This is a genomic window from Archangium violaceum Cb vi76 (assembly GCF_000733295.1).
GTDB lineage: Bacteria > Myxococcota > Myxococcia > Myxococcales > Myxococcaceae > Archangium > Archangium violaceum.
Genome location: NZ_JPMI01000291.1, coordinates 57,672 through 151,872, shown reverse-complemented (window position 1 = coordinate 151,872; position 94,201 = coordinate 57,672). Strand labels below are relative to the sequence as shown.

Annotated in this window: 86 protein-coding genes and 1 pseudogene (1 of these 87 running past the window's edge); 41 read left to right on the top strand and 46 right to left on the bottom strand. The window is 68.5% G+C overall.

Going from position 1 to position 94,201, the window contains the following annotated elements; translation table 11 throughout:
- From Q664_RS40380 to Q664_RS40370, 3 genes and pseudogenes are all read right to left on the bottom strand, one after another.
- Positions 1-525, bottom strand: a pseudogene (locus Q664_RS40380) (hypothetical protein); the annotation flags it as partial.
- Between the two features lie 190 nt (positions 526-715).
- Positions 716-1,675 (bottom strand): LysM peptidoglycan-binding domain-containing protein, encoded by a 960-nt coding sequence (locus Q664_RS40375; RefSeq protein ID WP_043408776.1) that lies wholly within the window; start codon positions 1,673-1,675, stop codon positions 716-718.
- Between the two features lie 297 nt (positions 1,676-1,972).
- Complete coding sequence (locus Q664_RS40370) at positions 1,973-2,422, bottom strand: helix-turn-helix domain-containing protein (protein ID WP_043408773.1); 450 nt, start codon at positions 2,420-2,422, stop codon at positions 1,973-1,975.
- A 215-nt stretch (positions 2,423-2,637) separates the two neighbouring features.
- Here Q664_RS40370 and Q664_RS40365 point away from each other — a divergent pair, with 215 nt between their 5' ends.
- Together Q664_RS40365 and Q664_RS40360 are read left to right on the top strand one after the other, a co-directional pair.
- Complete coding sequence (locus Q664_RS40365; RefSeq protein ID WP_043408771.1) at positions 2,638-3,519, top strand: protein kinase domain-containing protein; 882 nt, start codon at positions 2,638-2,640, stop codon at positions 3,517-3,519.
- Positions 3,520-3,521: 2 nt separating this feature from the next.
- On the top strand, positions 3,522-3,842 hold the full coding sequence (locus Q664_RS40360; protein ID WP_043408768.1) for a hypothetical protein: 321 nt from the start codon (positions 3,522-3,524) through the stop codon (positions 3,840-3,842).
- Positions 3,843-3,944: 102 nt separating this feature from the next.
- Here the strand turns inward: Q664_RS40360 and Q664_RS40355 are convergent, their stop codons facing one another.
- The gene (locus tag Q664_RS40355) at positions 3,945-7,571 is read right to left on the bottom strand and encodes a Dyp-type peroxidase (protein ID WP_160174610.1); all 3,627 of its coding nucleotides are present in this window, start codon (positions 7,569-7,571) and stop codon (positions 3,945-3,947) included.
- 214 nt (positions 7,572-7,785) lie between these two features.
- Here Q664_RS40355 and Q664_RS40350 point away from each other — a divergent pair, with 214 nt between their 5' ends.
- Together Q664_RS40350 and Q664_RS40345 are read left to right on the top strand one after the other, a co-directional pair.
- Entirely contained in the window at positions 7,786-8,724 is a 939-nt protein-coding gene (locus Q664_RS40350; protein ID WP_043408765.1) for a hypothetical protein, read from the top strand.
- A 247-nt stretch (positions 8,725-8,971) separates the two neighbouring features.
- On the top strand, positions 8,972-10,777 hold the full coding sequence (locus tag Q664_RS40345) for a choice-of-anchor X domain-containing protein (RefSeq protein WP_052519266.1): 1,806 nt from the start codon (positions 8,972-8,974) through the stop codon (positions 10,775-10,777).
- A gap of 51 nt (positions 10,778-10,828) precedes the next feature.
- Here Q664_RS40345 and Q664_RS40340 read toward each other — a convergent pair whose 3' ends face one another.
- Positions 10,829-12,145 (bottom strand): hypothetical protein, encoded by a 1,317-nt coding sequence (locus tag Q664_RS40340; RefSeq protein WP_043408762.1) that lies wholly within the window; start codon positions 12,143-12,145, stop codon positions 10,829-10,831.
- Between the two features lie 79 nt (positions 12,146-12,224).
- Positions 12,225-12,515 carry an imm11 family protein gene (locus Q664_RS40335; protein ID WP_052519265.1) on the bottom strand — a complete coding sequence of 97 codons (291 nt, stop codon included), beginning with the start codon at positions 12,513-12,515 and terminating at the stop codon, positions 12,225-12,227.
- A gap of 78 nt (positions 12,516-12,593) precedes the next feature.
- Here Q664_RS40335 and Q664_RS40330 point away from each other — a divergent pair, with 78 nt between their 5' ends.
- Positions 12,594-13,361, top strand: coding sequence for a ribonuclease H1 domain-containing protein (locus tag Q664_RS40330; RefSeq protein ID WP_043408757.1), 768 nt, complete (start codon positions 12,594-12,596; stop codon positions 13,359-13,361).
- Positions 13,362-13,371: 10 nt separating this feature from the next.
- Here Q664_RS40330 and Q664_RS40325 read toward each other — a convergent pair whose 3' ends face one another.
- From Q664_RS40325 to Q664_RS40305, 5 genes are all read right to left on the bottom strand, one after another.
- Positions 13,372-13,749: a hypothetical protein gene (locus Q664_RS40325; RefSeq protein WP_043408755.1), complete on the bottom strand. Its 378-nt coding sequence runs from the start codon at positions 13,747-13,749 to the stop codon at positions 13,372-13,374.
- 46 nt (positions 13,750-13,795) lie between these two features.
- Positions 13,796-14,812: a dipeptidase gene (locus Q664_RS40320; protein ID WP_043408752.1), complete on the bottom strand. Its 1,017-nt coding sequence runs from the start codon at positions 14,810-14,812 to the stop codon at positions 13,796-13,798.
- A 110-nt stretch (positions 14,813-14,922) separates the two neighbouring features.
- Positions 14,923-15,450, bottom strand: coding sequence for a hypothetical protein (locus Q664_RS40315; RefSeq protein WP_043408749.1), 528 nt, complete (start codon positions 15,448-15,450; stop codon positions 14,923-14,925).
- A gap of 188 nt (positions 15,451-15,638) precedes the next feature.
- The gene (locus Q664_RS40310) at positions 15,639-16,163 is read right to left on the bottom strand and encodes a hypothetical protein (RefSeq protein ID WP_043408747.1); all 525 of its coding nucleotides are present in this window, start codon (positions 16,161-16,163) and stop codon (positions 15,639-15,641) included.
- A gap of 10 nt (positions 16,164-16,173) precedes the next feature.
- Positions 16,174-16,683 carry a hypothetical protein gene (locus tag Q664_RS40305; protein ID WP_043408745.1) on the bottom strand — a complete coding sequence of 170 codons (510 nt, stop codon included), beginning with the start codon at positions 16,681-16,683 and terminating at the stop codon, positions 16,174-16,176.
- A 54-nt stretch (positions 16,684-16,737) separates the two neighbouring features.
- Between Q664_RS40305 and Q664_RS40300 the strand changes: the two genes are divergently transcribed.
- Complete coding sequence (locus Q664_RS40300) at positions 16,738-18,798, top strand: ArnT family glycosyltransferase (protein ID WP_052519264.1); 2,061 nt, start codon at positions 16,738-16,740, stop codon at positions 18,796-18,798.
- Here the strand turns inward: Q664_RS40300 and Q664_RS40295 are convergent.
- Positions 18,752-19,354, bottom strand: a complete 603-nt coding sequence (locus Q664_RS40295; protein ID WP_152622618.1) for a sensor histidine kinase — start codon at positions 19,352-19,354, stop codon at positions 18,752-18,754. The two genes, Q664_RS40300 and Q664_RS40295, sit on opposite strands and share 47 nt — an antisense overlap.
- Here Q664_RS40295 and Q664_RS58460 point away from each other — a divergent pair.
- Positions 19,332-19,538, top strand: a complete 207-nt coding sequence (locus tag Q664_RS58460; protein ID WP_152622617.1) for a hypothetical protein — start codon at positions 19,332-19,334, stop codon at positions 19,536-19,538. The genes Q664_RS40295 and Q664_RS58460 overlap by 23 nt on opposite strands.
- A gap of 329 nt (positions 19,539-19,867) precedes the next feature.
- On the opposite strand, the gene Q664_RS40285 is transcribed toward Q664_RS58460, so the two are convergent.
- Together Q664_RS40285 and Q664_RS40280 are read right to left on the bottom strand one after the other, a co-directional pair.
- On the bottom strand, positions 19,868-21,193 hold the full coding sequence (locus Q664_RS40285) for an MFS transporter (protein WP_043408741.1): 1,326 nt from the start codon (positions 21,191-21,193) through the stop codon (positions 19,868-19,870).
- 193 nt (positions 21,194-21,386) lie between these two features.
- Positions 21,387-21,770: a hypothetical protein gene (locus tag Q664_RS40280; protein ID WP_043408738.1), complete on the bottom strand. Its 384-nt coding sequence runs from the start codon at positions 21,768-21,770 to the stop codon at positions 21,387-21,389.
- Between the two features lie 98 nt (positions 21,771-21,868).
- Here Q664_RS40280 and thiS point away from each other — a divergent pair, with 98 nt between their 5' ends.
- Genes thiS through Q664_RS40250 form a run of 6 tightly spaced genes read left to right on the top strand, consistent with a single transcriptional unit; the run spans position 21,869 to position 26,593 of the window.
- Positions 21,869-22,069 (top strand): sulfur carrier protein ThiS, encoded by a 201-nt coding sequence (gene thiS, locus Q664_RS40275; protein ID WP_043408735.1) that lies wholly within the window; start codon positions 21,869-21,871, stop codon positions 22,067-22,069.
- Between the two features lie 11 nt (positions 22,070-22,080).
- Positions 22,081-22,863, top strand: coding sequence for a thiazole synthase (locus tag Q664_RS40270; protein WP_043408733.1), 783 nt, complete (start codon positions 22,081-22,083; stop codon positions 22,861-22,863).
- Positions 22,863-23,498 carry a thiamine phosphate synthase gene (locus tag Q664_RS40265; RefSeq protein ID WP_235217070.1) on the top strand — a complete coding sequence of 212 codons (636 nt, stop codon included), beginning with the start codon at positions 22,863-22,865 and terminating at the stop codon, positions 23,496-23,498. Before Q664_RS40270 ends, Q664_RS40265 begins: the two co-directional genes overlap by 1 nt.
- Before the next feature lie 43 nt (positions 23,499-23,541).
- Positions 23,542-24,546, top strand: a complete 1,005-nt coding sequence (locus tag Q664_RS40260) for a hypothetical protein (RefSeq protein WP_235217069.1) — start codon at positions 23,542-23,544, stop codon at positions 24,544-24,546.
- On the top strand, positions 24,543-25,418 hold the full coding sequence (locus tag Q664_RS40255; protein ID WP_043408728.1) for a DUF4129 domain-containing protein: 876 nt from the start codon (positions 24,543-24,545) through the stop codon (positions 25,416-25,418). The genes Q664_RS40260 and Q664_RS40255 overlap by 4 nt, the downstream gene beginning before the upstream one ends.
- Positions 25,415-26,593: a DUF4350 domain-containing protein gene (locus Q664_RS40250; protein ID WP_043408726.1), complete on the top strand. Its 1,179-nt coding sequence runs from the start codon at positions 25,415-25,417 to the stop codon at positions 26,591-26,593. Before Q664_RS40255 ends, Q664_RS40250 begins: the two co-directional genes overlap by 4 nt.
- A gap of 62 nt (positions 26,594-26,655) precedes the next feature.
- Here the strand turns inward: Q664_RS40250 and Q664_RS40245 are convergent, their stop codons facing one another.
- The 9 genes from Q664_RS40245 to Q664_RS61710 form a co-directional block, all read right to left on the bottom strand.
- Positions 26,656-27,918 carry a TolC family protein gene (locus tag Q664_RS40245; RefSeq protein WP_043408723.1) on the bottom strand — a complete coding sequence of 421 codons (1,263 nt, stop codon included), beginning with the start codon at positions 27,916-27,918 and terminating at the stop codon, positions 26,656-26,658.
- A complete protein-coding gene (locus tag Q664_RS40240) occupies positions 27,915-31,109 on the bottom strand; it encodes an efflux RND transporter permease subunit (RefSeq protein WP_043408721.1) in 3,195 nt (1,064 codons plus the stop codon). The genes Q664_RS40245 and Q664_RS40240 overlap by 4 nt, the downstream gene beginning before the upstream one ends.
- Positions 31,110-31,124: 15 nt before the next feature.
- Positions 31,125-32,249, bottom strand: coding sequence for an efflux RND transporter periplasmic adaptor subunit (locus tag Q664_RS40235; protein WP_052519261.1), 1,125 nt, complete (start codon positions 32,247-32,249; stop codon positions 31,125-31,127).
- A gap of 196 nt (positions 32,250-32,445) precedes the next feature.
- On the bottom strand, positions 32,446-36,243 hold the full coding sequence (locus Q664_RS60305; RefSeq protein WP_043408720.1) for a hypothetical protein: 3,798 nt from the start codon (positions 36,241-36,243) through the stop codon (positions 32,446-32,448).
- Positions 36,244-36,252: 9 nt separating this feature from the next.
- Positions 36,253-36,699 carry a hypothetical protein gene (locus Q664_RS40225; protein WP_043408718.1) on the bottom strand — a complete coding sequence of 149 codons (447 nt, stop codon included), beginning with the start codon at positions 36,697-36,699 and terminating at the stop codon, positions 36,253-36,255.
- A gap of 31 nt (positions 36,700-36,730) precedes the next feature.
- Positions 36,731-38,926 (bottom strand): FUSC family protein, encoded by a 2,196-nt coding sequence (locus Q664_RS40220; RefSeq protein ID WP_075207651.1) that lies wholly within the window; start codon positions 38,924-38,926, stop codon positions 36,731-36,733.
- 14 nt (positions 38,927-38,940) lie between these two features.
- Positions 38,941-39,402 (bottom strand): hypothetical protein, encoded by a 462-nt coding sequence (locus Q664_RS40215; protein WP_043408716.1) that lies wholly within the window; start codon positions 39,400-39,402, stop codon positions 38,941-38,943.
- A gap of 107 nt (positions 39,403-39,509) precedes the next feature.
- Entirely contained in the window at positions 39,510-39,950 is a 441-nt protein-coding gene (locus tag Q664_RS40210) for an SMI1/KNR4 family protein (protein ID WP_160174609.1), read from the bottom strand.
- Positions 39,951-39,969: 19 nt separating this feature from the next.
- A complete protein-coding gene (locus tag Q664_RS61710) occupies positions 39,970-40,683 on the bottom strand; it encodes an HNH endonuclease (protein ID WP_052519260.1) in 714 nt (237 codons plus the stop codon).
- A 297-nt stretch (positions 40,684-40,980) separates the two neighbouring features.
- Between Q664_RS61710 and Q664_RS40200 the strand changes: the two genes are divergently transcribed.
- Complete coding sequence (locus Q664_RS40200; protein WP_043408711.1) at positions 40,981-42,183, top strand: ISAs1 family transposase; 1,203 nt, start codon at positions 40,981-40,983, stop codon at positions 42,181-42,183.
- Positions 42,184-42,359: 176 nt separating this feature from the next.
- Here Q664_RS40200 and sitA5 read toward each other — a convergent pair whose 3' ends face one another.
- The 6 genes from sitA5 to Q664_RS40170 all read right to left on the bottom strand — a co-directional run bounded on the left by sitA5 (position 42,360) and on the right by Q664_RS40170 (position 48,905).
- Positions 42,360-43,043 carry a SitA5 family polymorphic toxin gene (sitA5, locus tag Q664_RS53315; protein WP_160174607.1) on the bottom strand — a complete coding sequence of 228 codons (684 nt, stop codon included), beginning with the start codon at positions 43,041-43,043 and terminating at the stop codon, positions 42,360-42,362.
- A gap of 316 nt (positions 43,044-43,359) precedes the next feature.
- The gene (exoP, locus tag Q664_RS40190; RefSeq protein ID WP_043408709.1) at positions 43,360-44,562 is read right to left on the bottom strand and encodes a spore coat polysaccharide biosynthesis glycosyltransferase ExoP; all 1,203 of its coding nucleotides are present in this window, start codon (positions 44,560-44,562) and stop codon (positions 43,360-43,362) included.
- Positions 44,549-45,607 carry a glycosyltransferase family 4 protein gene (locus Q664_RS40185; protein ID WP_043408707.1) on the bottom strand — a complete coding sequence of 353 codons (1,059 nt, stop codon included), beginning with the start codon at positions 45,605-45,607 and terminating at the stop codon, positions 44,549-44,551. Before Q664_RS40185 ends, exoP begins: the two co-directional genes overlap by 14 nt.
- Positions 45,608-45,626: 19 nt before the next feature.
- On the bottom strand, positions 45,627-45,926 hold the full coding sequence (locus Q664_RS63150; protein WP_425117463.1) for a serine O-acetyltransferase: 300 nt from the start codon (positions 45,924-45,926) through the stop codon (positions 45,627-45,629).
- 352 nt (positions 45,927-46,278) lie between these two features.
- Positions 46,279-47,799 (bottom strand): lipopolysaccharide biosynthesis protein, encoded by a 1,521-nt coding sequence (locus Q664_RS40175; RefSeq protein WP_043408704.1) that lies wholly within the window; start codon positions 47,797-47,799, stop codon positions 46,279-46,281.
- Positions 47,796-48,905 carry a polysaccharide deacetylase family protein gene (locus Q664_RS40170; protein WP_052519270.1) on the bottom strand — a complete coding sequence of 370 codons (1,110 nt, stop codon included), beginning with the start codon at positions 48,903-48,905 and terminating at the stop codon, positions 47,796-47,798. Before Q664_RS40170 ends, Q664_RS40175 begins: the two co-directional genes overlap by 4 nt.
- 510 nt (positions 48,906-49,415) lie before the next feature.
- Here Q664_RS40170 and ccmA point away from each other — a divergent pair.
- The 11 genes from ccmA to Q664_RS40120 all read left to right on the top strand — a co-directional run bounded on the left by ccmA (position 49,416) and on the right by Q664_RS40120 (position 59,020).
- Positions 49,416-50,078, top strand: a complete 663-nt coding sequence (gene ccmA, locus Q664_RS40165) for a heme ABC exporter ATP-binding protein CcmA (protein ID WP_043408701.1) — start codon at positions 49,416-49,418, stop codon at positions 50,076-50,078.
- A complete protein-coding gene (locus Q664_RS40160; RefSeq protein ID WP_043408698.1) occupies positions 50,075-50,770 on the top strand; it encodes a heme exporter protein CcmB in 696 nt (231 codons plus the stop codon). The genes ccmA and Q664_RS40160 overlap by 4 nt, the downstream gene beginning before the upstream one ends.
- 144 nt (positions 50,771-50,914) lie before the next feature.
- Positions 50,915-51,598, top strand: a complete 684-nt coding sequence (locus Q664_RS40155) for a cytochrome c biogenesis protein (protein WP_043408838.1) — start codon at positions 50,915-50,917, stop codon at positions 51,596-51,598.
- Complete coding sequence (locus Q664_RS60300; protein ID WP_200883838.1) at positions 51,598-51,774, top strand: hypothetical protein; 177 nt, start codon at positions 51,598-51,600, stop codon at positions 51,772-51,774. Before Q664_RS40155 ends, Q664_RS60300 begins: the two co-directional genes overlap by 1 nt.
- Before the next feature lie 3 nt (positions 51,775-51,777).
- Positions 51,778-52,266: a cytochrome c maturation protein CcmE gene (locus Q664_RS40150; protein ID WP_043408695.1), complete on the top strand. Its 489-nt coding sequence runs from the start codon at positions 51,778-51,780 to the stop codon at positions 52,264-52,266.
- Positions 52,263-54,296 carry a heme lyase CcmF/NrfE family subunit gene (locus tag Q664_RS40145; protein ID WP_052519258.1) on the top strand — a complete coding sequence of 678 codons (2,034 nt, stop codon included), beginning with the start codon at positions 52,263-52,265 and terminating at the stop codon, positions 54,294-54,296. The genes Q664_RS40150 and Q664_RS40145 overlap by 4 nt, the downstream gene beginning before the upstream one ends.
- Positions 54,293-54,832, top strand: coding sequence for a TlpA family protein disulfide reductase (locus tag Q664_RS40140; RefSeq protein ID WP_043408692.1), 540 nt, complete (start codon positions 54,293-54,295; stop codon positions 54,830-54,832). Before Q664_RS40145 ends, Q664_RS40140 begins: the two co-directional genes overlap by 4 nt.
- Before the next feature lie 424 nt (positions 54,833-55,256).
- On the top strand, positions 55,257-56,267 hold the full coding sequence (locus Q664_RS40135) for a hypothetical protein (RefSeq protein ID WP_152622612.1): 1,011 nt from the start codon (positions 55,257-55,259) through the stop codon (positions 56,265-56,267).
- A gap of 48 nt (positions 56,268-56,315) precedes the next feature.
- Complete coding sequence (locus Q664_RS40130; RefSeq protein WP_052519257.1) at positions 56,316-56,987, top strand: hypothetical protein; 672 nt, start codon at positions 56,316-56,318, stop codon at positions 56,985-56,987.
- A 73-nt stretch (positions 56,988-57,060) separates the two neighbouring features.
- Entirely contained in the window at positions 57,061-58,158 is a 1,098-nt protein-coding gene (locus tag Q664_RS40125; RefSeq protein ID WP_052519256.1) for a hypothetical protein, read from the top strand.
- A gap of 22 nt (positions 58,159-58,180) precedes the next feature.
- A complete protein-coding gene (locus Q664_RS40120; protein ID WP_052519255.1) occupies positions 58,181-59,020 on the top strand; it encodes a GNAT family N-acetyltransferase in 840 nt (279 codons plus the stop codon).
- A 9-nt stretch (positions 59,021-59,029) separates the two neighbouring features.
- Here the strand turns inward: Q664_RS40120 and Q664_RS40115 are convergent, their stop codons facing one another.
- Positions 59,030-59,326, bottom strand: coding sequence for a hypothetical protein (locus Q664_RS40115; protein ID WP_043408687.1), 297 nt, complete (start codon positions 59,324-59,326; stop codon positions 59,030-59,032).
- Between the two features lie 87 nt (positions 59,327-59,413).
- Here Q664_RS40115 and Q664_RS40110 point away from each other — a divergent pair, with 87 nt between their 5' ends.
- Together Q664_RS40110 and Q664_RS40105 are read left to right on the top strand one after the other, a co-directional pair.
- Positions 59,414-60,799, top strand: coding sequence for an MBL fold metallo-hydrolase (locus tag Q664_RS40110; protein ID WP_043408684.1), 1,386 nt, complete (start codon positions 59,414-59,416; stop codon positions 60,797-60,799).
- An 82-nt stretch (positions 60,800-60,881) separates the two neighbouring features.
- Positions 60,882-61,937, top strand: a complete 1,056-nt coding sequence (locus Q664_RS40105; RefSeq protein WP_200883837.1) for an NADP-dependent oxidoreductase — start codon at positions 60,882-60,884, stop codon at positions 61,935-61,937.
- Positions 61,938-62,187: 250 nt separating this feature from the next.
- On the opposite strand, the gene argG is transcribed toward Q664_RS40105, so the two are convergent.
- The gene (gene argG / locus Q664_RS40100; RefSeq protein WP_043408681.1) at positions 62,188-63,540 is read right to left on the bottom strand and encodes an argininosuccinate synthase; all 1,353 of its coding nucleotides are present in this window, start codon (positions 63,538-63,540) and stop codon (positions 62,188-62,190) included.
- Positions 63,541-63,620: 80 nt separating this feature from the next.
- On the opposite strand from argG, the gene Q664_RS40095 reads away from it, so the two are divergent.
- From Q664_RS40095 to Q664_RS40060, 9 genes are all read left to right on the top strand, one after another.
- Complete coding sequence (locus tag Q664_RS40095; RefSeq protein ID WP_043408679.1) at positions 63,621-64,226, top strand: hypothetical protein; 606 nt, start codon at positions 63,621-63,623, stop codon at positions 64,224-64,226.
- Positions 64,223-64,600: a hypothetical protein gene (locus Q664_RS40090; protein ID WP_043408676.1), complete on the top strand. Its 378-nt coding sequence runs from the start codon at positions 64,223-64,225 to the stop codon at positions 64,598-64,600. Before Q664_RS40095 ends, Q664_RS40090 begins: the two co-directional genes overlap by 4 nt.
- Positions 64,597-66,453, top strand: a complete 1,857-nt coding sequence (locus Q664_RS56935) for an AIPR family protein (RefSeq protein WP_084610740.1) — start codon at positions 64,597-64,599, stop codon at positions 66,451-66,453. The genes Q664_RS40090 and Q664_RS56935 overlap by 4 nt, the downstream gene beginning before the upstream one ends.
- 514 nt (positions 66,454-66,967) lie before the next feature.
- Complete coding sequence (locus tag Q664_RS40085; protein WP_043408673.1) at positions 66,968-67,474, top strand: hypothetical protein; 507 nt, start codon at positions 66,968-66,970, stop codon at positions 67,472-67,474.
- The gene (locus Q664_RS40080; RefSeq protein WP_043408670.1) at positions 67,471-67,869 is read left to right on the top strand and encodes a hypothetical protein; all 399 of its coding nucleotides are present in this window, start codon (positions 67,471-67,473) and stop codon (positions 67,867-67,869) included. Before Q664_RS40085 ends, Q664_RS40080 begins: the two co-directional genes overlap by 4 nt.
- A 128-nt stretch (positions 67,870-67,997) precedes the next feature.
- Positions 67,998-69,653: a urocanate hydratase gene (hutU, locus tag Q664_RS40075; RefSeq protein WP_043408667.1), complete on the top strand. Its 1,656-nt coding sequence runs from the start codon at positions 67,998-68,000 to the stop codon at positions 69,651-69,653.
- Positions 69,654-69,661: 8 nt separating this feature from the next.
- On the top strand, positions 69,662-70,927 hold the full coding sequence (hutI, locus tag Q664_RS40070; RefSeq protein ID WP_043408664.1) for an imidazolonepropionase: 1,266 nt from the start codon (positions 69,662-69,664) through the stop codon (positions 70,925-70,927).
- A 71-nt stretch (positions 70,928-70,998) separates the two neighbouring features.
- Positions 70,999-71,838 carry a class II glutamine amidotransferase gene (locus tag Q664_RS40065; protein WP_043408660.1) on the top strand — a complete coding sequence of 280 codons (840 nt, stop codon included), beginning with the start codon at positions 70,999-71,001 and terminating at the stop codon, positions 71,836-71,838.
- Between the two features lie 82 nt (positions 71,839-71,920).
- Positions 71,921-73,084: a hypothetical protein gene (locus Q664_RS40060; protein ID WP_043408657.1), complete on the top strand. Its 1,164-nt coding sequence runs from the start codon at positions 71,921-71,923 to the stop codon at positions 73,082-73,084.
- 46 nt (positions 73,085-73,130) lie between these two features.
- On the opposite strand, the gene Q664_RS40055 is transcribed toward Q664_RS40060, so the two are convergent.
- The 10 genes from Q664_RS40055 to tilS all read right to left on the bottom strand — a co-directional run bounded on the left by Q664_RS40055 (position 73,131) and on the right by tilS (position 83,828).
- A complete protein-coding gene (locus Q664_RS40055) occupies positions 73,131-73,358 on the bottom strand; it encodes a hypothetical protein (RefSeq protein ID WP_043408654.1) in 228 nt (75 codons plus the stop codon).
- Between the two features lie 310 nt (positions 73,359-73,668).
- Positions 73,669-74,094, bottom strand: coding sequence for a hypothetical protein (locus Q664_RS40050; RefSeq protein ID WP_043408652.1), 426 nt, complete (start codon positions 74,092-74,094; stop codon positions 73,669-73,671).
- Between the two features lie 107 nt (positions 74,095-74,201).
- Entirely contained in the window at positions 74,202-74,687 is a 486-nt protein-coding gene (tsaE, locus tag Q664_RS40045) for a tRNA (adenosine(37)-N6)-threonylcarbamoyltransferase complex ATPase subunit type 1 TsaE (RefSeq protein ID WP_043408650.1), read from the bottom strand.
- On the bottom strand, positions 74,684-76,216 hold the full coding sequence (locus Q664_RS40040; RefSeq protein ID WP_043408648.1) for a bifunctional ADP-dependent NAD(P)H-hydrate dehydratase/NAD(P)H-hydrate epimerase: 1,533 nt from the start codon (positions 76,214-76,216) through the stop codon (positions 74,684-74,686). Before Q664_RS40040 ends, tsaE begins: the two co-directional genes overlap by 4 nt.
- Positions 76,217-76,219: 3 nt before the next feature.
- Positions 76,220-76,597 carry a holo-ACP synthase gene (gene acpS, locus Q664_RS40035; protein ID WP_043408646.1) on the bottom strand — a complete coding sequence of 126 codons (378 nt, stop codon included), beginning with the start codon at positions 76,595-76,597 and terminating at the stop codon, positions 76,220-76,222.
- Positions 76,598-76,603: 6 nt separating this feature from the next.
- Positions 76,604-77,329, bottom strand: coding sequence for a pyridoxine 5'-phosphate synthase (locus tag Q664_RS40030; protein ID WP_043408644.1), 726 nt, complete (start codon positions 77,327-77,329; stop codon positions 76,604-76,606).
- A gap of 84 nt (positions 77,330-77,413) precedes the next feature.
- Positions 77,414-78,808 carry a phosphoglucosamine mutase gene (glmM, locus tag Q664_RS40025; RefSeq protein WP_043408642.1) on the bottom strand — a complete coding sequence of 465 codons (1,395 nt, stop codon included), beginning with the start codon at positions 78,806-78,808 and terminating at the stop codon, positions 77,414-77,416.
- 192 nt (positions 78,809-79,000) lie between these two features.
- On the bottom strand, positions 79,001-80,251 hold the full coding sequence (folP, locus tag Q664_RS40020) for a dihydropteroate synthase (protein ID WP_075207649.1): 1,251 nt from the start codon (positions 80,249-80,251) through the stop codon (positions 79,001-79,003).
- Between the two features lie 100 nt (positions 80,252-80,351).
- A complete protein-coding gene (gene ftsH, locus Q664_RS40015; RefSeq protein ID WP_043408640.1) occupies positions 80,352-82,271 on the bottom strand; it encodes an ATP-dependent zinc metalloprotease FtsH in 1,920 nt (639 codons plus the stop codon).
- A gap of 180 nt (positions 82,272-82,451) precedes the next feature.
- Positions 82,452-83,828, bottom strand: a complete 1,377-nt coding sequence (tilS, locus tag Q664_RS40010) for a tRNA lysidine(34) synthetase TilS (protein ID WP_043408638.1) — start codon at positions 83,826-83,828, stop codon at positions 82,452-82,454.
- A 453-nt stretch (positions 83,829-84,281) separates the two neighbouring features.
- Here tilS and Q664_RS40000 point away from each other — a divergent pair, with 453 nt between their 5' ends.
- Both Q664_RS40000 and Q664_RS39995 read left to right on the top strand, forming a co-directional pair.
- Entirely contained in the window at positions 84,282-84,494 is a 213-nt protein-coding gene (locus Q664_RS40000) for a TIGR04563 family protein (protein ID WP_002628981.1), read from the top strand.
- A gap of 5 nt (positions 84,495-84,499) precedes the next feature.
- Positions 84,500-84,718 (top strand): TIGR04563 family protein, encoded by a 219-nt coding sequence (locus Q664_RS39995; RefSeq protein WP_043408629.1) that lies wholly within the window; start codon positions 84,500-84,502, stop codon positions 84,716-84,718.
- Between the two features lie 28 nt (positions 84,719-84,746).
- On the opposite strand, the gene Q664_RS39990 is transcribed toward Q664_RS39995, so the two are convergent.
- Together Q664_RS39990 and Q664_RS39985 are read right to left on the bottom strand one after the other, a co-directional pair.
- A complete protein-coding gene (locus Q664_RS39990; protein ID WP_043408627.1) occupies positions 84,747-85,577 on the bottom strand; it encodes a 5'-nucleotidase C-terminal domain-containing protein in 831 nt (276 codons plus the stop codon).
- Positions 85,577-88,441 carry a TonB-dependent receptor gene (locus Q664_RS39985; protein WP_043408825.1) on the bottom strand — a complete coding sequence of 955 codons (2,865 nt, stop codon included), beginning with the start codon at positions 88,439-88,441 and terminating at the stop codon, positions 85,577-85,579. The genes Q664_RS39990 and Q664_RS39985 overlap by 1 nt, the downstream gene beginning before the upstream one ends.
- Before the next feature lie 105 nt (positions 88,442-88,546).
- On the opposite strand from Q664_RS39985, the gene Q664_RS39980 reads away from it, so the two are divergent.
- The 3 genes from Q664_RS39980 to Q664_RS39970 are packed head-to-tail and all read left to right on the top strand — an operon-like array spanning position 88,547 to position 91,166.
- Complete coding sequence (locus Q664_RS39980; protein WP_043408624.1) at positions 88,547-90,097, top strand: ChaN family lipoprotein; 1,551 nt, start codon at positions 88,547-88,549, stop codon at positions 90,095-90,097.
- A 5-nt stretch (positions 90,098-90,102) separates the two neighbouring features.
- A complete protein-coding gene (locus Q664_RS39975) occupies positions 90,103-90,621 on the top strand; it encodes a hypothetical protein (protein ID WP_043408621.1) in 519 nt (172 codons plus the stop codon).
- A 17-nt stretch (positions 90,622-90,638) separates the two neighbouring features.
- Complete coding sequence (locus tag Q664_RS39970; RefSeq protein WP_043408619.1) at positions 90,639-91,166, top strand: hypothetical protein; 528 nt, start codon at positions 90,639-90,641, stop codon at positions 91,164-91,166.
- On the opposite strand, the gene Q664_RS39965 is transcribed toward Q664_RS39970, so the two are convergent.
- From Q664_RS39965 to Q664_RS53310, 3 genes are all read right to left on the bottom strand, one after another.
- Positions 91,163-92,026 (bottom strand): FG-GAP repeat domain-containing protein, encoded by an 864-nt coding sequence (locus Q664_RS39965; RefSeq protein ID WP_043408616.1) that lies wholly within the window; start codon positions 92,024-92,026, stop codon positions 91,163-91,165. The genes Q664_RS39970 and Q664_RS39965 overlap by 4 nt on opposite strands.
- 1 nt (position 92,027) lies before the next feature.
- On the bottom strand, positions 92,028-92,600 hold the full coding sequence (locus tag Q664_RS39960) for an FG-GAP repeat domain-containing protein (RefSeq protein ID WP_043408613.1): 573 nt from the start codon (positions 92,598-92,600) through the stop codon (positions 92,028-92,030).
- Positions 92,601-92,861: 261 nt separating this feature from the next.
- Positions 92,862-94,201, bottom strand: partial view of a PKD domain-containing protein gene (locus Q664_RS53310; protein WP_152622610.1) — the 3' portion only. It continues 622 nt past the right edge of the window; the window shows 1,340 of its 1,962 coding nt (coding positions 623-1,962); the start codon falls outside the window, past its right edge; the stop codon is at positions 92,862-92,864.

The following is a 94,201-nucleotide window of genomic DNA, read 5'->3' as shown; positions in this document are numbered from 1 at the left end:
CCACCAGCTATAGGTGAGGCTGTTGCCAGGATTGGCGTCATGGGCGGCGGCGGCCAGCGCCACGCTGGCGCCTGGCTCGACTTCGTTGCGGCTGGCGGTCAGCCAGTCGATGACGGGAGCCGTGTTGCTGAAGGGAACAGGTGCATCCACCTGTTGCAGCAAGACGTAGACGGCCGCCGTCTCTCCCGTGGCCACGGAAATGCTGGCGGCTTGACCGCGGTAGCGCAAGACACCGCCCCCATCGAACGCCTCGGCGAGGAAGGTGCGGTTGGCACCCGCGGGGATTCCTCCCATCAACGCCTGCCACTGACCTCTCGCGTAGGAGAGACCGACCACCATCGGATCCATTCCCGTGCCCGTCACCGTCACCCGCATGCTGGTGATGTCCGCCGCCGAGAGCTCCTGGCTGATCGTGGCGACGAATTGCGCCGAACCTGCCTGATCGTCTGCTGTACAAGCGGAGGCAAAGAAAACCACTGCCGCCACGCTCATCAGCGCGGCGGGATACCGAAACCATCGAACCATTTGAAAGGCGCTCCTACAAAGCATCCGCCGCGAAACGTGGCGTAAACCCAACCTCGATGGAAAAGAGGCCCCGCGGGATCGGGTTATGCATTTCCGCCCCATTCTTCATCATCGCCAAAGACAGGCACGCCCCCTCGGACAGCGAGGGGGGAAGCACTTGCGAGAAGGATATGGAGGGACGGGGCCCCTTCTAGACCGAGAACAGGAACGCCGCCGAGCGAGCGGGCTTGCGCACCCGCACGATGTGGCTCTGCTCCACGGCCAACCCGCCCAGCTCCAGTGGGCGGGGGATGTAGAGAAGGCCTGGCTCGTCATCGCGCGAGAAGACGAACTTCCCACTCTCGTCCTTCGCGGTGCAGCCCACGTCGATGAACAGGTGCCGCTGAATCTCGTCCGGGTCCGTCGTGTCCCAGTTGAACCGGGCGATGTCGTCCACCGTGAGCCCGTACTGCTCGGCGATGCCCTCCAGCGTCTCGCCATCGGACACCTGGTGCTCGACGACTCGCGCCAGGAATTTCCCCGAGGGAGTCTTGCGCTTGCGGCTTCGGCCCGCCGGCTGCTTGGACGCCAGGATGCCGGACTTCTCGAAGACCAGCGTCTCCTTCAGCGTCGCCCCGTCGATGGCCGCGTTCACCTGGGCATACCCGGGCGGAACGCTCGACAGCTCGATGCGGCCCGAGGAATCCGTGGTGGCCTGCTTCTGCGAACCATCCGGGAGCACGATGCTCAGCTTCAGGCCGGAGATCGGATCATCCGTGATGTCGTCGACGACCTGGAGCCGCAGCCACTTCGTCTCCTCGACGAAGTCGGCGGGCGTCAGCTCCTCCGGCTTGTGGCGCAGGTACCGTCCCGTGGGATCCGGGGCCCGAGGAACGAGCGCGATCCGCAGGCTCCCGAGCGATACCAGGGACGCCACCTGCCGCACGAGCTGGTCCGTGGACCGCGGTCCGAACTCCGCCGCCGCGTGGCCATGAGCCACCTCGCGCAATGTCTGGAGATTGAAGAAGTCCTGCGCCAGCGCGCGCAGTCGACCCTCCAGTTGTGCTGCTCCCCCTGTTGCCACGAGCTCGTGCCCCGAAGGCAGCGGCTCGTGGAACCCGAGAAGGGCATACTCGCGATGCCCATCTCGCAGCCGATTCCGTTGAAACATATGGAAGAAAAGCTCAGCACACGCCGTGGCTGAGCGTCAAACCACGCGCTCACGGACAGGAGGGAGACTCCTGAACGAGCCGCATCCGGCCCTCCTGGCTCAGCGCCGTTTTCCGCGGCCACCGGATCCGAGGCGTCCCTGGGCACCTGCCAGTACTGCCAGGTGTGGCAGCAGGTGGAGCACCTCCCCCCAACTTCCGCGAGTGAGAGGGCTGCTCCCTGCGAAAAGCCCGTGGCGGGCTCCTGGCGTCGTCGTCCCTCGAGCGCAGCCAGGGCTTCGCGCCCCTGCGCCCATGGCCTACGGGGCCTTGGGCTTTGGCTCTGGCACGGGCTCCGGGGTCGGCTTCGCGTCGTCTCCGACCACCGCCGCCACCGCGAACATCACCAGTCCCACGAAACCCGCCAGCGCGAGCAGCTCTCCCCAGCCTGAAGAGGCCTTGGGCTGCCTGGTCACTGCCGCCGCGGCCTGCTGCGCGCGCTGCATCGCGTCCAGAACCTGGGCGTTCAGCTGTTGGACATCGAGCCCGAACACCTGGGCAATCTGGCTGAAGTGGTAGGCGTCCGGCTGCTTCCCGCTCTCGATCTTCGACAGCATCGACTGGGAGATGCCCAGCCGACGGGCCAGCTCGGCCTGGGTCATGTTCCCGTGCTGCTTCCGGAGCTGGGCAATCACCTGACCCAGGACCAGGCCGTAGGCCTCGCCTTCCTTGGAGTCCGGCCCGCCAGAGGCGTTGTGCGCGCGCGTCATAACCCCTCCTTCATAAACCGCCGACCAGGACGCTTCCAGGTCAAATGAGTTGGCCCGGGCAATTTGGAATAAAATTCCCATGTCAGCTTGCCATCCCATTTTCGTGAGTTAGTTCAAGGAGCCCTCGTATGCCGGTCTGGTGGGCTACTCCACCAGCACCCCCCGGCATGACGGGCCTGGGACAAAAACCTATGAAAATTCAAGGACGTATCACGGTGCTGCAGGAACTCACGGGCGGTGGCCTGGGGAAGCTCCTGAAGTGCCAGGACGAGGCGGGGCAGTTGTTCGTCGTCAAGGCGCCGAAGGACGCCTCGCCGGAGAACCAGCAGTTCATCGACGACGAGGTCCGGCGGTTCCAGCGGCACCAGGGACGTTACGTCGTGCGGTACTTCGAGCCCGTCCTGGTGGACGGGCGCCGGGGCTTCGCGATGGAGCTGATGGACGGGGATCTCACGCCCCTGGTCCGGCAGCGGCTGCCCGTGGAGCGGGTGTTGGGCTACCTGTTCACGGTGGTCCAGGGCCTGGAGGAGGTCCATGGCTCCGCGCTAGGCGCGTTCCACGGCGACCTGAAGACGGGGAACATCCTGCACAAGGACGGGGTCGCGAAGCTCGCGGATTTCGGCCTCGCCCGGGGCGGCGTGGGCCAGACGACCATGTTCGGCAAGCACAAAGGAGGAACGCCGGGCTATATGCCTCCGGAGGGGCTGGCGTCACAGTTCGGGGACATCTACTCACTGGGGGCGGTGGCATTCGCGCTCCTCGTGGGCCGCGAGCCCCAGGCCGGTGAGCACTTGCGGATCCACATTCCGGGAGCGCCCGAGCTGGAACAGCTCATCAACCAGATGCTTTCGACCCAGCCGGGCCTGCGGCCCAGCATCAGCCAGGTACGGGTGCGGCTCGAAGCGCTGCGGAACCGGGCGTCGGCCCGGGCCCCGGTGCGGCACTTCCCCCCGAAGCACAACTCGCTCCGGACCCCGCCCGCTCCGCATCCGCCTCCGGCCCCGGTTCAGCCCTCGTCCGGTTCCGGCGTGGGCATCGCGGTTGCCCTGGCGGCGGTCGTGGGCTTCGGATTCCTGCTGGCGGCGAGCAAGGACTGACCATGGCCGAATCGCGTGCGCATCAGAGGGCGAAGTTCCGCTCCGCGGGCTTCGGTGGCCAAGTCGAAGTCCCGCTGCCCAGCGGCAGGCGGCTGGACGCCCTGTCGTGGAACGGCGCCTGGGGAACAGAGGTGGAGACGTCCGGATCCTTCTCGCGACTCCATCTCGCGGTGGAGCGGCTCCTGGAGAGCGGGGCCCGGCAACGGGTGCTCAAGGTGCCCGAGCGCCACATGAGGCTCGCGGCCGTCGTGCTCCGCCGCATGGGCGTTTCCGCCTGGGTGCGGAACATGCGTGGGTCGAAGGAGTTCTTCGTCGGTGTCTGAGCCGGTGACGAGGCGCTCCAGGAGTCCTGCTCCTGGAGCGCCGTGCGCTTCAGACCGCGTCCTGGATGTTCCCGAGGTACGTGTCGATGCCGTGCTTGCCATCTACTGCGGAGAGCGCCGTTTGCCGCGGCCACTGGAGCCGAGGCGTCCCTTCGGCGGGCGCTCCGGCAGGAAGTAGGGCCGGCGCCGATGCTGTGCGTGGTGGGCCGGGAACATGGCGGAGAAGAACTCCGTCCACCCACCCGTGCGAACACGCACCAGTTCGTAGCGCTCCGGCTGCACCGCCGCCGCTTCGTAGGTGTCCGGATCCGCCATCGTCAGCGTGAGGAGGTTGGAGCCCACGTTGCCCGCGGCGTACTGACGGATGAACTCCTCCAGGTCCTCCTGGGGGAAGTCCTCGCGCACGTTCAGGTCCACCGGCGCCGCGTTGGAGAGCTTCAGGTTGATGGCCTCCTGATTCCAGCTCTTCATGCCCGTGTAGATGGGGCGGTTGGTGCCGGCCACGGGGTTCTTCGCCGTGGGATCCTGGGCGATGGGCGGCAGATCCTCCGGTACCGGCGTGGGGCTGAAGTCCGAGGGGAACGCCTGCATGTTGCGCCGCCCGTCCGGCGAAGCACCGCTGGAGAGCGCGTTGCCCACGTAGGCCTCGAAGGTGCCCACGCCCACCTGGAGCGTCAGCTCCCACGGCGCGCCCCGCACCGAATACGTCTTCTTCAGCCGCTGGAGGATGGAGGCCAGCACCGGCGGCGGCGAGTCCAACGTCTCCCGGGCCAGCGTGGTGATGCGATCCACCAGCCAACCCCCGAGCGCGTCCACCTCCGGGTTCCCCATGCCGAACTTCGGCAGCTCGAGCGCCCGGGCGCGGATCTGCTGGAAGCGCTTCGCCCGCTCGTCCGAGCGCAGCTTGCCCGCGAGCTGGCTCTGGAAGGGCTCCTCCATGCCGAAGCCCCAGTCGTTGTGCAGGGCCTCCACCAGCTCCGGCAGCGTGGCGACGGCCGTCTTCGGGTCGAACACCAGCTTCTGGATGGCGTAGAGCGAGTCGATCGTCGTCGCCATCGCCAGGTACATGGGCGCGATGAGGTGGTAGCGCGCACCGCCGTTGGACAGATCCCTCCCCGTCTCCACGCAGCCGTCGATCAGCGGGGAGAGCAGCGGGCTGGGGCAGTAGTTCCACAGCGCCCCGTAGTTGCCCAGCACGCTGGTGTAGAACTGCACCGTCAGGTAGCGCAGGTGCTCGAGGTACAACGTCTGGAGCTGCTCGAAGCGGGTGATCTCCGAGGCGTGCGGCGAACGGAAGCTGACCTTCCAGCCCCGCAGGTACACGGGCCCGGCCTGGTTGAAGCGCGCTCCCTGGTTGAGCGCCAGCTCCAGCGCGTCCAGGGTGATGATGTTGCTGAAGGCGAACTCGCACTGGCCGGCGATCATCGGCTCGTAGCAGCCGTCACAGACGTAGTCCCGCGCCGCCGACAGCGGCAGCCCCGAGAAGCCCGACAGCGCGCCCACCATCCGATCCTCCTGGAAGAGGATGGGGTGGGAACCGCCGCTGCGCAGCGCGCGCGCCGCCTCCTCAAGGATGTCCTCGCCGATGCCCGGGTACACCCGCAGCGACAACACCGGCGCATTGAGCGGCAGCCGGCGCGCCGAGCGCAGGCACAACAGGGTCAACCGGTTGGCCCCTGGCCGGGGCTTCTCGTCGTCCGTGGGGAGGTATCCGCCCACCGTCACCTGCTGCACCCACTGGTTGATGCCATCTCCCTGCGGGAAGTTGCCTCCGGCGTAGGACACCGACGTCGTCCCGTAGGTCACGTGGTCCGTGGCGTTCTGCCGGTTGTGCAGCGCCTTCTCGCCCAGCTTGACCCACAACGCGTCGAGCACCTCCTGGGCCTCGGCCTCCTTGCGCGAATCGAAGAAGGGCATCAGGAGCTGGTCCAGGCGGCCAATGGACACCGGCTCGCCCACCAGGTGCAGGCAGCAGTGGAGGTTGAAGATGCACTGCGCCGCTTCCACGAAGGTGTCGGGCTTGTCCGTGGCCAGCTTGCGCATGCGCCTGGCCAGCGCCAGCAGGTTCTCCCGCGCCTCGGGGTGGGTGGCGGAGTCCTCGGCCATGCGCTCGGCCAGCAGCGCGTAGTTGCGGCAGTAGCCCTGGACTCCCTCCAGCGACAGGATGGCCGACTGGTAGAAGGCACGCTGGTCGTCCGTGCCCGCCTTCTTCTCGCGCTTGCGCAGGTCCTTCAGCAGCGCCTCCAACCCCTGCTGCAACACCTTCTGGTGGTTGGGCACCACGTGCCCCATGGACGACGTCTCGTCCAGCAGCGCCAGGAAGCCCGCCAGCCGCTCCTCGTCGTTCAGGTAGGGCATGACCTCCTTGCCCCGGCCGAGCGACAGCTCCGGCATCACCCCGACGAGCACATCCTCCGGATCAATCCGGAACAGGTCGGCCCGCCACGCCCACGAGTCGCGGCGGAGCGGATACTCGGTGGTGGTCCAGACGCGCGTCAGCATGCGCTGGATGGACAGGCCCCGGCGCACCGCCACGGAGGCCTTCAGATAATGGCGCTCGCTCTTGTCGAGGAACTCGGAGAGGGGCGGCACCCGGGGGGTGTCCAGCTTGCGGTACCACTTGTTGCGCCAGCGCCCGAACACCTTCCCCAGCAACCCGAGGATGCGCTGGGACGGTGGATCCCCGAGCACGTACTGCCCCGTCCCCATCACGTTCAGGTAGTCCGCCGAGTTGTAGAACATCAGCCCGTTGGCGCTGCGCACCTGCCAGAGGGGCGCGGGATTGAAGTCGGAAGGCTCCAGCCCCTCCCCTACCCCCAGCTCCTTCGCGGAGGGCACGTAGAAGTAGCCGCCGGAGACCGCGTGGATGACTCCCAGCAGCTTGTCCGAGTCCCCCGTCGCTCCGCCCACCATCCGCCCGAGCATCGTCTCGAAGACCCGCGTGTCCCGGGCGAAGCCGGCGAAGTAGATGCCCTTCTCCCGTCCTCCTCCACTGGGGGCATGGCCGAACGGCAACGCCTGGCGCACCAGCTCCCGGTTGGAGTGATCCTCCGCCAGCACCCGCACCCGCTTGATGTGGCTGCGGATGTCCTGGTCGGGAATGAGGACGGCGTGCTCGTTGCGGCCAATGACGTTCTGCTGCGCGTTGACGCTCATGTCGGTGAACGCCGTCCACGCGACCTCGAACTTCTGCGCCAGCACCCAGCAGCTCCCGGGCGAGGTGTCCGTGCCCGTCTGGAGGATGTTCTCCACCACGCCCGCGGGGTCGCTCGGGCTCGTGATGCCGTCGACGAAGTGCTGGTCGAGGATCTTCCGGTCCGGAGGCATCGCCGCGTGCGTCGCCTCCTGGCGCGAGAGCAGGGGCCCCAGCCATTTCTCGACCGACTTCCGGAGCGTGTCGACACCCGCCTCCGAGTCCGCCTTCAGGTACAGCCACACGTCTCCGCCCGAGTCCTGGAAATGGGTGCTGGTGGCCAACACCGAGCCCGGAGGTGGCGCCCCCGGAGGGATGCGGCCCGACCACCTGCCCCACAGCGCGCCCTGGACCGCCGCGACGATGCGGCGGCGATCCGAGCGGACATCCGCGCTCGCGACGAGCTGCTTCAGGGCCGCGAGCACCGGTTCGCTGGAGTGGGGCTCCTTCAGCCAGCCGGTGATGAACAGGCCATGCGTCGGGGTGAACATCAGCCCGGGCTGGGCGGAGCGCAGAACGGACTCAACGGCTGCCATGGTGTACCCCCTCATCGAGCGAAACGCGGCAGCCTAGAACAGATCCTGGTGACTGGAGTCACCAGTGCTGACAACAGTCACCAGGGGGCGGGCACTCCGTGCGCCCATGGAGTGCCTCCATCCCCCTGAAATCACGTGGCCCACCTGCTGGCATGGAAGACGCAATGGGGAGTCTCGCGAGCGGTTGACCTCCCTTCCCGAACAGAGACCCCCCATGAAGAGCTTCAAGATCGGCGGCCCCAAGAGCTTCTCCCTTCCCCGCGCACCGCAGCTCGATACGCCGCGGCCGAGCTCCCCGACGGCCCCGACCTCCAAGCCGGGCGCGACCAGCAAGCCGAGCGCGCCCCAGGATGGCTTCGACACGGTGGGCTCCAAGATCAGCTCGTCGGTCCGCGGGCTGTTCGGCCCCTCGCAGGCCGACTCGTTCGCCTCCAACCCCACGAAGTTCTCGTCGCAGAACGTCCTGAACGGCTACAAGCTGTTCCCCGAGGGGAAGCCTCCGCAGGGCGTGACGCTCCCGACGCCCAACAAGCCCATGGTGCCGGCGAACCAGTCCACCGCCACCCTGAACGTCCAGCAGCAGCATGGCAACGCGAACCTGTCCCTCTCGCCCGCCGGAGGAAACGGGCCGCAGGTGCACTACCTGCACTACCTCTCGTCCGGCCAGAACACGCAGGCCAATGGCTCGTTCGCGGGAATCTCGGATGTGCCCCTCCGCCCCGGCCAGGGGCAGCCGAACATGGTCATGACGGGGCCTCTCAATGGCTGCGCCGTGCACGCGCTGCACAACCCGGCCAATGACACCCTGTCCTTCGTCCACCAGGCGGACTTCTCGAAGTACGGCGCCCAGACGGGCAAGCAGCAGCTGGACGGCTTCCTGAAGCAGAACAACCTCCAGCTGGTGCAGAGCCTCACGCCGAACGACTACTCGCACTCCACGGGGAAGCACGGAATCGAGACGGGCGCCACGGCGTTCGCCCACTACGACAACGCCGCAGGGAAGTGGAACCTGGTGGGCCAGCTGAACGACTGGAAGAACGGTGGAGTCCCGGGCGGGCGCCCCGAGCTGCAGCGTCCCCCGGGCGGGCTGCCCCAACAGTGGACGAGCCCCGTCGATCTCCAGAATCCGCTGTCGCTCAACGACCTGAAGTGACGCGGAGGCATTGCGCGACAGGCTACAGGCGAGGACCGTGCCCACCACCGCCTGTAGCCCGCCGGGCAACACGCACGGCCTCCCTCCTGCGATTCCGGCCACTTGCCGTCAATCAATGACACATCAACCGGCTCATTCCCTGTCACTTGTAGCCACGGGAACAACACGCTAGACGGGTTAAACATCCTTTTCCTACACATCAATTATTGATATGTCTTGAGCCGTTCTCGAGAACCTGGGGGCACACATGGGAAACGGCAAGGACATGAAGAAGCGTTTTGGAACGCTGGCGGGAAGCCTGCTGCTGGGCGGACTGATGGCGGGGTGCGGTGCGGAAGTGGCCCCGGAGCAGGTGGAGGGCCAGTTGCAGCAGTTGGCGGAGGCGCCGGCACAGCGCGCCCCCGTGCTGGAGAACCTGGAGTTCATCCCGTCCCAGACGCCCTCGTCCGCCACCCCCGGCCTCCTGCGGGCGCGGCTGGCCAAGGGTGAGCAGGCCACCACCCTCGAGCTCACGGGCGATGACGGCAAGCCGGTGACCCTGAGCGACAACGGCCTCAACGGCGACGAGAAGGCCGGCGACGGCGTCTTCTCCGGCTCCGGTATCGTGGACCTCGACGAGCACCGCAGGACGCAGGAGCGCATCGCCACGTTCCAGAAGGAGACCACCGAGCCGCTCACCGTCGCCACCTTCGATGACCGCGTGCTGGTGCACGAGAGCGCGCTCACCCCGCTGCCGGTGAGCATCTTCACGCCGGGCCAGGTCATTCCCCTGCCGATCTCGGGCATCGCGCGGGCCGTCAATCCCAGCAAGTCCCTCATCATCAACCACCCCTCCGTGGTCGGAGATCCCACCCGCACCTGGAACCCCTGCAACAACTCGGGCAATCCGAACGGTGTGTGGACGTTCAAGCACCTGATGACGGAGATGGCCAACACCACGGCCCCCGCGCCGGCCTTCACCGAGCGCTGGCTGCGGCAGTGGTTGACCTCCCAGACGGTGAACGGGCGGGCCGTGCCGACGCGCCCGGCCATGGCCACGCAGATCCTCAACGCCTGGCCGCGGCTGAGCACGGGTGAGCTGGACCTGAGCCGCTCGCCCTTCAAGCTGGTGGCCATCGTCAACCGGTTGGACCTCGGCCGGGGCAACGGCGGCCCGTACGGCTCCAGCGGCGCGGGCGAGCTGCGCTTCGTCTTCTCGGTGATGAACGCGCAGACCTGTCTGCGGCCCTACAACGGCTTCCTGGTCATCTTCGAGTACGGCGTGCCGAAGAACCAGTGTGCCCAGGTGAAGACGTGGGCCCAGTCCTGGCAGGCCCTGTCCAGTTCGTCGCTGGTCCTGGGCAGCGCCGCCTACAACACGCAGCTGCAGAACCTCACCCAGCAGGTGGTGATGCGCAACATGGCGCCGGGCAAGCCCAACGGCAGCGCCATCAACCAGGTGCGCACCAACGAGATCATGCTCACCACCCCCTGGTGGGAGATGCGTGAGTTCCGCCTCTTCTCGACGGCGGCCAACCCGCGCAACTTCACCACCACCACCCCGGCGCCGGGCCACCTGGTCGAGCACGTCACCGTGCGCACGCCGTTCGACATGTTCAACAACAGCTCGGTGATCACCAACTTCCTGTCGGCCAACAACCCGGCCATCCTCGCCGGCACCCACGACGTGCCCCTGGACTTCGGCGCCGTCACCAACTTCCTGGGGGCCTTCCCGCAGATGCCCACCAACGGCTTCTTCTGGAACGCGCCCAGCCTGACCACGGTGCCCAACGGCTTCAACGCGCGTCACAAGTTCTCGCTGAACACCTGCAACGGCTGCCACGCGAGGGAGACGACCACCAACTTCACGCACGTGGACGCCGCGGGTGCCCTCTCGCCCTTCCTGGCCACGGGCATGGCCAACATGAACACGCCCTACAACGTCACGGACCCGGTGAGCGGCCAGGTGCGCAGCTTCTACGAGATCCGTGAGCGCGCCCAGCACCTGGACAGCGCCGCCAACCAGTCGTGCTTGATCCGCCGCCTGGATCGGCCGGTGTTCTTCGCGCACTGATTCACCTTCCGGGGAGCCGGCCTGGACCTTCGGGCCGGCTCCCTGGATGATTCAGCCCTCCGAGGCGGCCCGCGCGTTGTCGATCATCTCCTGCGTGGGCCAGTACACGCGCATTCCGGTGCCCCGGTCTCCTCCTTCGACCCGGGGCGCCGTGTCGTAGGTGACGACGGCGCTGTTCTCGTCCGCGGGGTTCTTGGGGAACTCCGAGTGGAGCTGGCCCTCGGCGTCGACGGAGAAGGAGATCTCCCGCGCCTGATCGCCGGTGCGGTAGCCCGGATCCAGGGCGGTGTAGCTGACGCTGCCGTCCTCGTTCTCGGTGCGCCCGGTGATGGTGACGAAGTGCATCGAGCCCGGGTTGTCCTCGGTCTGGCCCACCCGCACCTCCATCGTCACGGTGAGGCCCACGTCCAGCGCCTCGTCGATGAGGCCGGTGTCCATGACATTCTGACGGACCTCCAGCGGCACCGCGCCCGCGTTGGCCTGTTCGGTCGTGGCCAGGCCACTGTACTCGTTGTACCCGTTGACCTGGTCCACCCGGGCATCCAGGTCCGCGGGCGTCACGGGGGGGTAGCCATAGGCCTGGAGCGTGTTGGACATGGACATCGCCGAGGAGGTGATGAGGCAACCCACGGCGCCGATGTCGTTCGCATACGCGGGGGTGCCATCGGCGTTGAGCAGAGGGCTCACATTTCCGTTCTCGTCCGTCTGCGTCAGGGGAGTCTGGTTGTTGTTGAGCGGCAGGTTCGCCCACTGCGAGTCCCCTTGCAGATACGGGGGCGTGCGCGCGCCGACGTGCTCCGGCGTGGGGAGTCCGTCCTCGGTGAGAGTGGGCGCCGTGGAGACGGTACCGTCCGGGTTCAGCCTGCCGGGCAGGGGCTGCTGGCCCTCGGGGAGGGGATTGAGCAGGCCCTCATTGATGAAGCCCGCCTGCGGCTCCTGCCCCGGGAGTTGGATGGTGACGGGCACCCACTGATCGCCGAGGTCGTCGACCATTTCCCCCGGCTGGGCGGGGCCGGTGACGAGCACCTGCGTGCCCTCGGGCAGGGCCGTGGGAGTGAGCTTGTCGGACCCCGTCGTCGCCTCCGCGCGCACATTGGCCGAGGCGCTCGTGGTCATCACCACGCCGGTGGTCGCGGGGGGCTGGGGGACGAGGGAGCGGGCTACCTCCGCCATGGCGCCCACCGCCGCGGAGGATATGTTGCCGCCGCTCAGGTCCATCAACGGCTTCTGGAACCGATCGAAGGTGTCCACCGCCGTCTGCGCGGTGTTGCGCACCTGCGGGTTCTCGACCTTCGGGAGGTTCTTCTCCACGGTGTTGCGAGCCACTTGCGCGATCTGAAACAGGGCACGGCCAATGGGGTTGGTCATGACGGCCTCCAGTCGTCACGATTCCATGGCCCAGGTTGCGGAAGCAAATGTGGGTGTCAGGTGAGGACCGTGGTGACGCTCATCGGACCTCGACGAACTTCGTCCCGGTGGTGCCCGCTTGCTCCATGAGCTGCTTGATCCGCTCGGAGACGATGAGCGTTCCCCTCCAGCCCCAGGGACGCAGGACGTGGGTGTACCCTATCTTCGCCGGGTCGACTTTCAGTCCAACGACATTGCGGTACTGACCCACTTTCTTGGGATCCCCATGCCTGGGCTCCCAGAATCGGACCTCCTCGCACCGCTCATCGTCGATGCACCGGATGAGCCGCAATGCGTTGAGGATGAAGTAAGGCTCCGGACGCCCCTCCACCAGGAAAGCTCATGTCATCCCGCAGCTCACGTTCGCCGTCCTGGCGGGTGGAGGCCGTGACGGCTATAGGGGGGCGGCATGGAGAACCGCCCCACCCTGGTCTTCGCTGATGGTGCTTGTTCCGGCAACCCCGGCCCGGGAGGCTGGGGCACCCTCATCGTCACTCCCGATGGCATGGTGACGGAGCTCGGAGGCCACGAGCCGGACACCACCAACAACCGGATGGAGCTGACCGCCGTGGGCAAGGCGCTGCGTCACCTGGAGCGCACCCCGGGGCCCCTGCACATCCACACGGACTCCACCTACGTCATCCAGGGCATCACCCGCTGGGCCTTCGGCTGGAGCCGGCGCGGGTGGAAGACGGCCGACGGCAAAGAGGTGGCCAATGCCCTCTACTGGAAACGGCTGATGGCGCTGCTCGCCCAGCGCAAGCAGGAGCACCCGGGCGAGGCCACCGTGGAGTGGAAGTACGTGCGCGGGCACGCGGGCGTGCCGGGCAACGAGCGGGTGGATGAAATCGCCGTCTGCTTCTCCAAGGGCCGGAGCGTGAAGCTCTACGTGGGCCCGCTCCAGGGCTACGGCGTGGACGTGCACGAGCTCCCCGAGGACATGTCCCTGCCCGAGGAGAAGCCCCGGCAGGGCGAGGGCTCCGCCAAGGCCAAGGCGTATTCCTATCTGAGCGAGGTGGGCAGCAGCGTGAAGCGTCACGCGACCTGGGCCGCGTGCGAGCGCCGGGTGAAGGGCGTTCCCGGTGCCCGCTTCAAGAAGACACGCAGCGAGCAGGACGAGGCGAAGGTGCTGGAGGAGTGGGGCTTCAAGGTCCAGGACGTCCAGTCCGAGGACTGAGCCCCACCCGTCACGGGTTGCAGGTGACGTGGATGTCGTCCATGACGCACGAGCTGCACGTGCTGACCTGGACGAGCACGCCCATGCGGCACTCGAGCCGGCCCTTGCCGTCGGCCGTGCACAACCCGCGGCCCTCGGCGGACGCCGCGCACGCATCCCCCTCGACGTTGCCATTCATGTCGCAGAGGATGTCTTCCCCGGACTCGCCGCACCCCGAGGTCCCCCGGCACTGCAACGCGCGCCAGACCTTGTCACGGCACTCCAGGGCCTCCTTCTCGGAGGAACAGGTGTAGCCCCCCCCCGAGCAGGAGTCGCCCGCCTTGACGCCACAGGCGGACAGCAGGAGGGAGCCGATCATCAACGAGAACAGGACGGAAGAGCGGGTCATCACGGCGCCGGACGATTCCAGGCGCCGGGGGCCCGGTCAACCCATGTCACTCCCCGAGCGTCTCGCGGAAGTACCTTCGGAAGTTGCCCCCGAGGATGCGTTCCACCAGGGCCTCCGGATGGCGGCGCAGCAGGGCCTCGGTGAGCTTGGGCAGATCCGTCACGTCGTGGATGCCCTTGGGCAGCGCCACCATGCCGTCGTAGTCCGAGCCAATCCCCACGCCCTCCTCCCCCATCACTCCCAGCGCGTGCTCGATGTGCCGCACGACGTCGTCGATGGCATCCCCGCCCAGGTACACCGGGGCCAGGATGATGCCCACCACCCCACCCCGCTCGGCGATCCGGCGAAGCACCTCGTCCGAGAGGTTGCGCCACCCGCCTCCCGCCCCGCGCACGCCCGTATGAGACGAGAAGACGCGTGCCGTGGGGTGCGCCAGGATGTCCTCCAGCGTCCGCTCGGAGGCGTGGGCCACGTCCACGCCCATGCCCACCCGCGCCATCTCCTCCAGCACGGATTGGCCCAGCGGCGACAACGGCCGGTTGCCCATCAGCGGGAACGACGAGCCGCCCGCCTCGTTGTTGGACAGGTGGGTGAGCCCCATGAAGCGCACGCCCCGCTGGTGCAGCTCCGCCACGCGCTCCACCTGGCCCTCGATGGCATGCGCGCCCTCGATGCCGAGCACCGCCGACAGCCGCCCCTGGGCGAGGTTCTCCTCCAGCGCCCGCCCCGTGGTGGTGATGCGCACCTGCCCCTCGGAGCGCCGGCAGAACTCCGCCAGCCGGTCCACCTGCCACACCGCGCGCGTCCACTCGCTCTCCCGTGCCTCCTTCGGCCAGCCCCGCCACACGGCGAAGGCCTCGAAGCCTCCGATGAAGGGAAAACCCCGGGTCACGATGGTGAAGCACTGCAGCTTCATCCCCACCTCGCGCAGGCGGGGGAAGTCCACGTGCCCCTCGGAGGAACGCTCGCAGAGGTCCCTGTTCCACATCAGCGAGTCCGCGTGCGAGTCCGCGATGCACCAGCGCCGGTGGAGCTCGAGCACGTCACCCGTCTTGAGAGCCATGGCCGCAGTCTCGGACGTCCCGTCCGCCACGACAAGGACTCCGGAAGGGAACCCTGAACAGACAACGGCCCCCGCCCGGAGGCGGAGGCCTCGTCCCACCGTGTTCCGCGCTACTTGTTCATCATGTTGTCGGTGGACTTCTTCTGCACCTCGATGCTGCGCAGGATCATCTGGCCGCCCTGGCCCATCTCATAGGAGGCGCGGACCTCGTCACCCGGCTTCAGATCCCGCAGCGACATGGTCTGGTTGTCCTTCTTCACCTGGGTCTTCTGGTCGGCGCGCAGCTGCATCCGCTGGTTGTTCTGATCGGGGACGATCAGCACGACAGCGTCCGGGGTCGCCGACTGGATGCGGCCATCCACCATCTGGGCACCGGCCATCGCGCCGCCACCCGTGCCCTCCCGCAACTCCTCCTGCAGTTCCTGGCGCTCCTCCTGCACGTCCTGACGCTGCTCGGCGAGCTCCTGCTGGCCTTCCTGGCGCTCCTCGGCGATCTCGCGCTGCATCTCGCGCTGCTCCTGCTGGACCTCCTGCTGCGCCTGGGCCACGTCCCGCCGCTCCGACTGGACACTGTCACGACATCCCGCCACCAGACCGAGCCCCGCCACCGCCATCACCGCCATCATGAGCTTCCGCATCAGACCGCTCCTTTCGTTGCTCACCCATCGGGAGGAAGCCCCCCGTCGTGTGGCTGGAAACTGGGGACCTGCTTCGCGGGTGCACAGGGCTTGACGGAGCGGAGAACCGGCACAGGGGCAGCGACCCGCCGGTGGAGGGCCCGGCGGGCTGCCTGCTTCTTTCTGGATGGATTCGAGGCTTTTGGGGCTTAGGAACCGCCGTCGGTGCCCGCCGTCTCACAGAAGGGCGCACCGCCCGAGGCCCAGCGGTCGATGAGGTCGCGCTGTTCCTCGGTGGGTTGGGGGCTCGCCGCGGGCGGCGGCATGGTGCGGAAGACGACGGTACGCGCGTGGATGCGGGGCGCCATCAACTGCGCCCCCGCGATGCCCCCATCGGCCTCGTACACGTCGAGCCGGAAGTCCGCGCGGCCACTGCCCGTCGTGGTGGTGCCATGGCACACGGACACGCAGTTGGCCGCGAGGATGGGCTGGATGTCCTGGCACCAGGTGGGCACGGGCCCCGTGTTGGGATCGCTGGTGCCGGGCCCGTTGAGCACCTCGCAGGTGCGCCCCGCGCCCGGACGTGCCGCGACGCAGGTGTAGGGCCGGGGGCAGTCGGACACGGACTCGCACGACTTGCCGGAGAAATCGGGGGCCTCGATGGTGCAGCCGGTGGCCACCACGGCACACAGGCCCAGAAGACTCGGACGCAGGCTCGGGAGGATGCGCTTCATAGGAGAGCCATTAAGTACCACCGTCCGTGCAGAGCGGTGTACCGCCAGCGATCCAACGCCGCAGCAGCTCCCTCTCGGCCTCGGAGGGAGCGGGGTTGCCCGCGGGCGGCATCTCCTGCGTATCCACCGCGCGAGCCTTGATGCGGGCGGCCATGTCCCGGGCCCCGTTCACCCCACTGAGGGCCGCGTACTGGTCGAGCCGGAAGTCCGAGCGTCTGCTCCCGGAGGTGTCGGCGCCATGGCACGAGGCCACGCAGCTGGCCGCCATGATGGGGCGGATGTCCCGGCACCAGGTGGGCACGGGCCCGGCATCGACGGAGCCCGCATCCGTCTCCAGGGGGGCGGGCGGATACATGACCTCGCAGGAGCGCTGCTCCGCGGAGACCGTCACGCAGCGGTAGGAGGCCGGGCACTCGGAGTCGTCCGAGCAGGGACGGCCCGGCCCGGGGTTCTCGGAGAAGAAACAGCCGGAAGCCACCAGTGCGCAGGCGAGTACCCACGAGTTCGAGAAGACGCGCATGGGCCGTGAGGTTAGATGAATTCGGCCCCGTGCTGTAATGTCCCCGGCCTTCTCGTGCGCCGGCCCCCTCCAGACATCCTCTGTGTGAGCGCCATCCTCGTCACCGCCCTGGTGGCGCTCCTGCCGGGCCTGGATCATCCGGGCATCCACAACTGGGATGAGGCCGTCCACCTCGCCGTCTCGCGCGGGCTGATGGACACCCCGCTGCGGCCCCACGTCTACGCCGAGCCCTTCCACCGCCCGGCCCTCGACGATTGGATCAACGGGAGTCTCTGGCTGCACAAGCCGCTCGGCTCCATGTGGTTCGCGGCGCTCGGCATGAGCCTCCTCGGGGTGGGCACGGGGGTGGCCCGTTTCGGCTCCTTGCTCGGCATGGTGGCCGCCGCGCTGGGCGTCTTCTTCCTCATGCGGGGGCCGGCCGGACGCTTCTGGTCCACGCTCGCCGCCTGCACCCTGCTCGTCCTGCCCTTCACCTACGAGCTCGTCCAGGGCTTCATGTTCGGGGACATGACGGACACCACGCTCGCGGGCTGTCTCGCCCTGGCCATGGTGCTGCTCGTCACGTCCGTCCGGCGCGGCTCGCTCCCACTCGCGGCCCTCGCCGGTGTCGCCGTGGGGCTCGGCTACCTGTGCAAGAGCACCCTCGCGCTGACCCCCGTGGGCGTCGCCGGGGTGCTCACCGCGGGCCGGCTGCTCGGGCTCACCCCGGGCCCGAGAATCCGTCAGCTCGCCCTGCTCCTCGTCTGCGCGGCCTCCGTGGCGCTCCCGTGGTCGCTCTACGCGCAACGCGCGTACCCCGAGCTCTGGGCCCTCGAGTCGCACGTCACCCGGAGCCACCTGTTCCTGGACGAGGCCCGGAGGAATCCCTCCATCGTCATGTGGATCCGTCCGCTGGATGCGATCTTCAATGAGATCCACCTGCGCACCCTGGAGCCCTTCCCGGAGGCGCTGCCGCTGCTGGCCGGGCTCTGGCTCCTCTACCGCGCGCTGCGCACCCGCGAGCTCGAGCTCCTCGCGGTGGCGCTGTGGCTGTGGCCCACCTGGCTCGTCCTCTCGTTGGCGGCGGCGAAGGTCCCGGCCACGACCTGGGGCGCGGTGACGGCGGTGTTCTGTGCCCTGGCCCTGCTCCTGCACGACAGCTTCCGCCGCCCGGTGCTCGCGGCGGCCGTGGTGGGCGCGCTCTCCACGCCCTTCCTGCTCCCCAAGCTGGCCTTCCTCGCACCGCTCCGGGCCCGGCTGCCGGAGGCGCTCGTGCAGACCCGGCGCGTCCCCGGCCTCCTCGAGGGCCTCTGCCTCGTCCTCGCGTGCGTGCTCCTCGTGGGCCTGCTGATGCTCGTGGCCCGCGCGCGCCGGCCCCTCACGCTCGGGATGGGGGTGGCGTGCACCGTGCTCGCGCTCTACTTCCTCGCCCCGCGCACCGTGCTCGCGCACCTGAAGATGCGGACCGCCAAACGGGACCTGGGCGAGCGCACCCACACGAAGGAAGCGGGGCTCGCCGCGGCGAAGGTGCTCCCGGACAAGGCGCTCGTCTGGCTGCGCATGGAGTGGGACGCACCCGAGCAATTCGAGCACCTGAACTTCATGTTCTGGAGCGGCCGGATGGCGCACAAGGGCAACCCCCGGCCGGACTGGGGCCTGGCCGAGGGGTACCGCCATTACCTGGCCTCGCCCGCCGCCGAGCCCTTCGCCCCGCTGGAGGTGCCGGCCGGCTCGGCGCTCCGCCTGTACGATCTCTCCACGCCCGCGCCCCCGCCCGAACTGCCCCCGGGAGTGCGACGCCTGGACGTGGCCACCGGCAACATGGTGGTGAGGGGCGTGGCGTTCGTCCGCACCGGCTACGCGCGAGACCGGTGGGCCTTCTTCGTCTCGCCGCGCGGCGTGCCGGAGACGTTGCGCGTCACCTTCCACCTGGGCGGCGAGCGGCGGCAGCTCGTGACCCTCTCGCCGGACGCCGCGCTGCGCCCCCGGGAGTCCTTCCGCGACGTGCCGTGGTTCATCATCCCCGCCCTGGGCCCACGCGCGGAGCAGGTGGAGGCCCTCGAGTGGCCCGGGGCGGCACCGGTCCCCTTCAGCGCCTCGGGACAGGCGGAAGGGAGCGCGGCAGGCGCACCGTGAAGGAGGTGCCCTCGGCGTGGGAGGACTTCACGTCCACGGAGCCCTGGTGGGCACGCGCCACCTGGTCCACGATGTAGAGACCCAGGCCCACGCTGCGCTCCGCCGTGCGGATGCTGCCCTCGCCCCGATGGAGCGGCTGGAAGAGGCCGGTCAGGACGTCCTCGGGAATGGGCGGCCCCTCATTGTGGACCTCGAGCGACACCTCCTGCTCCTCCCCCATCATCATCACCGTCACCGGTGTCCCGACGGGGCTGTACCTCACGGCGTTGGTGAGGAGGTTCGTCACGAGCTGTGACAGGCGATCGCCATCCCACTCCCCCCCGCCGTCTCCGTGCGACGCCACACACAGCGCGCGGTCGGGATGGACCGCGCGCACCTCGTCCACCACCGCATGGACCACGTCGTGCAGATCCACCGGCTTGCGCTCCAGCCGCAGTCCTCCGCTCCAGCTGTCCGCCCCCGTCCCGGGCGAGCAGCAGCTCCGCCCCTCGGGCCTCCAGGGCCTGTTGGATGACCTCCAGGAGAGGCACCAGATGTTCCGGAAGCCACGCGTCATGCGCCAGCAGCTCGGACGCGAGTGCATCGAGACGCCGCAGGTAGCGCCTCTCCCGCTGGCGCTCCTCCAGGGAGTAACCGCTGAAGAGCTCCACGGCGTGCGCCCCCGCGGCGTCCAGCGCCTCGCGGAGCAACTGGAGCTCCGAGGAGGCCGGCCGCTGCTCCGGCGGCAGGTGCTCCCATGAACGGGTGAGGAGGCGGCCGAGGAGGAGGTACTCGTCCACCGTCTCCCGTGGGGTGAAACCCAGGCGCAGGCGCAGCCCGAGGTGCGTCTCCTCCAGGCGCCGCTTCTCCGCCATCGCCTCTGGCCGGGGCCCCTCGCGGAAGAGGGTGACGAGCGTGGCGAGCCAGGCCGGGAGGCAGCCGATGACCTCGTCGGGCCGCAGCCCCCGCGCGCTCTCCAGGGACGCCGATTCCTCGAGGAAACGCTGTACGAGAAGCTCGCGGTTCTGCTCGATGAAATCAGCGATCTTGGACATGTGGGGGGGTTCCCCGCTGGGAGAGGGGCCGGGCGCTACGAGGCGCTCAGCGTGGCGAAACGCGCGCGGCCCACGCTCAGCAGGTAGAGCGCCACCAGGAAGCCCATGGCGCACACCCCCGCCACGTAATGCGCGGGTGCCAGGGGCTGCTCCTTCATCATCAGGGTGACCGCCAGGGGCGTCAGGCCGCCGAAGATGGCATAGGACACGTTGTAGGAAAACGAGAGCCCCGAGAAGCGGACCGCCGCCGGGAAGGCGCGCACCATCACCGTGGGCACCACGCCCACCACGCCGACACAGAAGCCCGCCAGCGCGTACAGCGGCACGAGCTGCTCCGGCGACGAGCCCACGCCGTAATAGAGCCCGTACGTCGCCGCCAGCAGGGCGAGGGTGCCGATCCCCAGCATCCACCCCGTCCCGAAGCGATCCGCGAGCAGGCCGAAGACGACACACCCGACGGTGAGGCTCAGCGTGGCCACGCTGTTGGCCTCCAGCGCCTGGGCCGGAGCGATTCCGTACAGCTTCTGCACCAGCGTGGGCGTCATGAGGATCACCACCACGATGCCGGCGGTGAGCACCCAGGTGAGCAGCATCGACACCGCCACCGAGAGCCCATGGCCGCGCAGCACGGCCTTGAGCGGCAGCTCCTGCACCAGGGCCTTGCGCTGGCGCATCTCCTCGAAGACCGGGGTCTCCGCCAGCCAGCGGCGCAGGAACACGGCGAAGAAGCCGAACACGCCTCCCACCAGGAAGGGCAGTCGCCAGGCGAAGTCCCGCACCGCCTCGGGGGTGTAGATCTTGTTGACCGCCGTGGCCACCAGCGAGCCGATCAGGATGCCGAACGTGAGGCCGGAGGTGAGCGTGCCGCAGGCGAAGCCGACGCGGTGCTCCGGCACGTGCTCGGAGACGAACACCCAGGCACCCGGCACCTCACCGCCCACCGCCGCGCCCTGCATCATGCGCAGCACCAGCAGCGCCAGCGGCGCCGCGTACCCGGCGGTGGCGTAGGTGGGCAGACAGCCGATCAGCAGCGTCGGCACCGACATCATGAACACGCTCAGCGCGAACATGCGCTTGCGGCCACTGCGGTCACCGAAGTGCGCCATCACGATGCCGCCCAACGGGCGCGCCAGGTAGGCGGCCGCGAACAGGCCGAACGACTGCAACTGGCGCAACCACTCGGAGGTTTCGGGCGGGAAGAAGAGCTGCCCGATCACCGAGGTGAAGAACACGAAGATGATGAAGTCGTAGAACTCCAGCGCCCCACCCAGCGCCGCCAGTCCGAGCGTCTTGACGTCCTGGAGGGTGAGCGGGCGCTGCGCGGACGGCGGGAGGGGCTCGTGGGGAGAGGAGGCCTGCATGGGGGCCGAATCAGAGCGTGAGAACCCCGGACCGGGCAAGTCTCCTCTGGCCGCGCTACCACTCGTCATGGTTTGGGCAGCTCGGATCCCGGGCGTCGATCAGCCAAGGCCAGCTCCGTGGGAAGGCGGACGTCATCGGACACTGGACCAACGTGGACGAAGGTGCGCTGAGCGCCGCCGCCCCGGCAGTGGCTCAGAAGTGGAACGTGAGGCTCGCCTTCTCCGCGGCGGGCTCCGGGAGCAGCTCCAGGACCAGCCCGTAGAGGACGGTCGCCCCCGCCATGGCGTAGAGCACGTTGGCGGTGGCGGCGTGGGTGCGGGCCCTGTCGAGCGCGGCGCCGGACTCGCGTGCGGAGGAGAGCGTGCGGGCACGGTTGGCCTCACCCTGGGCGAGGTAGCCGAACGTGGCCCCCCCGATGAGGAACAGCCCCCCGGCGACGAAGGCATACCGGTGGCCATGGAGGCCGGCGGCGCGCGTGGGAGCATCCGCGGTGGGAGTGGGCTCGGCGGCGGAGGCCGGGAGCCCCAGCGTCAGCACCAGGGCACTGGCCACGAGCCTGCTTCGAACGGTGAACATGCCGCGGAGTATAACCAGGGGTGATGCCCGGAGTGCGCGTTGACAGCACAGGGGCGCGCCTGTAGTGCGTCGGGCGCCAGCAGCAGGAGCATCGAGCCGTGACGATCTGGATCAACGGACAGGCACGAGAAGTCCCCGAGGGAATCACCCTGGCGGCGCTGCTCGCCTCGTTGGAGGTGGGAGGGCCGGGGGTGGCGGTGGAGGTGAACGCGGAGGTGGTCCGCCGCGCGCGCCACCCCGAGTACCAGCTGTCCCCGGAGGATCGCGTGGAGATCGTCACCTTCGTCGGTGGCGGATAGAGGAGCGAGCAATGAGCGTGCAGGACAAGCCCCTGGTGATCTCGGGAGTGACCTTCCAATCGCGCCTCATCGTGGGCACGGGGAAGTACCCCAGCCACGAGGTGATGAAGCGGTGCCACGAGGCCTCGGGCGCGGAGATGGTGACGGTGGCGGTGCGGCGGTTGGATCTCGCGGCGAAGGGCGAGGCCTCGCTGATGAGCTGGATCGACCGCTCGCGCATGCGGCTGCTGCCGAACACGGCGCTCTGCTACACGGCGGACGACGCGGTGCGCACCTGCCGGCTCGCCGAGGAGCTGGGCATGAGCAAGTGGGTGAAGCTCGAGGTGCTGGGCGACGAGAAGACGCTCTACCCGGACGTGGAGGAGACGCTGAAGGCGGCGCGCGTCCTGGTGAAGGAGGGCTTCACGGTGCTGCCCTACACGTCGGATGACCCCATCACGGCGCGCAAGCTGGAGGACGTGGGGTGCGCGGCGGTGATGCCGCTGGCGGCGCCGATCGGCTCGGGGCTGGGCATCCGCAACCCGCACAACATCCGCCTCATCCGCGAGACGGTGAAGGTGCCGGTGATTGTAGACGCGGGCGTGGGCACGGCGTCGGACGCGGCCATCGCCATGGAGCTGGGCGTGGACGCGGTGCTGATGAACACGGCCATCGCGGGCGCGAAGGATCCGGTGCGCATGGCGCGCGCCATGAAGCTGGCCATCGAGGCGGGCCGCGAGGCCTTCCTGTCCGGCCGGATTCCGCGCAAGGCGTATGCGTCGGCGTCGAGCCCGCTCGAGGGGCTCGTCGAGTAGTGACGCTTCGAGTGACGCCTCGGGTGATGGTCATCACCGACTGGCGCCTGCCCCGGGAGCGGCTGTTGGCCGCGCTGGAGCGGGCGCTGGAGGTGGGGCCCCAGGTGGCCGTGCAGCACCGTCACCCGGAGGCCACGGCGCGCCAGTTCCTGGAGGAGGCCCGGCTGCTGGCCGGGCTGTGCCGGGCGCGAGGCAATCCCCTCTACGTCAATGGCCGGTTGGACGTGGCCCTGCTCGTGGGAGCGCACCTGCACCTGCCCGCGGCGGGCCTGACGCCGGAGGATGTTCGTCCGCACCTGCCCCCGGGAAGGCAGGTGAGCGTGGCGGTGCACGACGAGCGGGAGGCGCGCCGGGCCGTGGGCGCGGACCTGGCGCTGGTGAGCCCGGTGTTCCCGCCGGGCTCGAAGCCGGAGGACACGCGGCCCACGCTGGGGCCCGAGGGTTTCCGAAGGCTGGCGGCGGCCCTGCCCTGCCCCGCCCTGGCGCTCGGAGGCATCACGCCGGAGCGGGCCGCGCTGCTCGGGGAGGCAGCGGGCTTCGCGGTCATCTCGGCGGTGCTGGAGGCCGATGACCCGGGCGCCGCCACGAGGGCGCTGTGCACCCTCCCCTCTCCCTCTGGGAGAGGGACGGGGTGAGGGTCTTCCCCCAGGACACCACGCCCCCGGTATGCTGGGCCCCGTGAGCCCTCCCCCTTCGGATCTGCGTCCCCTCGCCGTCGGTGAGATCATCGACCGCGCGGCCACGTTCTGGCGCAAGCACTTCAAGACGCTCTTCCTGCTGAGCCTCGGCTTCAACCTCGTCTCGTACATCCTGACCAAGGCCCTGCAACTGACGGCACAGCGGAACCTGACGATGATCCAGGCGGCCGTGCGGGACGGAGACATGTCGGTGCTGGCGGCCGAATACTCCCGCTTCCTGTTGATGCTGACGGCGACCCTGGGCGTCACCTTCTGGCTCTACTCGCTGAACACGCTGGCGGTGTCCCGGTACGTGGTGCCCACGCAGCTCGGGGAACCCACGCGCCCGTCGGATGGGATGCAGCGCGCGCTGAAGCGGGTGGGCACGTTCACCGGGGCGTACCTGCTGTCCCTGCTCTGGGCGGTGGGCGCCATCCTGCTGCTGATGCTACCCGGCGCGCTGCTCGCGGGCGTGGGCGGGGCGATCGTGCTGAGCACGCAGGGAACGATCTCGGGCGTACGGGTGCTCGGATGGATTTTGCTCGCCGGTGGCCCCATCCTCGCGGGGCTCGGGATGGTGGGCGGACTCCTCTGGTACCTGCTGCGCTTCTCGCTGCTGGCGCCGGTGATGGCCATGGAGGATCTCCCGGCGGTGCCCTCCTTCCGGCGCTCGGGGGCCCTGCTCTCGGGACGGGTGGGGCCGGGCTTCACCGGGCGTGTGACGGTGCGGGCGATGATCCTCGTCACCGTGGTGTCCATCATCCTGATCGCCGTGAGTGTCCTGTGCGGACTGCCCGCGCTGATCATCCAGTTCATCCATGGCAGCGCGCTCGACCCGGCGGCCAACCCGGCGCCGCAGTCGCTGCTGGTGCCCGCGGAGCTGCTGCAGGTGGTGGGCCAGGCGGTGTTCAACCCGCTGGGACTCGTCGTCTACGCGTTGCTCTACCTGGACATGCGCGTGCGCCGGGAGGGGTTGGATCTCGAGAGGCGCCTGGAGGCGCGATGATGTCCGGGCTGGTGCTGCTGTGGCTCGCGGCCCTGCCGTGCGAGAACGCCACGAGCGAGCTCCAACAGCTCACGGAGCTGGCCAGGGGCGAGCCGGCGGCGATGGCCGCACACCTCGATGCACTGGAGCAGCGCTGGGAGCTGCCCCTGCGGGCACCGGGCGATGAGACCTCCGCGGCGCGAGCGGAGACGGCGGCCCGGCGCATCCAGGCGGCCTGCGCACCGCCCGAGGTAACACCAATTGCACCAGCGCCCCGGACCACGGATGCGGCCCGGCTCCAGGAGATCCTCTCGCGGCCCGAGTTCGCCCAGGCGAGGCAACGCCAGGGCGACGTGCTCCAGCGGCTGATGCGGGAGCTGAGGGCATTCCTGGAGGAGCTGCTGATGACGCGCGAGGCGCAGGGCTTCGCGACGAGCACGCGCACGGTGGTGCTGGGACTGGGCTTCGCGGCGGTGCTCTTCGCGGTGCTGCGCCTGCGCCACTGGCGGCGGGCCCCGGTGCGCCGGGAAGCGGACGGGCAAACGGGCCCGGCGGCCCTGGAGCTCGACTCCCCGGGTGAGCACCTGACGCGGGCGCGAGCGGCGCTGAGGACCCGGCCGCGCGAGGCGATCCGGGAGGGCCTGCTGGCGCTGCTGTCCTCGCTGGAGGCGAAGCGGCTGGCGCGGCCGGACCGGGTGAAGACGAATCGCGAGCTGGTGGGCGAGCTGCCCGGACGGGGAGCCTCCACGCAGCTCACGGGCGAGGTGGAGCGGCTGATGCGTTGGTACGACCAGGCCTTCTACTCGCTCGAGCCGGTGCCGCCGGAGGACGCGGCGCGCTTCGTGGACGACGTGGAGCGGCTGCACCAGGGGCTCGCGGGAGCGGTGGCATGAAGGTCTCTCGGACGGCGATCATCTACGGCGTGCTGGTGGCGTTGGCGCTGGGACTGGGGCTCGCGGTGAACCAGTCCCCTGCCCCGTCGCCGGTGCCCTCGGTGGACAACCCGGGGGCCATGGGAGTCCGAGCGCTGTACCTGTACCTCGAGGAGTCGGGCGCCCGGGTGTCGGCACTGCGGGAGGCGCTCGATGGACCGGGGCTCCCGGACGGCATTCGGACGGTGGTGGTGGCGGCCCCCTCGGGACGGCCCGTGACGGAGGAGGAGGCCGGCGCACTGCGGAGCTGGGTCTCCCAGGGCGGGACACTCGTCTATCTGGCGTCGAGGGAAGCGAAGGCGAAGCAGCCCCAGTTGGACGGCTGGCTGCGGCTCTCGGAGGGCCCGATGCTGACACCGGACTCGGAGGGGCTGCCGCCGAAGGAAAAGGATCTCACGGGGACGACGGTGCGCGTCTGGGTGCCGGTGGGCCCGATGCGAGGCCTGGAGCGATTCCGCGTGGCGCTGGACCGGGGCATCACGGTGGAGCGGCCGGAGGCGGTGCCACTCGCCGGAGCGAAGGGCGTGGCGGTGGTGTGGCGGGTGCCCGAGGGACGCGGCGAGGTGTACGTGCTGGCGGGAACGGACCTGGCGGAGAACCGGCGGCTGGAGCTGCTGGACAACCTGCGCTTCTGGGACGCACTGGCGGCGCGCGGGCCACTCGCCTTCGACGAGTACCACCATGGTGTGCCACCGAAGCCGGAGCCCCCCTCGGCCCGGGGCCTGTGGGTCTTCGTGGCGCAGGGCCTGCTGGTGGGGCTGATCTACGCGGTGTCGCGCGGGACGCGCTTCGGCCCACCGCGGCCGCTGGTGGTGGAGAAGCACCGCTCGGCACTGGAGTACGTGCGTTCCCTCGGCTGGCTGGCCCGGCGCTCGAAGGTGGAGCGCGAGCTGGTGCCCGAGCTGGCGCGGCAACTGCGGCGGCACATGCACGAGCGGCTGGGCATTCCCCTCACCCTGCCGGAGGACGAGGCGGCGCGGATGCTGGAGCGGAGCTGCGGGCTGCCCGCGGCGGACTACCTGGCCACGAGGGAGGACCTGGTGCGCACGATGGAGCAGCGGGACATCCGGCCTTCCGACTACGCGAGGCTGGCGCGCCAGTATGCGCGCCTCGAGAACCTCATCACGGGCCGGTGAGGGTCTTCACCAGACGGAAGACCCTCACCCTGACCCTCTCCCAGAGGGAGAGGGGACATCGGCTACTCCTTGGCCGCGAAGAAACCGGCGGCACGCAGCAGCCGCAGCGCCGCGAGCGACGTCTGCAGACGCTCGGAGATGGCACCCACCTCGGCGCCCGTCAGCGCGGAGTTGGCGTCCGCCACCTCGAGGTACGTGGCCACACCCGCCTTGAAGCTGATCTCCGTGAGACGCTGCGTCTCACGCGCCAGCCCCAGGGCCTCCTCGGCCTTGGTGAGGTTGGCCTTGGCGTTCTCGTACTCCAGCTGCGCGCGGGACACCTCCTCCACCGCCCGGGCCTCCGCCTGCTTCTGCTGGGCCGACGCCTCGGCCACGCGGGCGGACTCCTCGCGCAGGTTGATCTCCCGGATGCCGCCGTCCCAGAGCGTCCACTGCGCGCTCAACGACAGCGCCCAGATGTCGTTCTGTCCGGCGAAGCCCGCGGCGTTGCTGACCCGGTAGAGACCGGAGAAGCCCACCGAGGGCGCATAGGAGAACCACACGCCGCTCTTGCGGCCCATTGCCAGGTCCAGGTTGCGCCGCGCGGCGGCCACGTCCGGCCGCTGATCCAGCGCCTGCTTCACCAGGTCCTCGCCCTCAGTGGGCACCTGCGGCACCGGCGGCAGCTCCAGCGTGAAGTCCGCGTCACGCTGGATGAGCGTGGCGAGCGCCAGCCGCGAGGAGGCGAAGGCATTGCGAGCCCGCACCAGATCCTGCTCGGCACGCGTCCGGTCCAGCTGCGAGCGGAGCAGCGCCACCTTCGTCACCGTGCCCGCGTCGAATCGCTTCTGCGTGTCCGACTCGCGCGCCTTGTTCACATCCAGGAGGAACTGCGTGGCGCGGATGGACTCCTGGAAGCTGGCGGCGCCGAAGTAAGCCTGGGCCACGGCGAAGAGGATCTCCCGCCGCGCGTTGTCCGTGTTCAGTTCCGCCACGTCCTCGGCGATCCCCGCGTTGCGGATGGCGGGCCAGAGCGACGGGGCGATGATGGCCTGCCGGATCTCCGCCTGCGCGGAGAGCTGATCGAACGGCTGGATGACGATCTGCGGACCACCCGGCAGCGCCACCACCGCTTCATTGGAGTTACGGGTATAGGTGGCGCCCACCGAGATGGAGGGCAGGTACGCGGCCCACGCCCTGTTGGACAGGAGCCGGGACTGCTCCAGCCGGGCACGCGCCACCTTCAGGTCCAGGTTGTTCTGGCGCGCCGACTGAAGCGCCTCTTCCAGGGTAAGCACCGGCGTCGCGGCGCTCACCGTCAGCGTCATTGCGAGCAAGGCGATCATGCTGCCTCCGAATCATGTGCCGGGCGCAGCTCGGCGAGCGTGTCGCCGCCATAGGCACGGGCCACCTCGGCCTCACCCGTCTCCTCGGGCGAGCGCTTGGAGGCGAACTTCCGGCCGAACCACGCCGAGGCGTCGTCGAACAACGAATAGGCCACTGGCGTCACCAGCAGCGTGAGCACCAGCGACAACGTCTGACCACCCACCACCACGCCGGCCGTGGCCTGGTTGAAGCTCGCGCCCACGCCCTTGGAGAGCAGCAGCGGAATCATGCCCGCCACGAACGACAGCGTGGTCATGAGGATGGGCCGCAACCGGTCCTTGCTGCCGTGGATGATGGCCTCCAGCCGGTTCATGCCCTCGCGCCGGAGCTGGTTGGTGTGGTCGATCTGCAGAATCGAGTTCTTCTTCACCACGCCGAAGAGCACCAGCAGACCCAGCATCGAGTACATGTCGAGCGACTGCTTGAACACCAGCAGGGAGATCAACGCGAACGGGACGGTGAGCGGCAGGGACAGGAGGATGGTGATGGGGTGGATCCACGACTCGAACTGCGCGGCGAGGATCAGGTACATGAAGATGAAGGCCAGGCCGAACGCCAGGGCGAAGTTGCCCACCGTGCGGCCGATCTCGCGGGACTGACCCGCGGGCCTCGCCGCGTAGCCGGCCGGCAGCTTCGACTCCGCGATGATCTTGTCGAACTGCTCCACGATCTGACCCGTGCTCACGCCCGGGGCGGTGTTGGCGGAGAGCATGATCTGCCGCTGGCGGTTCATGCGGCTGATCTGCGAGGGACCTTCCTCCTGCTGCAGGTTCACCACGTCCGACAGGGGGACGGAGCCGAGCCGGGCCGAGGGCACGGTGAGCTGGCGGATGTCCTCCATGCTGGCGCGAGCGGACGGCTCGGCGCGCAGCCGCACGTCGTACAGGTTGCCATTCTCCACGTAGGTGGACACGTCGAGGCCACCCACCACCATCTGCAGCGTGGCGGCCACGTCGGGCACCTGCACGCCCAGGTCCGCGGCGCGGGAACGGTCGATGTACGCGCTCACCTCGGGCTTGCCGATGATGAGGTTGCTGTCCGCGTCCACCACGCCGGGAACCTGCTTCAGCTTGCCCAGCAGAATGGAGGCCTGCTTGCCCAGCTCGTCGAACTCGGGACCCGTCACCACGTACTGGACGGCCGCCTGCGTCCCCGCACCGCCGAAGAGCGGCGCGTTGGACACGCTCACCCGGTACGCCTTGGGCATCTTGGAGGTGATCTCATTGCGCACCTTGTTCATGATCTCGTCCTGGGTGGCCGCGCGCTGATCCGGGTTGACGATCTTCACGAAGATGCCGGCCACGTTGGGCGTCTTGTCCGCGCCCTCGCCGATGGTGACGAGCGTGGAGGTCACCTCGGGAATCTTCTCGCGCATCTCGCGGGCGACCCGCTCGGTCACCAGGAGCGTGGAGTCCAGGCTGGTGCCCTCGGGCATGCGGACGCTCACCTGGAACTGGGCCTCGTCGCTCTTGGGGAGGAAGCCCTTGGGGACGGCGCCCATGAGGGGGCCGCACGAGCCGAGCGTCACCACCGAGGCCACGACGGCCACCCAGCGGTGCGCCATCACCCAGCGCAGGGCGCGCTCATAGGCCCGCTCCATGGGCATGTAGACGATGTCCGTGGCACGCTCCAGCAGGGGCTTGCGGTGATGACCCCCGTGCTCGGAAGTCGCCGCGCCACCCAGCCAACGCGCGCACAGCATGGGCGTGAGCGTGAAGGACACCAGCAGCGACACGGCGATGGAGGCGCCCATCGTCAGGCCGAAGCTGCTCAGGAAGCGCCCGGGCATGCCGCCCATGAAGGCCACCGGGAGGAACACCGCGAGCAGCGACAGCGTGGTGGCGAGCACCGCGAGGCCGATCTCCTTGGTGGCCAGGATGGCGGCCGGGAAGGGCTTGAGCTTCTTCTCGTGGATGAAGCGGTGGATGTTCTCCAGCACCACGATGGCGTCGTCGATGACGATACCCACCGCCAGCGCGAGCGCCAGAAGACTGATGCTGTTGAGGTTGAGGTCCAGGTACTTCATCACCGCGAAGGTGCCGATGATGGACGTGGGGATGGCGAGCGCGGCGATGATGGTGCTGCGCCAGCTTCCGAGGAACAGCAGCACCACCAGCGCGGCGAACAGACCCCCCAGCAGCAGGTGCTCCTGCACCGCGTGCACGGCGGTGAGGGTCGTCTCCGAGTTGTCGCGCACCACCTGCAGCGAGTAGCCCGGCGGCAGCATCGGCGTCAGATCCTTCACGCGCCGGAGCACCTCGGCCACCAGCGACACCGTGTTCTCACCGGACTGCTTGCGGATGGACAGCAGCACGGCGGACTTGCCATCGCGCATGGCGGCCGTCTCCGCCTCCTGCTCACCATCCTCCACCCGGGCCACGTCCTTCACGCGCAGGATGTGGCCATTGCTCTCGCGCAGCACGAGGTTGCCCAGCTCCTCCACGCTCGTGACACGCCCGCGCAGACGCAGGGTGAAGCGCTGCGGGCCCGTCTCGATGCTGCCACCGGGCAGCGACATGTTCTGCGAGGCCAGCGCGGCCTGCAGCTGTCCCGCGCTCACGCCCGCCGCGCGCATCCTCGCCGGGTCCATCCACACGTTCACCTGACGCTTGCGGCCACCGATGAGCGTCACCTGGCCCACTCCCGGCACCGTCTCCAGCCTCCGGCGCAGCACGCGATCCGCGTACTCGGTGATCTCCCGCACCGGCTTCTCCGCCTGCACGGACAGGATGATGACTGGCACGGCGTCCGGATCGAACTTCTGCACCAGCGGCGTCTCGGCGTCCCGCGGCAGTTCGTAGGTGATCTGATTGATGCGGTCGCGCACCTCCTGCACGGCCACATCCACGTCCTTCTCCAGGACGAACGTGATGACCACCGTGCTCACGCCCTCGGAGGTCGTGGAGTTCATCTCGTCGATACCCGAGATGGTGTTGACCGCCTCCTCCACCTTCTCGGTGATGTCGATCTCCATCTCCTCGGGGGCGGCGCCACGCATGACCGTGTTCACCACCACGACGGGGAAGTCCACCTTGGGGAAGCGATCGACGTTGAGCTTCATGTAGCCGGCGCCGCCGACCACACAGATCAGCAGGATGAGCACCGACGCGAAGACGGGCTTACGGACACAGATACTCGCGAGCCATTGCATGTGCGGTGCCCTCGCCTACTGAAGCTTCTGGCCGTCGCGCAGGTCACCCCGCGCCACCGCCACCACGCGCTCGCCCACGCGAACGCCCGCCATCACGCCCAGCGAGTCCGCCGCGGACTCGCTCACCTGGACGACGCGCTCCTCCAGCCGCCCGTCGCTCACCACGAAGACCTTGTGGCGCGGGCCGTCCTCCACCACCGCCGTGCGCGGCACCACCGGGAGCTGCTGCTCGCCCAGCTGCACCTTCGCCGTGGCGAACTGGCCCGGCAGCAGCGAGCGATCCTTGTTGGGCACCAGCGCCTCCACCACCAGGTCGCGCGTGCCGCGGCGCAGGCCCGCGCCCACGAAGGACACCTTCGTCTTGTGCACCACGTTGGGCGCCGCCGTGAGGGTGAACTCCACCTCCTGATCCTTGCGGATGAAGGCGGCCGAGGACTCCGGCACGGTGAGCTCCAGGCGCAGCGGATCCAGCGCCACCAGCGTCACCACCTTGGAGTCCTGGCGGACGTACTCGCCCACGGACACCACGCGCTCGAGCACCACGCCGTCGAACGGGGCGCGGATGGTGGCGTCGGCCGCGTTGATCTCCAGCAGGCTCAGGCGCGCGGCGGTGGCCGCGGCCTGCGCCGCCGCGTTGCGGCACTGGGCCTGGGCGCGATCATGATCGGCGGTGGACACGGAGCCACCCTCGAAGAGCTTCTGGTTGCGCTCGCACTCGGCGTCGGCCAGGGCCTGCTGGGACTTGACCAGGGCCATCTGGGCGCGGGCCTCCTCGAGGCTCGCCGCCGCGGTGCGCGCGTCCAGCTTCACCAGCACGTCGCCCTTCTTCACCACCGAGCCGCGCTCGACGTGCACGGACGTCACCTTGCCGGCGGCACCGGCGGCCACGTCCGAGTCCTCGTAGGCCGACAGCGAGCCGGTCAGCGTGAGGAAGCGAGGAACCTTCGCCTCTCCCACCTCCACCGTGTCCGCCTTCACCGCGGGCTCCTGCGCCGAGGCCTGCTGCGCCCCCGGCTTGCCCTGCGCGGCGTCCACCCGCGAGCCACAACCCGCTCCGAGCGTCAACACCAATCCGCCCGCCACCAGCACCTTGAACGTCGGCGTCCTACCCGTCCTGCCATTCCGAAGAATCTTCTGCATACCTGTGCTCCCGTGCTCCCTACCCCCCCTTCGAGAGGGGCAGTTCCTCGGCCCGAGATAAGTTAGTGACCGCAAACTAACTAATCCCCGGGGGGGGGGAATTGTCAAGCACAGGATGGGGCAGGCAGGCAGGCGGCGGTGGGGGTTGTATGTGGGCGAAAACCCGTTCTCCGTCACGAACGGGTAAAGCCAGGGCTCACCAGCTCGAGCTGCCGAAGCCCGAGTCGTTGGAGCTGGAGCTGGAGCTCGAATCGCTGGAGCTGCTGCTGCTGGAGCTGTCGCTCCAGGACGAGCTGGAGAAGCCCGAGTCGCTGGAGCTGGAGCTGCTGAAGAAGGAGCTCGAACTGCTCGAGCTGCTGGAGCTCCAGCTGTACTCCCGTTCGCGCTCGCGCTGCCGCTCGCGTTCCCTCTCGCGCTCGCGTTCCCTCTCGCGCTCCCGCTCCTCCTCGCGCCGCCGTTCCTCCTCGACGTATCGGGCGACCTCCTGCTCGGCCGCGGCGATGGCCGCGAGCGCGAGCTGCGAGGCGTTCTCGGCGGCCGACTGGGCGGAGGCGTAGTCCCCATTCTGGAGGGCCGCGCGGGCCTCGGTGAGCCGCCGTGAGCCGGGATTCCCCCGGATGGTGACGCCATGGGACGGGAACCAGTCCTTGGCGCGTTTGACCGGCTTCCCCGCCTCTTGAATGGCTCGCACCGCACGCTCGGCGGCCTCCAGCTCGTTGCGCAGCGCGGCGGCCTCGCGGGCCACCTGAAGCTCGAGCCGCTCGCCCTCGCTCTCGAGCGCGAGCCAGTCGCCGTGGGGCTTGCCGAACGTATCTTCCGCCTTCTGGATCTCCCCCTCCAGCGAGCCGATCGCATTCACGGCGCGCGTGGTCTCACGGCTGTCGGTGATGCCATCCGTCGCGGCGCGCCGCACCCACTGCTGGGCGCCCTCGAACGCCGACCGGGCGCAGCGCAGACCCTCCCCGGCGCGAGCGTGCAGCGAGTGATCATTCGCCACGCTCCGCTGGACATGGGCGAGCGACAGATTCGCCGCCGACAGCCGCTCGGCCGCCTCGAGCGGATCACCGGGCAGGACGCCCACCATGGCACGGGCCGCCTCCACCAGCCCCCGTGCCGTCTCGAGCGTGCTCCGGGTAGGCGCCATGACGCGAGGATCGTCCACCTCGACGGCACACGCGGCGGCGAGCGCCTCGGCCGCCGAGAGCAGTTGCGGATTCGCTTCCTCGGCGGCCTGGAGCTGACGCACCTTCTCCGTGAGCTCTTCGAGCCGGTGCACGGCGAGTGCCTGCTGTTCCCGCACCTGGCCGATCCGCTCGGCCGAGGTGAGCAACCATCCCTGGGAGAAGAGCTTGAGCGCCGACTGGAGCAGCTCCGCGGCCCGCTGCGTGTTCGAGGCGGCCTCGCGCAGGTTGTCCTGGACGGTGCCATTCGCGTTGGGGTGAATCGGATCGTCCGCGCGCAATCTCAGCGCCGACGGCAGGTAGCGGCGCATCGTTTCCGTCAGTGGGGCCTGGCGCTCGGCCATGAACCCCGCGAACCGCTTCGCCTCGGCCCGGCACTCCTCGCACCATGCCTCGAAGCGGGCGTGCACCTCGCGGCTCCGGGCCACCCACTGCGCCGCCTCGGACGCGCCCGCGAGGGCCGCCTCGACGCCGGTGCGCGCGGCCTCCAGCTCGCCTCGGCTCAGCGCCTCGCGGCCCCGCGCGAGCGACTGCTCGCCCGAGGTGAGGCGCACGGAAGGATCCCTCCCCTCCTCCCGCAGCATCAACGCGGGCGCCAGACCCATGGCCTGGCCCAATCCGGCCCGAGCCGTCTCGAGCTCCTCCGTCACCCGCGTCAGCTCGGCGCGAGCGCGTCCGCACCCCTCCACGAGCCGCCCCGCCTCGGCCGCGCGCTGCTCCAGCCGCCCGAGCGCCTCGGCGAGGGCCTTCACGTCCACGCCGGCCTGGCGCGTCACCAACGCTCGCGCCACCTCGTCGGACTGACGGTGGAGCGTGTCGAGCGCCTCGTCGAGCCACTGGCGGGACAGTCCGGCGGACGCGAGCGCCTCCCCCGCACGCTCCGCCAGGGGCACCCCCTCCGAGCGGCCACGAGCGAGCACGAGCAGCAGCTCCGACGTGTCCGCGCCCTGCTGGCGTGCACTGGCGAGCGGCCCGTGGAATGCGCCCATCGGATCCTCCACGAGGAGCGAGCGCGCCTCCGCGAGGAGCGCCTCGAGCGACGGCACGACCCGCTCGAGGAGCGCGGGGACGCGAAGCCGCACGGCCTCGGACTCCACCGTGTGCACCTCGGAGAGGAGGCGCTCCAGCGCCGCGACGCCCGCCCCCGCCTGACCCGGCACGGCCTCCAGCACCTCGAGCACCGGGAGGACATTGCTGGCGCGCGTGTTGAAGGCCTCGATGAGTTCCTCGAAGTGCAGCGAGAACGGCTGGTAGCTGGCGAGGTCTCCGATGAGCCGCTGCTCGGCGGTGGGACGGCCCCGCAGCACGAGCTCGATGCCATCATCGGGGTGGAAGGCGATGAGCTTGTCGCGCAGCAGATGCGTCACCTTCTGGAAGCGCGGGGCCGAGAACTGGACCACGAGCCAATCCAGGAGGCCCCTGCCCGTGAGCAGCGCCTCGGCCTGGTCCAGCACGCGAGAGGCCCCCACGGACAGCAGGAACAGTTCATCCACGCCGGAGGCGAGTGCCAGGGCCCGCTCGCGCGTGGTGCCCGAGTAGCGCTTCTGGATCTCCTCTCGCGAGTGGCCGGCGGCCAGGTGGGTCCGGTCGAGCAGCTCGAAGAGCGCCTGCATCTTCTCGTCGAGGGCCTTGCGCCACTGGGCGTGGAGATCGGCGGCATTGCGCATGTGCCGGTTCCGGTCGAGCCGCAGGAGCAAGAGGAAGATGCCCAGGGCCAGGACGGCGATGCCCACGAGCGCGCCGCGCAAGGCCGCTTTGAACTCGGCCTCCTGGAGGATCACGAGGGCGGCCTCGTACGGCTCCTGGCTCGAGCGCAGCGCCTCGGGGAAGGTGCGATCCTGACGGGCGAACGCCTCGCGAGCCCGCCGCAGCGCCGCATGCGCGTCCGCGAGCTGCTGCTGGATGAGCCCGGCGCGGGATTCCTTCTCGAGGGCCTCGAGCAGACGGGCCTGCTCGTCCAGCAGGGACTCCTGGCGCTCCATCTCGGCCAGGAGGGTCTCCACCTTCTGGCGCAGGGTTTCCGCCTCGGAGAGCAGCGACTCGTGGTGGGGCGCCAGCGTGACAACGGAGGAACGCGCCTGTTCGAGCGCCGCCTTCGCCGCCTCCAACTCCGGCACGGCGAAGGCCTTCAAGCGAGACGTCTCGAGTGCCGTGAGCGCCTCTTCGGCCTGCTTCAGCCGCGAGACTCCCCGCTGGCGGGCACGCTCGCGGTTCGCCTGCTCCAGCTCGAGGATGACCGCCAGCCGCTTGTCGATATCGGTAACGGTGTCGCGCACCGCATCGAGGATGCGCCCTCCACTGCGCATGGCGGCGATGGCCGGGGCATCGAGCCTGCCCTTCCAGTTCGCCTCACCCAGGCCGCGCCGGTCCTGCGCGTCGGACCCGAAGTACGACAGGTTCCGATCACGCACGGACAGCAGGAAGATGGCGCCGTCCGGCTCGCCTGTCTTCGGATGCTTCAGGGAACCGAAGCCCGTGCGGTTCGACAGCCCCTTGCCGAGCGCATGCTTCACCGCCTCGATGCCCTCGAAGGAAGTGCCCGCCGCGTCGACGAAGCGCTCCCCTTGGGCGCTGTCCAGCAGCACCACGGTCCAGTGGGGCCGCTGATTCAACCACTTCTCGAGCTCGCGCAGCTGCGCGTCCGAGACCCCGATGTCCCCCTTCACGTAGAGGTGCTGGGAGGGGGACCAGAGCTTCACGACATGCGTGGCGTTCGTGACGCGCCGGGGCTGGCTGGCCGCCCGCGCGGACGGAATGGCAACGGCGAGGGAGAGGAAGAAAAGACAAGCCGCGACCAGGAAGGAGCGCTTCATCGGGCCTGTTTATAGCCGATCGAAGTGCCGCCGGACACGCTCCGCGGGCTCCCGCAAGCCCACCTCCTCCAGCCGGACGACGGCCCACGCCAGTGCCGGCTCCATGTTGGAAACGACGACATAGGGCCAGGAGGGCGGATTGAGGTGGAAGAGGATGTTCAACCCGAGCCGGAAGAACGGTGCGTTGCTGATGACGAAGGCATTGCCGAGCAACGTCCGCCGGATGATCCCCTCATGCCGTGCCGTCCACTCCGCCTGCCTGCGGCGAAGCTCGGCCGAAATCATTCCGACATGGAGCAGATCGGAAACGACCACATGCGGCTCTCCGCGATGGAAGTAGGACGCGGAGACCTTCAGGTACTCCTCGAACTGCTGGTTCGACGCCTCCCCCACGACGCGCAGCCGGAGCAGCGGCCAGAGCGAGTCGTCGAAGGTGCAGAAAGGCGTGGCGGGCATGATCCACGCACAGTGTACCTTCCGCGCGTGGCTACGGGGGACTGGCCCTCCGCGACGCGGCGCCATGAAGAATGGTGAGCTGCCGGACCACCCGCTCGAGCTGGGCGCGCAGTAGGGGATCTTCCGCGGCCAGGGCAGTCGCTCCTCCGGTAGAAGGCGTCTCCCCACCCAGAAGCCCGGTCAGGTCGGGCAGCGGCATGGGCGGACGCCCCTGGACCACCGCACCGGCCAGATCCTCCAACACTTGATCGATGGAGCTCGCGAAGCGCTCCAGGCCGGCCCGGACCCGCTCCGGGGCCCGCTCGTGGTGGACGGGCGAGAGCGCTATCACCGCGGCCGCGAAGCGGCGGGTATACGCGAGCAGCGTCATCAAGGGCTCGAGCGGCTCCGTGCGCCGCCGTGGCTCGGAGAGCAGCCGCTGGAAGGAGGCCTCCGCGTTGAGGCTCGCCAGTCCCATCTTCCGCCGCGCCTCGCCGAGTGATGCATCCGGACTCCCCGGAGTCCCGAGCCAGGCGGAGAACACCTGCTGGAAGTACTCGCGGTCCGCCCTGAGGGCCGCCGCGAGCTGCTCGGGAAAGAGCTCCTTCTCCGCCCGCTCCCACAGGAGCCAGGAGCCCGCCAGCGCCAGGGCGCCACCGATGAGGGTGTTGACGATACGCACCCCGGCCAGACTCCAGTCTCCACTGCCCACCTCGGCCAGGAGCACGAAGGTGACCGTGAGGAAGATGGTGTAGAGCCCGTAGTTCACCGAGATGACGGCCACGCTGATGGCCACGGTGAAGAACGCCAGCATCATGATGGCGTGCGGATCATGCAGCCATGCGGCGACCAACGCGGCGAGGATGCCTCCCACCATCGTGCCCACCACGCGCTGCAACCCCTTGAGGAAGGTCGGCCCGGTATACGGCAGCATGATCGTGAGCACGGTGATCGTCACCCAGTAGCCGTGGCTCAGGCTCGAGTGGGCGGTGATCCAGACCGCGATCGCCGTGGTGACGCCGACCCGGAGCGCATGCCGGAGCACGACCGAGTCCCGGGTCAGGTTCTCGCGCAGCGGCTCGAGCAACGGACGCCTCGGCTCGGCCAGAGCGGGCCGAGGCGGCTCGCGCCCGGTGGTGGACGGACGAGCATCCGCGAGGCTCGCGGCCCGCTCCAGCGCGAGCCCCGCGAACTCCCGGAGTTGCGCCAGCAACCGGGCCGCGTGAAGGGCCTGCGCACGGTCGACGACGCGCATGGCCTCGGACCCCCCGACGTTCTCGGTTCGGGCGAGGGCCTCCCGAAGCGCCTCCGGGCCCCACTCCAGCGCGGGCAACTGCCCGGCCGGGCTCTCGGTCTCGGTGATGCGCGCGAGTTCCTGGAGGGTCCCGGAGAAGGCGGTGAGCGCGCGCGCCACCTCCTCCTGGGCCGGACGGACCCCGGTCCCGTGCGACAGACTCTCCGTCACATCGGCGAGGGCGATCATCGCCTCGAACATCGAGTCCGCCATCTGGAGCAGCACCAACAGCCGCTCCCCACGCGCGCGATCCGAGCGCCCACGGCGGGTGGCGGCGAGGGTGTTCCGGGCCTCCTCCAGGGCCTCGCGCAGCCGCCCGTGGTGTCCCTGGACCAACGCCTGCCAGGCCGCGCCGTCGGCCCCGGTGGAGAGCCGAGCCACCTCGCCCACGAATTCCGACAGCGCCCGGAAGCAGCGGCCGAGGGCGAGGCGCGCGGGCCGGTAGGGGCGGATGGGCCACAGGACGAGCGAGAGCACCATCGCCCAGCAGGCGCCCGCGAGCAGGTAGCCCACGCGCGAGAAGGCATCGAGGAGCCCGGAGGCAGGCAGGGCCAGGGAGATGACGAAGGCGCTCGCCGCGATGTTGCCCACGAAGCCAGCGGTGGCGCCGTACACCCCGGCGTAGCTGCAGGCCGTCACCCAGAACAGGGCCACGGGGATGGCCAGCGCGGGGTGGATCCCGGCCAGACCGCCCACGAAGACCGAGAGCGAACAGGTGAGGGCCACCGCGCCCATGCTGGAGGCGCGGGAGCGGTAGGAGCCGCCCCTGTCCGCGAAGGAGGTATTGAAGCCGCCCACGCTGAGCCAGATGACGCCCGGGAGCTGGAAGACGCTGGCCAGCAGCACGGGCAACAGGGTGGCGATCGCCGCGCGGAGGCCCGCCTTCACCGCTGGCCGCACCGGGGCGAAGCGGGCGACCTCCTTCGCATGTTCGAGCAGACGCCGGGTGAGCATGAGGTCTGGCGGAACTAACCGGACTGACTCATGGGGAGCAAGCCGAAGTGCCGCCGGATGCGATGGGCGGGCTCCCGCAGGCCTGCCTCGTCCATCTGGCCAGCGGCCCACGCGACGGCCGACTCCATGCGGGGAACGACGAGGTACGGCCAGGAAGGCTGTCTGAGGTGGAGAAGGAGGTTCAACCCCAGCCGGAGAAAGGGGGAGTTGATGACGAAGGCGTTACCGAGCACCAATTCCCGCGTGAGCCCGTCATACCGGCCCATCCACTCCGCCCGTTTGCGGCGCTGCTCGGTCGATTCGATTCCAGCCCGGAGCACATCGGCGATGACGACGTGCCGCTCCCCCCGGTGAAGGTAGGACGCCGACACGTCGAGGTACTCCTCGAACTGCTGATTCGACGGCTCTCCCACGATCCGCAGGATGAGCAGCGGCCAGAGAGAGTCGTCGAAGGTGCAGAAGCGCGTGGCGGACATGGTCCACGCGCAGTCTACCCGTCCGCGAAGTGCCCCGTATTGTCCCCCGGAACATGGTGGGGGGGCAGCCGGGGCGCCTCGCGTCCGTCTATAATCCGCGCCCCGTCTCAATCGTCATGCAACCCCTCCAGCAGTTCCTGGAAGCTGTTGGCCACGGGGAGGACGGACATCTCCACCGTCACCAGGACGATCTGGGGCTGATGGGCTGCTCCTCTGTAGTCAAAACACAGGTACTCCCCGCCCGGCGTCTTCCCGAAAGGATAGATGCCTGAAGGAACATGGGAGCGGATGAGATCGTAGGAATCCTGAATGGAGTAGCTCGCGCGGTCAGCGTCCCGGGTTACCGTCAACAGAACGCTGAACACATTGGCGCCTCTGCCCACCTTGAAGACACAGGGCTCGGGAGCCATGCCCTGATGGGCCGCGGCAATCCTCTTGAACTCACCAGGTAGAGCGACCTGCCACATGTCCTCGAGCCGCTCGAGCTCGGAGGAAGCAACAGGACGTGGCTCCTTCCAGACGTAGTTTTCCCAGCGGATATCCATCATCGAGCCCTCGAGGAAACCATCAATACCCGCCACCCCAGATCGCCATTCCGCCCGTGTGCGGTTTCGCGAGATCATGAGCACTATCGGGGATGAGCTGCATCCGGCCAACGTCTTGATGGTGGTGCCAGGTATAACCGGAGGGCGGCCTCCTGCTCGTTGGTAACGCAGCCACCTCTTCCGCGGAGAGACCCAGCTGCCTTGCCAACCCGGAATCGGCCCGAATCGCTTCGTAGAGCCGCTTGTTGGCTGCCTTGAAGTGGAGATCAGGGCGGCCACTTCCGATGTGGATCTCCTCGAGCAGTGTTTCGAACCGCGTCTCGAACTGCGCGAAGCCGTTCTCGTCGAATCGAAGGGTGTCCCTGCCATTCGTGAGGGACTTTCCAGCTCGGTTGCGCCCCAGGTTGACGATGGGTTCCGACGGCTTCCGCGTGTCCTTGTAGGGGAGAACACGACCATCTTCTGTAAGCTTCGGCTTGCGCCATTCCTCGATTTTTTCCAGCCGATGATGGTTCGGCTCTGACTGCGCCGCCTGAGAGCGCGAGCCCAGGCTGCCATCTATTCCCTGAGAAGCCATGGCATGGGCCGTTGGAGCCAGAACCACGGTGATGCTGGGCCGAGCAACCATGATCGCCTCGACCTCGCTCGCCACCGTCGACAGATTCAGGCCCGTTTCGGCGCTCAAGAGCTGCGCCGCGCGCCCGAACCCTGGTAGCCCCGGCCCTTTCAGCGTCATGTGGCTCCCCCACCCCACTGCCCAGGCTTGATTCAAAGTCCCACGGGAGAGGTTATCCCACCCGGCCCTACGGCTGAAGTATAGTCCCGCCGACAGGCGCCCACCGGTGGCGAGCAGCCGCGGGCTGATCGCGCGGGGTGAGCCTGCACAGAGCCGGTGACGGGCCGGGCAGGTCCGGGGAGAAGAGGAATGAGTAGGGAGAAAAACCGGGGCGGGAGGACTGGCGGGCCCTCCACACCCCATGGGGAGAGCGGGAAGGGAAAGAATGAGCAGGACACCCCTTCTCGCGTGCAGAGGATGATGACGAGCCTGGGGCTGACATTCAAGGGAGTAAAGGACCCGCGAGCGCGCCGGGGACAGAGGCACCCGCTGGCGGCGATGTTGACGCTGCTGGTGCAGGCGCTGGCGGTGGGCAGGCGGGTGTTGAGGCATGCCGAGGCGCTGGGGGAGGACATGCTGCGCGAGGGCACGGCACCCGAAGGGCTCGAGAGGCCAGTGTCCGACACGACGTTGGACAGGCTGCTGGGAAGCGTGGAGCCGGAGGGGTTGGAGCAGGAGGTGCACCAGATGGTGCGGCGTGGGCTGGACAAGGGGTTGATACGCCAGGAGCTCTTCAGCCGAGGGGTGGTGTCCATAGACGGCAAGGCGGGGGAGAGCACGCCGGGGCAGGCGCCGTGCGAGCCGAGCCACACGACGAAGGATGAGCAGGGGCGGGAGTACTGGTACCCGTACGCGCTGCGCGCCAGCCTCACCAGCAGCGCGGCCCAGCCGGTGCTCGACCAGAAGCTGCTGGAAGGCAAGCAGGGAGAGGCGACGGCGTTCCCCGAGCTCTTCAAGCGGGTGGTGGAGAAATTCGGGCGCCATTTCGAGTACGTGACGGTGGACGCGGGAATGACGAGTGCGGCCAACGCGCGCGTGGTGAGGGAGGCGGGCAAGCACTACCTGATGGCGCTCAAGGAGAACTTCCACCGGCTACATGACAAGGCGTGGGTGGCGCTGGCGGTGGCGCCAGTGAAGGTGCGAGTGCGCGAGCGGGTGAGGGGGGAGTGGGTGGAGAGGGAGTTGAGGGTGGTGGACAAGCCGCCAGAGGAGGACTTTCCGGGCGCCGAGCAATGGGTATGGGTGCGGCAGACGCGAACCAGGGACGGCGAGCTGCCGAAGGTGGAGACGCGGCTGTTCCTCACCTCCATTGCCCGGGGGCAGCTTTCTGGGGAGCGGATGCTGACGCTGGTGCGCCGGCACTGGGGGATTGAGAATGGGCCCAACTGGACAGCGGACGTGGTGCTGGAGGAGGACAGCGCCTCGCCCAGCCTGAGAGGCAAGGCACCGCTGGTGCTCAGCTGGCTGCGCTTGCTGGCCTACAACCTGCTGGCCCTGGTGCGCACGCACCTGCCGGTTCGCGATAAACGGCCTCCCAGCTTCGCACGTACCATGGAGGTGCTCTACCAGGGCCTGTTGGGCCTGGCCGTGCTGCCCGAGAGTCTGGCCACACTTGCCTGAGCGCCCGCCAGCTGCTCCCGCTCCGGTCTCCCGCGCCTCTTCTCCCCTGGCTGTTCGGCCTGTGTCCCTTCTCTCCTGTCCTTCCACGGCGCCCCTCTTTCAGGCGCCGTCCGGAGGGATGCTCCCCCTTTGCCTGTGAATGTCTGGACTTGCTCTCCGCTTCTTCAAATCCTCTCCTACGGACTTTGGATCAATCCTGACCCCACTGCCGCCGTCGCCGCCATCACCAGCACCTGCCCTGCTCGCTCCCCAATGATTCGGCCGTAGTGCTCTCCAGCGGCCCGCAGTTCCCCAAAGCTGCGTGCCCGCTGTGCATCGGCCTTGAGCTGCCGATATCCCTCCACGAGGCTGAAAAGGGTCTCCGCGCCCAGATAGGCCAGGAGCACGCCTGTCATCGACACCGCCACCAGCTTCGAGGTCGGTTCTGGAAGCAGCAGCAACCCCAGATACATGGAGAGCGAGGTGAATACCGCGATCCGGAGCTGGGCGGGATCCACCGAGGCTCTCACCACTGACTCCACTCCTGGCCACAAATTCTCGAAGGCGAGCATCAGCGCCATGTCCGTCCGCTCGTCCTCATCGAGGTACAGGTCTCCCTCCAGGAAGGACAAACAGTCACCGCCACGCCCATCGCGAGCGCACCAGCCTTGATAGCCGCGCACCACTTCTGCCTGCTCGGCCTGTGCTCCCGGTGGTGCCCATCTCAAGTCCAACCGCATCAGGAAAGGCACGGGTGGGCCCGGCAGTTCGACCACCAACCGCGCCATGATCTGCTCGAACTGAGCCTGGCTCAATTCCACCAGCGGACGCTGAGGCACAGAAGGCAAAGCCACCAGAGTGCCCGAACGTGACTCAAGCATCACTCGGGTGGGCCCTTGGACCGACTCGCAGGCACGCCCCCTGACGCTCTCCGGCTCGTGACCCTGCCGCTGACCACCGTCCGTTGCGCAAGCGCACGCCAACAGCAGTCCCCACACCAGGAGCCAATTCCGGCTCGAACAGGTGTAGCGCGCAGACGCGATGAACTCTCTCTTGGCTGGCATGAGCCAGAGCATGCCGGAGAGAGGAGTCCTACAACAACGGCGTCCCCCGTTCGCATGGACGGGGAGACGCCGTGAGCTTGAGGTGGCCCGCCACATCCATCACATGGGATGCGGCGGGCTCACGTTGACGCGGCTACAACCCGCGTCCGGCCTTCACCATGGCCTCGCCGACGAAGCCGCGGATCTCCTCCACCTTGGCCTCCCAGCTCTCATGGCGGATGCGCTCGGCGCGCTCGCGGCTGGGACCGGCGCCCTCGGCGAGGCACTCGTCCACCTTGCGCACGAAGTCCTCGGTGTCCTTCGCCAGCTTGCACAGGCCCACCTTGCGCACCTCGGGAATGTCCGAGGACACCACCGGCACGCCCGCCGCCAGGTACTCGCGCACCTTCAGCGGATTCGCGTTGAGCGTGAGCTCGTTCACCTTGAAGGGCATGAGCGCCACGTCGAACGCCTTGCAGTAGCCCGGCAGCGCCGAGTACGGCTTGCGCCCCAGCAGGTGGATGTTCTTCTCGGCCTTCAGCACCGCCGGGTCCACGTCCGGCGCCACCTTGCCGATCACCACCACCGAGCCCTCCGGATGCGCCCGCGCCGTCGCGGCGATCGCCTCCAGGTCCACCCAGTCCGCCACCAGTCCGAAGAAGCCGAAGATCGGCCGGGGCAGGTTCGCGATGTCCTCGGGAATCACCGTGGCTGGATCACACGCCTTCACGAAGTGGTTGAAGTCCACGCCGTGGCGCACCAGCACCGTGCTCGGGTTGACCCGCACCTTGTTCTCCCTCAGCCGCTCCGCCGAGGTGATGCACAGGTCCGCCCGCTTCAGCAGCTGCTCCTCCATCTCGGCGATGTGCTTGCCGTTGGTGTCGCTGAAGGCGGAGAACTCGTCCACGCAGTGGTAGACGACGAACTCCTCGCCCAGCCGTCCGGACACCGGCGCCGAGGCCGGCAGGAACGACCACGAGATGGGCCGCTTGAAGTGCAGCTGGCGCATGGCCCGCAGCACCTGCGCGCGCAGCAGCTCCCGGTTCGTGGCGCGCACCAGCTCCGAGCCGTAGAAGGGAATCGCCAGCGGGGCGAGCACGAAGAGGTTGGGCTCCACCTCGCGGATGCCCTCGGTGAACTTCGCCAGCTTGTTCCAGATGCGCTTCACGTCGTGCGCATTGGCCTTGGGTGCCCGGTTGCCGATGCTGTTCACCCACAGGACGCGGTTGTCCCGGGAGAGGATCCGCATGATGTGGACCTTGGACAGCGGATCCCCATCCCAGTCGTTGGAGAAGACCACCAGATCCCTGCCACGGAGCGCCCGGCGGGCCAGCTCCAAGTCTTCACTGCGCCGCATGTGTCTCGCCTCCTCCCAGAATCGTCGGTTGCACCAGATCGCCGTAGAGCTTCAGCAACACCGGTCCAGCATCCGGTGACACCGCCTGCGCGGGCCCCCGCTCGAGCGCGTGGTGCACCCGCTCGGCCAGGGCCACCGCGTTGCCCGCCTGGAACGTGTATGTCCCGTGCGGCCGCCCGCACACGTCACTGGCCACGCACGGCACGCCGAGCGCCAGCGCCTCGCGCACGGAGATGGCGTCCCCGTCGTGCGTCGTGGGCCGGATGAAGGCATCGCAGCGTGAGATCAGCGCCAACGCCCGCGAGTGCTCCAGTTCGCCCATGTCCTCGATGAGCTCCTCGACCCGGTGCTCTCGGGCATCCCGCAGGAACTCCTCCGAGCGTGTCCCCGGCCCGAAGACCGCGAGCCCCACACCGGGCACCTCGTCCGCGATCATCCGCAGCGCGCGGAACATCAACCCGCGGCCGTAGACGGGCGAGGGGTGGTGCGCCATGGCCAGCAGGGGCAGGCGGCGGGCACGCGCCGCCTCGAGCTCCGGGCTCACCCTCCCCGGCCGCACCTGCGAGCCGCAGAAGGCCGGGTACACCACGAGCTTCTCCTCGGGCACCCCGCAGCGCGCGAGTGCCTCGCGCACGGCCTCGGACACGGCCACCACGCGCGAGTACCCGGCCAGGGCCACACGCGCGAAGGCCCGCCGCGACACGGAGGCGGCCAGGTAGTCCGGCAGCAGCCCCGAGTGCAGGGTGATGACACGGGGTGCTCGTGCCCTCACACCGGCGGTGGCCGCGAGCATCCAGGACTTCGGGTTGTTGCCGCTGGTGTGGACGTGGACGGTCCACCCCTCGCGCAGGAAGCCCGCCAGCCGCTTGCCATATTGGGTGGGGGTGCGGACGGGAATGACGTCCGGAGCCGGCCGGCCCCCCTTTCCGACGTCCAGCACCACCGTCTCCACCCCGCGCTCGCGCAGGTACCCGTGGAGTTGCTGGACGTGCACGGCCACGCCACCCTGCGGCGGCGGATAGTCTCCGACGAGGAGCACTCTCATGCCCTGCCTCCTGTCTCGCCTACTGCGCGGCGGACGACGCTCGAGTGGGCTCCGTCGACTCGACGGACTTGGGGCGCGGCATCGGCGGGCGCAGCCCCATCTCTCGTTCGTAGGCGGCGAGCGGATCCGCGTCCCGGCGGATCTCCCGGGCGGGAATGCCTCCCACCACCGCGCCGGGGGCCACGTCCTTCACCACCACGGCATTGGCGCCGATCACCGCGAAGTCGCCGATGCGCACGTTGCCGAGGATCTTCGCGCCCGCACCGATGCGCACATAGTCGCCGATCACCGGCAGATCCTTCAGGCCCCGAGCGCCCACCAATGGTCACCTGGTGGGAGATGAGGCAGTGCCGGCCAATGCGAGCGTCCTTGTGGATGACGATGCCCATGCCGCCGTAGCCCAGCTGCGTGCCCTCGCCGATCTCCGTCTCCGCGGGGATGTACGAGCCATGCAGGTAGTGGATGGCCTTGCGCAGCACGGCTGGCAACACGGGAATGCCCCGCAGGTACAGCTTGCGTCCCAGCCGGTACATCGACATCGCATCAATCCCCATCACGCCTCTCCCCTGGTTGTACGGAGTCCCAAGCTAGGTACCAGCCCTCCGGGGCGTGAACCCCCCAGACGCTCCATCGTCCAGCTCCCACCTCCGCGGATGTTGGACGACGAAAGCTCACCCGGCGCGGCGGGCGCGCAGGCTGGCCAGCACGCTCAGCGGCCGCACACCCGTGGCGTACAGGACGCCCACATAGCCCAGGCCGAACAGGAGCCCGGCGAGCGCGAGCGGCAGGGCCCTCCAGAGGAAGCCCTCGGGCAGGCCGCCCCAGGCGTGCACGGTGCCGGCGCGCAGCAGGAAGACGCTGGCCGCGGCGGCTCCGGCCGCGAGCGAGGCCTTGCTCAACTCCCGCCAGGGGATGACGTCGCGGATGCGCAGCGGGTGCTCGGGCGTGGACAGCGCCGCCGGCACGCGCACGAGCAGCGAGAGCTTGCCCACCACCTCGGCCACGGCCCAGGACACGACGGCGCCCATCAACCCGAACTGCTTCACGCCCACCCAGACGAGCGGCACCGTCACCGCCGCCTTCAACAGGTACGAATAGAGGATGGAGCGCGTATGCCCCCGGGCGCGCAGCACGCCGTCCATGGGGAGGATGGCGAACACCACGCCCAGCACGCTCACCCGGAAGATGGGCACGGCCGCGAGGTACTCCGCCGTATAGAAGGTGCCGATGAACTCGGGCGCCGCGGCGAAGAGGAACGCGGCGAAGGGAAGGAAGGCGAAGGCCAGCTTGCCGGCGGCCTCGCGGAAGGCCACCACGCCCTCTTCCAGGCGCCCCTGCTTCTCCAGCTCGCCCAGGCGCACCATGAGGACCTCGCTGGTGGGCGTGTAGAGCAGATCCACCAGGGGCAACTGGCTGCACCCCACGCGGTAGACGGCGTAGAGCGCCGGGGCCACCGCGCCGGCCACCATGTAGAGGTGGGCGTTCTGCTGGGGAATGGCCAACGCCATGGCCAGGCCGAAGGGCGCCGCGTAGACGAGCTGCTCGCGCCACAGCCCGGGGCGCAGCAGAGGCCCCGTGCCCCGCGGCACCACCCCCCACGCGGCCACGAAGCGCACGAGCGCGAAGCCCGCCACCGCCAGCATCATCCCGTGCAGGCCGAAGCCCGACAGGCACGGCACCACCATGGCGGCCGTGCGCACCACCTCGGACACCGCGTACACCAGGGCCGAGTGCTTCGTCCGGCCCTGGCTGGTGAGGGAGATCTCCAGCGGAAAGGCCGCGAGCAGCAGCGCGGTGTAGGCCGCGAGCGGCGCGCGGAACTCGAGCAGCGCCGGGTTGTTGAACTGCCGCGCCACGGGCCCGAGCAGCGTCCACACCAGGGTGCCGGCCACCAGGCCCGCGCCCGTCATATAGAGGAGCGTCTGGCCCAGCCAGGGGCGCTTCTCGTCGGCGCGGGGCAGGAAGTAGTAGAGGCTCTGCACCACCCCGAAGGGCAGCACGTAGTAGAGCGTCGTGGCGATCAGGAAGAGCTGGAAGTAGGTGCCGTACTCCTCCTTGCCCAGCACCCGCGCCAGGACGAAGGGAATGCAGAAGGTGAGCCCGGCGCCGAGCAACCGGGCGAGCACCAAGGGCCCCGCCTTCCCCAGGAACGAGGAGGCGGGGGCTGCCGCGGGGACCTGCTTTTCGCTCACCAGACCACCTCGCCGCGCGGGGCGTTCTGCAGGCGCCGTCCGAGGACGGGCGCGCGCATGCCCAGCGTGCTGAAGCAGTCATCCAACTGACACACCGTGAGGGTGCGCGAGTACGCGCCCGTCATGCCCACGCTGAAGTTCTCCCAGAGCACCTTGCGCTTGAGGGTGAAGGGATCGCCGCCCATGAGGTTGGGCATGTCCTCGGTGGTGACGGCCGAGCGGAACCCGTTGGCCTTGAGCACGCGGATGACCTCGTCCGAGTACCAGCCGTTGCAGTAGGCGAAGTCGCGCACGGTGATGCCGGCCTCGCGCTCGATGATGGCCTTGGACTCGCGTACCTCTCGCTCCACCACGTCGAGCGGCTCGTGCGTGAGCACCACGTGCCCCAGCGTGTGCGCGCCGAAGTCGTAGCCGTCCCTGGCCATCCGCCGCACCTCGTCCCAGTCCATCAGGTCTCCCTGTTCGGGGAGCAACTCCGGGCCGGGGCCCAGCCGCTCCTCCAGGGCCTGGATGGTCTCCACGAGCGTGGAGGTCGGGTAGCGGCCGATGAAGTCATCGAGCGCCGCCGACAGCCGTTTGCGCCCGGAGAGCACGGTGTCCAACAGCTCCGTGGTGGGTGCGGGCATCACGTCGAACACGGGCTTGTAGCCCCGGGCCTGTGCCATCCTCACCAGGTGGAAGAGCCGATCATGGTTGAAGCGCTGCCCGGTGCCGATGAGGGCCGCCGGCAGGTAGGTGATGGCCGGCACGCCCATCTGCTTCAGCACGGGGTAGCCGTACCGGTACACGTCCCGGTAGCCGTCGTCGAAGGAGACGACGCACAGATCCTTCTGCGCCACACGCCGCCCGGCCATCACGTCCAGCGCGTCCCCCAGTGAGGCGAACTCGTAGCCGGCCGCGGACAGCCCCTCGAGGTGCTTCCGGAACGTCTCTTGCGAAATGAGAAGACCTGGAATGGAGCGCTGTAGCTCTCCAGTGAAGTCGGCCACCACCCGGTGGTAGCTGACGATGAGGATGCGACGCCCCCCGGACTGATAGCGCCTGTAGGCCGCGAGCGCCTTGCGGAGGCCGCTGTGATGCAGCACCCCCGCCGCCGCGGATTTCATCGCCCGTCGCATCATTCCCCGCATGTCCATCGCTGAATCCCTCCCCCTGATGCCGCCGCCCGAACTCCGTGCCTCCAGCGTGTGCACGCGCGATGCCAGCCGCCCCGCGCCGTGTCGCGGGAAGGCCTAGCCCCAGGGAAAGGTAAGTCCGTTCCCATCCGGATACGTCCATGCCGCAGGATCGGTGCAAGCGAGGCGTCAACAGGCGGAAAGATCTGCCGTTCCGCCCCGGACAAGGGCTCGCGGCGCCCCTCCCGGGCCCATCACTCCCCCCGTCCCCGGGGGAAAAGCGCCCAGGCGATTGAAAAAACTTCCCTCCGCCGCATGCCCCCGGATTTCCCTCCGAGGGGTGTACCGGGGAACGCCTACACCCGCCCGGGACCCGGGGACGGGGTGACGCCCGGGGGTCCAGGCCTCGTCCTGGGGCCCCGCTCCCAGGCTCCTGTGCAACCAGACGGGCCTGCTTTCACTGGAGTGTGGAGAAATTTCCAGTTACGAACGCTTCCGCCGATGGAAGCCCGCTCCGCGCCGCCCCCCGCGCTCGCCCTTCATGACGTTAGCAAGCGGTATGGACGCCGCTGGGCCCTCGCGCGGCTCAGCTACTCCCTCCCCCAGGGCCGTTCCCTGCTGCTCACGGGACACAACGGCTCGGGGAAGACGACCCTGCTGCGCCTGGTGGCCACGGCGCTCTCCCCCACCCATGGCCGGGTCGAGGTGCGCGGCAACGACTGCGTGACCCAGCGCGACGTGGTGCGCCGCGAGGTGGCCCTGCTGTCGCACGCGAGCTTCCTCTATGAGGATCTCACGGCCCACCAGAACCTGGTGGTGCTGGCGCGGCTGCTCGGCATGGACGCTCCGGCGGACGTGGCCGGGGAGCTGCTCGTGAAGGTGGGGCTGACGAAGCGCTCGGACAGCCCGGTGCGCCAGTTCTCCGCGGGCATGCGCAAGCGCCTGGCCATCGCCCGGCTGCTGATGAAGGCCCCCGCGGTGGCGCTGCTGGACGAGCCCTTTGGCGAGCTGGACCCGGCCGGCATCGAGGCCATGGAGAAGATCATCCGCGAGCTGAAGGACTCGGGCGTCACCGTGGTGTTGGCCACCCACCTCATCGAGCAGGGCATGGCCCTGTGCGAGGAGCGCCTGCACCTGCAGGAAGGCCGGGCGGTGGCGGCATGAGGGGCGCGCGACCCATCTCCCTGCTGAAGACGGTGGGGGTGCTGCTGGCGAAGGATCTGCTGATCGAGTGGCGGACCCGGGCACGCCTCAACGCGCTCATCTTCTTCGCGCTGGCCACGCTGCTGCTCTTCTCCTTCGCGGTGGGCCCGGACACGAAGGTGCTGGCGCGCAACGCGGGCGGCTACCTGTGGCTGGCGCTGCTGTTCGCCAGCGTGCTCGCGCTGGGCGAGTCCTTCCGGGTGGAGCAGGAGAACCTCACGCTGGACGGGCTGCGGCTGGCCCCGGCGGACGCGCGCGCCATCTTCCTGTCCAAGGCCATGGGCAACGCCCTGCTGTTGATGCTGCTCGGCGCCCTGCTCATCCCGGTGATGGTGGCCCTCTACGGGGTGACCGTGACCATGGGCCTGGGCTCGTTCGCCGCCACGGTGACGCTCGGCTGCATGGCCATCAGCGCGCCGGGCACGGTGTATTCGGCCATCGCCAGCAACGCGCGGGCAAGAGACGTGCTGCTCCCGCTGTTGCTGTTCCCGCTCATCATTCCCGCGCTGCTCGCCGCCGCGAAGGCGACATCGCTCGTTTTGCAGGGCGACCCGATGAATCAGTTGGGCTCATGGTACGGGTTACTCATCGGTTTCAATCTGATTTATTGGGGGCTGGGCTTCCTCCTGTTCCCCCGGGTCATCGAGGATTAGAGGTCAATGAGCGATCTCCTGAAGACGGTGCTGCAAGTGGGCTCGGCGGTGGCGGCGCTGGCGTCGGTGGGCCTGGGCGTCTGGCTGGGCGTGAAGTGGGCGCCGCCCCGCTCGCGGGTCAACGCGCGTCCGGTGTTGCTGGGCATGGCGGCGCTGGCGCTGGCGCTGCTGGTGCTGGGCAACTGGATGGGCCTGGTGTGGACGCCGTCCGAGCGGGAGATGGGAGACGTCTACCGCATCATCTATGTCCACGTGCCGGCCATGTGGATGGCGATGCTGGCGCTGGTGGTGAACTTCGCCTGCTGCGTGGGCTACCTGCTGAAGACGAGCTGGAAGACGGACGCGCTGGCGGAGGCCACGGCCGAGGTGGGCCTGCTCTTCGGCACCTACGGGCTGGTGCTGGGCGCCATCTGGGGCAAGCCCACCTGGGGCACGTACTGGGATTGGGATCCGCGGCTCACGGCCATGGCCATCATGCTGGTGACGTACGTGGCCTACATGGCGCTGCGCCGCTTCGTGGAGGATCCGGAGAAGCGGGCGGTGTGGAGCTCCGTGGTGGGCATCATCTCGTTCGTGAACCTGCCCATCGTGTGGTTCTCCGTGAAGTGGTGGCGCAGCCTGCACCAGGTGCAATCCACCCCGAAGACGGTGGACCCGGACATGACGTTGGCGCTGCGCGTCAACGCGTGGGCGAGCCTCATCCTCCTCACCCTCTTCCTGCTGCACCGCTACCGCACCGCCCTCGCCACGCGTGAGGCGGAGGTGGCGCTGCCCGAGGCGCTCCCCACGGACGTGCCGGGCCCCAACCGCGCTTCGGAGGTCGCCTGATGATCACCGCACTGACGCTGTCCCCGCTGCTCGCCCAGGTGGGCTCGGGCCGCATCCAGGGTGGCTGGGAGTACATCTGGGCCGCCTACATCATCGCCTGGGCCTCGCTGTCGCTGTACGCCCTGTCCCTCTGGCTGCGCCGTCCCGGCCAGGCCTCCCACGACTCGAAGGAGTGAGCCATGACGCAGCAGACGCGTAACCGTCTCATCGCCGTGGTGTCCCTGCTGGTGGCCGGTGCCGGCCTGGCCCTGGTGGCCTTTGGCAACATCGGGGAGAACCTCGTCTATTACTGGAGGCCGTCGGAGATGGTGGCCCAGGGCGAGAAGGCCTATGGCCCCACCATCCGCCTGGGCGGGCAGGTGCAGCCGGGCAGCATCCAGTGGAACGAGCAGCACACCACCCTGCACTTCCGCGTCATGGACGACGAGCAGCCCGGCGCGGCGGCGGTGCTGGTGCGCACCACGGAGGTGCCGCCGCAGATGTTCCGCGAGCGCATCGGCGTGGTGGTGGAGGGCACGTTCGACAAGTCCCAGGTCTTCGAGGGCAGCCGGTTGATGGTGAACCACTCCAACGAGTACCGGGCGCCCAAGACGGATGAGGACGTGAAGAAGATGTTCGAGGAGATGCAGAAGCAGGAAGCCACCACGGCCGCGGCGAGGACTCCGTGAACAGCACGTTGGGATACGGGCTGGTGCTCGGCGGGCTCGCGTTCGCGAGCTTCGGGGCGCTGGTGGGCCTGGTGGGCGGGATGCGCCGCGACGACGCGGCCTTCCCCTGGGTGATGCGCTGCGTGTGGGGCTTCTTCCTCTGCATGCTGGGCGCCAACGTGGTGATGGAGTGGGCGCTGCTCACCAACGACTTCAGCGTCGCGTACGTGGCGCAGGTGGGCAGCCGCGCCACGCCCACGGTCTACAAGATCGTCTCGTTGTGGAGCGCGCTCGAGGGCTCCATCCTCTTCTGGGGCGTCATCATGGGCGGCTACGTGCTGGCCTTCGCCCTGGTGCACCGCAACGAGCACGGGCGCTACATGTCCCTGGCGCTGGGCACCATGCTGGCGGTGGGGGTCTTCTTCACCTTCCTGATCGCCGGTCCGGCCAACCCGTTCCACACGGTGTCGCCGGTGCCCACGGACGGTCCGGGTCCCAACGCGCTGCTGCAGAACCACTACCTGATGATCATCCACCCGCCCATGCTGTACCTGGGCTACGTGGGCATGACGGTGCCCTTCGGCATCGCCGTGGCGGCGCTGCTGCGCGGGCAGATGGGTGACGCATGGATGGCCCCGCTGCGCCGCTGGACGCTGGTGGCGTGGCTGTTCCTCTCGGTGGGCATCATCCTCGGCTCGTGGTGGGCGTACGCGGTGCTCGGCTGGGGCGGGTACTGGGCGTGGGATCCGGTGGAGAACGCGTCCTTCCTGCCGTGGCTGACGGCCACCGCGTTCATGCACTCCACGCTGGTGCACGAGCGCAAGAAGATGCTGAAGCTGTGGACGCTGAGCCTGGTGCTGGGCAGCTTCGTGCTGACCATCCTGGGCACGTTCATGACCCGAAGCGGCATCTTCAACTCGGTGCACAGCTTCACGCAGTCGGACATCGGCCCCACGTTCCTGGTGTTCATCGCGGTGCTGATGTTCGTGTGCATCGCGCTGCTGTCCGTGCGCGGGCACCTGCTGGTGGCCGAGAGCGACATCAAGTCCATGCTGTCGCGCGAAACCACGATCCTGGTGAACAACCTGGTGTTCGTGGCCATCACCTTCACGGTGCTGCTGGGGACGCTCTACCCGCTCATCTCCGAGGCGCTGCGCGGCATCCGGGTGAGCGTGGGCGAGCCGTACTTCAACAAGATGGCGGTGCCCGGCGGGGTGATGGTGCTGTTCCTGATGGGCGTGGGCCCGATGCTGCCGTGGGGCAGCGCGGATCCGAAGCTGGTGCGCGAGCGCTTCTGGGTGCCGGCGGCGGTGGGCGCGGTGATCGTGGGCGCGTGCCTGCTGGCGGGCCTGCGGGGCTTCTACCCGCTGCTGACGTTCGGGCTGGCGGGCTTCGTCACCGTCATCACCCTGCGCGAGCTGGCGCTGCCGGTGAAGGTGCGGATGAGCGAGAAGAACGAGGGCTTCGTCACGGCGCTCCTGGGCAGCGCGGGGAAGGCCCGGCGGCGCTTCGGCGGCTACATCGTGCACCTGGGGATCGTGATGATCTTCGTGTCGGTGGCGGCCTCCTCCGCGTTCGTGACGCACACCTCGGGCACGGTGCGTATCGGTGAGACGCTGAAGATTGGCGGCTACCAGGTGAAGTACCTGGGGCTCACCAGCGGCCAGGAGCCGCACCGCAGCTTCGTGGCCACGCGGGTGCAGGTGACGGCGCCCAACGGGGACGTCAGCGAGATGGCGCCCCGGATGAACTACTACGAGCGCATGACGGATCCGGTGGGAACGCCGGCGGTGCGCGAGACGGCGAAGGAAGACCTGTACGTGTCGCTGATGGCCTTCTCCGAGGACCGGGGCACGGCGAGCTTCAACGCGTGGATCTTCCCGCTGGTGGGGTGGATCTGGTGGAGCATTCCGCTGCTGGTGTTGGGCACGCTGATCGCGGTGTGGCCGGCGCGGCGGGCCCGGGCGACGGCGCGGGAGCAGGAGCAGACCCCGGCGGCGGGGGCCTCTCCCGAGCCGAACGTGGGCATCCACCCGGGAGGTGCGGCATGAACTGGCGCGTGACGGTGGGCTTCGTGGTGCTGTGCCTGGGGTTGCTGGCGGTGCTGGCCAAGGGCTTCGGCAGCAATCCGCGCGAGGTGCCCTTCATGTTGAAGGGCCAGCCGGCGCCCGCGTTCACGCTGCGGGCGCTGGACAGCGGAGCCCGGGTGTCGTCGGAGCAGCTCAAGGGCCGGCCGATGGTCATCAACTTCTGGGCGTCGTGGTGCGGGCCCTGCAAGATGGAGCACCCGGTGCTGGAGTGGGGCGCCCGGGAGTTCGGCGGACAGGCCCAGTTCCTGGGCGTCGTGTTCGAGGACACCGAGGACAACGCCAAGCAGTTCCTGTCGCGGATGGGCGCGAGCTTCCCGCAGCTGATCGATCAGAACTCCGGCGTGGCGGTGGCGTACGGAGTGGCGGGTGTGCCGGAGACGTACTTCATCGACGCACAGGGCATCATCCGGGGCAAGCACGTGGGCCCGATCGATCCCGAGTCGATGGCGCAGTGGATGCGCGAGCTGTCGTCGAGCGCCGCCAGCGCGAAGCAGTAACCCCCTCCCCTCTCCCCCCGGGAGAGGGACAGGGTGAGGGTGCCGGAGACCCCAGGTCGAACCCGGTGAGCAATTCCCGCGGAAAACCGGCACCATCCGCGACGCAATGCTGCAAGCGCAATGAAGTGCATTGCGTTGGCCCCGGAGTCATACCGGCACGGTGGCAGGAACTTCCGAGGTGACTGCAGGAATCCGCGCGGTCACGCCACACCCGGCGATCCTGGTCACGAATGACACCGGGGTCATGAATGACCGCCAACGGTTAGCCGGATTGCACGGGCTTTCCCCGTGCTCGAACGTCAAGTCCAGGAAATTTCGCAACCGCTTGCGCGATCCAGCCCCCGTGCGAAGCGGGCACGAGGCTTGCCCTGTAGCAGTTCGACGAGTCGCGGTGACGCCACTCAAGAGCTCCGGGGTGACTGCCATGAAGAGACTGTTCGCGCTGAGTGTTCTGGTGATGGCCTGCGGTGGCGGGAGCGAGCTCCCGGAGCCGGTGCTGACGACGGAGCAGACGGCGCAGGAAATCCAGCTCGAGGCCACGGAGGGAGAGAGGGGCTTCTCCCACGGCGTTCGCGGCGCGACCTTCTGTGATTACAAGCTCTACCCCACGCTCCCGGTGGACCTGGCCCCGGCGATCATCGAGCGGGACCGGATGTACATGTCGGCCCAGCCGGGCGTCCTCTTCAAGTACCTGCCGCTGCGCCTTCCGACGGCCACGGATCCGCACCTCTACAGCGGTGGGCGCTACCTGCTGGACACGGTGAAGCACGCCGAGGAGTACGCCTGGTGGGCGCCCAACGAGTACCGGTTGGATGGCGTCGTGTTCAAGGATCGGTCCTACTTCGCCAGCACCGAGTGCACGGCCTACAGCGTCATCGGCCTGAAGGACTTCAAGGATCTGCGCAACCGGCAGCACGTGGTCCGCACCGAGCGCTTCGCGCTGCCCAGGGGCAATCACCGCGGCTATCTCGAGGCGCGCTGGAAGGATCTGATGTCCGAGGCGAAGGCGCGCGGGCTGGCCAGCGTGTGGCTCGTCTACAACCCCGAGAAGCGGTTGGCGGCCTTCGTGTACACGATGGAGCGCGTGGGCCCGGTGACCCCTGGCGTTCCGGACTTCGCGAGCGCCTCGGCGCTGGAGTCCGCCCCCTCCCTGGGCGCGCACCTCGCGCGGCGCGACTGGGTGAAGACGCAGGATGTGACCCACTTCGTCTGGGGCCTCTGGTTCCGGTTCGCCCCGGGTGACCGCGGGCAGCCCACCCTCTGGCCGAACGCCTTCGCCCTGCCGACGCCCTTCTCCGGGGACGGGCTGTGCCTGGTGAGCGCGGGCGAGAACCACAAGAACAGCCCCTCGGACTGCCCCCCGCGCTGCGGCAACGCCATCGCGGATCGCGGCGAGACGTCGGTGAACTGCCCCAGTGACGTGCGCGATATCTGACAGTAGCCCCTGCTTTCCTCTCTCGTCGCAGCCGGAAAGGTGACCACCATGCAGAGCCAGCTCAATCCCAACCCGGGGCGTCCCGCGTTGGACCTCAAGCAGGAGACCAAGTTGACGACTCCTCGGAATCAGATTGCTCCCGGACAGTTCCAGGTGTTGGGCGCGAACCTGCAGATCGTCATCGACGGTTTCGGCTCGTTCACGCTCATCGCCAACAAGATCCTCCTCGAGGAGGGCCTGGGCTCCGATGACGGCACCGGGGCGGTGAAGTTCGAGCCGAGCGCCTGGTATCCGCTGGAGCGCTGGCTGAAGACGCTGGAGCGGATCGGCAACGAGTTCGGCCACGTGCTGCTGTTCCAGTCGGGCATGACCACGCCGAAGAACGCGGTCTTCCCGCCCACGGTGACGGACATCCACAGCGGCCTGAAGTGCATCGACGTCGCGTACCACATGAACCACGCCGTGCGCCGCGAGTCCATGTTCAGCCCCGAAACGGGCGAGATGCGCGAGGGAATCGGCCACTACACCTACTCGCACACGCCGGGGAAGAACCTCATCACCATGGAGAGCACCACGCCCTACCCGTGCGATTTCGACCGGGGCATCATCATCGCCATGGCGCAGCGGTTCCAGCCCTCCGCCACCATCCTCCATGACGCCGCCCGGCCCTGCCGCAAGCGCGGAGGAGCCAGCTGCGCCTACCACGTCGCCTGGAAGTAGGGCGCCGGGAAATCCGGTATACTCCGCGCGGCGAGACCCCAGGGCCCGGGGTGCTGCCGGAGGCCGTTTCCCCATGCGGTGCAAGCAGTGCGGAGAGGGCGCGAGGGACGAGACCCTGCGCTATTGCGAGAACTGTGGGGCGAAGATGCCCCCTCCCCCACCTCCAGGGACGATCCGCCGGACCAACACCGGCGTGAGCGCGATGGCGACGACGGGGCGTTCCCGGAGCACGGTGGCGGCGCGAGCCGTCGTCCCCGCCCCGGACGAGGCCGAGGACACGGACCCGGGCCTGCACTCGCCAGGGCGTTCCAAGGCCCCCCCGTATGATGGGCCGGTGTGGCTGGCACACGTGCCGGGACACTCGCCGAGCGTGGCGGGCATGGGACTGCTCGGCGTGGCGCTGGTGCTCTCCATCCTGCCCTTCTTCGCGGGAGTGGGACCCTTCTGGTCGCTGGTGGTGGTGAGCGGCGGCTGGCTGGTGGCGGCACGCGAGCTGCGCGACGCCGGTGAGCGGAACCCGCTGGTGGACTGGGTTCCGGTCTCGTTGATGCGCCCGGTGGTGCCGGCGCTGTTCGTGGTGGTGGTGGCGGCCCTGGCGCTCCGCATGCTGGGCCTTGGCGTCACGCCGCTGCTGTGGCTGGGAGGCGCGGCGCTGCTGGGCTACGACCAGTACCGCAAGGTGTACGTGGGACAGAACGGGTGGAGCCGCCTCTTCGAGCCCCGCGCGCTGCTGCGGGGACTGGGCCCGGTGGCGCTCGGGGGCGTGGCGCTGTGCCTGCTGTCGCTGTTCCTCACCTGGGTGCCCATGGCGACGGCGCGGAGTTCGGGCCCGGTGCCGGAGGCGCCGCCGGAGCTGCACGTGGTGGACGCGCCGACGCCCTCGGAGGACTTCATCTACGGGCTCATCGAGGAGAGCTACGACAAGGGCTGGGACCAGTCCTTCTCCGTGGCCATGGAGCTGCTGCTCCTCGGGGTGCTGGGGTTGATGGCGCTGCGCCCGGAGGTGCCGGGGCCGCACTGGCTGCGCTTCGCGCCCATCGGCGTGGTGGTGCTGGGCCTCGTGTGGACCCTGGTGCATGGCGGGCTGCTGCTGGGGCCCGTGCTCTTCCTGGTGGGGCTGGCGGCCACGGGCTTCGCCGCGGTGTACGGCGCCTTCGCGCGAGAGGCCTGAGCCCCGTGGTATAGGCGGCCGCATGCGCATTCGGAGACTCACCCTGGATGACCTGCCCGCATGCCTCGCGCTCGCCGTGAAGCGCGACTGGGCGCCGGAAGAGCTGAAGTGGCGGATGATCCTGGAGCTGGGGACCGGCTTCGGCGTGGACGCACCGGAGGGTGGGCTCGCGGGCACGGTCCTCGTCACGCCGTATGGGCGCGAGGCGGCGTCGATCGGGATGATGGTGGTGTCTCCCTCCCATGGGCGGCAGGGGCTCGGACGGTACCTCATGGAGCAGGCGCTCGAGCACATCGGCCCCATCCCCACGCTCCTATACGCGACGGATCAGGGCCGGCCCCTCTACGAGAAGCTGGGCTTCGTCCAGGTCGGCGAGGTGGTGAAGCATCTGGGGCGGCTCGCCCGGCAGCCCGAGGAAGTGGCCGTCGCGGACACGCGGGTGCGAGCGATGACCGGGGAAGATCTGGACGCCGCCGCCGCGCTGGACGCGGACGCCTTCGGGGCGCCCCGGCGGGAGTTGCTCCAGGCCCTGCACCGGCTGGCGCACCGCGCGCTCGTGGCCGAGCGGGGCGGACACGTGGTGGGCTATGGCCTGGCGTGGCCCAACCTCGATTCGACGATGGTGGGTCCCCTCATCGCCCGGGAGGAGCCGATTGCCCGGAGCCTCTTGGCCGGACTGCTCCAAGGCCTCGAGGGCACCGTGCGGGTGGACATCCCTCCGCGGTTCACCGGGCTGAGCGAGTGGGTGGCGGGGCTCGGGCTCGAGCGGCACGTGCCGGCGCCCATGATGCAGCTCCACGGGACCCGGGCCCCGGGCAGGAGGGAGTACCTCCATGCCATCGCGGCCCAGGCCCTGGGGTGACGGACCTGCCTAGTGGGTCTGGTCCTCCTTCTTCGGGGCCGGGCAGGTCTTCGCACAGGACGCCTCGGCGGCGCGGAACTTCTCCGCGCAGCGGTTCATGCACTTGCCGGCGGCCTCACGCGACGACGGATCGTTGCTGGGTACCGGACAGGCCTTCGCGCACGATTCCACCTCCGTGCTGGCCTTCGACATGCACGTGCCCCGGCAGTCCCCCGCGGGCTTCTTCTGCGCCGCCGCTGGCAGGGCCAGCATCAATCCACCAGCCAGCACCACGGCCCACCACGAAGCCTTCTTCACTCGATTCATGGCTCGCACCTCCTCCTGAAACGGTTCGCCCGGCCAGGATAGAAGGGGGCGCCGTCGCAGGGAAGCGGCTGGGTTAGAGTGCCGCGCATGGCCTCCATCCATTTCCTCGGTGCCGCGGGAACCGTCACCGGTTCAAAGTTCCTCCTCGAGTACCAGGGCAAGCGGGTGCTCATCGATTGCGGTCTGTTCCAGGGGCGCAAGGAACTGCGCCAGCGCAACTGGCGCGCCCTGCCCGTTCCACCCCGGAGCATCGACGCCATCGTCCTCACGCACGCCCACATCGATCACACGGGAGGCCTGCCCCGCGTGGTGCGTGACGGCTTCCACGGGCCCGTCTACTGCACCTCCGGCACACGCGATCTCTCCGCGCTGCTGCTCCCGGACTCGGCACACCTTCAGGAAGAAGAGGCCCGCTACGCCAACAAGGAGGGCTTCTCCAAGCACCGCCCCGCCCTGCCCCTCTACTCGGTAGAGGACGCGGAGCGCGCGCTGAAGCTCTTCGAGACCTTCGGCTACGAGCGCACCCGGGAGATCCTCCCTGGCATCACCCTCACCTTCTACCGGGCGGGCCACATCCTCGGCTCGGCGGTGTGCGTGTTCCACCTGGAGCGCACGAACCAGCGCGTGGTGTTCACCGGGGACCTGGGCCGCTACCACGCGCCCATCCTGAGGGATCCGCAGGCGGTCCGCTCGGCCACCACGCTGGTGGTGGAGAGCACCTATGGCGACCGCGAGCACGGGGACAAGCGGCCCGTGGACGCACTGTGCGAGGCCGTGCTCAGCACCTACGAGCGCAAGGGCATGGTCGTCATCCCCGCCTTCTCCGTGGGCCGGACGCAGGAGCTGCTCTACCACCTGCGCAACCTGGAGGCGGACCGGCGAATCCCCGAGCTGGATGTCTTCGTGGACTCGCCCATGGCCTGCGACGCCACGCCCATCTACCTGGCACACGCGGAAGAGCACGACCTGGACATGTCCGCCATCGTGAAGCGCGGCGAGTCGCCTCTGGCCACGAAGCGCACACGCTTCATCACCTCGCCGCAGGAGAGCAAGCGGCTCAACCAGGTAGAGGGCCCGGGCATCATCATCTCCGCCTCGGGCATGGCCACGGGAGGCCGCATCCTCCACCACCTGAAGTACCGGCTGCCGGATCCGCGCAACACGGTGCTCTTCGTGGGCTACCAGTCCGAGGGCTCGCGTGGCCGGCGCATGCTGGACGGCGAAAAGGAGATCAAGATCCACGGGCAGATGGTGCGGGTGGAGGCGGAGCTCCGCACGGTGAGCGGCTTCTCGGCGCACGCGGACTGGACGGAGACGCTGCGCTGGATGGACGGCTTCGAGTCACCGCCGCACCAGACGCTGCTCGTCCACGGAGAGCCCTCGGCGCTGCGGGCACTCCAGGGCCGGGTGGAGGCTCGCGGCTGGCCGGCCTACATCCCCGAGTACCTGGAGAAGGTGGAGCTGGCGCGGTAGCCGGCCCGGCCGGGCCAGGCCCTCCACCAAACTTGTCCAACAGTTGGACAAGTTCGTGAAGAACGCGCCCGGGAGACGGACCATGGCCCGGACATGGACGCGGGCACGAAAGAACCGCACCATGCGGCCCACCATGCGCGCCTTCTTCATCCGCCGTTACGGAGGACCCGAGGTCCTCGAGCAGGGCGAACTGCCCTCCCCTCCCCTGGGCCCTCGTGATGTCCGCATCGCCGTGCACGCGGCGAGCATCAACCCGGTGGACTGGAAGGTCCGTCAGGGCACGGCCCGCATCCTCCTGCCGTACCGCTTCCCGCTCGTCCTCGGCAACGACTGCGCCGGCGAAGTGCTGGAGGTGGGCCCGGAGGTGAAGGCCTTCAAGCCGGGCGACGCGGTGTGGACGCGCCTGGACAAGGATCGCCCCGGCGCCTTCGCCGAGGAGGTGGTGGCGCCCGAGAACGTCGTGGCCCACAAGCCGTCCCGGCTGTCCTACGAGGAGGCCGCGTCCCTGCCCCTGGTGGGCCTCACCGCGTGGCAGGCGCTGGTGGACGTGGCGAAGCTCTCCCCCGGCCAGAAGGTGCTGGTGCACGCGGGCGCGGGAGGCGTGGGTTCGGTGGCGGTGCAGCTCGCCCGGCACCTCGGAGCGCGGGTGGTGGCCACCGCGAGCGCGAAGAACACGGAGCTGGTGAAGGGCTTCGGCGCGGACGAAGTGGTGGACTACCGCACCCAGCGCTTCGAGGACGTGGTGCGGGACGCGGACGTGGTGTTCGACACCGTGGGCGCGGACACCCAGTTGCGCAGCTTCAAGAGCGCACGCAAGGGCGGCATCGTCGTCTCCATCACCGACCGCCCGGACATGGCGCTGGCCCGCTCCTGGGGCCTGTCTCCGGTGCTCTGGCCCGTCTTCGCCCTCGTGGGAGCACGAGCCACGTTCGCCGCCTGGCGCCACGGCGTGCGCTACACCTACCTCTTCATGAACCCGAACGGCGAACAGCTGCGCCAGCTCGGAGAGCTGGTGGAGGCGGGCAAGCTCCGCCCCCACGTGGACAGGGTGTTCCCCTTCGAGCAGACGCGCGAGGCCATCGCCCATGCCGAGTCGGGCCAGGCGCGCGGCAAGGTGGTGATACGGGTGCGCGGCTGACTCAGTAGTCGTTCCAGGCGCCCTGGAAGGACGGGCCCCGCGGGCCGCTCGTGGCGTCGAGCTCACCCACCTCGCCCCAGCGGCCTCCGTGGCATCGTCGATGCCGTCCAGGTCCACGTCGGTGCTCAGCGCGTCAGCGTGGAGAGCAGCAACAACCGTCCGGTTCGCATGGGGGAATCTCCTGACCGCCGGGGCTCATCCCCGGCTCGGGATTCCCATATTCACGCAAACCGAGAATTCCTGAGAGCCCTCACTCCTTCTCGCCGTCACCGAGCAACTGGGCGAGGCCCGTGCCGCTGGCGGTGCCCTCGGAGAGGCGGCGGACGCTGGAGAGGTGGTGCAGGAGCAGGCCGCGGTTGTCGCCGACGGCGAGGTTCTGCATCTCCAGGGCGCCGATGCGGTCCTCCGGGGTGAAGGCGCTGGCGACCTTCTCCATGGAGAGCTTGTCCGGATCGTAGGCCATGTGCTCGGCCTGGGTGTCGAGCAGGGTGTAGTCGTCGCCGCGGCGCAGCTCGAGGGTGACGCTGCCGGTGATGCTGGGAGCCACCCACCGGGTGAGCGAGTCCTTGAGCAGGAGGGCCTCGGGGTCGAACCACTTGCCCTCGTAGAGGAAGCGGCCGAGGCGGCGGCCCAGGGAGAAGTAGAGGTCCGTGGTGGACTCGTTGTGGATGGCGGAGAGGAGGCGCTCGTAGACGATGTGAAGCAGCGCCATGCCGGGGGCCTCGTAGATGCCGCGGCTCTTGGCCTCGATGACGCGGTTCTCGAGCTGGTCGCTCATGCCCAGGCCGTGGCGCCCGCCGATGCGGTTGCACTCCAGGAAGAGCTCGAAGAGCGAGGGGAAGCGCTTGCCGTTGAGGGACACGGGCAGGCCCTGGGCGAACTCCACGGTGACGCGCTCGGGACGGATGTCCACCTCGGGGCGCCAGTGGGCCACGCCCATGATGGGCTCCACGATGTTCATGCCCTTGTCGAGGTGCTCCAGATCCTTGGCCTCGTGCGTGGCGCCGAGCACGTTGGCGTCGGTGGAGTAGGCCTTCTCGGTGCCCATCTTGTAGGGCATGCCGATGGAGACGAGGAACTCGCTCATCTCCTTGCGGCCGCCGAAGGCATTGACGAACTCGGGATCCAACCAGGGCTTGTAGATGCGCAGCTCCGGGTTGACGAGGATGCCGTAGCGGTAGAAGCGCTGGATGTCGTTGCCCTTGTGGGTGCTGCCATCACCGAAGACGTGCACCGAGTCCTCGCGCATGGCGCGGACGATGGCGGTGGTGGTGACGGCGCGGCCCAGGGGCGTGGTGTTGAAGTACTTCTTGCCGCCGACGGAGAGGTGGAAGGCGCCGCACTGGATGGCGACGAGGCCCTCGCGCACCATGGCCTCGCGGCAGTCCACGAGCCGGGCCTGCTTCGCGCCGTGGGTCATGGCGATGGGCGGGATGTCGGCGGGATTCTTCTCGTCGGGCTGGGCGAGGTCGGCGGTGTAGGCGTACACCTCGAGACCCTTACGGGACATCCACGCCACGGCGGCGCGGGTGTCGAGACCACCCGAGAAAGCGAGACCAATCCGGGTACCAGCGGGAGGAAGCGAACGATAGATGCGGCTCATGGCGCGGTGCGTGGTAGCACGGAACGGCCCGGACGTCCCGCGTCACGTGCAGGGAAACGTGGGTTATCCTGGGGTTCCGTATGAAGACCTCGCTCGCGGTCAGAGGTGGAGTGCTCACTGCCCTGCTCATGCTCCTCTGCCTGCTGCCGACGCGGGGACTGGCATCATCCCCAGCGGCGACGACCCTCCTGCCCTCGCTGGTGCTCGGCAGCCCGCCCCTGCCTGGAGACGAGTCGATCCGGGCCCGGCTCAAGGCCTGCCTGCTCATGGGAGACCTCAACTGCGTCGTCGACCAGTACCTCCTGCTCGAGAACATCGGCCGGGTACCGGGCTGGCTGGTGGCGTTCCAGAACGCCTTCGCCGTGGCCAACCGGAAGGCGGGCGAGTGCGAGAAGGTCGCGAGGAACATCTACGAAGGATTGACCCGGCTCGGACAAAAGCCGCAGTTCCTGCGCATCAGGGTTGACGGAGATGTGAAGCTGCTGAGCTTCGATGAGATGTCCAAAGGCGTTCTGGTCAAGAACCATCAACTTGCGACCACGGGGAGGCATCTCGCCGTGAAACTTGGGGACAACATCATCGACGCCTACACGGGGTTGGCCGGTCTTCCTCCGACCGAATACATGAACCGGCTCAGAATCTCGTCCACGAGCCAGATCCTTTACGAGGTGGTGCAAGGTCCATGAGTGAGAAGAAGGTTGGGAAGGTGGAGCCCCTACCCGAGGAGTGGCGCGGTCGCAAAGTCGGGCTCATGGACGCGCTGCTCTATGCCCGGAAGCAACTCCTGGAGGGGCGAGGGCTCTGGTGCGTCACAGGAGGAGACACCATCGACTCGCTCTTGTCCTTCACCATCGGGTGGGGCTCCAACACCCAGTTCAACGGTGGCAAGGACCAGGAGTGGCGAGACTTCTTGGACTGGCTCGACGAAGTGAAGCACGAGATGCCCTACGAGGGCTGGCACGTGAAGTACCTCCGCGATTGTGGCGGGGATCATGAGCGGGCCGCCCTGAAGTTCCTCGACTTCGCCCAGGAATTCATCAATCAGAGGAGGCAGACATGAAAAGCAGTAAAATTCGCGAAGAAGTAGAAGCATTCCAAATCAAGACGGCATACAGCGCCGCCACCGAGGACTGTTTCCCCGCTTGGTACCTGCATCGCAAGTATTTCCTGCCGGAGACACAAGCCCTCACCCAGTGCTCAGATCCAGCCATTGATGGAGACACAAAAGGTTACGACTTCGGGCTGGACGCCTATCACATCTTGCGCCAAGACGGTCGTGTACGGCTTTTTCTCCTTCAGGCCAAATACAGCGGAAGCATTTCCGAGGTCAAGAAGGGCTTTCGAGACCTCAAAAAGCTCCCTGCCAGACTGCGCCGGTTGCTCGACGGCCTAGAGTCAGACGAGAGCAAAGAGAACAAAATCATAGTCAATCTGCGGCGCGACCTCAATCTACTATCACCCGAGGAACGAAAGTCCCTGATTCTAGACTTCATGGTCCTTCATCTCTGCCAAGAAGACCATGAAATCGCATCCAATGAAACCAACCATTCACGCAGCGAACTGGGAGATCAGATAGAAGAGGAGTTACCAGATTACACCTTCAATCTCGGCCATATAGGCCCAGACAAAATGGATTTTGGGGACATTGACACAAAAATCCCGCCTCCCTGGGTCCCACTGGAACTAACAGTGGCGGAAACGACTGCTCACCACAACAACACTGAAGCCCAGATGTTGTACGGAATCGCCAAACTCGCGGAACTCGTCGCAATGTACTCATTGCGACGGGATACTCTATTTTCGAAGAACGTCCGCTATTTCATCAAAAACGCCAAGAACACGGAACGAGGCCCATCCGCCAAGATACGCGAAACCTTGGCCCAAATGTGCATCAAGGGGACAATCGACCCTGGGCTTTTCGCCTTTTTCCACAATGGAGTAACAGTCTTCGCTCGCGCCATACGGAAAAATGGCAACCGCATCGAAATCCAAGACCCATACGTCCTGAACGGCTGCCAAACAATCAAGACAGCCTATCTTTTTTCAATGGATCCCAAGATCAAGGACAAGCTTCAACAAGACAAGTGGGCACAGGTCACAATCCCTCTTCGCATCACCACTACCCGCGACGAAAACCTAGTTCAAACAATCACAATCAATAACAACCGCCAAAACGCAATACCCCCAGCGGCACTCCGCGCCAACAACCCACTCCAGCTAGAATTGGAGCGAAGATTCCGTAGCCGCAAAATATTTTATGAGCGGCAAGAAGGATCCTTTGCACACATCCTAGATTCCAACCCCGAAACTCTGATTGAGGATTACGAAAATTCAAACGATCTCGCCATCCACATCGTAGAACTCGCACGCTCGATTGCCGCAGCCCAGGGAGAGGAAGGCCTGTCATACGCCCTCCATCCCAACGACATCTTCGAGCACGACGGCACCTACCACAAGGTGTTCAACAACAGGACCACTGCATCAACCATATTCCTCACGTTTCTGCAAAATACGCATGACATGATCTTTCTTGTCCTCAAGAGAGATCTTCGCTTGGAGAAGATAGGCAATGGCCCTAGCCCCTCTCGAGTTGGCTATCACGCCATTGCACTCCTGGTAAGGCACCTCGCAAAGAGCAACAAACACGACTTCGTTCTCAGATTCGGACAGGAACGGCTAGGCAAGAAGGCGGCCGACTTTCGCGAAGAACTCCGCAAGGAACTGGGAAATCATCGGTCGGGAATCCAAACCGCACTCAAAGAACACCTACTCAGTGCGCCCGATTCAAGGGCCGAGACTCTCCGCGAGAGCTATTCGGCTGCAGAAAGGTCGCTTCGATTGCGAGGGAACATCGATCCCTTTGCGACGTTCGCAAACCTCGACGAGGAAATCAATACCTCTCAGCCCACATAACCACAACCGATTTGTTTCGCATAGGCCTCTCAGCGGAGATAACCATACAGTTCAACGATTCAACCATGCCCGTCCGAAGGCGCCCCTATCATGAACTCCCCATCGACCCATCCCTGATGGGCGACTCGGTATCCGCCTACGCCAGTGGAGTTTCGTCCCGAGGCATGCGGTCCATGGATTTCGGATTCAGAAGTGACGGTCAAGTATGGGGCGTGGACCATGGGAGGCGCTCCTTCGGTCCCGAGACATCGATGGAAGTAATCGAGCAACTCTGCCCCGCCGTCATTACACTGCCTCGTGCCCAACTGAATGAATATGGCCAAGAGAGCTACGGCTCATCTACTCCCTGGGATCGGCATCTCTATGCAAGCGAGCCAGACACGCAGCCCTGTCTGAAGCCTACGGCGCCACTCCCATGAAAACCTCGATATGTGCAAGAGGCAGAGTCACTACCGCCCTGCGCATGCTCCTCTGTCTGTCACCTTTTTCGGGACTGGCCTCCGCCCCAACGGCGATGACCGCCCTCCCCTCTCTCGTGCTCGGCAGCCCGCCCCTGCCTGGAGACGAGTCGATCCGGGCCCGGCTCAAGGCCTGCCTGCTCATGGGAGACCTCAACTGCGTCGTCGACCAGTACCTCCTGCTCGAGAACATCGGCCGGGTACCGGGCTGGCTGGTGGCGTTCCAGAACGCCTTCGCCGTGGCCAACCGGAAGGCGGGCGAGTGCGAGAAGGTCGCGAGGATCATCCACGAAGGATTGACCCGGCTCGGACAGAACCCGGAGTTCCTGCGCTTCACGATCCGCGGCCGAGCGATGGTGATGGGCTTCGACGAGATTTCAAACGGCGTGCTGCTCAGGACGCATCAGCTCTCGACACGGGGGTACCACGTGGCGATCCGGCTCGGGGATAAGGTCATCGATGCCTACACGGGCCCGGCCGGCCTGCCCTTCCGTGAGTACATGGCCCGGCTCAATACATCTCCAGGAAGCACGATCGCGGAAGAGGTGGTGCAGACCCTATGACCGGTAAACGAATCGTCAAGGAGGAACCCATTCCCGAGGAATGGCGTGGGCGCCGGGTCGGGCTCATGGATGCATTGCTCTACGCCCGCAAGCAGATCCTCATGAAGCGAGGCCTCTGGTTCGCGACGGGATTCGACACGGTGGAATCCCTCTTCTCGTTCATCCTCGGCTGGGCCTCCAACACCCAATTCAACGGTGGGCAGGAGCAGGAGTGGGAGGAGTTCCTGGAGTGGCTCGACGAGGTGAAGCATGAGTTGCCTCTCGAGGGCTGGCACGTGAAGTACCTCCGCGACTGCGATGGGGATCACGAGCGGGCGGCCCTCAAGTTCCTCGACTTCGCCGCGGAGTTCGTCGCCCTGCGGCGCAAGACCCCCGAATCTCAGGGCCCGGGATGACCGCTCGCGGACCACTGTCCCGCTGATGACGGGCATTCCGTCTTCTGTAGCGGAAACCCCGCAACTCGGACGCACATCACCCCCCGGCTTCGGGTAGTGTCGGCGCGGCGAAATCCCCGAGGAAACACATGTCCCGTACCATTCGAGCCCCCCGCGGAACCGCCCTGTCCTGCAAGGGCTGGGTCCAGGAAGCCGCCCTCCGCATGCTGATGAACAACCTGGACCCCGACGTGGCCGAGCGCCCCGAGGACCTGGTCGTCTACGGCGGCATCGGCAAGGCGGCCCGCGACTGGGCCTCGTTCGACCGCATCGTCGATGGCCTGCGCCGCCTCACCGACGAGGAGACCCTCCTCGTCCAGTCCGGCAAGCCCGTGGGCATCCTCCGCACCCACCCGGACGCCCCCCGCGTCCTCATCGCCAACTCCAACCTCGTGGGCCGCTGGGCCAACTGGGACCACTTCTTCGAGCTCGAGAAGAAGGGCCTCATGATGTACGGCCAGATGACCGCCGGCTCGTGGATCTACATCGGCACCCAGGGCATCCTCCAGGGCACCTACGAGACCTTCGCCCAGGCCGGCCGCGTCCACTTCGGCTCCGATGACCTCTCCGGCCGGCTCGTCCTCTCCGGCGGCCTCGGCGGCATGGGCGGCGCCCAGCCCCTCGCCGCCACCATGAACAACGCCGTCTTCCTCGGCGTGGAGATCGACCCCACCCGCGCCCAGCGCCGCGTGGAGACCCGCTACCTCGACGTCATCGCCAAGGACCTCGACGAGGCCATCTCCCTCGCCAAGGAGGCCCAGAAGAAGCGCGTGGGCCGCTCCATCGGCATCATCGGCAACGCGGCCCAGGTGTTCCGCGAGCTGTACCGCCGCGGCATCAAGCCGGATCTCGTCACCGATCAGACGAGCGCGCATGATCCGCTCAACGGCTACATCCCCGCGGACATGACCCTCGAGTCCGCCGCCGAGCTGCGCAAGCGCGACCCGAAGGCCTACGTCGAGAAGGCCCGCCAGTCCATGTCCATGCAGGTGGAGGCCATGCTGGACTTCGCGAAGGCCGGCAGCCACGTCTTCGACTACGGCAACAACATCCGCGCCCAGGCCCAGCTCGCCGGCCTGGAGAACGCCTTCGACTTCCCCGGCTTCGTCCCCGCCTACATCCGCCCCATGTTCTGCGAGGGCCTGGGGCCCTTCCGCTGGGTGGCGCTCTCGGGAGACCCCGAGGACATCCGCCGCACCGACGAGGCCGTGCTGGAGCTCTTCCCCGAGAAGGCGTCGCTGCGCCGCTGGCTCACCCTCGCGCGTGAGCGCATCGCCTTCCAGGGCCTGCCCGCGCGCATCTGCTGGCTGGGCTACGGCGAGCGGGCCAAGGCCGGCCTGCGCTTCAACGAGATGGTCCGCAAGGGCGAGGTGAAGGCCCCCATCGTCATCGGGCGCGATCACCTGGACTGCGGCTCGGTGGCCTCGCCCAACCGCGAGACGGAGTCCATGAAGGACGGCACGGATGCCGTGGCCGACTGGCCCATCCTCAATGCCCTGGTGAACGCGGTGAACGGCGCCTCCTGGGTGTCCTTCCACCACGGCGGCGGCGTGGGCATGGGCTACTCGCTGCACGCCGGCCAGGTGATCGTGGCCGACGGCACCCCCGAGGCCGCCCGCCGCATCGAGCGCGTGCTCACCTCGGATCCCGCCATGGGCGTGCTGCGCCACGCCGACGCCGGCTACCCGGAGGCCGTCCAGGTCGCCCACGAGCGCGGAGTCCGCATCCCCGGCATCACCGAGTGACGTGACGCATGGAAACCCTGGAGCTGCTGATCCGCAACACCTCCGAGGTGCTCACCGTGGAGGGCTCCCACCAGGAGCCCGCCGAGCGCGCCCTCACCCCCCAGCCCAACGCCTGTGTCGGCGTGCGCCGGGGGAAGGTCTGGTACGTGGGCCCCGAGGGCAGTCTGCCCAAGGGCGCCGTGGGCCCCTCCACCCGGGTGCTGGATGCCCACGGCCAGTTCGTGGGCCCCGGCTTCGTGGATCCCCACACCCATGCCGTCTTCGCCGGTGAGCGCGCCACGGAGTTCGATCTGCGCTGCCAGGGCGCCACCTACCTGCAGATCGCCCAGGCCGGCGGCGGCATCGCCAACACCGTGCGCGCCACCCGCTTCGCCAGCGAGGAGGATCTCATCCGGCTCGCCCTGCCCCGCCTCCAGCTCATGCTGGAGTACGGCATCACCACCGCCGAGGTGAAGAGCGGCTACGGCCTGTCCCTCCAGGACGAGCTGAAGATGCTCAAGGCGGTGCAGCGGCTCTCCACGCTCCAGCCCCTGGAGCTGATCCCCACGCTCATGTGCGCCCACGCCGTCCCCGAGGAGTACCGGGAGTGGCGCGAGGCCTACATGGATCTCTGCATCAAGGAGATCATCCCCGCCGTGGCCGAGCAGGGGCTGGCGCGCTTCTGCGACGTCTTCGTCGAGCAGGGCGCCTTCTCCCACGCGGAAGCCCGGCGGATTCTCGGGGCCGCCCAGAAGCTGGGACTGAAGCCCCGGCTGCACGTGGATCAGCTCACCTCGAGCGGAGGCGCCGAGCTGGCGGCCGAGCTGGGCGCCGCCACCGCGGACCACCTGGAGAACGTGAGCGAAGCGGGCATCCGAGCCCTCGCCCAGGCCGGCGTCACCGCCGTCCTCGTGCCCACCTCCACCCTCTTCCTGCGCGTGCGGCCCTACGCCCCCGGGCGCAAGCTGCGCGACGCGGGCGTCAACGTGGCGCTCGGCACCAACCTCAACCCCGGCTCCGCCATGAGCGAGAACCTTCCCCTCACCCTGGGGCTCGCCTGCCTGGAGAACGGGCTGACCGCCGCCGAGGCCTACTGGGCCGCCACCCGAGGAGCGGCCCTGGCACTTGGTTTGAACACATACGGCAGGATTACCGTGGGCGATCCGGCGAACCTTGTCGTCTTTTCGTGTTCAAACTACCGCCACCTGCCCTATCACCTGGGAATCAATCACGCGCGGATTGTCATTAAAGATGGCCATGTGGTGATAGAAAACGAGCGAGCCCTCTGTTCGTGACACCCAGCGGACAGGAGTGGCATGGCGGGACTTCCCGCCAGGGCCGGCCGTTATCATCAAACAAGAAGACCATGTGCCGTCTCTTTGGCTTTCGCTCTACCGTCCCCGTGGCTGTCCATCCTTCCCTCGTGACGGAGAAGAACTCCCTCGTGCAGCAGTCGAGGGAGCACAAGGATGGCTGGGGGATTGCCTCCTACGAAGAAGGCACCCACCCGCTCGTCGCGCACGGGCTGGGACCGGCGTACTGCGACCCTGACTTCGAGCGGGTGAGCAGCCGGGTGTCCTCCCGGACGGTCGTCGCGCACCTGCGCCTGGCCTCGGTGGGCAAGGTGGAGAAGCGCAACGCGCACCCCTTCCTCCACGGCCGCTGGTGCTTCGTGCACAACGGCACGCTGAGGAACTTCGCGCGGCACCAGGCGGAGGTGGAGTCGCTCATCCGCCCGGATCTGCTCGCGCACATCCAGGGCGCCACGGACTCCGAGCGCTGCTTCTATCTCTTCCTCACGCGGCTGGCGAAGCAGCAGTCGCTGGAGGGGCCCTCGTGCGTGGAGAAGGTGGCCTGCGCGCTGGCGGAGACGATGGGGCTGGTGTCCGCCATCACCGACGAGCCGGGAGAGACGCGCTCGTCGATGAACTTCCTGGTGACGAACGGGGACGTGATGGTGGCCACGCGGCGCAACCGCACGCTCTTCCTGTCGGACACGGCGCCCGAGACGGGCAGGCGTCCGCACCGCGCGCACGTGGGGGCGCCCCAGCCGGGCACCCAGCTGGAGCAGTTCGTGCTCGCCAGCGAGCAGCTCTCGGGCGAGGACCACTGGCACGTCATCGACGAGGAGAACATCGTCGGCGTGGACAATGGCCTCGTGCTGCACCGCTGGAAGGTGCAGGACCTGTGCTCCCGGACGCCCTGATTATCCGGAGTTGAATGAATCGCGAGTTCGTCCGTCCTATGCTGGCTCCGGCATGATCCGGAGCACCCGGTAGGAGCGGCGCATGAGCACGAGACGTATCCCGATTCCGGTCCATCTGCGGCTGCAGGCACTCACCACCCTCATCGCGGTGCTGACGAGCGGGTGCCTCGGCCACTACTACGAGGTTCAGCGCACGGAGTTGGAGCGGCTCGTGCGCGAGCCTCCGCAGACGCGCGGCCAGAACGTGTATGCCGTGCAGCAGTTCACCACGGACTCGGAGCCGGAGCCGGCCGGGCCCTGGTATCCCCCCCAGGAGGGGCCGCCGCCACCGGGATATTCGATGGGCCTGCATGGCTATTGGATCCCCGACTTCTACATCGACTTCGGCACCCCCTATTACGATCCGCCCGTCTACACGCGGTCCTCCGTCCACGATGCGTCGCCCGTCTCCGGAGGCGTGTCCAGCGGCGGCTCGGTCGGGAACAGCTCGTCCGGAGGAGGCGGAGGCTCTGGAAACATCGGCAACGTGGGCGAGGCCATCGTGGTGGTCATCGCCGTGGGTGTCGTGGTCGGCATCGCGCTCGCCGCCACCGAGGGTGCCCGCTACGAGGGCTCGGTCGCCGTGCATCCGCAGCACCCGGTGCACCTCTGGCACCGCCACGGAGGCCAGAGCACCGTCCGGCTCGATGAGCTCACCCCCGAGCACTTGAGGGATGTCGAGCGGGCCACGCTGTCGGGCCGCGAGGGCGCTGGCATGTGGCTGCGCGGGGCCGCGCCGCTCAATCGCAAGGGCTTCTCGTACCAGTTCGGCGCCGGCGACGATCGGCTCGCGTTGCCCGGCGGCCAGAACCCGCGAAGCCTCGGTTTCCGCTTCGCACTCGGCTACTACCCCGTGAAGCAGTTCGGTCTGCTCACCGACACCCGCCTGCAGACCGGAGACTTCAACGGCGGCAGCTTCTACAACGTGCGCCTCGGCCTGGAGGCCCAGTGGTACCCCATCAACCTGTGGCGCCTGCACCTGGGCCCCTTCGTCGGCGGTGGGCAGTCGTGGTCCGCCTCGGCGGGCGGGGGCCTGCCCACCACGAGTGGCGCGCGGCCCTATGTCGCCTTCGGCGCGCTCGCCGAGTTCGAGATCGCCACGCGCCTGGGGCTCACCTTCCGCTGGACCCAGGACTGGCTGCCCACCGCCACCCCGAACACCCGCGACTTCATCAGCTCGTGGTCGGTGGGGCTCGCCGTCTACTGAGCGGTGGCCCGCCCATCACAACGATGGGCGGGTGCCGCCGGGTGCATCAGATGCAGCGGTACGACACGATGCACTTGTTGCTGTCGTAGACCGGCACGATCGTGCCGAACTCGCAGAAGCCGGGGCCCGGGGGCACCAGCTCCGGGCACGTGCCAGGGGCGATGTCGGCCGTCTGCGTCTCACAGCGGTACGAGACGATGCACTTGCCGTCGTAGACCGGAACGATCGTGCCGAACTCGCAGAAGCCGGGCCCGGGGGCACCAGCTGCGGGCACGTGACCGGGAGCTGCTGCGTGCCCGTGTCCTCCACGTACTCGGTGACCGGCTCCTCTACGCCACAGCCCACCAGCGCCGCCCAGCACAACACTCCCGCGATGCGTCCAAGAAGCTTCATCGACCTTGCCTCCACGTTCGAGGCCCGCCTGATCGGGCAGCGCGGCTTTTATACCCCCGAGGGATGACGGACAATCCGCGTCTGCGGGCTTTGTCGCGATTCCCAGGTCTACCCACGCTCCAGGTGGAGATCTCCCGGACGACAGAGACTGCGCGTCCAGGAGCGGCCTCGACGCCGCGGGAAGAGGAACTTCACCGAGGCCCCAGACCGGGCTCGCCCCAGCGCTCCACGGTCGCGGTCACCGTCATGTCCCCCTCCACCTGGAAGGAGTGGCGAGGCACCGGTGCGCCCTCCGCGGAGAGCTCGGGGCGCCACGCTTCGTCCACCCAGAGCTCGAAGGAGATCTCCTCGCCCACCGGGAGGCGCACCGAGCCCGTGTAGTGCGACTCCTGACGGCGCAGATGGAATCCCGGAGCCGCACCGCCTCCGAGCGACGGATTCGAGCCCACCACGGTGACGACCACGTTGGACGGGGTGTCCGCGGGGACCGTCACGTCGAAGGTGACGGTGGCGTGGGGATAGGACGGAGGCGGTGGCTCGAAGGCGCCACACCCCGCGAGCACCACGCTGATGAGAGGGACGAGCAGGAACCACTTCACGGTGTGGGAGAGGTTCATGGGGCCCAGGATAGACCCGGAGGGACCCTGGGGGGACTGCGAGCGGGGGGACGACCCTCACCCCAGCCCTCTCCCAGGGGGAGAGGGGGCCTTACGATGTTCTCCACTCAGCGATTCGTGGGCAGCCAGGCCTTCAGCAGCTCCGCGGGCCGGGGACCCCAGGCCTCGGCCACCAGCTCGCGGGAGTCCTCGCCCGCGTCCCGGAGGGTGATGCGCAGGAACTCGCGGGGCGCGGCTTGGGGAATCCTGTCCAGCCACTCGACCAGCACCGCCCCGTCCCCGCCCACCAGATCCAGGAAGCCCGTGGCGTACAGCTCGTCGTAGTCGGCCAGCCGGTAGAGGTCCGCGTGGTACAGCGGCAGCCGGCCCCGGTACGGGTAGACGATGGCGAAGGTGGGGCTCGCCACCTCCGAGCGGGAGACTCCCGCGCCCTCGGCCACGCCGCGCACCAGGTGCGTCTTGCCCGCGCCCAGGTCGCCCACCAGCCCCACGAAGTCTCCCGGCTGGAGCACCTGCCCGAGCTTCAGGCCCAGGCGGTGCGTTTCCTCGGGCGAGCTCGACAGCACCGTGCGGCTCAGGGTGGGCGTGCTCATCGGTTCCACCTCGTCCACACGTTGCACATCCCCTTGGCCACGTCCGTGGCGATCAGCCCCATCCGCCCGCGCCGGGCCACCATCAGGTCCGCCGACAACCCGTGCGCGTACACGCCCGTCCACGCGGCCTCGGGAAGCTTCAGGCCCTGCGCCAGCAGCGCGCCCAGCACACCGCTCAGCACGTCACCCATGCCCCCGGTGGCCATGCCGGGGTTCCCCGTGGGGTTGACGTACACGGTGCCATCGTGGTGCGCGATGAGCGTCCGCGCGCCCTTGAGGACCAGTGTCACCTCGTGGGTGCGCGCGAAGTCCCGGGACACCTCCACCCGGGCCTTCTGCAGGTCCTTCGTGGGCACACCGGTGAGGCGAGACATCTCCCCCGGGTGCGGGGTGAGCACCAGCGGCCCCTTCGCCCGGCGGAGCACCTCCAGGTCGGTGGCGACGGCGTTGAGCGCGTCCGCGTCCAGCACGGCGGGCACATCCACGCGGGAGAGCAGCTCGCCCAGCAGCTTCACCGTCTCGTCGCCGCGGGGGATGCCCGGGCCGATGACGAGCACGTCCTTCTTCTCCGCCGCCTCCAGCAGGGGCTCCAGGTCCGCCATGCCGAGCGGCCCACGGTTCTCCAGGGGCCAGCCCATGACCTCGGGCGCGTGTCCGAGCACCGGCTCCACCACCTCGGAGCGGGTGGCTACGGTGACGAGCCCCGCGCCACCGCGCAGCGCACCCAGGGCGGACATGGCCGCCGCGCCGGACTTTCCGTGGCTGCCGGCCACCACCAGCACGTGCCCGTAACTTCCCTTGTGCGTGTCCGAGCGGCGCGGAGCGATGGCCCCTCGCGCATCCGCCTCCTCGACGAGGAACAGTTCCCGGCCCTCCTGGGGAGTGGCGGCCTCGGGAGGAATGCCGATGTCCACGCACCGCAGGTCACCGCACAGGGTGGCGCCGGGCTCCAGCACCTGTCCCTGCTTGTAGAAGCCGAAGGTGACGGTGACGTCCGCCTCCACGCAGGGGGTGAAGGGCTCTCCGGTGTCCGTGTGCAGCCCCGAGGGGATGTCCGCGGCCACCACCTTCGCTCCGGCCGCGCGCCAGCGGAGCATGTGCTGGATGGCCTCGGCGAACTCCCCGGCCGGGGCCCGGGTGAGCCCCGTGCCGAAGAGCGCATCCACCACCACGTCCCCCGCCCTCGCCTCCACCTTGCCGAGCGGCTGGGGCTGATGGAGCCCGTACGGCTCCAACGCGTGCAGGTTGCGCTGGGACTCGGGCGTCAGCTTCGCCCGGTCTCCCACCAGCACCACCGTCACGCGCAGGCCGGAGATGTGGAGGAAGCGCGCCGCCACCAGCCCATCCCCGCCGTTGTTGCCGGGCCCGCACACCACCACGTACCGCGAGGCGGTGGTACCCAGCTCGCGCGCCGCGTCCGCCAGCCACCGGCCGGCGTTCTCCATCAGCAGCGGCGAGGGCATGCTGAAACGGGCTTCAGCGGACTGGTCGGCCGCGCGCATCCGGGCGGCGGTGAGGACACGGCGCATGGCTCAGCTCCTGTCTTGCAGAATCACCGTCGCGGCGGCGACTCCGGCGTCATGGGTGAGCGCGAGGAGGGCCTCCGCGCGCCGCTTCTCCATCTCCGCGAGCGCCACCCCCGAAAGGCGGAACCGGGGCGGGCCGCCCTCGCGCACCACTTCCATGTCCTGCCAGGTGAGGCCCGGCGGGGCACCGAGCGCCTTCACCAGGGCCTCCTTGGCCGCGAAGCGGGCCGCGTAGGCGCTCGCGGCATCCGCCCGCGCACCGCACAGGGCCCGCTCGGCCTTCGTGTACACGCGCTCGAGGAAACGCTCGGCGCGCGGCCCATCCAGAATCCGCTGGATGCGCTCCACCGAGCAGATGTCCATCCCCAGGCCGAGGATTGCCATGGCGCCCTATCCCGGGTTGCGCATCAGCTCGACCATCTCCCGCACCGCCCGCTCGAAGCCCACCAGCACCGCCCGGGCGACGAGGGAATGACCGATGTTCAGCTCGTCGATCTCCTGGATGCGCGCGATGGGCAGCACGTTGTCGTAGTTGAGCCCGTGGCCCGCGGCCACGCTCATGCCCAGCCGCGCCGCCGCCTTGGCCGCGTCGACGATCCGGCTCAACTCCCGCGCCCGCTCGCGCTCGTTGCGCGCCTCGCAGTAGCGCCCGGTGTGCAGCTCGATCCGGTCCGCGTTCACCTTGTGCGACGCGCGCACCTGGTCCAGGTCCGGGTCGATGAACAGCGAGACGGTGATCTCCCCGTCCTTGAGGTTCTTGATGATTTTGGCGATGGGGTCGCGCTGGCCGGCCACGTCGAGCCCGCCCTCGGTGGTGAGCTCCTCGCGCCGCTCGGGCACCAGGGTCACCACGTCCGGCTTGTGCTCGTAGGCGATCTTCACCATCTCCTGGGTGGCGGCCATCTCCAGGTTGAGCAGCGTCTGGACCGTCTCCCGGAGGATGCGCAAGTCGCGCTCCTGGATGTGGCGCCGGTCCTCGCGCAGGTGGATGGTGATCTGCCCGGCTCCGGCCAGCTCGGCCATGGCCGCCGCCGTCACCGGATCCGGATACGTGGTCCGCCGCGCCTGACGCAGCGTGGCCACGTGGTCCACATTCACACCCAATCGCTGTCCCATCTCGGCCGCTCCTCGCGCTTCAGGCCGGAACCTGGTCCGTTCCGGCCCGTGCGCGCCCTTCTATTGGCGGCCCGAGACCGGAAGTCAACCGTTCAGCGCCTTGGAGAGCGCCTCGGCGATCTCCCGGGCATACTGCTCGTTGCGCGTGGCGTCGATGCCCTCGATGAGGACGCGGGCCTTGGGCTCGGTGCCGGAGAAGCGCACCAGCACCCGGCCGTCCTTGCCCAGCTTCTTCTCCACGTCCTGGATGGCCTTCATCACGGTGGGCAACTCGCCCAGCTCGCGCTTCTGCTTGACCACCACGTTGACGAGCGTCTGCGGCACGGGCTCGAAGATGGAGGCCAGCTCGCTCACCGGCTTCTGCTGGCGGCACATGACGGCCAGGAGCTGGAGCGCGGCCAGGGTGCCATCGCCCGTGGTGGTGTGGTCCGAGAAGATGAGGTGGCCGCTCTGCTCGCCACCGATGTTGTAGCCGTTCTTGCGCATCTCCTCGACGACGTAGCGGTCCCCCACCTTGGTGCGGACCACCTTCACGCCCCAGCGCGACACCGCCCGCTCCAGGCCGATGTTGCTCATCACCGTGGAGACGAGCGTCTTCTTCTTGAGCTCCTTGCGGGTGACGAGCTCGCCGGTGCAGATGGCCATGATGGCGTCGCCATCCACCACGTTGCCCTTCTCGTCCACGACGATGAGGCGGTCCGCGTCGCCGTCCAGGGCGATGCCCAGGTGGGCCCCGTGCTTCACCACGGCGCGCGACAGGTTCTCCGGGTGGAGGGCGCCGCACTTGTGGTTGATGTTCTTGCCGTCCGGCTGCACGCCCAGGGCAATCACCTTGGCGCCCAGCTCCTCGAGCACCGCGGGGGCCGTCTTGTAGGCGGCGCCGTTGGCGCAGTCGACGACGATGGTCATCCCCTCCAGGGTCAGCTCGCGGGGGAAGCACGTCTTGAGGAAGACGATGTAGCGGCCGCGCGCGTCCTCCAGGCGGAAGGCCCGGCCAATCTTGGTCGCGGTGGGGCGGATGGAGTCGATGGCACCGCTGGCCACCAGCTCTTCAATCTTCGCCTCCGTCTCGTCCGGCAGCTTGAAGCCATCGCGCCAGAAGAACTTGATGCCGTTGTCCTGGTACGGGTTGTGGGAGGCGGAGATGACGGCGCCCGCGTCCGCGCGCATCGAGGTGGTGAGGTTGGCGATGCCCGGGGTGGGCAGCGGACCCACCAGGTCCACGTCCACGCCCATGGACGTGAGGCCGGCCGCGAGGGCCTGCTCCAGCATGTAGCCGGACAACCGGGTGTCCTTGCCGATGATGACGCGGTGCCGGTGGGGCCCGTTGCGGATGAGGTGCGCGAGCGCACGACCCAGCTGCATCGCGACTTCCGCCGTCATCGGGTAGACGTTGGCGACGCCGCGGACACCGTCCGTGCCGAAAAGCCGCTGCGAGGCCCGCTCTTCCTTGGGGGGCATGTTCATCCTGTAGGCCATAGTGTGCCGCTCCACCTTTCCCTGTGCCGTCCATGAGGCCGGACCGCCAACGCCGAGGGCTTATACCCCGCCCTCCACAGCGCCCGAAGCTAGGGAGTAGAAGCCCCCTGGACAAGCTTGCTGGCAATCAGGCCGCCCCACCCCGTGGTGGGTCGGGCCGGTTCATACATCCTCCCTGAGGGAGAATCTCCTTCACCCGCCCACCTTTCCCGGCTGGTAGAGGGTGCCACCGTCGAGGGCCGTCCGCAGGGCATCCGCCACGGCGAGGGCGTCCTTCACCTCGGCCACGTCGTGCACGCGCACGAAGTCCGCGTTCCCCGCCGCCGCCATGGCCGCCACCGAGCCCAGCGTCGCGGCCAGGCGCTCGTCCGCCGGCTTGCCCCCCGTGAGCTTCCCGAGGAAGGACTTGCGGCTGGTGCCCAGCAGCAGCGGCAGTCCCAGCACGCGCAGCTCGTCCAGCCGCCGCAGCAGGTAGAGGTTGTGCCCGAGTGTCTTGCCGAAGCCGATGCCCGGGTCCACCAGCACACGTTCGCGCGGCACGCCGGCCGCCACGGCCCGCTCCACGCCCTCCTCCAGGTAGGCCAGCACCTCGTCCACCACGTCCTCGTAGTGCGGGTCCTTCTGCATCGTCTGGGGCGTGCCCTGGATGTGCATGAGGCAACAGGCCGCGCCCGCCTCGGCCGTCACGCGGGGCAGCTCGGGGTCGAAATGGAAACCGCTGATGTCGTTGACGAGCACCGCGCCGGCCTTCAGCGCCTCGCGGGCCACGGCCGCCTTGGTGGTGTCCACGGACAGGGGCACGTCCGTGCGGGCCCGCAGCACCTCGAGCACGGGGACGATACGGGCCACCTCCTCCTCGACGGACACGGGCGGCGAGCCGGGCCGGGTGGACTCCCCGCCCACATCCAGCACATCCGCCCCCGCCTCGGCCAGCCGCAGCCCGTGGGCCACGGCGGCTTCGGTACCGAAGTACCGCCCACCATCCGAGAAGCTGTCCGGCGTCACGTTCACCACGCCCATGACGTAGGTGCGCGCTCCGAAGGTGAAGGTCCGCGAGCCCAGCACCAGCGGGGCCGGAGGAGCCGAGGCCTCCAGCACACGCGTCAGCGCCGCGGCCAGTTCCGCCAGCTCCGGGCGCTCCTTCGCCGCGGCCACCACGCGCTCGAACTGCTCCTTGCGTCCGGAGAGCAGCCCCGTGCCGGGCCGTACGCGCAGATCCCCCGCCACCCAACCGGGGTACTCCTCGCGCCCGGGAGCCTCGGAGGCGGAGAAGAGGCCGGCGAGGAAGCGGCCCTGCTCGCGCTCCAGGCCGGTGAGCAGCACGTGCAGCGCGGGCAGCTTCTCCAGCAGGTACTCGCGGGCGGACGTGGGCAGCCCCATGCGCAGGAAGGCGGGCTCGAGGTCGGCGGGGCGGTCGACGCGGACGGGGCGGGCACGAATCATGGCGGGTCGATTCAGGAGGCTCGAAAGAGCCCGGACAGCAGAAGGGCCCTCCCCACGAGAGTGGAGAGGGCCCGGGTTCTACACGGAAGCGGAGCTCAGGCTACGCCTTGTTCGGCTCCATGTTGGGGAGCCCCTCGAGCGCGTCGAGGATCTTCCGCTTGTCCTTCTTCTCGGTGGACTTCGTGGGCGGCGCCACGACGCGGGGAGGCGGACGCTCGCGGGTCAGCTGCCCGCCCTGCAGGAGGATGTTCACGTCCTCGGCATCCAGCGTCTCGTACTCCACCAGCGCATCGGCCACGCGATTGAGGCCCGCGAGGTGCTCGGTGAGCAGCCGCTTGCCGTTCTCGTAGCAGCCCATGACGATGCTGCGCACCTCGGCGTCGATCTGCCGCGCCGTGTCCTCGGAGTAGTCCTTGGCCGAGTTGAAGTCGCGGCCCAGGAACACCTCACCGTCGCTCTTGCCGAAGGACAGGGGGCCCATCTTCTCGCTCATGCCCCAGCGGCACACCATGGCGCGCGCCGTCTCGGTCGCCCGCTCGATGTCGTTGGAGGCACCGGAGCTCATCTCGTTGAAGATCAGCTCCTCGGCGATGCGGCCGCCCATGGCCATGGTGATCTGATCGAGGATCTGCTTCTTGTACCCGTTGACCTTGTCCTCGAGGGGCAGGCTCCAGGTGAGACCCAGGGCCTGGCCGCGCGGGATGATGGTGACCTTGTGGAGGGGATCGCAGCCGGGCAGCAGCTTGGCGATCAGCGCGTGGCCGGCCTCGTGGACGGCCGTGTTGCGCTTCTCCTTCTCGGTCATGATCATGGACTTGCGCTCGGGGCCCATGAAGACCTTGTCCTTGGCCTGCTCGAAGTCGCTGAGGTCCACGCGCTCCTTGTTCTGGCGGGCGGCCATCAGCGCCGACTCGTTGACCAGGTTCTCCAGGTCCGCGCCCGTCATGCCCGGCGTACCGCGGGCGATGACCTCGAGCTCCACCTCGGGAGCCAGCGGCACGCGGCGCGTGTGCACCTTGAGCACGCCCAGGCGGCCCTTCAGGTCCGGACGGGGCACGACGATGCGCCGGTCGAAGCGGCCCGGGCGCTGGAGCGCGGGATCCAACACGTCCGGACGGTTGGTGGCGGCGATGAGGATGACGCCCTCGTTGGACTCGAAGCCGTCCATCTCCACCAGGAGCTGGTTGAGCGTCTGCTCGCGCTCGTCGTGACCACCGCCGAGGCCCGCGCCACGGTGACGGCCCACGGCGTCGATCTCGTCGATGAAGATGATGCAGGGGGCGTTCTTCTTGCCCTGCTCGAACAGGTCGCGCACGCGGCTGGCGCCCACGCCCACGAACATCTCCACGAAGTCCGAGCCGGAGATGGAGAAGAACGGAACGCCGGCCTCACCGGCCACCGCACGGGCCAGCAGCGTCTTGCCGGTACCCGGAGGGCCCATCATCAGCACGCCCTTGGGGATGCGGCCGCCGAGCTTGGTGAACTTCTTGGGATCCTTGAGGAACGCGACGATCTCCTCCAGCTCCTCCTTGCACTCGTCGGCGCCGGCCACGTCCGCGAACGTGATCTTGTTGTGGCTCTCGTTGAGGAGCCGCGCCTTGGACTTGCCGAAGGTCATCGCCTTGCCGCTGCCACCCTGCAGCTGGCGCATGAAGAAGATGAAGAACAGGAAGAGGAAGACGACGGGCATCCACTGGCCCAGGATGGTGAGCCAGAGGCTGTTCTGCTCCTCGCGCTCGTACTTCACGTCCACGCCGTTCTTGCGCAGCTGCTCGAGCACGGCGGCATCCGGCTCGGGGCCGGTGGTGCGGAACTTCTCATCCGTGCCGGCGTACACACCCTGGTAGGTGTTCCCCTTCACCGAGACGGCGCGAACCTTGTTGGCCTCCACGTTGGCCAGGAACTGGGTGAAGGTCGGCTCCTGTACCTGGTCGCCGCCCGTGGAGAAGAAGTTGTAGAAGGCGACGAAGAGGACGATCAGGATGACCCAAAGGCCGATGGTCTTATAAGTCGAACGCACGTGTCAGCTGCCCTTTCGGAGCTCGGCGGTATGAGGGCACGGCCGAAAAATGCCCAGCAGTTTCGACCGTTTGTCACGACACCGGGCGTGTTGCCCGTTTATCGGACGGTATCAGCAACAGCAAAAACGCCTCAACTATTTTGGGGGTTCCACCCCTCAACCTCCGCGCAGTGGTCCACTCTATAACGGAGGGGGACCGGCCACGCTCGGAACCGGGGGTGAGGCCCACAGAAAGAGGCGTACAGCGGCCGCGGACGTGGAATTCCAAACGTCCGGCACCCAGAGCACCGTCTGCTCGGCGTCCGTCACCACCGGCAGCAGGTCGCGGCGCTCGGCGGGAACGCGCCGGTCCACCAGCACGTCCTGCAGCTTGCGCGAGCCCGCGGGTCCCCTCACCCGGTCTCCCGGCCCGCGCGTGCGCACCGTGAGGGGCCACCGCGTCTCCTCGGAAAGAGGCAGGCCGAGCGTGCCCGGTGGAGGAGGCATCGTCGCCACGGTGAAGGTCCAGCCCGTGCCCGGCTGCAGCCCCGAGGCCCCCTCCCCCGCCAGCACCAGGACAGGGGACGGCTCGACAGGAGCCACGGCCTCGCGGCGCACGCACCGCACGCGCCCGCCCGCGGTCCTCAACTGAAGGGCCCCGCGCGCCCGCCCGCCCCCGAGAGACACGGGCCGGCCCGTCTCCACGGCCCTCAGCACCCGGGCCAGCGAGGCCTCGTCCACCTCCGCGCCGGACCCGGCCAGCAGGCGAGCCAGCACCCGGCGGCGCAGGGGCGGCTCCAGGGCGCGCACCCCCACCGCGTCCAGGCTCCCATCCGGAAGCGAGAGCCGGCTCCAGGCCCCGTCCGCCAGCCCGCTCAGCAGGGCTTCGTCCTCGGCGGCCAGCCGGGCGAAGGCCGCCAGCCGGGGCGCCACCGGGAAGCCCGCGGCACGAGCGAGCACCGGCAGCACCTCATGGCGGATGCGCGTCCTGAAGAAGGCCGGATCCCGGTTCATCGGGTCCGTCACGAAGGAGACCCCCTCCTCGGCCAGGAAGGCCTCCACCTCCTCGCGCGTGCGCTCGAGCAGGGGCCGGACGAGGAAGGGCCGCGCCCGATGGATGCCCGCCGCGCCCCTCAGGGCCGTGCCCCGGACGAGCCGCATGAGGAGCGTCTCCGCCTGGTCCGAGGCCGTGTGCGCCGTGGCCACCACCTGGAGACTCCGCTCCCGCCGCAGCGCCTCCAGGGCCGCGTACCGCGCCTCGCGGGCCCGGGCTTCCACCCCGGAACCCGGAGACAACTGCAATGGAATGACATGACAGGGCAGCCCCCATCGGGCGGCCAGCTGGACGACCGCCCGCACCTCCGCCTGGGCTTCCGGCCGCAGCCCGTGGTCGAGCGTGGCCACTTCCACCCGCAGTGAGAGCGCCTCACGCACTCCGGCCGTGCCCACGAGGAGCGCCGTGGAGTCCGCGCCTCCGGACACGGCCAGCAGCACGGAGCCTCCCTCCAGCCCGAGCTGCCGGTAGGACTCCCTCAGGGCCGTCGAAAACAGGACGCTGGCGTCACCAGTGGAGGGCATTGAACAGGCCAAGGAATCAGAATCGAGCGAGTCCGGTTACACCGGATGCAGCCGGTTGAAGGGGCTGAAGGCGATTCTTATGATCGTCACGAAGGTCGCGAGGGTCGGGTGGGTCGGGGAAAAGATGGAGAGGGGAATAGGTGACGCGACGCAAGATGTTTTGAACGTGAATTTTCGACGGAGTTGGGCCTAGGGGTCCCCCCCCTCCCCCTCTGGGCCCACGGGGCCGCCGGGATCAGTCCTGGCGGTCCTTCTTTCCGGAGCGCCCCGGGTTCTTCCATCACTGGAAGGATCCGGGGCGTTCCCTTTTGCGGGTATTTTTCCCCTGACGGAGCTTGTACGACTGCATACGGTACGGGAGCACTTCGAAACCGTTGACCCGTCAGGGCGTCTGTCGGATAACGGCACCGGTGTGTTCAGGTCGTCACCTCGTATCCGTTGCGGAGAGCCAGGATGGCAGGCACCGACAAGCGTAAGCAGTCCCTCTACTTCCCCGAGGAGATGCTCAAGGAGATCCAAGAGGAAGCCAACCGCCAGGATCGCTCGCTCTCGTGGGTGGTGCAGCAGGCCTGGAAGATCGCTCGAGACCGTATCAAGTCGTTCCCCGCGGTGAACGACGTGACGGGTGACGAGCGGCAGGACCCTCGTGAAGAAGGGAGGTCCTGAGCTTCATGGCAGCCACCGATCATCGTAAGCAGAGTCTCTACTTCCCCGAGGACATGCTGGACGAAATCCAGCGTGAGGCGACGCGGCAGGATCGCTCGCTCTCGTGGATCGTCCAGCAGGCGTGGAAGGTGGCCCGCGCCGAGCTGCGCAAGATGCCGTCGCCCAACGACGTCTTCGGCCCCACGCCGAACCAGCCGGACGGTTCGGACAACCCGCAGTCCTGAAGTCGCCAGCCCCGCGCCCCCGGCCCTCTCAGGGCCTGGCGGGCCGGGCGCAGTTCTCGAAGAGGATACGGCCAGCCTCCCGGAGCGCCCGGTTCTCGGTCGAATGGTTCGACCGCATATGGGCCTCGGTGAGGTTGGCATCCGTGGCCTTGCCCTCCGCCGTGCTCGCCGTGACGGGATTGCGCGAGAGATCCGTGGCCGCGTCCTGGAAGATGGCGTCGTAGCCGTCCCCGCCTCCGAGCAGGAAGTTGGGCATCGCCACGCGGTACTTGATGGACGGATCCGCGCGAGCCGGCAGCGGCACCGTGCGCGCGTTCACCTGCAGCTCCACCACGCGCGAGCCCACGGGGCGGGAACAGTCCACGCGCACCGTGGTGCCCTCGGACACGTGCAGGAAGGCACCGGAGGGAAAGAGGATGGTCTGCTCCTCCCGGTACAGCCCCGACGCCGCGTGCTCGAACATGCCCACCAGTTGCTGCTCGGTGAGGTCCACCGTCACCACGGAGTTCTCGAAGAGGAGCACTTCGTGCAGCAGGCCCTTCTTGAGCGGGCCCTTGGGGATGACGGTGCGGGTGACGCACAGGCCCTCGGCGCGCAGCGAGCCCCCGTTGATGATGCCCAGCTCCGCGGGCGCCTTGGAGGCGTCCTCGGCGTGCCGGAAGGCATCCGCGGCGAGCTGCCCGAGCGCGTTGTTGTCGTGACGGGCGTAGGGCCTGTCGAGGTAGACGTCCTCACCCAGGTAGCCGACGGTGGATTCCGGATCGGCCACCAGCGGCTGGCACTGGTCGTTGTACTGCAGGCAGCCGGGCCCCGGAGCCAGGGCCACGGCCAACAAGGCGGCGGTGAGCGAGCGGGACATCAGTTGCGGGCCCTCAGGGTGAGGAAGGCGGAGACGCCCTCGCGCGGAATCAGGCCAGGCATGCGGTCCGGCCGGGGGACGTCGTCGCGCAGGTCCGAGTCGAAGACGTTCTGCACCACCACGGCCAGCTCGAAGTGGTCGCCGATGGGCTCGGTGCGCACCTGCGCGGTGATGAGGCCGTAGGCGGGAATCTTGTAGCGGCGGATGAGCTCCAGCACGGAGCGCGTGTTGTTGCGCCGCTCGGCGCCCGCGCGCACCACCACGTCGAAGTTGATGAAGTCCCCGATGGGCATGGACACCCCGGCGTTGAAGCGCGCCTGGGGCGTGTCGGTGAGGAAGCGGTGGTTGGCGGGCAACGCCTGGTCCTCGGCCCGGAAGAGGCTCGCGTTGATCCACGTGGTGGCGCGCCGGGAGGCCTCCAGACGGGCCTCGCCCTCCACGCCGTAGACGAGCACGCCCAGCTCGCGGTTGCGCACCGGGACGATGTTGCCCGAGGTGTCCACCGCCGCGATGGGGTTGGAGAAGCTCTCCAGGAAGGCGTTGGCGCGGATGCGCACGCGCGACTCGCCGGAGACCTGGATGAGGTCCGCGCCGGCCTCCAGCGTGTTCACCACGGCGGGCAGCAGGGTCGGGTTCCCCTCGAAGCGGCCCTGGTTGTAGTAGGTGTTGGGGATGGTCTCCAGCAGCTCCTGGAGCGTGGGCGGGCGGAAGGCGCGGCCGTAGAGCAGCTTGAGGACGAGCGAGTCCGTGGGCGAGAAGACGAGCCCCACGCGCGGGTTGATGCTCGGCACCAGTTGCGTGCCGGTGATGGCGTTGGTGTTGTCCACCGAGGGCAACTGGGTGACGTCCGCGCGCACCCCGAAGGTGAGCGTGAGCGGCTCCACCACCGTCCACTGGTCCTGCGCGAAGGCGCTGAACGTCAGGCGCCGCGACGCCGCGCCATCCGCCAGCTTCAGGATGTCCACCACCTTCTCGGGCGTGGTCAGCGAGGGCCGGAGCCGGCTGTCGAGCGTGTAGTTGGTCTCGTAGCTGTAGGCGCCCAGCATCTGCAGCTCGGCCACGGCGCCCAGGGACAAACGGTTGCCCTCGAAGAGCGACACGTCCGAGTCCACGCTGGTGCCCAGCGACTGCACGGTGACGCGCGTCTGCTCGAGCATGCCGTCCGGGAAGAGCTGGTTGTCATCCGGGCCGGTGCGGAAGCCGTCCGGGCCGATCTGGAAGAGCCGGTCCGTGCTCTGCTGCTCCCCATGGAGACGCGCACGCAGGCGCACCCGGTCGTTCAGCTGGTGCTCGTAGGTGACGTCGCCGAGGAACACCTGCCACCCCAGGCGCGAGCCCGGCCCCACGGTGTCGAAGAGGCCCACCAGGGCGGAACGGTTCTCGGAGAGCAGCCGCGCGGACACCTGGAGGTTGCTCGCGGACGACGGCTCGTAGCCGAACCCCAGGCCCAGGTTGAGCAGGAAGCGATCGTCCTGGGTGGTACCGGAAGGATCCAACGGCTCGCGCAGCTTCTGGGCGAGCGTGTCCGCGCTGAGCGCGTCCGTCTCGATGGCCTCCGTGTCCCCTACCTGGTGCCAGACGTCCGCGTCGCCGAAGAGCTTGAAGCGGCCGAAGGCGTGGGCCCCGGAGACATGACCATCGAAGGTGGTGGCGAGCGGATCGCCGAGTTTGGGAAACCCACCGCCGGAGACGGCCGCGCGCAGGCCCTCGGCGCGCTGGGTGACGATGTTCACCACGCCCAGGAAGGCGCCGGCACCGTAGAGCGCCGAGCCGGGCCCGCGGATGACCTCGATGCGCTCCAGGTTCTCCACCGGCAGGTTCATCAGCGCCTTGCCGTCGAAGAAGTTGTTGAGGCGCTGGCCATTGAGGAGGAAGAGCACCTCGGCGTCGTTGCGCAGGCCGCGGATGGCGACGCGGTGGAAGCCCTGCACGTCTCGGCTGAGGGTGAGGCCGGGCATCACGTCCAACACGTCCGCCACCGTGCGCGCCCCCAGGGCGCGGATCTGCTCGCGCCCGAAGGAGGCGGCGATGGCGGGCACCTTCTTCACCTTCTCCTCGTGACGGGTGGCCAGCGCCAGGGTGTCCTCGGCGGTGTAGAGCGCGAGATCCTCCTCCAGCTCCGAGCGCTTCGACTCGGGCGCCTCGGACTCGGCGGTACGCGAGGGCCTCACGGCGGCCGGGCGCGAAGCGGTACTCCCGGAGTCCGGAGGCAGCTCGGCGGTCAGGGCCGCCATGGCGTCATCGGAGTCGGCGGACTTCCGAGGGGGCTCGGGCCTGCGCTCGGCCTTCGGAGCGGGCTCGGACTTCGGCGCCGGTTCCTTGTGTACCGGCTCCGCCTTCGCGGTGGGCTCGCTCCTGCGGCCCGGCTCGGACCTGCGCTCGCCGCGGGAGGGTGGCTCGGTCCTGGAAGCGGGCTCGGGCTCGACGGAACGGGGCTCGACGGAGCGGGAGGAGAGCGGTGTGCGCGTGGATTGCACCTGGCCCACGACGACGACGCGAGCGGGACGCGTGGCGCTCTTGAAGAGGGGCACGCGCTCCCCGCCGGGAGTGAAACCCTCCACGTAGTACTCGACACCGGGCGGGGTCAGGCTCGAGGCCGGGATGGTCCCCCGGTACAAGTCGCCGTACTGCAACTCCAGGGGAGTCTCGGCGTAGGGCTCGCCGGGCCCGCGGTAGCGGATGACCATGCGCATGATGCGCTGCGTCCCGGTGAGCACGCCGTCGATCACGAGCGCCACGCCGGGCGCCGCCTGCTCGGGCGCGTTGTGAAGCAGTGTCGCCTGCTCCTGGGCGAGCACGGGCAACGCCGTGAGGAGCACGAGCGCGAGGAGGAAGAGGCGTGATCTCGTAAGTACGGACTTCACGGTCAACCCGGATCGTCTCCCGAGGGGTTCGGCCCGTCAAGGAAGGGGGGTCGGGGGGGCCGAATTTTTGCCGGGCTGGCACTCGCGTGCGAGTTGTGATCGTCCATGCGCGCGTCGCTCGCCCTCCACCTCGCCTTGTTCCGCCGCCAGAAGGCCCAGATCGCCCGGGTCATCGAGGGGCAGTCCGCGGCCTTCCGGGCCTATGAGGCCCGCTACCGCCGGCGCACGTCCGAGTACCGGCGGGTGCTGACGGCCTCGGCGGTGTCGCAGCGGGTGCAGGCGGCGGACGTGGTGTACGTGGGCGACTACCACACCCTGCCGCTGGCCCAGGAGACGTACCTGGAGCTGGTCGAGGGCGTGCGGGAGGCGGGCCGCCGCGTCGTGCTGGCGCTCGAGTGCGTCGAGGGCCGGCACCAGGCGGCGGTGGAGGCGTACCTCGCGGGCCGGCTGGCGGAGAGGGCCCTGCTCGCCCGGCTGGGCCAGGGCTCGAATCAGGGCTCCTGGTCGGGCCTGCGCACGATGCTGGCCTACGCGAAGCGTCATCGGCTGGAAGTGGTGGGCATCGATCGGCGCGCGCAGGGCGAGCGCTCGCTGGAGCTGCGGGACGCGTACGCGGCGGAGCGGATCGCCCGGGCGGTGCGGGCGGAGGACAAGCCGCGGGTGATGGTGCTGGTGGGCCAGTACCACGTGGCGCCCTGCCACCTGCCAGCGCAGGTGGAGCACGCCCTGGGCGAGGCACACGGGGCGCGCGGGCTGGTGGTGTACCAGAACGCCGAGGGCGTCTACTGGCGGCTGGCGCGTGAGGGCAAGGTGGGCATGTCGCCAGCGGTGGAGCTACCGGACGGAGCGCTGTGCCTGCTGAACGCCTCGCCGGTGGTGTGCCAGCAGAGCTTCCTGGACTACCTGGAGGCGGAGTCGGGAGACTCGCCGCTGAAAGACAGGAGCGCGGCGGAGCGCTTCCGGGAGATGGCGAGCCTCATCGGCCGGCTGGCGGGAGTACCGGTGGGCCGGTGGCTGGACGAGGTGGAGGTGGTGACGGCGGCGGACGAGGACGCGCTGGGGCGCATCCAGCAGCGGGGCCGCTTCACGCAGGGCGAGTTGCTGCAACTGCGGAGGCACATCCTCTCGCGGGAGAGCTGCTACATCCCCCGGTCGAGGACGGCGTACCTGGCGTCGCTGTCGCTGAACCACGCGGCCGAGGAGGCGGCGCACTTCGTCCGGCACTGCGCGGTGGGAGACGCGATGGAGGCGCCCCGGCGGGCGTCGGATGCATTCTACGCGCGGTGCCTGGAGGAGGCGCTGGGCTTCTTCGGCTCGAAGCTGGTGAACCCACGGCGTACCTGCCTGGGGACGGGCGAGTGGGCGCTGCGCTTCGCCGGAGCACGGGGCGTGGAGCGGCAGATCGCCGCGTTCGTGCTGGCGCACAAGGCGGCGGAGGTGGAGGTGCCGGACGAGGCGGTGAAGCTGCTGCCCTTGCGCAAGGATCGGCTCTTCCACGGCGTCAGCCACGCGCTCGGGTACCTGCTGGGAGACGCGCTCTACCGGGACTTCGACGGCGGCCAGGTGGAGCGTGCGGAGCTCCGGGCGCTGTTCCGAGATCCCCTGGAGGACCCGAGGGCCACGTACTTCGACTGGGTCCGCCGCCTGTCCCGGTGACACATATGAACGCTCGAGCCTGGCAACATCTCGACTTCGATGACCCGACGATCACCCCGTCTCTGGCGGTGCTCGATGCACTGCAGCAGAAGGAACGCGAGCTGGTGCGCTACCGCATCCCGGAAGGCTTCTCCCCCTACGACGAGACAGTAGCGGACGAGATCATCGAGTTGCAGCAGCGGGTGCTCGACGCGCTCCGCAAGCTCGTGCCTCCGGGAGGGAGGCTCGCCGTCGTGGATCCCGAGGACCACCACCCTCCCCTGCTGTTCCATCCCCACGTGCGCTTCGAGGATGTGAGCCGTGAGCGGCTCTGGGGCTACAAGCACTACGTGATGCCCGCGTGGCGGGTGGGACTGCTGCCCGATGGGGACAGCTGGTGCTTCGTCGGCTCCGACTTCGCCTGGGAGGCCCTCTACCTCGTCACGGGCCCCTCCGAGCTCGTCATCCGGGGCTCCCGCCTGCTCTCCGTGCTCGACCTCTCCTCGCTCCGGCTCCTCAAGCGTTTCGAGCGCCTCGAGCCCTGACGAAAGTGGTGGGGCCGATGAACATCGAAAGAAACCTGGGACTGGCCCAAGAGGTCCTGGAGTTCGTGTCGAGGGGCGGACTCCTCTCGTTCTCGGGAGAATTGGACGGCGGGAAGGTGATGGTCGTCTCCAGGCTCGAAGACGCACTCCAGTATGCGAAGAGCCAGGAGCTTCCCGAGGACGTATCGATCTGGGCCGATCTCAAGGCACACCAGTTCAGCGAATATCAGGATGTCACCAGCTCCCTGCCACCGGCTGAATACAGCGCTCTTCATAAGGAGTTGGACGTCCTCGAGGATCGCATCGTGCAGGCGGCATGGGACAGCCTTGTTGCCCGGGATGACCTCCAGGAGCGTGAGGAGCTGGCAGAGGACATCGCGCCCACTCTGGCGCATGTGGCGGCCGCGCGATTCCTCGGGGGCGGGAGGCTGAGCCCCTTCCTCGAGGAGCTCTTCTCGCTGTACCGCTCCGGAGGATGGCCCTGTGGGTACAAGGGCGAGTACCCGCACGGGAAGTTCATCGTCTACTGGCGGAGCCCCCGTTAGGACTCCGGCGTGGGGAACACCCACAGCAGGCCCGAGCGCAGCAGGACGAGGAGCTCGGGGCGCTCGTCTCCGAGCAGGTCAACGGGCTTCACCCACTCCACCACGCCGCCTGGCGCGTAACGCCGCGGCGTCCCCCACCGGCCCTGGCCCTCGCCGAGCGACAACCACAGCTCGGACCTATCGGTGGACGTGCCCGCGGCATCCACGACGCCATCCCCATCCAGATCCTCCAGGGCGAGCGCCCTGTCACCGACGGGCGACGTGCATTGGACGGGAAACTTCAACGACCCATGCCCGTCACCCAGGTGCAGCCACACGCCACTACTGCGCCAATCCCCTTGCACCAGTTCCACCCGGCCATCGCCATCCACGTCTGAAATCCCGAGGTTCGGCCCCGCGTTCCCGAACCCGTACCCGGGCAGTGTGCGCCCATCCGCCGCGGTGGGGTTGAGGTTGAGCCCGAGCGTGTCGTGGATGAGATCCAGCGTGCCGTCCCCATTGAAGTCCCCGGCGAGCGGAGCGCCCACCCTCGGACACCGGTCATCCGGCTCGAAGTTGTGATCCGTCAGGCTGCTCGCGCGGAACGTGCCATTACCCTGGTTGGTGAAACGCACCGCGCTCCCCGTGCAGACCCCCTGGAAGGAGGCCGCCAGATCCACGTGCCCGTCGCGGTTGAAGTCCGCGGCCAGCAACTCGCTGGGATGGAACGAGGGACCGAAGAAGAGGCCATCCGTGAAGGCGTACGTCGCGTCATTCCACAGCACGCCCGCGAGATAATCGTCGTACCCGTCCTTCTGCATGCTGACCGCGAGATCGCTCCGGCCATCGCCGTTGAAGTCTCCCGCGGCGAGGCTGAACACCTCATGGTCCCTGGAGCACGTCCCGGGTCGTGAAGGTTCCGCCTCCCGGGTTCAACACCAGCCGCACACCCCGCGTTGGCAACGCGAGTGCGACATCCCTCCGCCCGTCCCCATCGAAGTCCCCCACGGCCGGCGCCAGGAGCGCGCCGCCCGTCTCCACCTCCGCCAGCGGTGACACGGGCGGAAGGCGCGCGGACCCGTCCGGGAAGGGCCTCAGCGGGCACCAACGGGAGATGGGCGGCTCGAGGACGGGGGCGTCCGGGAGGGCATACACGGATACGGCGTTGTCATCCTCCTCGACCACCAGCAACTCCCGCGTACCGTCCCCATCCAGATCCGCGGTGGCCGCGCTGCTCGGAGCCCGGCCCACCGCCAGCTGGCCGTGCATCGCGAGCGTCCCATCTCCCCCGCCCTTCAGCAGCGACACCGCCGCCGCCACGCCGTGCCGGGCCACCACATCGGGGAAGCCATCCGTGCCAAGGTCCACCACGGCGACGTCGTTCACCTCCCGCTCGAGCTCCACCGAGGAGGCCTCGGAGAAGTCACCCCGACCATTGCCCAGGTACACCTCCACATCCCGTGTACAGCCCCACGCTCACGAGCAGGCCCACCCGGAACCACTTCCCCCAACCACGACTCGCAGCCATCGTCACGCTCCACCCCTCCACCCGCGGTGTACTTGCGCACGGGACAGAGGGCTCGCAAGCAAGACGTGACGAGCGCGGCGCTGCCGCCGGGCCGCTCCCTCCTGGACTCTCGCCAGAAAGAAATGGGAAAAGCGCCCCGTCCCGAGGGATGGAGCGCCTCTCAACGAACAGTCAGCGCCCGCTTGTCTCTACGGGTTGACGATGGTGGCCGGGCAGGAGCCGATGCTCTCGCCGGAGCTAGCAGTGCCACCCCACTGGCCACTGTACTCGTAATGCCAGTACCACCGGCCGGTTGCCGGCGACACGGTGAACGAGCACATGTCGGAGAGGTTGGTGAAGGTGAATGCATCCGTGATCTGACCATCCGACAGACGCATGCGTCGGATGACGTTCCCACTCACGTAGAGAATGAAGTGCTCGTTGTTGACGTACTCAGCCACTCCCCAGGTTGCCCAGGTCTCGCACGAAGTCGCGGCGGGCATGGTCTGGGTTGCGAGCGAAGTGACCTGCCCCGTCTGGAGGTTCACGGAGTAGAAGGCGGTTCCATTGTGGAGGACCAGCTTGTTCCAGCTCGCGAACAGGGCGGCCCTTGCACTGGTGGGAATGGGCGTGGAGAGCAACAGGAACTGTCCCGTGTAGACACCGTTCTCATCGATCTGCCGGAGATGGGTTACCTGGGATGAGGCGGTGCCGCTGACCTCTTTACGGGTCGTGTTATCCCAGAGCACCCAGAGCGCGCCATTGCTCAGGTTCGAGAAGATGCCGTCGTGGACGGTGCCGAGCCCCACTCCCCCGGACAAGTCACTGAGGTTGAAGCGTCCCAGGCCGCTGTCACTGTTATAGAAGAGGTGGGTGCCCGAGACGGCGATTCCACCCCGATCGTCGCCTGTAATCGAGCTGTGATCGAGCACGGGGGAGCAACCCGTGGCGGACAGCGAGGTCACCTGGAACGTCGAGCCGGTGCAAGGCGTAAGGGAGCCGACGGGGAAGGAGCGGGAGACGGAAACTCCCTGGGCGTCGGAAATGGTGACGGAGACAGTCGCCTCGGCGAAGCAATCAGGAGCCCTCCAGCGGATGGTGGAGTTGGTGGCGCTATTCGTCTGGCCCGAGAGGGTGCCCGTCGTGGTGCTCCAGGTATAGGTGAGCGCGCTCCCCTCGGGGTCATGAGCGGCCACGGACAGCAAGAGACTCTCCCCTCCCGCCGCCTGAGCAGACGCCTGGTAGAAGGAATCAATCTGGGGGGCGAAGTTGGCGGCAGCCGCCCCCGTCTGGATGGTGATCGAGCCCGTATTCGTACCTCCCCGCCCATCGGAAACGCTGAGGATGAGGGTACAGGTAGGGCCATTCACCGCGGACAGGGTGAAGGAGGGCGAGAGCACACGGGCATCCGAGATGCTGCCCTGGCAGTCGGTCGTCCACGTATAGGAGAGCGCATCACCGTCATTGTCCACGACACGGGCGGAGAGCCGGGCCGTCTGACCCGCCACCAGGCGCGCAGGTGAAGCATTGACTCCCGAGATCTCCGGCC

Bases quoted from the DNA above. Each gene is read 5' to 3' on its own strand.
- Q664_RS40375 (WP_043408776.1), bottom strand. From the start codon at position 1,675: ATGTTTCAACGGAATCGGCTGCGAGATGGGCATCGCGAGTATGCCCTT.
- Q664_RS40370 (WP_043408773.1), bottom strand. From the start codon at position 2,422: ATGACGCGCGCGCACAACGCCTCTGGCGGGCCGGACTCCAAGGAAGGC.
- Q664_RS40360 (WP_043408768.1), top strand. From the start codon at position 3,522: ATGGCCGAATCGCGTGCGCATCAGAGGGCGAAGTTCCGCTCCGCGGGC.
- Q664_RS40355 (WP_160174610.1), bottom strand. From the start codon at position 7,571: ATGGCAGCCGTTGAGTCCGTTCTGCGCTCCGCCCAGCCCGGGCTGATG.
- Q664_RS40350 (WP_043408765.1), top strand. From the start codon at position 7,786: ATGAAGAGCTTCAAGATCGGCGGCCCCAAGAGCTTCTCCCTTCCCCGC.
- Q664_RS40345 (WP_052519266.1), top strand. From the start codon at position 8,972: ATGGGAAACGGCAAGGACATGAAGAAGCGTTTTGGAACGCTGGCGGGA.
- Q664_RS40340 (WP_043408762.1), bottom strand. From the start codon at position 12,145: ATGACCAACCCCATTGGCCGTGCCCTGTTTCAGATCGCGCAAGTGGCT.
- Q664_RS40330 (WP_043408757.1), top strand. From the start codon at position 12,594: ATGGAGAACCGCCCCACCCTGGTCTTCGCTGATGGTGCTTGTTCCGGC.
- Q664_RS40325 (WP_043408755.1), bottom strand. From the start codon at position 13,749: ATGACCCGCTCTTCCGTCCTGTTCTCGTTGATGATCGGCTCCCTCCTG.
- Q664_RS40320 (WP_043408752.1), bottom strand. From the start codon at position 14,812: ATGGCTCTCAAGACGGGTGACGTGCTCGAGCTCCACCGGCGCTGGTGC.
- Q664_RS40315 (WP_043408749.1), bottom strand. From the start codon at position 15,450: ATGCGGAAGCTCATGATGGCGGTGATGGCGGTGGCGGGGCTCGGTCTG.
- Q664_RS40310 (WP_043408747.1), bottom strand. From the start codon at position 16,163: ATGAAGCGCATCCTCCCGAGCCTGCGTCCGAGTCTTCTGGGCCTGTGT.
- Q664_RS40305 (WP_043408745.1), bottom strand. From the start codon at position 16,683: ATGCGCGTCTTCTCGAACTCGTGGGTACTCGCCTGCGCACTGGTGGCT.
- Q664_RS58460 (WP_152622617.1), top strand. From the start codon at position 19,332: ATGTTCCGGAAGCCACGCGTCATGCGCCAGCAGCTCGGACGCGAGTGC.
- Q664_RS40295 (WP_152622618.1), bottom strand. From the start codon at position 19,354: ATGACGCGTGGCTTCCGGAACATCTGGTGCCTCTCCTGGAGGTCATCC.
- Q664_RS40285 (WP_043408741.1), bottom strand. From the start codon at position 21,193: ATGCAGGCCTCCTCTCCCCACGAGCCCCTCCCGCCGTCCGCGCAGCGC.
- Q664_RS40280 (WP_043408738.1), bottom strand. From the start codon at position 21,770: ATGTTCACCGTTCGAAGCAGGCTCGTGGCCAGTGCCCTGGTGCTGACG.
- Q664_RS40270 (WP_043408733.1), top strand. From the start codon at position 22,081: ATGAGCGTGCAGGACAAGCCCCTGGTGATCTCGGGAGTGACCTTCCAA.
- Q664_RS40255 (WP_043408728.1), top strand. From the start codon at position 24,543: ATGATGTCCGGGCTGGTGCTGCTGTGGCTCGCGGCCCTGCCGTGCGAG.
- Q664_RS40250 (WP_043408726.1), top strand. From the start codon at position 25,415: ATGAAGGTCTCTCGGACGGCGATCATCTACGGCGTGCTGGTGGCGTTG.
- Q664_RS40245 (WP_043408723.1), bottom strand. From the start codon at position 27,918: ATGATCGCCTTGCTCGCAATGACGCTGACGGTGAGCGCCGCGACGCCG.
- Q664_RS40240 (WP_043408721.1), bottom strand. From the start codon at position 31,109: ATGCAATGGCTCGCGAGTATCTGTGTCCGTAAGCCCGTCTTCGCGTCG.
- Q664_RS40235 (WP_052519261.1), bottom strand. From the start codon at position 32,249: ATGCAGAAGATTCTTCGGAATGGCAGGACGGGTAGGACGCCGACGTTC.
- Q664_RS60305 (WP_043408720.1), bottom strand. From the start codon at position 36,243: ATGAAGCGCTCCTTCCTGGTCGCGGCTTGTCTTTTCTTCCTCTCCCTC.
- Q664_RS40225 (WP_043408718.1), bottom strand. From the start codon at position 36,699: ATGCCCGCCACGCCTTTCTGCACCTTCGACGACTCGCTCTGGCCGCTG.
- Q664_RS40220 (WP_075207651.1), bottom strand. From the start codon at position 38,926: ATGCTCACCCGGCGTCTGCTCGAACATGCGAAGGAGGTCGCCCGCTTC.
- Q664_RS40215 (WP_043408716.1), bottom strand. From the start codon at position 39,402: ATGTCCGCCACGCGCTTCTGCACCTTCGACGACTCTCTCTGGCCGCTG.
- Q664_RS40210 (WP_160174609.1), bottom strand. From the start codon at position 39,950: ATGATGGATATCCGCTGGGAAAACTACGTCTGGAAGGAGCCACGTCCT.
- Q664_RS61710 (WP_052519260.1), bottom strand. From the start codon at position 40,683: ATGACGCTGAAAGGGCCGGGGCTACCAGGGTTCGGGCGCGCGGCGCAG.
- Q664_RS40200 (WP_043408711.1), top strand. From the start codon at position 40,981: ATGATGACGAGCCTGGGGCTGACATTCAAGGGAGTAAAGGACCCGCGA.
- sitA5 (WP_160174607.1), bottom strand. From the start codon at position 43,043: ATGCTTGAGTCACGTTCGGGCACTCTGGTGGCTTTGCCTTCTGTGCCT.
- exoP (WP_043408709.1), bottom strand. From the start codon at position 44,562: ATGCGGCGCAGTGAAGACTTGGAGCTGGCCCGCCGGGCGCTCCGTGGC.
- Q664_RS40185 (WP_043408707.1), bottom strand. From the start codon at position 45,607: ATGAGAGTGCTCCTCGTCGGAGACTATCCGCCGCCGCAGGGTGGCGTG.
- Q664_RS40170 (WP_052519270.1), bottom strand. From the start codon at position 48,905: ATGAAATCCGCGGCGGCGGGGGTGCTGCATCACAGCGGCCTCCGCAAG.
- ccmA (WP_043408701.1), top strand. From the start codon at position 49,416: ATGGAAGCCCGCTCCGCGCCGCCCCCCGCGCTCGCCCTTCATGACGTT.
- Q664_RS40160 (WP_043408698.1), top strand. From the start codon at position 50,075: ATGAGGGGCGCGCGACCCATCTCCCTGCTGAAGACGGTGGGGGTGCTG.
- Q664_RS40155 (WP_043408838.1), top strand. From the start codon at position 50,915: ATGGCGGCGCTGGCGCTGGCGCTGCTGGTGCTGGGCAACTGGATGGGC.
- Q664_RS60300 (WP_200883838.1), top strand. From the start codon at position 51,598: ATGATCACCGCACTGACGCTGTCCCCGCTGCTCGCCCAGGTGGGCTCG.
- Q664_RS40150 (WP_043408695.1), top strand. From the start codon at position 51,778: ATGACGCAGCAGACGCGTAACCGTCTCATCGCCGTGGTGTCCCTGCTG.
- Q664_RS40140 (WP_043408692.1), top strand. From the start codon at position 54,293: ATGAACTGGCGCGTGACGGTGGGCTTCGTGGTGCTGTGCCTGGGGTTG.
- Q664_RS40135 (WP_152622612.1), top strand. From the start codon at position 55,257: ATGAAGAGACTGTTCGCGCTGAGTGTTCTGGTGATGGCCTGCGGTGGC.
- Q664_RS40130 (WP_052519257.1), top strand. From the start codon at position 56,316: ATGCAGAGCCAGCTCAATCCCAACCCGGGGCGTCCCGCGTTGGACCTC.
- Q664_RS40125 (WP_052519256.1), top strand. From the start codon at position 57,061: ATGCGGTGCAAGCAGTGCGGAGAGGGCGCGAGGGACGAGACCCTGCGC.
- Q664_RS40120 (WP_052519255.1), top strand. From the start codon at position 58,181: ATGCGCATTCGGAGACTCACCCTGGATGACCTGCCCGCATGCCTCGCG.
- Q664_RS40115 (WP_043408687.1), bottom strand. From the start codon at position 59,326: ATGAATCGAGTGAAGAAGGCTTCGTGGTGGGCCGTGGTGCTGGCTGGT.
- Q664_RS40110 (WP_043408684.1), top strand. From the start codon at position 59,414: ATGGCCTCCATCCATTTCCTCGGTGCCGCGGGAACCGTCACCGGTTCA.
- Q664_RS40105 (WP_200883837.1), top strand. From the start codon at position 60,882: ATGGCCCGGACATGGACGCGGGCACGAAAGAACCGCACCATGCGGCCC.
- argG (WP_043408681.1), bottom strand. From the start codon at position 63,540: ATGAGCCGCATCTATCGTTCGCTTCCTCCCGCTGGTACCCGGATTGGT.
- Q664_RS40095 (WP_043408679.1), top strand. From the start codon at position 63,621: ATGAAGACCTCGCTCGCGGTCAGAGGTGGAGTGCTCACTGCCCTGCTC.
- Q664_RS40090 (WP_043408676.1), top strand. From the start codon at position 64,223: ATGAGTGAGAAGAAGGTTGGGAAGGTGGAGCCCCTACCCGAGGAGTGG.
- Q664_RS56935 (WP_084610740.1), top strand. From the start codon at position 64,597: ATGAAAAGCAGTAAAATTCGCGAAGAAGTAGAAGCATTCCAAATCAAG.
- Q664_RS40085 (WP_043408673.1), top strand. From the start codon at position 66,968: ATGACCGCCCTCCCCTCTCTCGTGCTCGGCAGCCCGCCCCTGCCTGGA.
- Q664_RS40080 (WP_043408670.1), top strand. From the start codon at position 67,471: ATGACCGGTAAACGAATCGTCAAGGAGGAACCCATTCCCGAGGAATGG.
- hutU (WP_043408667.1), top strand. From the start codon at position 67,998: ATGTCCCGTACCATTCGAGCCCCCCGCGGAACCGCCCTGTCCTGCAAG.
- hutI (WP_043408664.1), top strand. From the start codon at position 69,662: ATGGAAACCCTGGAGCTGCTGATCCGCAACACCTCCGAGGTGCTCACC.
- Q664_RS40065 (WP_043408660.1), top strand. From the start codon at position 70,999: ATGTGCCGTCTCTTTGGCTTTCGCTCTACCGTCCCCGTGGCTGTCCAT.
- Q664_RS40060 (WP_043408657.1), top strand. From the start codon at position 71,921: ATGAGCACGAGACGTATCCCGATTCCGGTCCATCTGCGGCTGCAGGCA.
- Q664_RS40050 (WP_043408652.1), bottom strand. From the start codon at position 74,094: ATGAACCTCTCCCACACCGTGAAGTGGTTCCTGCTCGTCCCTCTCATC.
- tsaE (WP_043408650.1), bottom strand. From the start codon at position 74,687: ATGAGCACGCCCACCCTGAGCCGCACGGTGCTGTCGAGCTCGCCCGAG.
- Q664_RS40040 (WP_043408648.1), bottom strand. From the start codon at position 76,216: ATGCGCCGTGTCCTCACCGCCGCCCGGATGCGCGCGGCCGACCAGTCC.
- acpS (WP_043408646.1), bottom strand. From the start codon at position 76,597: ATGGCAATCCTCGGCCTGGGGATGGACATCTGCTCGGTGGAGCGCATC.
- Q664_RS40030 (WP_043408644.1), bottom strand. From the start codon at position 77,329: ATGGGACAGCGATTGGGTGTGAATGTGGACCACGTGGCCACGCTGCGT.
- glmM (WP_043408642.1), bottom strand. From the start codon at position 78,808: ATGGCCTACAGGATGAACATGCCCCCCAAGGAAGAGCGGGCCTCGCAG.
- folP (WP_075207649.1), bottom strand. From the start codon at position 80,251: ATGATTCGTGCCCGCCCCGTCCGCGTCGACCGCCCCGCCGACCTCGAG.
- tilS (WP_043408638.1), bottom strand. From the start codon at position 83,828: ATGCCCTCCACTGGTGACGCCAGCGTCCTGTTTTCGACGGCCCTGAGG.
- Q664_RS40000 (WP_002628981.1), top strand. From the start codon at position 84,282: ATGGCAGGCACCGACAAGCGTAAGCAGTCCCTCTACTTCCCCGAGGAG.
- Q664_RS39995 (WP_043408629.1), top strand. From the start codon at position 84,500: ATGGCAGCCACCGATCATCGTAAGCAGAGTCTCTACTTCCCCGAGGAC.
- Q664_RS39990 (WP_043408627.1), bottom strand. From the start codon at position 85,577: ATGTCCCGCTCGCTCACCGCCGCCTTGTTGGCCGTGGCCCTGGCTCCG.
- Q664_RS39980 (WP_043408624.1), top strand. From the start codon at position 88,547: ATGCGCGCGTCGCTCGCCCTCCACCTCGCCTTGTTCCGCCGCCAGAAG.
- Q664_RS39975 (WP_043408621.1), top strand. From the start codon at position 90,103: ATGAACGCTCGAGCCTGGCAACATCTCGACTTCGATGACCCGACGATC.
- Q664_RS39970 (WP_043408619.1), top strand. From the start codon at position 90,639: ATGAACATCGAAAGAAACCTGGGACTGGCCCAAGAGGTCCTGGAGTTC.